This is a genomic window from Mesorhizobium sp. M0563 (assembly GCF_040321065.1).
GTDB lineage: Bacteria > Pseudomonadota > Alphaproteobacteria > Rhizobiales > Rhizobiaceae > Mesorhizobium.
In genome coordinates, this window is sequence record NZ_JAMYQV010000010.1 from 1 (window position 1) to 109,077 (window position 109,077).

Sequence of the window (109,077 nt, forward strand, 5' to 3'; positions counted from 1 at the left end):
CACCGTGCCATGGCCGCTCGCCCTTCAGAGCAAGCGCCGTTCTCTCTCCAAAACTTTTTGCAGAACCTTCAGGACACTATCGGCCGGAACCGGACTGTCAGCTTTCAAGATGACTGGACAAGATAGCCGGCCCTTGCGTCCAGCCCCGTCTGACCGCTGTGCGCCAGAAGCGACCTTTCGGACCACTGGGGCTAATGGACGACCTCCTGGCTTTGGCCGGGCGGGCTCGTCAGGGCGCCGCGATAGGTGTACAATTTTAGCCATGTTGGGTCCGGGGCCGGATGATGATCGTCCCTCCATTGAACCGGAAACTGCTGGCGATCCTTGCAGCGGATATGGTCGGCTATTCAACGGCGATCGAAATTGACGAAGCTGGCACCATCGGACGCCTGACAGCTATCCGGGCCGACGTAACCGATACGGCGATCGCTCTGCACCAGGGTCGAATTGTCAAACTATTAGGAGATGGCGCACTTGTCGTCTTCGACAGCGTGGTCGATGCGGTAATCTGCGCAGCCGAAATTCAAAAAGCTGTGGCCGTTCGCAATGGTGGACTGCCGGAGCATGAGCGGATTGTGTTCCGCATCGGGATAAATCTTGGCGATGTGGCGCTCGTGGATGGCGATGTGTATGGCGACGGCGTCAATATCGCCGCTCGGTTGCAGCAACTCGCTGACCCGGGCGGCGTGATCGTATCGGGCACGGCCTTTGACCATCTGCAGGGCAAGCTTGATTGGCCCCTCGATTTCGCTGGCGAGCAGCAAGTCAAGAATATCAATCGCCCCGTGCGGATGTACCGGCTGAGGCTCGATGGCAAGCCGGCGCGCCGCCCGCTTCTCGGAATGATGCCGCGCTGGGCCAGGACGGCTGCGGCGGCCATCGTGGTGCTGGCTCTGGCGGGTGGAGGGACATGGTGGGTCTTTCAGCCTGCGCCACTGGGGGCCAAGCCGTCGATCGCGGTGCTGCCCTTCAATAATTATGGCGGCGACGAGGCCACCGGGCGTTTGGCCGATGGCCTCACCGAAGACATCATCACCGATCTCGCGCAGTTTCCCGAACTCGACGTCGTGGCACGCAATTCGACGCAAGCGTACAAAGGCAAGTCGCTGGATGTCCGCCAGGTCGCGAGTGCGCTCGACGTCGGCTATGTGCTGGAAGGCTCGATCCAGCGCCTGGGCGGTCGGCTGCGGATCACCGCGCAGCTGATCGATGCAAAAACCGGCAACCATCTGTGGTCGGAGCGATGGGACCGGCCTGCTGAAGACGTATTCGCCGTTCAAACCGAGATCGCCGAGCAGGTCACCAACCGCCTCGGCAACGGCGTGGGGCTGATTCAAGGCGCGGGGCGGGCTGCAGCGAAGCGTAAACGGCCGGACAACTTGACTGTCTATGATTACTACCTGCTCGGAACCGAAAGGATTGAAAAGATTACCGTAGCGGATGAGGAGGAGGCCATCAGGCTGCTCAACCTCGCTGTCGAGCTGGACCCGGGGTTCGCCCGCGCCTGGGTGGAACTTTATCATGCTCATAACATATTGGCTGGCTTCGGTATCAATCCCGAGAGCGAGATCAAGGCGGCTGCCGATGTAGCCGAACGCGCGGTGCGGCTCGATCCGAGCGACGCCGAGGCGCACGCCGTTTTTGGCATGAGCCTCAAAGACAAGGGCGACAACGCCCGCGCCAAGGTCGAGCTGGACACGGCCCTCCGCCTCGCTCCGGGTTCGGCCGAAATCCTGACATTCTATTCCGGCTTTGCGGCAGGCTTCGACGAACCCGAACGCGGCGCTCAGTTGGTCGACCAAGTTATACGGCTCGACCCGAATTACCCGATGTGGGCAACTGCTTTCTACTCCACTGCCTATTTTATGGCTGGTCGCTATGAGGACGCCTTGAAGATGCTGGAGCGCAAGACGCCCGATAACTACGGCAAAGGGGGTTGGGTGGTGCGTAGCAGCTCCTTTGCGGCTCTGGGTCGAATCGATGAGGCGAATGCTTCGGTCCGGGAAACCCTCAAACGGTATCCGGACCTGACCGTCGAGGGCATGGTCAATGAATTCAGCTTGAGCAAGACGGAGCGCGGTCGTTTCATCGAGACAATGCCGCTAGCCGGCTTCCCGGCGTGCGCCAAGACCGGGTCGCTGGCAAAACTCGCCAAACCTGTGCGGCTGCCGGAATGCGAGGCGGGGGAGGCGCAGCCTCTCGGGCAGCCATAGAACAAGCTCGGCGCAAAAGGGAGACGTGAGCCGCGAATCGCCCCGGCACTGGCGGGCGCTGTCGCCGAAGGTTGGAGGCGATGACACATATGGTTGTGACGCCGCGCGAGGCTCCCGCTAGCGAACGAAGAACTCAGGGTCAAACGCTCAAGTGAGTATCCCTACGGTGGAAGCCGGCTGAGCAAGTGATTTTCTGAGCAGTGGCGATTATGTCAGGAATGGGCCGACAACGGATCGGCCGCTTCGAGCCCGTGGATATCGAAAGCGGACATTCACGTCGATGTGGGCATGATCATCATCTGACCCTGAACAGACTGGGAGCGAGGTGCCAAAAGCTTCAACGCCGAAGAGCGATTTAGGTCAAATCAGACGATCCTCATTACGACATCGATGTTGCCCCGTGTCGCTTTGGAGTAAGGACAAATCTCGTGCGCTTCATCCACCAGAATTTGTACCACATCGCGCTCCAGACTCGGCACGGCAATATCCAGTTGGACGTTAAGAAAGTGGCCGTTTTCTCCGTAGTTCAGATTCACCTCGGCCTCGATGCTCATCCCTGCAGGCAGCGCGATTTTTCGTTCGTGGGCCGCAGATGCGATTGCGCTTGCGAAGCTGGCCGACCAGCCGGCCGCGAGCAACTGCTCCGGATTGGTGCCGATGCGCGCCGATCCAGGCGTCGATAGCCAGATGTCCAGAAGGCCGTCGGAACTGCGCGAGGCGCCATTTTCGCGACTGCCCGTGGTTGCGGTCCTGGCCGTATAGACAACCCTTGTGATGTGGCTCATGGGCATTCTTTGCTGGTAGCGGTAACCGCCGCTTCGGTGGTTGCCGCGAACTCGATCAGGCGTCGACTTCGACAACGGCATCGGCAAAGGCCTGCGGCGCTTCCTGGGGCAGGTTGTGCCCGATGCCGCCGGTGACGACCCGATGCGCGTATCTGCCCGGGAACATCGTGGCGTATACGCTGGCGTCCGGATGCGGCGCGCCATTGGCGTCGCCTTCGAGGGTGATCGTCGGCACGCCGATGACCGGTGCCTGCGCGAGTCGCTCCTCGAACGCGTCGTATTGCTGCTCGCCGGCGGCGAGTCCGAGCCGCCAGCGATAATTGTGGACCACAATGGCCACGTGATCGGGATTGTCGAAGGCTGCGGCGCTGCGCTCGAATGTGGCATCGTCGAAATTCCACCGCGGCGACGCGAGTTGCCAGATCAGCCTGGTGAAATCTCGTGTGTATTTCTCGTAGCCGGCGCGGCCGCGATCGGTGGCGAAGTAATATTGATACCACCATTGCAGCTCGGCCTTGGGTGGCAGCGGCAGCTTGCCGGCTTGCTGGTTGCCGATGAGGTAGCCGCTCACCGAGACCATCGCCTTGCAGCGTTCAGGCCATAGTGCGGCAATGATGTTCGCGGTGCGCGCGCCCCAGTCGCAGCCGCCAATCGTCGCCTTTTCGATGCCCAGTGCGTCCATCAGGGCGACAATGTCCGCGGCAATCGCTGACTGCTGACCGTTGCGCATCGTGTCGTCCAACAGGAATCGGGTCGTGCCGTATCCGCGCAGGTAGGGGACAATCACGCGGTGGCCTTTCGCTGCCAGCAGAGGAGCGACATCGGCATAGGTGTGGATGTCATACGGCCAGCCATGTAGCAGGATGACGGGCGGGCCGTCGGTCCGTCCAAGTTCCGCATAGCCGACGCTCAGCACGCCGGCCTCGATTCGCTTCAAGGGCCCAAAGGACGCCGCAGGCTCTCCAGTCGTCTGTTGCGCTTGTGCCGGGCCGATCAGGCCGAACTGAGTGGCGGCGACAGCCATCGCGGCGGCGCCAAAGAACCGACGGCGATCTTGGTCGATTTCATGGGGGATATTGAGCGAATGCATTTGGGAACCTCTATCCTTGCGCGGGCGATCAGCCGAACGTGAATGCAAAGACCTCCACGCCTGAGTCGAGAAACTCGATCTCGAACTGGCGATCGACGATGGGTTTCGATTGTCGGATCAGTTGGTACAGGCGCTGCTCTGTCACTGCGCCTTCGCCCATTTCATTGACGTCGATGCCGTGAGCCGTGCCTGGCGGCTGCCCGTCGATCAGCACGCGAAATCTCACAGACGTTCCCGGCGCTGCCGGACCCATGACCAGATGAAGGTCGCGCGCGTGAAAACGGTACGCGATGCGGGCATCGGACTTGTTCAGTACGGCGGTTTCTTTCCTTACCGTCCAACTGCCAGACAGCCCCCACTCATTCAGGCGTAGTCGCGCCGGCACGTCGTAGATGTGCGGCGCGTCCAAGACCGCTTCACCGCCGGAGGCAAAATTCTGGGTGCGTTCGTAGCCGAGATAATTTTCCGGAGACTTGAGGGTCTCCCAATCGGCCGCGGCTTCGATGCCGCGGGCATCCACCGACACAGGCTCACGGTCGAATCCGCCGGCGCCAGCCTCAGTCAGCAATTCCTGGATGACCATTTCCGACTGTTGGTATGAGCCCTCGCCAAAGTGGTGATACCGGACGCGTCCCCGCGAATCGACGAAATAGAGTGCCGGCCAGTACTGGTTGCTGAAAGCCCGCCATATGAGATGGTCGTTGTCGACGGCGATCGGGTAATCGATCCCCAGGTCTTTCACCGCCCGGTGCACGTTGTTCAGGTCTTTTTCGAACGAGAACTCCGGCGCGTGGATTCCGATCACCACCAAACCATGCTTCCGGTATTTCTCGTCCCAGGCCTGAACGTAGGGAAGCGTGCGCAGCCAGTTGATGCAGGTGTAGGTCCAGAAATCGATGAGGACGACCTTGCCATGCAAAGCCGACGCCGTCAGCGGCGGCGAATTTATCCACTCGTGCGCCACGCCAAGCGAAGCAAGCTCGGATTGACCCTCGAACTGGTCGGAGGAAAGTCCGTGAAGGAACGGAACCCTCATCGGTGCGGAGGCTATCGGCTGAGCCACATTCGTGTCTCCCAGAAAACTGGCAATCGGAGCCCGATTGCCATTGCGAGCGCCACGGCGACGAGCAGCTTAATTGCTTTCATCGACGACGCCTTTTCAGTTTCGATCGATATCGCCGCGCAGACGGTTCAGCGGCGCGCTGCGCGCTGAGTCCTTCAGAGCGGAAGCTCTTTGCCGGCCTGCTCAGCCACCATGTATTCCGCGTACCAGTCCGGCCAGTTCTCATCGCGCTGGCCGCCGTTGCGCTTCTCGTGCTCGCCGTGGGCCTCCGACGCGCGTCGCAGCGCGGCAACAAGATCCGCTCCGGAAGCGTAGGTCGTGGTGTCGATCCGGCCGGGAAAGCGGGTGGTGATTTCCTGCAGCAGCCATTCGTTGCCGTCCGGGTCCTTGAACGTCGCGAACGAGGAGTAGCTGCGCCGCTCGGGATCGCGCCCCTTGACCGCCGGCTTGCCGGGACCTGTGCGGTGAAACGCCTCGCTGACCTCGGCGCCGTGGCCAATGAGCTCGGCGCGCGCCGCCTCGATGTCCGACACGACAAGATAAAGTCCGCTTGCCGAGCCTGGCGCCGCCGTCGTGATCCCCGTGCCGAAGTGGATCGAGGCAGGCGAGCCCGGAGGTGTGAACTGCACACCCCGGAACGTATCGCCGACGACGAAATCGCCGTCGAGCCGCCAGCCCAGGCCGCTATAAAAGCTCTTGGCGCGATCGACGTCCGAGACGGGGATGACCACGACCTCGAGCTTCATGTCGAGCGCCTGCTTTTTGAGGGTCCCGGTCGCAGTTTCGCGCTTTTCGTCACTGGGCGTTTTCATGGTTTGAGACATTTGTCGTTCCTTTCGAGTGAGGTGGTTATTTGGTTTGCCGCAGCGGCCTGAACGCGGCGCGCAACTCGGCAGAAAAGAGCTCCGGCTGCTCCCACGCGGCGAAGTGGCCGCCTTTGTCGACCTCATGGAAGTAGATCAGGTTGGGGTAGGCGCGCCGGGCCCAGGTCTCGGGGGCCCGATAGCCTTCCCCCGGAAAGACCGTGATGGCCACCGGCAGCGAGACTTCGCTGGTCTTTTCAGGGCCGGCAAAAACGGGACTGCGCCCGCCGCCGTACTCCCAGTAAATTCGCCCGGACGAGGTGGCGGTGTCCGTCAGCCAGTACAGCGTGATATCGTCCAGCACCTCGTCAGGCGACTTTTCGGGGTCGCTTTTGTCGTAGGTCCAGCCCGAAAAGCCCGGATGCCCGAGCATCCAAGCGGCGAGCCCTGCGGGGGAGTCATTGATGGCGTAACCGATCGTCTGGGGCCGGGTGCCCATCATCGTGGCGTAGGATCTGTTCCCCATCTTGGCGGCCATGCTGAGCGCATCGAACGCCGCGCGCTCCTTGTCCATGAGCCCCGCCGGCGCCGGTCCGCCGGCGGCGAGCACCGCGGCAATCTCTGGCGGTACGACAGCCGGCAGGTTGACATGAATGCCGAGCAGGCCTGCCGGGGCCAGACGTCCCATTGCATTCGAAACGGGAGAGCCCCAGTCGCCGCCCTGGGCGACGTAATCTGTGTAGCCAAGGCGCTTCATCAGCTCTGCCCAGGCTCGTGCAATGCGGTCTGTACCCCAGCCAGTATCTGTGGGTTTGCCGGAGAAGCCGAAACCCGGCAACGACGGCAGTACGAGGTCGAACGCGTCTTCCGGGCTACCGCCATGCGCCGTGGGATCGGTGAGCGGGCCGACGGTCTTGAGCAGTTCCAGCACCGAGCCGGGCCAGCCATGCGTCATGATCAGCGGCAGGGCATTGGGATGTTTCGAGCGAACGTGAATGAAGTGGATGTCCACGCCGTCGATCGTGGTCATGAACTGGGGCAGGGAATTCAGCTTCGCTTCCGCTGTCCGCCAGTCGTAGGCCGTGCCCCAATACTCGACGAGCGGCCTGATCTTCGCGAGCTGTATGCCCTGCGACTGGTCATCGACCGTCTCCCGGTCGGGCCACCGTGTCTGCGCAATGCGACTGCGAAGATCATCGAGCGGCGCTTGCGGCACATAGACTTTGAAGGGCCGGATCGAGCGATCCTCGACCGGGTTGGCGGAGGCGGGCGCGGAAAGGATGCAAAGCCCGAATGCCAGCACGGCCGCCAGTTGGTCGAGCCTCATGGCTGCACCTTCTTGTCCGGAGTGTGGAACGTCACCGTTTGTTTGGTGAAGACTTTGCCTTCTGGATCCACCACCTCGATCAGCACCATGTGCTGGCCGCTTGGCATGCCCACCAAGATGATGGTGTTGCTCTGACCGTAGTCCGCCCACGCCCAAGGCAGGTCGTCGACGGTGACGTGCAGATGCCCGACCCGCGGAGACACGTTGCGCGCGACCGCCCCGCCCACAGGCAGGATGCGCAAGTTCTCCACCCGGTACGGGATGAACACGACGCCGCCGGCCAGCGGACCCGGAAGCGGCGGCTCCACGATCAGCTTGGGTGCGGGCTCGTTGTCGATGGGAACGACCGTGCTCTGGGCAAACGCGCCCGTGGCGAGCACGGTGCAAGCCGCGAGTGCGGCGAGCGTCTTGATGAGGGGGTTCATTGCAGTCGCTCCCTTCGGAGGTTCGCTACGCAGCTATCGCTGGGCGGAAGATGACGCGCGTCCGGCGCGCCATCCCCCGCCAACACGTCATGTCTGCAACGTCTTGAATGTTGCGCGCACCTCATCGGTGAAACTCTTCGGCTGCTCCCAGGCGGCGAAATGGCAGCCCTTGTCCGTGCGGCCATAGTGCAGAAGCTTCGGGAACGCGCGTTCGGTCCAACTCTTCGGTGCGGTGTAGATTTCACTGGGGTTCGCAGTCGCACCGACGGGAATGGTGATGCCCTTGGCGTCGAAGAAGCCGGCCTTCGCCGTTTGCGTATGTTCCCAATAGAGACGTGCCGACGAGATCGCCGTGTTCGTCAGCCAGTAGAACGTGATGTTGTCGAGGATGTCGTCGCGGGTAAGGCCCTCCGGCTCTCCATCGAAGGAGCGGGCGATCAGCGCATAACTGTCCGCATCGTGATCGAGGATCCACGCCGCCAGGCCGGCCGGTGAATCGACGATCCCGTAGAGCGTTTGCGGACGAAGAGCCATCTCGTTGGCGTAGCCCAGGCCGTTTTGGTAGAAGAACGCTACCTGCTCGTAGGCACGCTTCTCGTCGGGGCCAAGATCAGCGGGGGGCGGACCGCCGGAGGCCAGCGCCTTCACGATCTCCGGCGGAATGGTCCCCGGCATATTCGTGTGGATGGCGACCAGCTCGGGAGGTGCGATCAGGGCCATCTGTTCCGTGATGAGTGCTCCCCAATCGCCGCCCTGCGCGACGTAGCGGTCGTAGCCAAGGCGTTTCATCAGCACGATCCACGCCCGCGCGGTGCGCCCGGGATCCCAACCGGTTTCGGTGGGCTTGCCGGAAAAGCCGTAGCCCGGCATCGACGGGATCACCACGTCGAACGCCTCCGCCTCCGTGCCTCCGTGCGCAGTGGGATTGGTGAACGGGTCGATGATCTTCAAAAGTTCGATGACCGAACCGGGCCAGCCGTGCGTGATGATGACAGGCAGGGCGCCCTGATGCTTAGACTTCACATGGATGAAGTGGATGTCGAGCCCATCGATCTCAGTGACGAAATTCGGCAGCGCCTTCAACTGCGCCTCGCACTTGCTCCAATCGTATTCCGTTCGCCAGTACTGCATGAGCTTCTGCATTGTGGCGAGTTGCACGCCCTGCGTTGGCCCTACAGTTGCTGGGGTCGACCAGATCCGCCGGGACGCCTCGTCGGAGACGAGTTCGCGCTCGGGCCAGCGCGTGGCGGCGATGCGCCGGCGCAGCTCATTGATCTCCTCCTGCGGGAAACTGACGGAGAAAGGGCGGATGGCATCGCTCGTGGATGCGGCGGCCAATTGCGACGGGAGCAGGCTTGCCGCGCCGGCGGCGGCGATGCCGGCCGCCGCAGTGCCCAAAAGTCGCCGGCGATCCTGGTCGATTGCTTCGGAGGTTCTGGTCGTGTCCATGGGTCTCTCCTGGGTTGATGGGTTTGCGATCTATCTACGTAGCTTGAACTACGCCCAGGAGGCGGGATTAGCCCGTTATGCGTCGTGAGCTTGTGTTAGCCGCTGCCAGCCTGCCGCTTTTTTGAGCAGATAGGAGGCGCCTAGACTGTGAGACTCCCTATGGTGCAGGAGCGCTCCTTGACTTAAACTGCGGCGCTGGGTGCAGGCGGCTCCAAAAGAAGACGCCATGACGAAAACGGGAATACAAGCCAAAGACAGATTGTCGTTTGGCCCTTTCCATTTTGCTGCGGGTGAAAGGCTCCTGACAAGAGAAGGCGCTCCCGTAGAGTTGGGTTCGCGCGCCATCGACATTCTCATAGTCCTGACCTCTGCACCGAATGAAGTCGTCAGCAAGAAAGATCTAATGTCGCGGGTTTGGCCGGATGTCGTCGTCGAGGAAGGCAGCCTGCGGTTCCACATGACCGGACTGCGCAGGGCGCTGGGCGATGGAAAGGATGGCGCGCGGTACATCGCGACGCTTCCGGGGCGGGGCTATTGCTTCGTTGCGCCGGTTTTGCGATTAAACAGCCCACGCGACGAAGCCCTATTCATTGCCGCTGAGTTTCCGCACGCGAATCTTCCAAACCGCTTGAGCCGGATGGTCGGACGGGACGAGGATGTTCTTAAGCTGTCGGTGCAGCTGAATGCTTCGCGGTTCGTCACCATCGTTGGCGCCGGTGGCGTCGGCAAAACCACCGTCGCGATCGCAGTCGGGCATCACCTGATCGAAGCATTTTCAGGGGCGGTCTTGTTCGTCGATCTGGGAATGATCGGCGATCCCGGTCTGGTGACGACAGCCGTCGCCTCGATGCTTGGACTAACGGTTCAAACAGAGGATGCGACGCCCAACCTGATCGCTTACTTGCGCAACAAGCGGATTCTGTTGATCCTCGATACCTGTGAGCATCTCGTGGATGCGGTGGCGCCTCTGGCCTCGAGCATCGTCGATGCGGCGTCACAGGTCTACATCCTGGCGACGAGCCGCGAGGCGCTTCGGGTCGAGGGCGAACATATCTGCCGGTTGGATGCGCTTGCGTTTCCGCCCGACGAACCGGGGCTAACGGCGGCCATCGTCCAGACATTCCCGGCCACCCAGCTGTTCGTCGAGCGAGCGGTGGCAGGTGGCGCTCGTTTGGACATCGGCGACGCCGAGGCCTTGATCATCGCAAGCATCTGCCGAAAGCTTGACGGGGTGGCGCTCTCGATCGAACTGGCGGCCAGACGTGTCGAATCCTATGGGCTGCAGCAGACAGCCGCGCTTCTCGATCAACGCCTGACACTGCTGTGGCTCGGTTCACGGACAGCGCCGCCGCGTCAGCAGACCTTGCAGGCGACACTAGACTGGAGCTTTGGGCTCCTGACCGACGTTGAGCGCGTGGTGCTTCGCAGGCTCGCTGTATTCGTCGGTCATTTCACGCTCGATGCCGCCCTGGAGGTCGTGACGAGCGCGACCCTCGACCGATCGACCGTCCTTGGCGCCATGGACAGTCTTGTCGGCAAATCGATCGTGGCGACGCGTCCGGTTGGAGCAATGATGCGCTACAGGCTCCTCGATACGACGCGCGCCTACGTTCTCGACATCCGGATCGATGACGCCGAGGCTGCCGATCTGGCAGTGCGCCACGCCGCCTACTATCGGAGATGGCTGGAGCAGACCGGGATCGAGTGGCCAAGCCTGGCGACCGGTGAGGAGCGGGCGCCCCACTTCGCCGCCATCAACAATGTCCGGGCTGCCCTGGAATGGTGCTTCGGCGACAGCGGAAACGCCAACATCGGCGTCGGACTCGCCAGCGCTGTCGCGCCGGTTTTCCTGGCAATGTCCTTGTTGCCGGAGTGTCATCGCTGGTCTGAAAGAGCAATATTCGCTTTCGACGATGCCGCCCTTGGCGGACTTGACGAGATGCATCTTCAGGCAGCCCTCGGCGTGTCCTTCATGTTCATGCGGGGAGGACGCGACAGGGCGCGCGTAGCTCTGGAGAGGAGCCTGGCGATCGCCGAGCAGCGCGGCGATCCGCTGGACCGGGTGCGTCTGTTGGGTTCGCTCAACATGTTCCATCTGCGGACGGGCAATTTCGCAACCGCCCTTGAGTTTGCAAGGCGTTGTTCAGCCACAGCCGCGACCTTGGACGACTCGGTCGTCAACGCGCTGGCACACTCGATCCTGGGCATCTCGCTCCACCTGCGAGGCGACCTCGCGGAGGCCCGCGCAGAGCTGGAGGCGGCGCTCGACCGTGGGCCGCGCTCCCAGCGGACCACGACGATCTATCTGGGCTTCGAAGGCAAAATCCTGGCCAGGGCCATCCTGGCGAGGAACCTTTGGCTACAAGGCCATCCGGACCAAGCCATGGCACACGCCCGACAGGCCGTCGAAGAGGCTGCCGCCATGGATCATTCTCTAACGTTGGCGATCGCGTTGATCTGGGCGATATCGGTCTTCCTGTGGACCGGTGACCTGAAGAGCGCCGAGGCGTACATAGATATGCTCATCGCCCGCGCGGAATCCCATTCCATGACTCCGTACCTGCTGGTCGGTCGGGGCTTCAAAAGCGAAGTCGCGATCCGTCACGGCGATGCAAAAAGCGGCGTCGAGGGCCTGCAGACATCTCTTCGGAAGCTCCACGCGGCGCCTTATGAATTGCTCACGACGCCGCTCAACCTCTCGCTAGTTAGGGGACTGTCCGCGATCGGTCAGGTTGATGAAGCCATTGCGTTGATCGACGAGTCGCTTGGTCAAGTCGAAAAGAACGGCGACCAGTTGTACCTCCCGGAGTTGCTACGGATGAAGGGAAGCCTCCTTCTCCAGTCGGAGCGCAACCGTGATGAAGCTGCCGCCTACCTCATGCAGGCACTGGAGTTGAGCCGAAGTCAGCGCGCACGGGCATGGGAGTTGCGAACCGCAATCGACATGGCGACGCTGATGGCCGGGCGCGGGGAGATCAACAGCGCTCGCGAGCTCTTGCAGTCGGTTGCGGCGTATTTTGTGGAGAGCCTGAATACGGCGGATGTCGGGGCTGCCGAACACCTGCTGGCGACACTGAGGTAGAGCCTCAATGCCACTTCTCCTAATGGTGTCGTCCCCTCTCGGCGCAATTTCGACGGTGGTGTGGGCACTATTAATGTCGGCTTCGGGAGGACAGGAGTGGCTGGCTGAATGACCGACATGCTGAAGGGTTTCGGGTGCCGTCAGGCGTACGAAAGTCTCTCATGCAGGAACCCGCGGGCCGCAGACGACGGCCTATGGGGATTTGTGTTTCGGAGCGTGCCTGGGTCTGTCGCGAACTTCCGCATAGGATGCGGTGGGCATGGCGTGGAAGCGGCTTCCGGGCCCGGTCGCAGAGCCTGGAGCGTTGATTCCGACGGGATTGGTGTGCGTGACGACCGGCTCGACGGCAATGTGCACATAACATCCCGTTGACCGTCGCCGGCGTGGCGCGGTCGTACGAGCAACTTGGTCATGCTGGGTCATGAGGTGTTCTCCCGGTTCGGCGCTCGTGAGGTCGTCGAGCAATCCGTCCTTGGCAAACACCTCATTCGGATCGCGGCCGGCAAGCAGTTGGTCCAGAAGTTCCTTCTCAATAGCCATGCGATGATTCTCTCCTTTCCATCATCATGGCCTCGCGCACAGAATTCCCGACAGTCCCCCGCGCATTGGTCAAGGACCGTACCGCCGCGCAGAACAGGCAGAAGAACCTGACCATCCCGCTTTTGAAGCGCCAGGCCGAGCAGCGGCTCAGGCAAATCACCACCCAGATCAATGCGATCGACGCCGAATGTCGTACGCTGGTCGCCCGCGAGCCAGATCTTGTCCGTCGCTTCGACATCCTCACTAGTATCCCAGGCCTTGGCGAAGTCACAGCCTTCGCCATCATCGCCGACATGCCGAAGTTGGGAACCCTTGCCAACAAGCAGGTCGCAAGCCTCGCCGGCCTCGCACCGGTCGATCGCCAGTCGGGGCAGTGGAAGGGCAAGTGCTTCATCCGGGGAGGAAGATCGTCGGTCAGGCAGGCGCTCTACATGCCAGCCCTCGTCGCGGTCCGTTTCAATCAGTCACTCAAGACAAAATACCAAGACCTCCGAGACGGCGGAAAACCTGCAAAACTCGCCTTAACCGCCATCATGAGAAAGCTCGTCGTTCTCGCTAACGCCCTCATCAGGGACGACCGGAAATGGTCGCCATCCCTTCCTTGACCAAGACGGATACTCTAGATGCATTCGACAGGCGTTTGACCGACGAAAGCTTAAGCCCCCAAGATGCCGCGGCCTATGTCAAGTGCTGCGAGGCGAGTATGATCGACGCGTTGGTGCCAGGCTTCTGAATGATAATCACGACGATGGTAGTCATTCTCGACGATACAAGAGTTGCTGCCACTTATTCGGACAGGAGCTACCGGTTCGATTGAACCGGTAGCGGTGAACGGAAGGGGCACAAACACCCTTCGGCCGCGATTTCGCCAATAGCAATACCGCAGAAACGTGCCACTTTGGCGGACGATCTGCGCCCTCCGAAGGCAGAAGTTACAGGTTCGAATCCTGTCGGGTGCAGCATTGCCGCAGTTCGCTTGCCGACAACTATTCCTGCTGGAATTGACAGGGCCAATCTTCAGGCCTCGTCAAGCCAGAAGGCAACTCGGTCCGGGCGTCTCCGCAAGCCATGTTGAGCTGCCACTGGGACAGACCCGCCGAATTGGAAAGATCGACACCCTCGATACGGGTCAGAAAGAAAAAGGCGCGGTCAAAGTCTATCGGCGCGGTGAACCTCGCTCCTCGGAAGTCCGCCCGTGCGAGATTGGCAAACGAGAAGCGGCTGCCGCTGATATCGGCGTCATGGAACTGCGCACGCCCCAGTTCTGCCTTTGTGAAATCAACATTGGTCAGATTGGCGTCCTGGAAATTCGAGCGCTGCATTTCCGCGCTCGCAAACACAGCGCCCTGCGCGTCCATACGGCTGAAGTCGGTCCTGTAGCCCTCGATTCTGTCGAACCGGGCGCCTTTGGCGGTCGAGTCGGCCAGGGAAGCACGCACAAGCGTTGCCTTCTCAAGATTTGCCGCAAGGAGATTGCTGTTCCTGAGGTCGGTCGAAGTGAAATCAACACCGAACAGGTTCGCCCCGCTCAGGTCCTGTCCTTCTAGGATGAGAAGCTTCTTGTCACACTCGTGCCAATTGACGCCAGGCGTCGCGGCTGCGTCGCAATTTTGAGCGGCAGCGGCGTTCTGCCAAGCAAACACAGTGCAAACCGCTAGAACCAAGCCGGATGTGCCGTAAGCTCTGGTTCGCCTCAAAGTCATTGTTGCTGGACCTCTGCTACTCGCCGACACTCACCCTTACCACATCTGCTGACACTCGAGCCACGGTGACCACCGCCGTCACAGTTGGCGCATTTCTCATATTCAAGCTTTGATGTTGATCAACAGATCAACCCGCGCGTAGGGCGCGATTTGCGAGCGCCTCCCCATATCGGCGGTCCAGCAGAGATTCATTTGTCACCGGCCAGGCGCATCATTCCGTAGGTATGCTTGACTAAGCCGAGGAGAGCGGTCGTTCAGGCTGGCGAAGTCGCGTGCCAAGATTGGCCTCCGCTCTGGACGCTTGTCTCGCTAATTGGGAGCCTGCTCGAGTGCAGACCGCCAACCGCCGGCGTCCGCTGCCGACAAGCGTGAATCCGCTTGGTTCCGCACCGGTCGGTACTTCCCGACGGCGAGGTTGACCCGGCACGGGGTGCTAGTCGCACTGACGGCATTGCTTGGCGACGCCGTTATCTTTCTAGGAAATGAGAGTGGTTCCATGCATCTGGCGGCATCAGTAGGGACTCCTGTCGTCGGCCTTTACGGCTTGACACCGCCGGACATTTGGGGGCCGCTCGGAGTTCCGCATCGGATCGTGGCGCCTCGGCTGCCCTGCCAATGCGCTGCTCCCAACTTGTGCAAGCCGAACAATCCCGGTGGCGTCTACTGTGTGCATCGCGTGCGAGTAGAGGAGGTCACCACAGCTACCCTCGACCTGATCGAGTTCGAAACGCTCAAATCAATACCGAATCGTTAAGCTCAGCTCAGCTAGTTCGTTGAAGCGGCGGACCTAACAACTGGCCGGATCGACGGCGAGCGGCCTAGGTCCATCAGATCAAAGCCGGGCCTCGATCCAGAACCGAGATATCGTAAACTACACTCTGCGTCTCATGAACGGCCAAGTCAGCAAAATACCCCTATTCACCCCCGCCGTCGGTTACTGCTCATCGCCTTGAGATAGCCTCTTGCGAGTCGACAATCGCCTCCCGCGCTATGACAAGGTCTTTCCGGGTGAGAGCATTGCATTCCCTCGCAAGCGCGATTCGAACCGTTATTGCGCGTTCATTTTCCGCAAGACGGCAGCGCGTTCCCGGATAACGAACATTCGATCCCAGCTAACGGCAATCGCATCCCACATAACGACAACGGATTTCCCTGTTAATTCACCGGCGGCCGCGAATATTCACGCAAATCTGGTCGATATTCCCTGACGCCTCGCGCAGGAAATCTCCCACTAAGTAGCTGACATCGCGACAAGATATTGATGTTCTGCCCGCCCAAAGCGCGCATTCGCACAAATACCCTGCTTTTTGCCTGTTAGCAGGAAATATCAAACGGAGACTGGTTCGCCACAGACCGGTCGGTTCACCATGCTTTCAATAGGTTACCCGAGGGATGCATCGGTCATCAGCCGTGGACGCGTGCAAGGAAGTCGCGCACCAACGCAAGCGCCTCATCGAAATGGGTTTCCAGAAGCCAGTGGCCGGCGCCATCGAGGAGGTGGAACTCAGCTTGCGGCAAGTCGCGTTTGTAGGCGCGGGCCGATGCGGCCGGCATATAGCCGTCCTCGGGACCCCAGACGATCAGTGTCGGCGGTTGCCGTTTGCGCAGATAAGCTTGGTATTTCGGGAACCAGTTGAGGTTCCCCTCCAGCTTCTCCATCAGGCCGACCGCAAGCCGCCGACGGGCTGGCGTGTCCATCAGAGGCCAATGGAGTTTCCACAGATCCGGTGGCACGCGCTCGGCCACGGCCTCGCCAACTTCACCGATGAACTCGTGCCGGAAGCCCTCCTCGCTGACCGCATCTTCCAGCGGGCGATGCTTCTCGGACGTCTTATCGTTCCAATACATCTTGATGGCTGCGTATTTCGGGCCGAGCACGTCTTCGTAGATGTCGCCGTTCTGGATGATAAGCGCGGCAACGCGCTCCGGATAGGCGATGGCGTGGCGCAATCCGATCTGCGAGCCATAGTCGTGCAGCCACAGCGCATAGCGGGATAGGCCGAGCGCGTCAGCGAAAGCCGCCAGAAACCCGGCATAGGCATCGAAATCGTAGCCGAATGCAGCCATGTCGGGCGTGGCGCTGTAACCGAAGCCAGGAAAATCCGGCGCGAACGTGTGCCAGCGATCTGCCAGTCCAGGCATCAGCCTTCGAAACTGATAGGACGAGCAGGGATAGCCGTGCGGCAGCAGAAGCACCGGAGCGTCGGCCGGGCCGTCCTCGCGAAAGAAAATAGCGTCTCCGTTAACTTTGACTTGGCGGTGTCGCAATTTTGCCTCCTTGATCGAAAGGCTGCAACCTCCCGCATCCCGTTGTTTACGATGCTCTCGCTGGAAGGTTCCGTGGAAAAATAGACGCGGCAACTGACTTCCAAAACACAAATACGGTGACAGTGCACTTTGTCTTGTTCGCGCGATTGTCGCTTTCTGTACTGCTCCGCTCGGCCAGTCCGGGCATGAGTTCGGGCCACGTGGTCCCCGCACCGTCCAAGGCCAATTCGCAAACTTATGACTAGGCGGAGGGTTCCCGGTCGCGCCGTTGAAAGCGCCAAGGAACCTGCCGCCGATCAGATCGTTTCGCGGTATCTGGCCAGATCGACCGCAACGGAGGAGAGACATGCTCGAAATTCTGCATGCTCACAATCGCGCGACACCGAACATCGGCCGGCTCGGCCAGTTCGGGCTTTGGCACGATGCTGCGTGACGTCGACTACGTCCTGCGAAAACTCGACTGGATGCGCGCCGAAGGCATCTGGCCCAACGGCTTGCGATATCTGTGGACCGATGCATTCGGGGTCGTGCTCTACGTCTCGCTTTACACAGAAACTGGCGAACAGCGCTGGCTGGACGCGGCCGAGCGGCTGGTCGCCAATGTCGAGCGTGTGCTCGGCCGCCGGCGCGGACTGAGGATCGGCGAAGCGGCCGATCGCGACGGCCAGTACTTCCACTATCTCGCGATGTGGCTGTTCGCCTTGGCGCGCCTCGGCGATCTGAAGCCGGAATACCGCAAGCGCGGCATTGCGCTGGCGCGTGACATTCACCCGGCATTTGTGGTCCCCGGCCGCGGTGTGATCTGGAAGATGCAGGAGGATCTAAGCAGCCCATATCCTGGCTACGGTCTCGGCAGCATGGATGCCTATGACGGCTACGTCTCTTACCGGACGCTCGATGAGGACGCACTGGCGCCCGAGATCGCGCAAATGCGTGATCTGATGCAGCGCGATTGGCGCACCCTCGACATCGAGCAGGACCTCGGCCTCGGCATGATGCTGTGGCTCGCCCATTTCTTTCCCGACGAGCCGTGGGCCGAGGCCCAGACGAGGCGTTCCCTGCGAAGCCTGGAAACGATGTGGGTCGACCCGCCCGGCTATTTCAGCCGTGCCCCATGGCTGGGCGACACCAAGTTCGCCTTCACCAATTACGGCGTTTCGCTCGGCCTGCAGGCCGCCGGTATCTGGCCGGGGCGTGTCGATAGGCTGAACGCCTTCTTCGAGGACTGGCGCTCCGGCGACGAATACGACCGCGAGGCGATCACGTGGGTGATGGCCTGCACCTCGCATCTTCCTGGTGCTTTTCTGACCCGGGGTGGCGAGACAATGATTGAAAGCGACCAAGCTCGGGAACGTTCCTCTGCCGGCGCGGTTGTCGATGGAAGTGCACCGAGACGCAAGGAACGCGGTTGAAATGGCCATTCTCTTGGGAAAACCGGGAAGCTGTTGGGTGGCGGCAGGCAGATCCACGAACTATCCCCAGCTCGAAGGTTCGATCCATGCGGACGCCGTTGTCGTGGGGGCTGGAATTGTCGGGCTGACGACGGCGCTTCGGCTTTGCGAGGCGGGCCGATCGGTGGTCGTCCTCGAAGGCCTGCGCACGGGCGGCCAGGTGACCGGCCGCTCGACGGCCAAGATCACCACGCAGCATACGCTGATCTATCGTCATCTCATCGACACTGTCGGCCGGGAGTTGGCCCAGGTCTACGCCGATGCGAATTCCGCCGGCGCCCGACAAATCCGCGATTGGGTTAACAACTACGCCATCGCCTGCGATCTCGAGAGCAAGGAAGCCTATACCTACACCTGCGACGATCGCCGGCGCGCGGAGGTCGCGGCCGAGGCGGAGGCCGCGCGCCAGGTCGGGCTAGAGGCCGAGGTTCTCGAACGCGCACCGCTGCCTTTCGAAACGGCCGCGGCATTACGGTTCCCCGACCAGGCGCAGTTCAATCCGGCGATGTATCTGGTTGGTCTGGCGGAAGCGGTGACGGCCCGTGGCGGCCGGATCTTCGAAAACAGCCGCGCCACCTCGATCGACGAGGCAAGCCGCTGGCGCGTCGTCACAGATGGCGGCGCCGTTGATGCCGGGCACGTCGTCGTCTCCACCAACATGACGGTGAAGAGCCCCGTCGGCATGGCGAACCGGACGCAACCGCGCTGCCACACCGTGATGGCCTTTCGGATCGATGATCCCCTCCCTGTCGACGGCATGTTCATCGGCATCGACGACCCGACGCATTCCATTCGCACAGGCCGTGATGCCGAAGGTCCACTGCTGGTCACGCTTGGCCCTAAATTCAACACCGGCTGGGATGGCGACGTGGCGAAGCGGTTTGTCGAACTGGAAAAATGGGCAAGAAGGAACCTTCCGGTCGGCGACGTCGCGTGGCGCTGGTGCAACGAGGACTATGATACGGCCGACAGGATCCCATACGCCGGCGAACCCGATCCCGCCAAGGCCGCCGGCTTCCACATTGCCACGGGCTTCAACGCCTGGGGCATCACCAACGGGACGGCCGTGGGCACGATGATAGCCGACCTGATCTGCGGCCGCCCGAGCCCATGGCAAAAACTCTACGATCCGGCCCGGCCCTACCCCGAGGACTTCCACAAGAATGGCCGCAGCCAATCGATCGTCTCGAGCACCCACGACATTGCGCCCGGCATGGGTGGCGTGATCGTCAGGGGAGACGAAAAGATTGCGGCGTGGAGAGACACCGAAGGCGCACTCCAGGCGGTTTCGGCGACGTGCACCCACAAGGGCTGCACCGTGACCTGGAACAATGCGGACCACACCTGGGATTGTCCCTGCCACGGCTCGATCTTCGCCGCCGACGGTTCGGTCATCCACGGCCCTGCCCGAAAACCGCTTGCCCAGATTACATTGTGAAGGCGGCCACTGTGAAGGCGGCGACCGACGCGGCCCGCGTCACGCCGGCCGTTCGTAGGTTCCGACCAACTCCGTCTCCTCCAATGCGTGTTTCTGGGCTTGCTTCCAGACCTGATGCACGCCCGCCTGTCCCGGAACGCTGAGGCTCGGCACATCGAGCGCTGCCAGCAGAAAGTGGTAATGGTGGACGCCATGCCCTGCAGGCGGCTGCGGACCATCGTAATAGGCATTGCCGAAATCGTTGGTGCCTTGCCTGAGGGCCGACGGGCCGGGCTTGCCGTCTTCGGCCTCGGCGAGTCCGCCGGCATCCGGCGGGATATTGAACACCGCCCAGTGCGCGAAAACCCCGCTTGGTGCATCGGGATCCTGCACGACAAGAACAAGGCTCTTGGTACCATCCGGAACACCGGACCACTTCAGCGGCGGCGAGACGTTCTGGCCGTCACGCGCATATTTTTCGGGAATTGTTCCGCCTGCCGGGAACGCCGGGCTGATAAGGGTAAGTGGCATTGCTATTTCCCCAAGGAGGTTGCGACCGAGAAACCCGCGCCGCGCCGTTCACGCCGCTTGCTGAGCTTCGGCGACGCGTCTTATCTCTCCTGGCAGGGATTCGCAGACCTTGTGCATCTGTCCTTCTCCGACGTGATGGGCGAGCACCTTGGACACGACCCTGAATGCATCCTTGGAATCGACCGGACGGGTAAATTCCAGCTCCGCCTTGATCTTGGCCAGAAACTCGTCGAGCGACCGCATCTTCTCGGGAGCTTTGGAAGGCTGATATTGGTCATAGAAGGCGCCGCGCACCAGAATCGGCAGCTGCGAGCCGAGGTGCGCTGCAAGATCCGGCTGCATACGGTCCCGCAAGGCGTGCAGCACCGCTCCGAGAACGTGCCAGGCGACCTGCCGATCCGGCCCAATCTCGTCCATGATCTCGTCGAGCCAGATGTTCGTGATCTGCAGCGTCTTGTCGAATACGTCGAGTCCAGTGGCGTTCATCGAAATCCTCCTTCCATTCAAATCCGACTACGGCTGATACGACCAAACAGCCGTACCTGCCCGTTGTTCCCCGATGGGCATGCCCTGACGCGCATTCATTGTCGGAGGTTCCGCCAGGAGGGAATTCGGGCCGGCTTTTTGCCGCTGTTTTTTCGACCGCCTTTCTTGGCCGGCGCTCGGAACATCCTCATGGGCGGACGAGTTTTATTTGCCGTCGCCGATCACATGGCGACGAGTGATGCAGACACGAGAAACAGGAGAAGAACCATGGCACATCACGATTTGGCGCCCAGGACGCCATCGCGCAGCCTCTACCCATCCGCGCGAGACCCGCTCACGTCATTTCACCGGCAGATTGATCGCCTGTTCGACGACTTCTTTGCGCCAATGGCCGAAGCGACTACGGCGGGCGGTCTTTGGCCGAGCGTCGACGTATATGAAACAGACCAAGCCTATAAGGTCACCGCCGAATTGCCGGGGCTCGAGCAGAAGGATGTTGAGCTCGAGCTGCGCGACAACACCCTCTCCATTACAGGCGAGAAGCGTTCGGAGCACAAGGAAGGCGACGGCGGCCGCACTTACAGCGAACGCAGTTATGGCCGGTTTCAGCGGACCATCCTCCTGGAAACGGAGATCGATGCCGACAAGGTGCAGGCCACTTTCAGGAACGGCGTTTTGGCTGTCGAGCTTCCGAAGAATCCCGCTGCAAAGGACAAAACACGCCGCATAGAAGTGAAAGCGCGATAGTTGCCAAACTGAAGGCTGCCTCAGCAGGCGGCGTTCAGCCCCTGTGGAAGGAGAGCGGCGAGCACGGCGGCAACCGCTCAGGGCGAGCGTCTAGCGCCGGGGATCGTCCGTCGCCTCGGAAACGCCTTCGAGAGCGATCTTGGCGGCTTCCTCATCGGTCCGCCCGAGGTCGGCCAGGGCAATGACGCCGACGAGGCGCTTGTCGTGGTTGATCACCGGAAGACGACGCACCTGATGCTTGGCCATGATCTTCGCCGCATCGGTGATATCGGCATCGTCGAAGCACCAATAGACATGCTCGGACATGACCTCGCGAACGGTCGTGTTGCCGGCTGAGCGCTCCTCGGCGACGCCGCGCATCACGATGTCGCGGTCCGTCACCATGCCGACCAGCCTGTCATTCTCGCCGACCGGAAGGGCACCGAGATTGTCGGCCCGCATTTTCCGGGCGGCATCCCTGATTGTCGTGTTCGGGCCGACCAGTTCGGTCCGACGGCTCATGATCTCCTGAACTTGCATGGGAATATTTCCTCTCTCTGATTGCTGAGGCAACAAGTCGCCAATCGCGCTGTTGCCGCGCATCGCGAGATTGCCAGCTGGCCGGACGAGGCTTGTGCGATCGCTATCCTCTCGATCCCGCGCCAATGCACGTGCCGGCACCTCGCGATTGAAACTATTCTTGGAACGTCCAGGCAGCGAGCGAGTTCCAAAACGGTAACCGGCGTCGCAGCCATCCCACGGGATGTCGCCGCAGGCTGGTGAAAAACATCCACCGGAAAAACAGATGCACGCGGATTGAAGATCATGGCTATCATCTTTTCAGATCGCCGCGAGGCCGGGCGGCGACTCGCCGGAGAGCTCGTTCGCTTTGCCGGGCGCGACGACGTGACCGTGTTGGCGCTGCCCAGAGGCGGCGTGCCGGTCGGCTACGAGGTCGCGCAGGCGCTCAAGGCACCGCTCGACGTCTTCGTCGTGCGCAAGCTCGGCGTCCCCGGTCACGAGGAGCTGGCCATGGGAGCGATCGCGCCCGCAGGCGTACGTGTCCTGAACGACGAAATCGTCAGCGGTCTCGCGATCCCGCCACATGTCATCGACGCGGTCGCCGCAAAGGAGGAAAAAGAGCTTCTGCGCCGCGAGCACCTCTATAGGAACGGGCGACCCCCACCGCAGTTGAATGGACGAACCATTATCCTCGTGGATGACGGGCTTGCGACCGGATCGACCATGCGGGCCGGGATCAAGGCGCTGCGAAAAAACCACGCCGCCCATATCGTCGCGGCCGTTCCCGTCGGTAGCCCCGACACTTGCGACGCGATGCGGGCGGACGCCGACGAGGTCGTTTGCGCGACGACACCAGAGCCGCTGCTCGGTGTCGGGCGGTGGTACGTGGATTTCTCACAGACGAGCGATGAAGAGGTCCGCGCGCTCCTCGCCAGGTCCGTGCCCAAGCCTTCCGCTTCCGACAAACCTGCCGCTTCCGAAGAGGAATTGGCTGGGCACGCGAGTGCGGGTCCGGCGCCTGGCACCAGATCGACATAGCGGAGGTGGATATGGACCGGGATAGCGAGCACGTCGTGCATGTTCCCGCGGGGCCTATCACGCACGAGGGCAATCTTTCGTTACCCCGGATGCCCGCGGCCTTGTGCTCTTCGCCCATGGCAGCGCTGGACGAAGTCGCGGATCTCGCGAGCCGATGGTTCTTGCGCCATCTGATTTCGGACAGATCGGCGTCCACGTCCTGACAGCTGGAGGTTGGATCACCAGTCCCGGGATCATTTGCGTCCTCAACGCGTTAAGGTCCTCGTAAAACAGCGCGCAGCTGCAACCCAAATGGCTGTCGCAACCCCTAGTTGGGAGAAAGACAATGCCGGACAAGAAAACCATCGAGAAGGCCCGAAAGGACAAGCGCGAGGGCAAATCGCCGAGCACGCAGGCCGGCGAGTTCGTGCACGAGGAGATCGATAAAATCCGCCGCGGCGAGCACGGCGCGCGCTCGACCCAGCAGGCTATCGCCATCGGGCTTTCCGAGGCGAGACGCGCAGGCGTAGACCTGCCCCCGCCCAAAAAGGGCAAGGTGAAGGAGAGCACGCGCAAAAGCGCCGAATACGCCTATGAGGCCGGCCAGGGCGAACGCACGCCGAAACGCCGCCCGCGGGTCTCGAAAGCCGTCTCCAAGGTGCTCGAGCACGAGCCGAAGAGCACAGCGTCGCACGAGGCGCTGGCGCAGCAGGCAAAGCGTGCGGCCTCGCGCCGGACGGCTGAGGAGCGTTCCGCAGCCGCAAAGAAAGCCGCCGAGACGAAAGGCGCCAGCGGAAGGAAGGCGGCGGCGCAAAAGGCCGCCAGAACGCGGGCACACCACGCATAGTTCAAAGATGGCAGTTCGGCTCTAGGAAACCCGATATGGCCCAAACGACCGGTATCGAGCTCCGCTCCTGCAGCGTGGGACGGTGCCGCTGCCCAAGGCGAATCAGTGACTGCATCTGCGGGACAACATCGACGTCTTCGCTCGAAATGTTCCCTTACGCGTAACACCGACCCAGAGGTACTCGGCGGCAAGGCCCCGGAGGTACTCGGCGGCAAAGTCGACGGGAGACCGGGAGGAAAGCGCAGCCTGTTTCTTGAGCAGATGCCTATTGCCCACAACGCGGAGAACTCTGATCATGTCCTCAGTAGCCAGCACGACAATGCCACGAACCACCCCTCAGGCGAGACATATCGCTTTGCTCGGCGCGCCCTCTAATCTTGGGCTGATGCCGCAGGAGGGTGAGCCGGAGCCCGGCGCATGGAAGGCGCCGGAGGTACTTCAATCGCTTGGTCTTGCCAACCGTTTGGGCGCCGGTCCGTTGCGCACGGTTCGGGCTCCGCCCTATCGGCCTGAGGTGGACCCTGCGACGGGCGTGCGCAATGCCCAGGCGCTGCGCCAGTATTCCGAGACGCTTGCCGAAGGCGTCGGCGAGGAGCTGAACTCGGGAGGGTTCCTGCTCATACTCGGCGGCGATTGCAGCGTGTTGCTTGGCCCCGCGCTCGCGCTACGGCGTCGTGGCCGCTACGGCCTTATCTTTTTCGATGGGCACACGGATTTCAAATTGCCGGATACGTCGCCCTCAAAGGGAGCCGCGGGCATGGATTTGGCCTTCGTGACCGGCCATGGACCGAAGCTCCTGACCGATTTCGGCGAGCACACTCCTTTGTTCCGTGAGGCCGACGTGGTCGCATTCGGCTACCGCGATGTGCAGGACCCCGCGACTTACACGTCCAAGGCCGTCTTCGACACCGATGTTCACCGGATGGATTTGGCTGAAGTGCGGCGGCGCGGCGTCGCCGATGCTGCACGCGTAGCGCTTGACGCGGTCGCAGGGCAGGACGTCGAGGGTGTATTCGTTCACTTCGATGTCGACGTGCTGGACAGCGAGATCATGTCGGCTGTCGATACGCCGGAAGCCGGCGGTGTCTTGCCCGACGAAGCCGTCGAAGCTCTTCGCACATGGTGCAATGATTCACGCGTGATTGGGATGGAGGTGACGATCTATGATCCCGACCGCGATCCAGATCGTCGCTGCGGCAAGCTGCTGATCGACATTCTGACTGCTGCACTTCGCGACCGGTAGGCCAATTGCGGTCGTCCTGCACTTGTGCACGAATGCAATCCGCCGGAGCGAATGGCAGTCGGTCTGACGGATCGCCGCGCGCATCCATTCCGTGATGCCACCTCATCGGGAACCGTTCTCAACGAACATGGTTCCGAGTGTGCGACTGAAAGCATTTGGCCCCTTTCATCTCGCTACCGCCAAGGAGATTCGCCATGACCGGCAAAACCCGTCCCACCGTCCTGATCACAGGCAGCAGCGGGTTTCTGGGCCAGGCCATCGCTCGCGGCCTGACGGAGCGCCACGACATCATCGGCCTTGATGTTGCCAGGCGGTCCTTGCCCGGCGTCGAGACGATCGAGATCGACCTTACCTCGGATACGAGCGCGGCGAAGGCGCTGGCCGAGGTGCGCGAACGGAGTGGCGGCCGCATTGCCTCGGTGATCCATCTCGCGGCCTATTACGACACGACCGGCGAGGATAATCCGAAATACGGCGCGGTGACCGTCGAGGGAACGCGCCGGCTGCTGAACGCGCTGAGGGGGCTCGAGACGGAGCAGTTCGTGTTTTCGAGCACGTTGCTGGTGCATGCGCCGAGCCCGGCGAAGGGCGCCAAGATCAACGAGCGATCGCCGATCGATCCGGCCTGGGCCTATCCGAGATCGAAGGCCGAGACCGAGACACTGATCCTGAAGGAGCACGGCGACATCAAGGTTGCGATCCTGCGACTGGCGGGTGTCTATGACGAGGATTGCCACGCCGCCTTCATCGCCCAGCAGATCGCCCGCATTTTCGAGCGCATGCCGACCGCCTATCTTTTCACCGGCGACATCACCACCGGACAGCCTTACCTGCACCTGGACGACCTCGTCGACGCCGTAGTGCGCACCGTCGACCGGCGCAGCGAGCTTCCCGACGAGACCGTACTGCTGATCGGCGAAGAGCAGACACCGTCCTACGACGAGATGCAGAAGCAGATTGGGCGGCTCCTGCATGGCGAGACCTGGCGGACCCTGTCCCTGCCCAAGGAGGTGACGAAGCTCGGCGCCTGGATGCAGGAGAAGGTTTTCGACCAGGAGACCGACATCAAGCCATGGATGATCGAGAACGCCGACGATCACTACGAGATCGACATCTCCCGCGCCAGGCGGCTGCTTGGCTGGAAGCCGCGGCACAGCCTGACCGCTACCTTGCCGGAAATGATCCGGCGGCTGAAGGCGGATCCCACCGACTGGTACAAGAAGAACAAGCTTGAACCGTCGGCGGTCGCCGCTTCCGCGCCCGAACTCGACCAGGCCGCCGCAAGGCTGCGGCGTCCGCTCGAGCGCTCAGACGACGAGGTCGAGGTGGAAACCGAACGCCACCGGGCCGCAACGCTCTGGGCGCCACTGACCAATGTTGCCATCGGACTGTGGCTCGTGGCGGCGCCCTTCACGCTCGGCCTGTTCGATCCCGCTTCAGCACCGATTCCGCCGGCGCTCGGACATGAGATCGCCTCGCCGGAGACGCGCGACGGCAGGCTCGGCATCAGTGAGATCGTATCCGGCCTCGCCATCCTGTCGCTGGCGCTTGTAGGCATGCGCCGGCGCTGGCACGGACTGCAATGGATCACCGCCTCGATTGGGGTTTGGGTGATGTTCGCGCCGCTCCTGTTCTGGACCACCAGCGCCGGAGCCTACGCGACCGACACGCTGGCCGGCATGCTGATCGTCGCGTTCGCGGTGATGGTCCCGCCAACGCCGGGTATCAGCCGGCGTGCCCTTGCCGCCGATGACGACCGGCCGCTCGGCTGGAGCTATTCGCCCTCGCTCTTCACCCAGCGCATTCCCATAATCGGCCTCGCCTTTGTCGGCCTGTTCGTCTCGCGTTATCTCGCTGCCTATCAGCTTGGCCATATCGATGGCCTTTGGGAACCGTTCTTCGGCCCGGGCGAAACGCCGGCCGGCAATGGCAGCGACGCGGTGGTCACCTCCTGGGTCTCCAAGGGCTTTCCGATCGCCGATGCCGGTCTGGGCGCCTTTGCCTATGCGCTGGACATTCTCGCCGGCGCGATCGGCGACCGCCGCCGCTGGCGCACGATGCCGTGGATGGTGCTTTTGTTCGGCTTGCTGGTCGTCCCGCTCGGCGTGGTCAGCGTCAGCTTCATCATCATCCAGCCGCCGCTCATCGGAGCGCTGTGCACGCTCTGCATCGTCCAGGCTGCCGTCACCGTCGTGCTCATCCCCTATTCGGTCGACGAGGTGCTGGCGAGCTGCCAGTATCTTTGGCGTGCGAAACAGGCGGGAGAGCCGTTCTGGCGCACATTCTGGTGCGGAGGCCCGGCACTTTCGGAGGACCAGACGCCGGCGCCGGATCTCGACCGGCCGCTGTCGGAAGTGGCGCGGGACTTCGTGACCGGCGGTGTGAACTTCCCATGGACCCTAGTCGCCAGCACCCTCGCCGGCGCTCTGCTGATGATCACGCCGCTCGCCTTCGGCACAAGCCCGCCGCTCTACTTCAGCGACCATGTCACCGGCTGCCTGGTCATAATGGTCGCCGTTACGGCGATGGCCGAAGTGGCGCGCGCCGTCCGCTTTCTGAACATCGCGCTTGGAGCCTGGATCGCCCTCTCTCCCTTTATCCTCGCCGGCGGTGCGGCGGCGAGCCTCGCCAATCTGGCGATCGGAGCGCTGCTGGTCGGGCTCAGCCTGCCGCGCGGCACGCGCAGCGCCGCGCATTATGGCGGTTGGGACCGGGCCATCGTATAAGGATGTTCAGCAGCGCTGGACGATCCGCCAGGTGACTGCAAAGATTGATCCGCATCAGTCTGTCGAACATGTTGAGCGGGAAGTCGGCGAAAGACGCAAAGGCCGCCGCACCCTTCCAACTTGAATTTTCCGCGTATCTGGGTTTCATAAGTCGGCAAATAACTTAGGGAGGAATTTCAACATGAAAAAATGGGCAATTCTTGGCGCCGGCATCCTCGCCGCCGCGTCGGCATCGGCGTCCGCCGAAAGCCTGACCATGTATTGCGGCGTCGATGAGGTCTGGTGCCAGCAGACGGCACGGGCGTTCGAGGAGAAGACCGGCATCACCGTCAATATGACCCGCAAGAGCGCTGGCGAAATCTATGCGCAGTTGCGCGCTGAGGCCGCCAACCCAAAGGGAGACATCTGGTGGGGCGGCACCGGCGACCCGCATCTGCAGGCAGCCGAGGAGGGCCTGACCGAGGAATATGAATCGCCGCTGCTCGACCAGTTGCAGCCATGGGCGATCAAGCAGGCGGAAACATCCGGCCACCGCACTGTCGGCATCTATTCGGGTGCGCTGGGCTTCGGCTACAACAAGGATCTGCTGGCCAAGAGCAATCTTCCCGAACCGAAATGCTGGGCCGATCTGATCAAGCCCGAATACAAGGGGCACATCCAGGTCGCCAACCCCAATTCCTCGGGGACCGCATACAATATGCTGGCGACCATCGTTCAGCTGTTTGGCGAGGACAAGGGTTTCGAATACATGAAAGCCCTGCACAAGAACGTTAACCAGTACACCAAGTCGGGCTCGGCGCCGATCAAGGCCGCCGGTCTCGGCGAGACCACCATCGGCATCGTCTTCATCCACGACGCCGTGTCGCAGGTCGTCGCAGGTTTCCCGATCGTTCCGGTCACTCCCTGCGAGGGAACCGGCTACGAGATCGGCTCGGAATCGATCATCAAGGGGGCGCGGAATCTGGAGGCTGCGAAAAAATTCTATGACTGGGCGCTCGAGGCCGACGTCCAGTCCATGGCGCAAAAGGCGGGGTCGTTCCAGGTTCCGTCGAACAAGGCGGCAAAAACCTCCGACAAGGCGCCCGACCTCTCCACCATCAAGCTGATCGACTATGACTTCAAGAAGTATGGCTCGAGCGAAGAGCGCAAGCGGCTGCTGAAAAAATGGGACGAGGAGGTCGCATCGCTGCCGCAATAGCAGATGCGCTTCCGCGAAACCCGCTGGCCCATTGAACCGGTCGCCCTCCTTTGGATGGCGGTCGGATGGCTGGGGTTTGCCGTGCTGCCTTGGTACGGCATCGAGGACGGGTTCTTCGGCTTTTCCTGGCTGTTCGACGGCTACCCGTCCGACAGCGAATTCGCGCCGGCACTGGTTCTGGCGCTCAAGGGCGAGAAACTGTGGCTGGCGCCGCTCGGCCTGCTGCTGGCGGCGCCGCTGCTTCTGTGGGGCCGCACCAAATCCGATCCGTTTTTCAGCCGGCTGCTGATCATCGTCGGCGCCGCCGGATTTGGCTGGCTGTTGTTCCAGGGCTTCGCCATCGGGCTGCGCGGCTGGCAGTTCGGCTGGCTCACCAGCATGTTCGGCGAACTTGGCGACCGCCAATTCGGCATGGGCTACGGCGCCTTGCTGGTCAGCGGTGCCTTTCTGTTCCTTTTCACCCTGGGTGTTGCCGCGCGCGGCGCCGTCTCTGGCGACGTCTTCGTCGTCGGTTCGATCGGCTTAGTCGTCGCCATGGTTGCCATCTTCATCTTCATGCCGATCCTGATGATGCTGGCCAATGCCATGCAGACCGACGATGGCGGCTACTCGCCTGTCGCGTTCCTGGCCAAGCTGTTCAGTTCGCGGCTGTGGAGCCTGGCTTGTCTTGCCGGCGGCAGCCGCTGCGGCGTGGCCTGGAATTCGCTGCTGCTGGCCGTGCTCGTCGGCCTGCTGACCATGTTTCTGGGGCTGGTGTTCGCGCTGGTGGTGACCCGTACCGATTTCCGCTATGGCAAGCTGCTGCGCGCCCTGACCGTGTTGCCGATCATCACGCCGGCTTTCGTCATCGGCCTTGCCATCATCCTGTTGTTCGGACTGTCAGGCGCGGTGACGCAGAGCGTGGCCAGTGTCTTCGGCTTCCAGCCGACACGCTGGGTATATGGACTTCCCGGCCTGCTCATTGCCCAGGTTCTAGCCTTCACGCCGATCGCCTTCCTGGTGCTGATCGGCGTCGTCGAAGGCGTCAGCCCGTCCATGGAAGAGGCCTCACAGACGCTCCGAGCCAGCCGCTGGCAGACGTTTTGGACGGTATCCCTGCCGCTGATGCGGCCGGGACTGGCCAACGCCTTTCTGCTCGGCTTCATCGAGAGCATGGCCGATTTCGGCAATCCGCTGGTGCTGAGCGGCAATTACGACGTGCTGTCGACAGAAATCTTCTTCGCCATCGTCGGCGCGCAGAACGATGCGGCACTTGCTGCGATCCTGGCGCTGGTGCTGCTGGCCTTCACGCTCGGCGCCTTTTATGCGCAGCGCTTCTGGATCGGCAGGCGCTCTTACACCACGGTCACCGGCAGGGGCGATGCCGGCGTCCATCCGCGCTTGCCTGCCGGGCTGACATACGCGCTCTATGTCATCGCCGGACTGTGGACGGCATTCACCGTGCTGGTCTATGCGGTGATCTTCTATGGCAGCTTCGTCAAGCTGTGGGGGGTCGACCAGGGCCTGACACTGGAGCACTACCGGAAGGCGTTCTCCGTCGGCTGGAACGAATTCGGAATCCACTGGTCGGGCTCGGCATGGAGTTCCTTCTGGACGACCATGGAGATCGCGCTGATATCGGCGCCGCTGACGGCAGGAATTGGGCTTCTGACCGCCTATCTTCTGGTCCGCCAGAATTTCCGCGGCAAGAACGCCTTCGAATTCGCGACCATGCTCTCGTTCGCGATTCCGGGAACCGTAATCGGCGTCAGCTACATCATTGCCTTCAACGTGCCGCCGATCGAACTGACCGGGACCGGCATCATCCTCGTATTGTCGTTCATCTTCCGCAACATGCCGGTGGGCGTGCGCGCCGGCGTCGCCTCGATGTCGCAGATCGACCGGAGCCTGGATGAATCCTCGCTGACGCTTGGCGCCAACTCGTGGCAGACCTTCAGACGCGTCATCCTGCCTTTGCTGAGATCGGCAATGCTGGCGGCGCTCGTCTATTCCTTCGTGCGCGCCATGACCGCGATCAGCGCCGTCATTTTCCTGGTCAGCGCGCGCTACGATCTTTCGACCAGCTACATCGTGGGACGTGTCGAGAACAATGAATACGGCATCGCCATCGCCTATTCGACGGTGCTTATCGTCGTCATGTTGATGGTGATCGGCCTGATGCAGCTGGTTGTCGGCAGCCGCAATATCGGCCGGCGCGGCATCCAGCCGGGCGACGGCTGGAGCGTGCGCACCAATGTCAGCCTGCCCGGAACGGCAGGCGGCTCGACGACGATAGCAGGAGCTGGGTGATGGCCGAAATTCGCGGCAACGCCGCCTCGGTGACCTTCGACCATGTCACCAAGACATATCCGGGCGCCAGCACGGCGGCGGTCGACGACATCTCGCTTGCGATCGAAGCCGGCAAGCTGGTGACGCTTCTCGGGCCCTCCGGCTGCGGCAAGACGACGACGTTGCGCATGATCGCCGGACTCGAAATGCCTTCCAGCGGCCGCATTCTGATCGGCGGCAAAGACGTCACGCGCCTGCCCGCTACCGACCGCGACGTGTCCATGGTTTTCCAATCCTATGCGCTGTTCCCGCATATGACGGTGATGGAGAACGTCTCCTATGGCTTGCGCTTCTCCGGCCATGACAAGAAGGAGGCTGCGTCGCGTGCCCGTGCCGGGCTGGAAATGGTCGGCCTGACCGGTTTCGAGGCGCGCCTGCCCAGCGAATTGTCTGGCGGCCAGCAGCAGCGCGTGGCGGTGGCGCGGGCGCTGGTGCTCGAACCGCAAGTGCTGCTGTTCGACGAGCCGCTCTCAAATCTCGACGCCAAGCTACGTCGACACGTGCGCGAGGAAATCAGGGAAATCCAGACCAAGCTCGGGCTGACGGTGGTCTATGTCACGCATGACCAGGAAGAGGCGCTGGCGGTTTCGGACCGTATCATCGTCATGAACAAAGCCGTGATCGCACAGGACGGTACGCCGCGCGAACTCTATGACGCGCCGGCCAACGCTTTCGTCGCCGATTTCATCGGCGAAGCCAATATCCTGGATTGCGAGGTGGTTTCGGTAGAAGGCGATGAAGCCACCGTCCGGCTGGGTTCGCTGGCCTTGAAACTGCCGGCGCGTGGCCACCGGGCCGGCCCGGCGAAGCTGGCGATCCGTCCGAGCCGCATCGAGATCGGGCCTGCCGGCACGCCGCGAACGATCGCCGGCAGACTCGAAAAGGTCACCTATGTCGGTAGCCATCTCGAACTGATCATCGGCACACCGCACGGCCAGGTGTTTGCAATATCGCACAATATCGATGCGCCGTTTCAGGCAGGGGACAGCGTCGGCATCGGCTTTCCGGAGCGCGGACCGGTTCTGATCAAAGCTTGAAGGATTGCATGCAGAGCTGGCGGACCTGGGCGAACACGCCGCTGCCGGCGCAAATCACCAGCGCGCCGTTTTCCAACACGGTCTTTGGGTCGGGCTTGACGATCGTGCCGCCGGCTTCTTCCACCAACAGCATGCCTGCCAGGCAGTCCCAGGCGTTCATATGCTCTTCGACATAGCCGAGTAGCCTGCCGGCGGCCGCATAGGCGAGCATCAACGCGCCGGATGCGTTACGGAAAAACACGCCGCCTTTTGAAAACAGCAAGCCGATGAGCGTGGCGACGTTTTGCATTTCGGCGCGGTTGGAAAAACCGGTGCCCAGGGAGCCGTCGGTCAGGCTGGTGGCCGCGCTTGCCCTGATCGGCTTGCCGTTGAGAAAGGCGCCGCCGCCCTTGCGGCAATGGAACGTTTCGCCCGTAGAGGGCTCGTGGATGACACCCACGACAGTGTCGCCGTCCTTGGCGCAGGCGATGACCACGCACCAGGCCGGAATGCCCCGCACGAAGTTTGCGGTGCCGTCGATCGGATCTATCACCCAGACATGCCCGCTCGATCCGGTGACCGAGGCATGCTCCTCGCCGACAATTCCATCGGTCGGGTAGGCGGCTTTCATTGCCGCGCGGATGAACAGCTCGACCTCGCGGTCGGCCTGCGAGACCATGTCCTGATGGCCTTTGCTCTCGATGGCGAGGCTGTCGAGGTCGCGAAAATATTTCAGGCCGAGCGTGCCGGCGCGCCGCGCGAGATCGATGGCGAACTGTTCGCGCGCTGCTGTGTCGGGTGTCATGAGGTCCTTGGGATGGTGAATGTGATCTGAGGAGAATACCCCAGCCAGAGAAGCTTAGCGGCGAAGGTAGGAGTGTGCAAATGACGGCTTTGCCTTTTTGCAGGGCGCCTCGGAGGCCGACCGATCTTCCAGTCACCGACAGCGACAGTCGCACTCATACGGATCCGGTCATGTCACCGTCGACGCAGATGATCTGGCCCGTCATAGCCTATCCCCGCCAGACACCCTCGCGGCGCAGATCGTTCATCGTGCGCGAAATGCCTTCGCGCAGGATCGACACCATGTCGTCGATCTGCCCGCGCGTGATGATCAATGGTGGCGACATCACGCACATGTTGATCAGTGGCCGGACCAGCAGGCCGAGCTCGTGGCAATGCGCGTCGATCCCGGTCGGCACCTCGATCCGCCTCATTTATGACCCTGAGGCTCTGCTGGCGATAACCGATTGAATAATTTTTAGCGCAGCAATGCGGCCGGCGACGATGGCGCCCTCGACATAGCCTGGAAATGACGGCGACAGCTCCGACGAGGCGAAATGGATCGGCGACGCGCCGGCGCGGATAATGCGTTCGGCGTCAGTTGCCGTCGCATCGGCGATCAGATCGCTGTAACCGCCGCCGCTCCAGCGATCCCCAGTCCAGTCGCGATAACTGAGATCGATAATGCCGGCCGCCTCGATACCGAGCGCCTGTTCCAGCTTTGACGTCACCTTTGCGCGTAACGCCGCGTCGTCCAGATCCCGCCAGCGCTGCGCCAGCGGCCCGCCGATGAAGACGACAAGTGCTGCATGATCCTCGTCCCTGCTGGCATCGCAGGCAAAAAGCCCGTGCGGGTCGCGCCACATCACCATGCCGCTCAAGCCCCTGTCGCGCCAGAAAGCCTTGGGGTAGCGCACCAGCATCTTGATCACCGCGCCGCTTTGCCAGACGCTGAGGGCCCTCTTCAGCACAGCCGGCAGCGGCGGCACGAAATCCACTCTCGAGGCCATCATCGGCGGTACGGCGACCAGTACCGCTCGTGCCTCGATCGCGCCGGCAGGCGACACGACGCGAACCCCTCCCGGCCCGTGCTCAATGGCCTCGACAGCTGTATTCAGCCGCAGTCGATCGCCGAGATCCCGCGCAAGATCATCCGCCAGCGAATGCATGGTTTCGCCCACGAAATACTGCAGCTCCGACACCTCATTGGTGATGCGGCGATCATTGTCGATCAAGTACCACAGCGGCAGCCTTTCCATTGCCAGGCACCACAGGCCCTCGATCATCGACCGAAAGGCGGCCTTCGCATCGTCGGGATCGGCCTGGCGATCGAGCCATGCCGCGACCGTCAAGCCGGCAATGGTCGGGTCGTTCGGTGCGATCGCGTTCATCCGCTCGCGCATTCGCATCGCGGTGCCGTAAGTGCGCCCGGCTTGCGCCTCGCCCATTCGCGGCTGCGTGACGAATTCGCCTGCGACATGGGTCTCGACCAATGTCTTGCCGCGCGCTCGTACCAGCGCCATTAATTCCGGCATGTCTTCGCACAGGAACTGGCCGCCGCTGTCGATCCGCTCGCCGAGCCCGTTCTGCACGGCTTCGACGCGGCCGCCGACTCGGTCGCGGGCTTCGAGCAGCACGACATCAATGCCGGCGTGGTTCAATTCACGCGCGGCCGACAGGCCGGTGAAGCCGGCGCCGACGATGGCCACATCGGCTCGTTCGATCTTGAACTTCATTAGCCGGCCTTGATCTTCTCGAATGTCAGGGGCCGGATCATTGTCTTCATTGCTGGGTCCACCCTCTTTTTGATGGTTCACGCCGGCCTGGCATCGCGGGCTGCGGAGTTCGGATAGTGCTTGGGGAATGCCGCAGACAGGAACTCGTTCGCGGCCTGCAGCGCCGTCTCGCGTGTGGCGTCCTCGGTGCCCATCATCAAATGCAGCCACAGACCATCCAGCATGGCGCTGAGCGCCAGCGCCATGACTTGCGGCTCATAGGCATAGAAGCCGCTCTGCTTAAGCGCCGCGCAAAGATCGATGAAGATGTTCTGGTAGACGGCATCGCGTGCGCTGCTCAGCGCCTGATATTTCGGTCGCGATTTGGCCTCGCCCCAGAAGGCACACCAGGCAGCCAGCTTCCGCTTGTTGCAGATCGAGCGGTCGAAATCGGCCGCCACCAATGCCTGCAGCTGGCGGGCGGGATCATCGCCGGCCCTTTGCAAGGCGCTACGCCAATGCGCCGAATATTCGTCATGCATGTATTGCAAAGTGGCGACAAGCAGCTTCTCCTTGCTCTCGAAATGGAAATTGACGATGCCGCGCGACAGGCCGGCGCCGTCGGCGACGTCGGCCATAGTCGTTTCCGAATAGCCGCGCTTGGCCAATGAATCGATAGTCGCTTCGATCAGTTGAACCTGCCTCGTCTCTTTCGACGCTTTGCGGCCGCGCTTATCGGAATCGCTTTTTCGCGCCGGTTCGAGGAGGGCTTCGCGCGCCTCTGTTGTCTTCATCGGGTAACGGTCTCCAGCATCGCCGGCCAGCCGACCGGCTTCGGCCGCGAAGATCAGTGGGACGGTGTTTGCCACTGTCAAGCACCTTCTGCATGGCTGCCCATATTCGAATGTTCTCGTCGAGATTGCATCCTTGGAGAAAACGACGTCGGAAGGCGCCGTCGGCGAAAGGCAACGATCCCGGCACGCGGACCAGATCAGCGCCGCCGAGTCCGCCTGCAGCGGACCTTGGGTCGAGATCTACGCCATGCGCGAGCTGCAGTACCAGAAGCTGATGAAGCGGGCCAAAATCGTGGCGCGGCCGTTCGTCAGGCTCGACCGCCGCACCGCCAATCCGCCCGCGGATTTCTGAGCATGTCCGACGAAGCCGAACGTCATGAGGATGACGCCGAAGCCGCCGAACAGTGGCAGCTGGTCAACACGCCGCTCGGCGAAAAATGGTCGGGCCGCACCCGCTATGCCGCGGCCATGTTCTTCTACAAACGCGGCGAGATGAGCGCTGAAACGCTGGAGGTCTACCGCATTTGTGCGAGGCTGGACTCGACCGATCCGCTGCCGATCATCCGCGATCGCGGCATTGGCCAGGACTGGCTTAAACGCATAGGTTTTGAATAACTCGCCCTGGGGCGTGTTGAGATTCAGGTCAGGCCGAGTCGAAAATTGTGGGTTCCGAGAACCGGAGCGGAGCGTATTTTTGGGTGCCCTAGCCGATGGTCTTTTCCAGCATACTGAGCCAATTGCGATAGGCGATCTTCTCGATCAACGCGCGCCCGAAGCCGCGTGCTGCGAACGCGTCGAGCAGCTTCGGCAGGCCGGCAACGTCGCCGATCACGGCAGGAATCATGGCGCCGTCGAAATCCGAGCCGAGGCCAACGCCGTCTTCGCCCAGCGCCTGCAGCAGCGAATCGACATGGCGCACCATGATGTCGAGGCTGGTATCGGCGTTCATCCTGCCGTCCTCACGCAGGAACCCGGTGGCGAAGTTCAGCCCGACCATGCCGCCCGAGTCGCGGATTGCGCCGAGCTGCCATTCGGTGAGGTTGCGCGAATGGCCGCAAATCGCGTGCACGTTGGAGTGGGTCGCGACCAGCGGTGCATCGCTGATTTCGACGACGTCGCGAAAACCTTTTTCGTTGAGATGCGAAAGATCGATCATGATCTTCAGCTGGTTGCAGGCTTTCACCAGCGCCTTGCCGGCATCGGTCAGCCCTGGCCCTGTATCGGGCGACGACGGAAAACGGAACGGCACGCCGTGGCCGAAGGCATTGGGACGGCTCCAGACGATACCGAGCGAACGCAGGCCGGCTGCGTGGAGGACGTCAAGCAGGGTGAGCTCAGGATCGATCGCCTCGACCCCTTCGATATGGAACACCGCCGCGATCGAGCCTTGCGCCATCGCCTTCCTCACGTCGCCGGCGCTGCGGCAAACGGTGAGCGCCGAAGCCCGCTCTAGCCTGAACAGGATCGAGGCCATCGCCATGGTGGAGTTGAGCGCATCGGCGCGCGGAACCTCGGGCGGCAAGGGCTCGCTGTCACTCGGCGCCAGCGGCACCGAGCCGCGTTTGGATTTCTCGACAGGCGGCGGGAAGATCGCGAACATGCCGCCGGCAAATCCGCCTTTCTTCGCGCGCGGCAGGTCGATATGGCCACCCGGCGTCCCCTCGACGAACAGCTTTTCGACGTCCGCATCCTTCGACTGGTAAAGCCTGAGCAGCGTATCGTTGTGGCCGTCGAAGACGGGAACGAGATCGGATTCGGTCATGGAGGGCCATTCGGTTGAAGTGGTCGGGCCGCAGACGGCGAGCCGGTTTGTTGGCAATACTTAGGCAAGACGGGCGCTCTTCGCAAATCCCGCATGTTGCCGCTGTGTTTGTACGCCTCCAATGGCCGAAGAGGCCCGCGGTAAAGCCGCGCACCCTTTCTCCTGTCATTCATCGATGGCTGTCTCTTACCGCTTCAGCACGTCCGCCCATTCCGGATGGCGACGGAACTGGGCATTGGCGAACGGGCAAAGCGGGATGATCGTTTTGCCCGCCGCACGCGCATCCTCGACGGCACGGGTGACCAGGCGAAGCCCCGCGCCCTGGCCGCGAAATGCATCCGGCACTTCGGTATGGTCGATGATGATCTGGTGCTCGCCGATCTTGGTGAAAGTCATCTCCGCCTCGGCGCCGCCCGGCCCACGCAGGAGATAGCGGCCCTTCGAGCCGCGGTCCTCCAGTTCGATCTCCGGCAATAGGTCAGACATGGCTTGCGGTCCTTTCGTCCGGCGCCACGGCGAACAACCGCCGCGCCGCCTCGATCTCGCTCGGCCGCACCTCATGGCCGCCGTCATGCCACTCGACTGTGACATCGGCGCCATCGGCGCGCAAATAGGCTTCGAGCCGCACCGTCAAATTAGGCGGACAGATCGGGTCCCGCCTGCCGGCGGTGACTAGGATGTGACTGCCGCCAAGGCTGCCCTTGACCTCCGGCTCGAACGGGATCAGCGGATGCATCAGCACCGTTGCGTCGAACAGCGACGGCTCGGCAAACAGCACCGAGGCCAGGATGTTGGCGCCGTTGGAGTAACCGAGGCCGAGCACCGAAGATGGCTTTGCCGCCTCGACATGTGCCTTGACGAAGCCGGCCATCTTCTCTGTCGCTCGCGTAAGGTCGCCCATGTCGTAGACGCCCTCGCCGGCGCGGCGAAAGAAGCGTGCAGCGTCTTGTTCCGAAACATCGCCGCGCGGAGCGACGATCGTCGCTTGCGGCACAAGATCGCGTCCAAGCGACAGAAGCTGGGCCTCGTCGCCGCCGGTGCCATGGAAGACGAAGAGCAGCGGTCCATCAGGCGAACCGGGCAGCACCTTGTGAATATACGAATCCTTACTCACGACGTTGCCCTCAGTCTTCCAGTTTCTGCAGATGCTGCTCGAGATAGGGCCGCAAATGCTGGTGTTGTGACGGCAGCTTCAGCGCCTCACCAAGATGGGCGGTGTCCTCGTCGCGGTCGAAGCCGGGCTCGTTGGTAGCGACTTCGAACAGCACGCCGCCCGGTGTGCGGAAGTAGATCGCCCAGAAATAGTCGCGGTCGATTACCGGCGTCACCTGATAACCGGTATCGAGCAGCGCCTTGCGCACTTCGAGCTGCTTGGCGCGGTTCTCGACGGCGAAGGCGACATGGTGGACCGAGCCGGCGCCGAGATTGGCGAAGCCGGCCCCTGGCAGCGATTCGATATCGACGACATCGGCGCCGTTGCCGTTCTTCACCGTTAGCCGCCTGACATTGCCGGACTTGTCGACCTCCTCATAACCCATGAATTTCAGCAGCTCTTCGGTGGCGCCACTATCTTTCAGCCTGAGCGACACTGAGTGAAAGCCGCGGATCGCCTCGTCAGTGGGAATGCCACCCTTGGCCCAGGGCGCTCGGCTGTCCGCTCTGTCCTCGACCAGCGCAAAACCGTCGCCGTCGGGACCGGCGAAGGCAAGACGCTTCTCGCCGAACGTCTCCTCGCGAGAAAGCCCTGTGACACCTTGCTCGGCAAACCGTTTCTCCCAATAGCCGAGCGTGCCCTCGGGCACCGAGTAAGTGGTTGTGCCGACTTCGCCGACTCCATGGCGGCCCTTGCCGATGTTGGGGAAGGGGAAATAGGTCATCACCGAGCCGGGCATGCCGACCTCGTCGCCGTAATAGAGGTGGTAGACGTCGGGCGCGTCGAAATTGACGGTTTTCTTGACCCGCCGCAGGCCGAGCGTCCCGGTGAAGAATTCATTGTTCTGGCGCGCGTCGCTGGCCATCGAGGTGACGTGATGCAGGCCCTTGACCTGGTCGAGCATGTTTCTGCTCCTTCCCTTGTACTGGTGCGGCCCTTGCCGCTGTCCACGCAAATATGAGGATCCGGCTCCTGGCCGCAAAGATGGCAAACACAGAATGGACTGTGCTGTTAAAGTGAACGATCAAGCAGGTTTTGTTCACCATTCGGCAAACTGGACCGGCTTGCATATTCGCCGAAATTGCGCTCCATGAGCGACGTAGCCGGCATGAGGATATAGCGGTTGATTGGAAAACGCCCCAACATTCTCCTGATCACCTGCGACCAGTGGCGCGGCGACTGCCTGTCGGCTGCTGGCCACAAGGTGGTAAGAACGCCGAATGCCGACGCGCTGGCTGCCGAGGGCGTTCTGTTCAAGAAGCACTATGGCGGCGCCGCACCTTGCTCGCCGGCACGCGCCTGCCTCTACACCGGCCTCTACCAGATGAACAATCGTGTCTGCCGCAATGGCACACCGCTCGACGCCCGCCACGGCAACATAGCGCTCCGGGCGCGCGCCCTCGGCTATGATCCGACGCTGTTCGGCTATACTGATATGGCAGGCGATCCGCGTACGCTGGCGCCTGGCGACCCGCAGCTGAAGAGCTATGAAGGCGTGCTGCCCGGCTTCACCGTACGCCAGCTTCTGCCCGAGCACCAGAAGCCCTGGCTGTCATGGCTCAAGGCGCGCGGCGTCGATGCCGGCGCCGGCTCCCCCGACATCCACCGCCCGACGGGCGAAATCCGGGAAAACGACGGCGGGGTCAGCAACGCCCCGCCAATCTATTCGAAAGACGAGACGCCGTCGGCCTTCCTGGCCGGCGAATTTATCCGCTGGCTCGGCGAACAGGAGCGCGATGCGCCGTGGTTCGCGCACCTTTCCTTCATCAGTCCTCACCCACCCTTCATCGTGCCGGCGCCTTACAACGCCATGTACGATCTGGCCATCGGTCCAGCTTTTGACCGCGCCGAAAGCTGGCAGGCCGAAGCAGCAAGCCACCCTTATCTCGCCTATGAACTTGACCGGCAGGAACGGTCGAAATTCCGGCCCGGCTCGGAGGGCAAGGTGCGCGACTGGGGCGACGATAATTTTCGCCGCATCCGGGCGCTTTATTACGGCATGATCTCGGAGAGCGATGCGCAGCTTGGCCGGGTCTGGCAAGCAGTCAAGGCGGCCGATGCATGGGACGACACCGTCATCGTGCTGACCTCCGACCACGCCGAGATGATGGGCGACCATTTCATGCTGGGCAAGGGCGGCTTCTTCGACGGCAGCTTCCATATTCCGCTGATCATTCGCGATCCGCGCCGCCGCAAGGCTGTCGGCAGCAGCGTCGACCGCTTCACCGAGGCGGTGGATTTGGCGCCGACCTTGCTCGAGCTCACTGGCGGCGAAGTGCTGCCGCATCTCGACGGCCGCTCGCTGGCGCCTTTCCTGGACGCGACGGAGCGGGACGCCTGGCGCGACGCGGCCCATTGGGAGTTCGATTTCCGCTCGATCGCGGATGGTGATGCCGAACGGTATTTTGGCATCGGTCAACGCCAGTGCAATCTCGCCGTCATCCGTACGGAAAAGTACAAATATGTGCATTTCGGCGGTGGCCTGCCGCCCTTGCTCTTCGACCTCGAGAAAGACGCCGGCGAGGTGACCAGCGTCGCGGACGACCCAGCCTATCTGCCGGCGCGGCTGGAACTTGCCGAAAAGCTCCTTGCCTGGCGGGCCGAGCATCTCGACCAGTCGCTGGCGCTCGCCGAATTGACGCATGACGGCGTTACCGGCCATGTCGCGGGCCTGCCTTTTGCGTCGACATGAGAAAGCCCGCGCCGTTGCCGGCGCGGGCTTACCTGTCGACTGAGATGCAGCTTAGCGCATGATCATGCGCTGTTTCTCGCGATTTTGCGCATAGCTGGCCTTGTCATAGGGGGCCTGCGCCTCAAGCTGCTCCTTGGTGAAGTTCGTGTAGAGATAGCGCTTGCCGTTCTTGTCGGTCATGAATTTCAGGTCGTCCATGCCGACCGCCACCTCCTTCTCGCCGATGCCAAGGAAGCCGCCGACGTCGATGATGACTGCGTCGACCTTCTTGTCGCCGCCCAGCACGATATCGCCGATCTCGCCGACGTTGACATCGTTGGCGCCGTAAACGGTTGTTCCAACCAGATCCTCGGCCCGGATTTCGCCTATCGGCATTTCAGTCAGTGTCGACTTGTCGATCGACCCGGTCTTGGTCTGGTCTGCCGTCGTTGCGGGCGCTGGGGCATTTTGAGCCGTCTTACTGGCCTGATCAGTGTTGTTGGACGTCGCAGTGTTATCGGTCGTGGCAGTGTTGCTGGCCGTCACAGTAGGCGTGACGACGGCTGGCGCATTAGCCGCGGCATCGTTCGACGCTGTGGTCGCCGGGGCCGGATCATAGGGCTTGCGGTCGAAATCCGGCTGCGCCGTCAGCTCTTCCTTGGTGGTTTGGGCAACCAGCCAGCGATCGCCGTTCCTCTCGGCCCACTGCGCCTTGTCGAAATCATAGGCGACGTTCTTTTCACCTATGCCGAGGAAGCCGCCGACACCGATGACCAGCGATTGCGCCTTGGCTTCCTTGTTGATGACGATGTCGTTTACGTCGCCGATGTTCTGGGCGTCGTCGCCGGTACCGTTGTAGACGGTCTCGCCGATGATATTGGTGGCAAGATTGCCTTCCGCACGCTTCACGACCGGAGCGGGGTTGTTACCGGCCGGCGCCGCCGGGGCGTTCTGCGCCGTATCGGTGGAGGTCGACGGAGCGGCAGGAGCCGTAGCCGTGGTGTCTGTCGCCGCAGGCGCCGGATCATAGGGCTTGCGGTCGAAATCCGGATGAGCCGTCAGCTCATCCTTCGTCGTTTGCGCTATCAGCCAGCGATCGCCATTTCTTTCGGCCCATTGCATCTTGCTGAAGTCGAAGGCGACGTTCTTGGTCCCAATGCCGAGGAACCCGCCGACGCCGATGACGATGGATTTTACCTGGCCGCGTTCGTCGAAGACGACATCGGTGACCTTGCCGATATTCTCTGCATTGTCGCCGGTGCCGTTATAAACCGACTCGCCGATGATATTGGTGACAAGACTGCCCTCGGCGCGTTGCACCGGAGCGGCTGGAGCGGAATTCTCTACGGCGGGTGCTTGCGCCGGCGCCGGGGTCGTCGCCGATTGCGCAAATGCACCCGTCGCAATCAATGTTGCGACTGCTGTCGTGGTTAAAAGGGTGCGGATCATCTTAGTGTCTCCTCGTCGGTGATTTCGTGCACGCCGTACCCGCATAGCGTCGCTGCGGGCGCAGCGTCTTCTGCATGTTCACAACGTTGTGACCACACTGTTGTTCCGAAAAAAGCCGTGGCGCACCCGGTGCCATGTCGAAGGTTCTCGGATTCGCCACGCTGGTCGAAAGGAACATTTTCTCGGCCGCCCCGTTCCACTCCCGGCTGGGACCCCGTCCCGGCCGGATAGGTGTTGGAAAAATGGAGCGGCCATGCGGTTTGCAGCGGTGCTGAACAAGGACGGCGGCACCCTGCGCACCATCGATCTTGAGGCCTTCGCCGGCCGGATCCGCGGTACGCTTGAGACTGCTGGTCACTCGATCGATATCGACATCGCCGCCGGCAAGGATATCGTCGCCACGCTGGACGACATAGCTTCCAGGCGCGGCATCGACGTCGTGCTGGCGGGCGGCGGCGACGGCACCATCTCGGCCGCGGCAGCCCGTTTGATGAATGGGGAGAAGGCGCTTGCAATTCTGCCGGCTGGCACAATGAATCTTTTTGCGCGCGGCCTCGGCATTCCGCAGACCCTTGATGCGGCACTGAAATCGTTTGCCGACGGCGAGGTGATGGCAATTGACATTGCAACAGCCAACGGCCGGCCTTTCGTACATCAATTCTCGATCGGCATGCACGCCAGGATGGTGCAACTGCGACAGAAGATGGAATTCGGCTCGCGGCTGGGGAAGATGCGTGCCTCGGTGCGGGCCGCTTGGGCAACGATCAACAACCCGCCGGCCATGAACGTAACGCTGACGGTCGGTGAGGCCGAGATCAGAACGCGGATCACCGGCATCGGCATCACCAACAATCTGTTCGGCGAGGGCCACCTGCCCTATGCCGATAATCCGGCAGGCGGCGTGCTGGGCATCTATGTCACCGTGGCAAGGCGGCGCGGCGAGTTGATCAGGTTCCTCTTTGACGTCGCCCGTGGGAAATGGCGCGGCAACGAGCATGTCGAAATCCATCAGGCAAACCGCGCCGTTTTGAAAATCCATTCGACGAACAGGAAAGTTCAGGCCGTCATGGACGGCGAACTGGTAAAGCTCGATCGCGAGACGACCATCGAAATCCATCCGCGCGCGTTGAATGTTCTCGTCCCGGCGCGCGCTGTCGAGGCAAAGGTTGCCTGACGTGGGATGCGTGATGTGGGGTTGCGTGATGCAAACTGGCGCGAGCGATGGAGAGAACCTAGCCGCTGGGCGTGTTGCCCTGTTCGGTCTTCGGCGTCTCGATCATCCAGCCGTAGATTTCGGCGACGCCCCAGGCGATAAAAGTCAGCAACAGCGCGGCGATCAGGATACGAAGGACATGCCGACCCCGCCGCCCTTGACGGGCTTTGTTTTCAGGAATGGTTTTTGGCATTGTCTGGCTCCATATTTGGCGCCGGCAGGCGTAACTGGCGGGGCGTTGGCTGGTAACGGTCCCCCGCCGCGAAAGTTCCGGCTCTGCAAGGCAGCAGACGGGCCGGTTGGTCTGACCAATCAGCGGAGCCGGCCACCGGGGGCATAGTGGACGACAATAGCCAGAACACGCCGGGCCTGCCGGCCGATATTCGCCGTGTGGTGGGCGCTGCGGACCGCCTTGCCGTGCTGCACGGCCTCGACACGCTGGACGGGGCTGCCGACCCTGATTTCGATCGTATCGGCGGTCTTGCCGCTTCGGCTATGCAAACGTCTGTCGCACTGATCACGCTGGTCGATGCCGAGCGGCAGTGGTTCAAGTCCTGTATCGGCCTCGACGAGACCGAAACCGCAACCGAGACATCGTTCTGCGCCTATACCATCGCAGCCGGCAACGTGCCGATGGTGGTGGCCGACGCGGCGGCGGATCCGCGGTTCAAAGCCAATCCGCTGGTCACCGGCGAGCATCATATCCGCTTTTACGCAGGCGTGCCCATCGTAATCGACGGCGCGCTGATCGGCACGCTGTGCGTGCTCGACCGGAAGCCGCACGCACGTCCCTCCTCTGTCCAGCTCGACCAGCTGTCGGCGCTGGCCGGCCTTGCCGCCAGCCTGTTCACGCTGAAGGATGCAACCCGCAGTGCGGCGATTGCCAAGGCAGCACTGGTTCGAGAGGAAAAGCGGCGCGCTATCGCGCTCGACGCGGCTTCGCTTGCCAGCTGGGCATGGGATATCCGCAGCGATATGATCGACTGCGATGTCCTGCTGTCCGAATTGTTCAACCTGCCGAAGTCGAACAGGCTGAGGGCGCGCGACATCCTGACCGCCATCGACCCGCGCGACGTTCACCAGACCGAAACACGCTTTCGCGACGCGCTGACCGGCAGCGACGATTATTTTGGCGAATACCGTGTCAAAGGCCTCGATCCGCCGCGATGGATCGCAACGCGCGGCCGCGTCATAGAGCGCGACGGCGAGGGCAAGCCAACGCTGATCTTCGGCGTCAACTACGACATTACCGAACGCAAACTTGGCGACGAACGTCAACGGCTGTTGCTGCGCGAGCTCAATCACCGCGTCAAGAACACTTTGGCAACCGTACAGGCGCTGGCGACGCAGACCGTTCGCCATGCCCGCCAGCCAAGCGAATTCCTCGAAGCCTTCAGCGCCAGGCTGCAGGCACTGGGCGTTGCGCACAGCCTGCTGTCGGACCGCGAGTGGCGCGGTATCGGCATCCGCGAGCTGGTGGAGATCGAGCTAAAGCCGTTCCAAGCCGCCGGACAATCGCGCATGGCGATCTCCGGCGCCGATGTCCTGCTGTCACCCGACCAGGCAGTCGGGCTCGGGCTGATCCTGCATGAACTGGCTAGCAACGCACTGCAATACGGGTCGCTCTCGGTTTCCTCCGGAAAGGTCGATCTCGATTGGAGGGTACAAGGCAGGAAGGGCGCACGGCGTCTGTTGCTGGCCTGGCGTGAAAGCGGCGGCCCACGGGTTGCGCCGCCCGAACGCCATGGCTTCGGCTCGATCCTGATCCGCCGCAGCCTGGCCAAGGTCATTTCCAGCGAGGTGACCCATGAATTCCGGCCGGAAGGCGTGGTCGCCGAAATATCGATTCCGCTCGAAGATTTGTGACGCCAGCATTTTGCGACCGGCGCCAGAATCGTTTGCCCCGAACTATCCCTCCGAACTATTCCCGTTTGCCGGTATCCGGATCATCGGAGCCGCGCTTCACGTTCTCGCGGTAGATAGCGTAGGCGGCGAGTGCTATCGCCGGGCCGAGAATCGCGCCCAGTCCGGCCTTCCCCGGGCCACCTTTGCCCTTGAGCAGCGCCGGCAGCACGGCGAGTACCGCAGTGATGCCGATAGCCTTCATGTCGGCGTTGCGTCGCTTCGCCCGGCGCCTAGCGCGCGAGCCGGCCGACATCCGGTAGACGAGCAGGATGAGACCGGCGATTGCCAGAAAGCCGATCCCGAAGCTCAGGGAAGCTGCCATCGGCCCATAGCGGGCCGCCGTCCAGATATAGGCCGCCCCGACGAGGAAGCCGAGGCCGCACAGCGCCGCGAGCGCTGCGACCGAATAGACAATCGCAGCGACGCGTGCGCGTTGCACCGCCGCAATGGTTTCGCCCGAGGCAAGGCCCGAGATCAGCGATGCAAGCATTCCCATGCGTGCAGAACTAACGGCGCGCGAGAAGAGCGAAGAGGAATCCGACGCCTGCGGCGATCGCCAGCGAAGTCACCGGTTTTTCGCGCATATGCGCTATCATCTGCGCCTCGATGTCCCTGGCGTTGCTGCGCAGGCTGTCGAAGGCTGCCTCGCCCTGGGTTCGCAACTGCTCGACGCTTTCGGCGGCGGCTCGCCGTGCTGCCCCGTAGCCATGTTCGCCAGTTTTGGCCAACAGCTTGGTAAGTTGGTCGATGTCGGCCTTCAATTGTGCGATGTCGGCCTCAATATCGGAATTCGTGCGGGCTTCGTTCGCGGCCTTTCCTGCGGCAGTCGCCATTGCTTCACTCTCCATGCTTTTGCTCGGTCGAAACGCCCGACAGACCCCAAGGTTCCGGCACGAACCTCTTCTAACCCTATCTCCAGCAGCGCGCGTTGCAAATGCCTTGCATGGGCCGACGCCGACGCATCCGCGCCGGCACGTCTTTTTTAAATGACAGCATGCCAAATAACGATCATGACTTCCCCCGTTTCACGATAGAGACGAATTTAAGGAGATATTGCTGCGTGCGCCCATCGCTTGACGGTTTGCGGATTCTTATCCTGGAAGATGAGTTCCTGATTGCCATGGATATCGAGCAGCTTTGCCGCGACTACGGCGCGCTCGATGTGGTCATCGCCCGTGATCTGACTGAGATCGAACAGCAAGACGTTGCCGCGCAATTCGATGTGGCCATCGTCGACCTCATGCTGAGCGGCGTTTCGACGCTCCAATTTGCTTCGCGGCTGCGTGAAGCGGGCATCCCGTTCGTCTTCGCCTCGGGCTATTCAGATACCGACGAGATCAAGAAATCCTTTCCCGGCGTCAGGCTGGTCACCAAGCCCTATTCGGGAGACGATCTCGTCGAGGCAGTGGTAACGGCCTGCAGGCGCACGCCTCTTCGCTGAGGCGCGGAGCGGTTCGAACACGCCGCGCTTCACGCAGCCGTCGACCCGGTTACCTGAGCCGAAATTGCGTCCGGGCCATACTCGTCTTCACCGGAGATCTTCAGGATTTCCTGCAGCCGTGTGCGGGCGCGGCTGACGCGGCTCTTGATCGTTCCGACGGCGCAGCCGCAGATCTCGGCCGCTTCCTCGTAGGAGAAGCCCGACGCGCCGATGAGGATAATGGCTTCGCGCTGGTCTTCTGGCAGCAACTCGAGCGCGCCGCGAAAGTCTTCGAGGTCAAGCTGGCCGTGCTGGGCCGGGTGAACGGCAAGCCTGGCCGTCATGACGCCATCACTGTCCTGCACCTCGCGGCCGCGCTTGCGCATCTGCGAATAGAATTCGTTGCGCAAGATCGTGAACAGCCATGCCTTCAGGTTGGTGCCGGGCTGGAAGCTTTCATGCTTGTCCCAGGCCTTGACCAATGTTTCCTGCACCAGGTCGTCGGCCTTGTCGGCGTTTTGCGTCAGCGACACGGCAAAAGCCCGCAGGCTCGGGATCGAGCCGAGCAAGTCGGTCTTGAAGCCCTGGGAGACGGCCGCCATGCCTCAGTCCTTCTTTTGTACAGGTTCGGCCTTTTCCAACTGGCTGAGCAGTTGGGCGAAGCGATCCGGCACATTGTCGGAGACCAGCTCGTCATAGTATTGTTTGAGTTTGCGGCCGATTTCCGAGTTCGGCCCAAGCGGGTCGCGGGAAGCAGCCCGGCGCCCGTTGCCAACGCCACCCATGGTAGCTTTCGTCATGTTCTTCATTTCGCCCTTTTGTCCCAGCCTTAAGCCGCCCTTCAACACACAGCCTCGTCTGGTTGCCCAACCCGCCTTTAAACGCCAGCCTCACATATTAGTTCCGCACGATTGGAACCTTTTTCAAGGAGCCAGCGTTTCAATTGCTAGGCATGCAATCACGTCATATGAGGGAGACGTCCACTATGAGCCTATCAGCAACCATCGCTCCGCACCTGCCGTTCCTGCGCCGCTTCTCGCGCGCCGTATCCGGATCGCAAGAGAGCGGCGACGCGCTGGTCGCCGCAATGCTCGAGGCCATCATTGCCGATGTCGACATCTTTCCGGACGCATCGAACGACCGCATCGCGCTCTACAAGGTCTTTGCCAAGCTCTTCACCTCAGTGGCCATTCGCGTTCCGCAGGAGCATGCCCAGTCGGCATGGGAACAGCGTGCCGCGGCCAATCTGAATGCAATTGCGCCTCGCCCCCGCCAAGCCTTTCTGCTGGTGGCGGTCGAAGGCTTCAGCGAAGACGAGGCGGCGGAGATTCTCGACGTCGACGAACAGGAATTCTCCGAACTCCTCGCGCAGGCGAGCAACGAGATCTCCCGTCAGGTGGCAACCGACGTGCTGATCATCGAGGATGAGCCGCTGATCGCCATGGATATCGAGGAAATGGTCGAAAGCCTCGGCCACCGCGTCGTCGGAACGGCGCGCACCCACGCCGAGGCGGTGGCGATGTTCGGCAAGGCGCGGCCAAAGATGGTGCTTGCCGATATCCAGCTTGCCGACGGAAGTTCGGGCATAGCGGCCGTGAATGAGATCCTGTCGTCGACCTCGGTACCGGTGATCTTCATCACCGCCTTTCCCGAGCGCCTGCTCACCGGCGAGCGGCCGGAACCGGCTTTCCTGGTTACCAAGCCGTTCAATCCGGACATGGTCAAGGCTCTTATCAGCCAGGCCCTGTTCTTTGACCGGCACGCGAAAGCCGCGGCATGAAACAGCCGGCGGCCGAACTGCGGCCGCCGGGATAGCCACTCCCTTGGATCAGATGGGGCGTGACGCCGGCTCAACTCACTGGCAACCAACTGGGGCAACCAACTGGACCTTTCCACACACCGCGGCAATTCGGGCCCTGAAGATTTTCAGCATCGTCTTTTTCGGAAAATGGTGGAACAAACGGAGGCGAATCACGTTTTCACCGCAGCATTGGAAGGAGATCGATCATGCTTTACTGGGCGCTCGTATTTCTCGTCGTGGCGATCATCGCCGGTGCGCTTGGTTTCGGCGGTATCGCTGGCACCTCGGCCGGCATAGCGCAGATATTGTTCTTCATCTTTCTCGCCTTCCTGATCATATCGCTTATTGCCGGCCTGATCAGACGAGCGTGAATGCCAAGCGGCCATTCAAGCGAACACTGGAAGCCGCACCCCTCAAACGGTTTCCAGCCACCGCCGGGCAGTGTCCTCCAACGGGATGCCGCTCGGCGGACCGCTTTTTAAGGCTTGATACGAAGCTCCTCCTTTTGGAACCCATTTTTCCGCGAACCGTTCAGCCCGACATGGGTTGAGCAAATTGACCGATGCGTTCCAGAGTCGGAAAAATGAAAGACCGCGGCCAGAGTGATGAGATCATCGCTTTGCATCCTGCCGAAAGCGGGATGCAGCTTGGCCGGGCCCTTCTCCATGCACTGCACAATGCCGGGATTTCCGTCCTGTACCAGGATCGCGAGATGAAGACGGTGTGGGCGCGCAACATGCGCGCGCCCTGGACTTCCGATGCCTCCGACAACAACGGCATCTTGCCGCCGGCGCAGGCGGAGCGTATCGGCGCCGCCAAGCACGACGTCATCGCATCCGGCAATCCTCAACATCTTGAACTCAGCGTGCCGGCCGATGACGGCGCCCGCTGGTTTCAGGTGTGGATAGACGCCGACCGCAGCGAGACCGGCGCGGTGCAGGGCGTCGTGACCACCATGGTCGAAACAACCGAGCAGAAACGCCGGGAGCAGACGTTGAAGGCGCTGCTGCGCGAAGTCAGTCATCGCTCCAAGAACCTTTTGGCCATCATCCAGAGCATCGCCACCCAGACGGGCCGTTATTCCGGCAGCATTGACGATTTCCTGACGCGCTTCCGGGGCCGATTGCAGTCGCTGGCCTCCTCGCAGGATTTGGTTACGTCATCCAACTGGCGGGGAGCGGCGCTGCGCGAGCTGGTTTCCGGTCAGGTCGGCAGGTACGGCGCGGATCCCTTGCACAGCCTACGCTTCCGCGGCGCAAATCCATATCTCAACCCCAATGCCGCCTTGCACATCGGCTTGGCCATGCATGAGCTCGCCGTCAATTCGGTCAGCTATGGCGCGCTGTCGCGCAGCGACGGTTTCGTCGAGGTGACGGCCGATCTGACGGCAGCTTCCGCTGGCGAGCCTGCGCTGTCGCTGACATGGGCCGAAGTGATCGGAGCCAACGACAATCAGCGCAGTGAGAAGCGTTTTGGCAGCGTCGCGCTCGAACGCGTCGTGCCCACTTCATTGAATGGAACGGCGACACTTGAGATCACCGGGAACCGCCTCGAATACCGCCTTGTCGTTCCTCACGGCAATTTCGAGACGGATTAACGAGCGGCGGTCTGCGCGCGAAGGCTTGCTGCGCATCGCCATCTTTAACCGACTGTTCACCATAAAGTCCGATCCTGTCCGAACGTGCCGATCCACCGGATTGAGTTTGGCACAAAATGAAGGGAATGGGCCTTGACGGCTGCCGACTTGAACAGACTGGAACAGGCCGCTCGCGTCTCGATGGGCGGTTTTCAGGATCCCGACGCGTCCGCAGCGCCCGCGCCTCGTGCTTCGCCCCTCCGCTTCGCCGCCGTCGCGCTTATGGCCGCGATCGTCCTGACCGCCGCGTCCCAACTGATCTGAATCGAACTCGCCTCTGCTTGATCGCTTTGAAACCACTGCCCGAGTGCTCGGCCGTGCCCGTTCGCGGTCACCGACCTGCAGGGCCAGGCCCAACATGCCGTCGCCAGATGCCTTGCCGTCGATCCGGCGAGACCGACTATGACAGGATCGTCTGGAACGTGCGTCCCAACGGCACGCTCGATGCGTCCTTGGAGATTTCCGGGTTCGTGGTAGCATCGAACGGCGCACGCCCCGAAAAAGACTATCTTAATCAACAATGAAATCGTGCGGGCAAAGGCCGTACTTTCATGCTAAATGGCGGCTGGAGCTTATTAAAGTGAGGACAAAAGTGAGGATGACTCCATGCGGAAGATGATTATTGCCATGGTTGCCGTGGTTGCGGTCAGCGGCTGCACCACCACGGAAGAGAACGTGGGTATCGGCACTGTGGGCGGCGCGCTCATTGGTGGCGCTGTCGGCGGCGGCAAGGGCGCTTTGATCGGCGCCGGCGCTGGTGCGATTGGCGGTCTGCTCGTTCGCCGTCTGCAAAATGGCTACTGCCAATACAGAGATCGTCACGGCCGGATTTACACAGCTCGCTGCAACTAGTTTCGAGTTCCAGGCGAACAGCAAACGCGGAGGCAGACCACCTGTCTCCGCGTTTGCACTTCCAAAGCGCTGTCGCGATGCGGCTCACTAGACGGCGTTTCAAGCCGGCAGCGGAACCTTGATTTCCACGTTCAAGCCGTTTTCGTGAAAATCGCGCCTGATTGTGCCACGCAACTCGCGTGTGACGTTGAGATCGATCAGTCTGGTGCCGAAACCGCTCTTCGCCGGTGTCTCGAGCTTCCTCTGCCCGGCCTCGCGCCAGTTGAGAGCCAATGTCCCGGCTCCGCCGCGGCCTTCGAGCGACCAGTCGACCTTGAGCGCACCGACTGAATTGCCGGTTTCGCCATGCTTCAGCGCATTCGTCGCCAGTTCGTGAAAGACGAGGCCGAGTGCCTGCGTCGTCTTTTCGTCGAGAAGAACCTCCGGTCCCGACAACAGCCCTTCAGGAAGCTCGCTTCCGAACACCTGGCCAAGCTCGATGCGCAGCAGGTCGCCGAGATCGGCTTTCTGCCAGCGTGAGCGCGTCAGCATGTCCTGGGAAGCCGCCATCGCCTGCAGCCGAGCCGAAAATGATGCCGAGAACTCTTGGACGTCGGCGGTGTGCGATGCTGTCTGGCGCGCGATTGCCAGCACCCGCGTGATCGAGTTCTTGATGCGATGCTTCATCTCCTGCAGCATCAGGTCTTTTTCCAGCAGGCTCTTTTCGGTCGTTTCGTGAAGCAGCGAGACCGCCTCATAGGCCCGCTCCTGATAGCGGGCCACCAGCGCGATGGCGCCCGCAAGCAGTAGCCCGAACAATCCGAGCATCACCGGAATGGCACGCGAGGAAGGTTGCGAGAAAGCACTTGTCGGCCTGAACAGGACGACCCACGGCCGACCGGCAACGGTGATCTTGCGGGTGATCAGCAGCCTGTCGCCAAGGGCTGAAACAGGCGGCGTTTCCGACTGGAACAGCAGGTTGTCACTGTTCACAGCGCCGTCATAGATTTCGGTGTTGACCGGCAACAGAGGTGCCCGGCTGAGCGCAGCCTGGAACAGGTCCCGGGAGCGGAAGGCCGCATAGAGGAAGCCGGCAGTCGAAGATCTCGATGCGTTGACGGCGTCCGGCGCGGTTTCGACATTGAGCCGGACGAAGACGAGGAACCCGGTGAAGGTCTGCGCGGCACCCGTATCCTTGCCGAGCTGCACGAGCCCGCTGGCGTGCAGCTGGTCGTCGACCATCGCCTTTTCGATCGCCTCGCGCCGCACCGGCCCGGTGAACATATCATAACCGATGCTGGATTTATTGGACGGGTCCAGCGGCTCGAACAGCACGATGGGCGTACGCCACGGCAAGTTCGTGTCGGGATAGATCGGATGGCTTGCGCCGTGATCGTGCAGGATATCGCGCTCGACCGCCGCCTCGTTTTCAGTTTTCGCCAGGCGGAGGAAGCCGATGCCGCGCAGGCCGGCGAAATTATTGTCGATGTCGAGCGCGTTGAAGAAAGCCTTGAACTCGCCTTGCGAGATACCGCCATTGCGCGCATCGAACAATGCCCGGGTTGAGCGCAGCAGCGACAGGTCCAGGTCGATGCGGCTTTCGATCCGGTTAAGCGCGTCGTCCGCCGTCGCCTCGAATTTTATACGGGCGGCTTCCTGGGTGGCAAAATAGGCAAAACCCGCCATCGTCAGGCTGATCAGCGCGACGGCGATGAAAGCTACGGTCGGAAAGAGTTTCTTCAATTGCCGATACGTCCCGTGGACGGTTCGGCATCTTTATGGGCAACTCCCGACGCCAACACAATGGCGAGACCAAAGCATGGTGACTGCTGGCACATTTTGGCGACTTGTGATTAGCCGGCTAATTCTCGTTCAGGCCGCGATCTTCAGGGCGCCCGGCCCTGGGATGGCGCCGGGCGGGCACTTGCCGAGGATGATCATACCGAGCACCTCGTCCTGGGTGACATCGGTCGTGCGCGCCGTGCCGACAACCCGACCGTTCTTCATGACGCAGACGCGGTCGGCAAGCTCGAACACGTCATGGATGTCATGGCTGATCAGGAAGATGCCGATGCCGTCGGCCTTGAGCTGCCTGACCAGTTCGCCGACCTGTGCCGTCTCCTGCGGCCCGAGTGCCGCTGTCGGCTCGTCCATGATCAGGATGCGGGCGTTGAACAGGATGGCGCGGGCGATCGCAACCGACTGCCGCTGGCCGCCCGAAAGCTTTACCACCGGCTCCTTGAAGCGTTGGAAGCGCGGATTGAGCCTGCCCATCACCTTGCGCGCCTCAGCCTCCATGGCGACGTCGTCGAGCGTACCCCAGCCGGTCATCAGCTCACGGCCGAGAAACAGGTTGGCAGCCGCGTCGACATTGTCGGCCAGCGCCAGCGTCTGGTAGATCGTCTCGATACCGTACTTCTTGGCGTCGCGGGGATTGGAGATCGAAGCCTCCTCGCCGTTGACGAAAATCTGGCCCGCATCGCGCTTGTAGGCGCCGGACAGGATTTTTATCAACGTCGATTTGCCGGCACCGTTATGGCCGAGCAAAGCCATCACCTCGCCCGGAAAAAGATCGACCGAGGCATCGTCGACGGCGCGAATGCCGCCGAAGGCGATCGAGATGTTGCGCATGTCGATCAGCGGCGTGCCCGTGGGAGCGGTCCTGTCTGCCATGCTCGTTCTCCTCACTAGACCCGTTTGCGATAGACGGTATCGAGCCACACCGCGACCACCAGCACGGCGCCGACAACGATGCTCTGCAGCGGCGAATCGATGCCGAGCAGCACCATGCCGGATTGCAGCGACTGCATCAAAAGCGCGCCGAGCATGGCGCCGAGCACCGTGCCGGAGCCGCCGGCGAGCGACGTGCCGCCGATCACGGCCGCCGCGATGACCAGCAGCTCGTCCAGGGTCCCCAGCGCATTAGTCGACGCGTTGAGGCGCGCCGATGCGATCGCCGCACTGATCGCGGCCAGCACGCCCATGATCATGAACACCTTCATGGTGACCCAGCGTGTGTTGATGCCGGCGAGTTCGGCCGCTTCCGGATTGCCGCCTATGGCAAAGACATAGCGGCCGAAACGGGTGCGTCTGGTGATGAAGGTCATGACGATGCCCGCGGCCACGGCCATCAGCACAGGTATGGCGATGCCGTGGGCGATGAACAACCCGCCCTCGGGAACGGTGATGCCGTTCTGCTGGGCATATTGGCGTACGATGCCGACCGGCCAAGGATAGGAATTGGCGATCCACACGGCGCCGAGGATGGCGGCGCAGGCTATCACGCCGAGCAAGCTTTCCGCCCAGACAGGGCGCAGCGGAAAGTTGAAGCGCTTGCGCTGCGAGCGGCCGTTGAAGAGCATGAAGGCAACGGCCGCGCAGGCGAGGACACCGACGATCCAGCTCCAGGTGGCGCCGATCGAGCCCCGTGGTCCGCCGCCCATCAGCTGGAAGGTCCTGTCCAGCGGCGCAACGGTGCGCCCGCTGGTGATCAGCCACGCCATGCCGCGCCAGACCAGCAATCCGCCGAGCGTCACGATAAAGGCAGGAACCTGGAGATAGGCGATGATGAAACCCTGAAACGCTCCGATAGCCAGGCCGAGCACCAGGCCGGCGGCCAGTGCGATGACCCACAGCCAGGGGCTGCCAAGCTGAAATCCCATGATGCGGACGAGGAATTCGGCCTGCGCCACGCCCATCACCATGCCGATCACGCCTTCCACGGAGCCGACGGAAAGATCGATGTTGCGCATCACGATGACCAGCACCATGCCGGTCACCATGATCGCCACCGACGAGGTCTGCACCGAAAGGTTCCAGAGATTGCGCGGCGTCAGGAAGAGCCCGCCCGACAGTATGTGGATCCCGACCCAGATGACCAGCAGCGCGCCGACCATGCCGAGCATGCGCGTGTCGAGTTCGGTTGCCTTGAGAAATCGGGCAACGACGCCGAGCTCCGATTCCCGCGCCCGGTCTGCCGTCGAGCTGTCGACCGGCGTGTTGGAAGTCGTGTCGGTCATGATGTTTCTCCCGCCGGGTTGCCGTCTGCCGCGGATGCCGGAAGCAGCCTAGAAGTTATCCGCCGGAAGCGGAAAAACAATTCTTTCTTGAAAAAACGCCGCGGCAAGCGGCCGCGGCGTTCGGACTTCTCGGAAACTCGGATCAGTTGCAGACCGGAACAGCGCCCGCCGCCACGCCCGCGCAGACCTCTTCTTTCTTGATCCAGCCGGCGTCGATGACGACGTTGAGGTTGTCCTTGGTGATGGCGACCGGGGTCAGGAACAGGGACTTTACGGTGTTGCCGCCGGGCGTGGTGAAATCCTTCACGCCGGCAATGTCGGTCATCTGCTTGCCGTCGGCCAATTGTGAGGCGATCTCGGCGGCGTTCTTGCCGAGCTCGCGCGCGTCCTTCCACACCGAGACCGTCTGTGTGCCGAGCGCGATGCGATTCAGCGCGGCGTGGTCGCCGTCCTGGCCCGAGACCGGAACCGATCCAGCCAACCCTTGCGCCGTCAGTGCGGCGACGACGCCGCCGGCAGTGCCGTCGTTAGCGGCGACCACCGCATCGACCTTGTTGTCGTTCGCGGTCAGGAACTGTTCCATGTTCTTCTGGGCGTTGGCCGGCAGCCAGCCGTCGGTATAGGCCTCGCCGACATTCCTGATCTTGCCGCTGTCGATGGCGTCCTTCAGCACTTCCATCGAACCGGCAAAAAGGAAATCGGCATTCGGATCGGCGCCCGAGCCCTTGATGAAGACATAGTTGCCTTCCGGCTTCACCTTGAACACGTCGCGGGCCTGCATGCGGCCGACTTCCTTGTTGTCGAAGGTCAGGTAAAAGACGTCCTTGTTCTCGATCAGCCGGTCGTAGCCGACAACCGGAATACCTTCGTCCAGCGCCTTCTGCACGGCCGGCCCTATCGCCGAGGCGTCCTGCGCCAGGATGATCAGTGCGTTGGCGCCCTGCGAGATCAGGCTCTCGACGTCGGTGAGCTGCTTGCCGGGGTTGGACTGTGCGTCGGCGGAAATATACTTGTCGCCTGCGGCCTCGATGGCCGCCTTCATTGCGGCTTCGTCGGTCTTCCAGCGCTCTTCCTGGAAGTTCGACCAGGAAACGCCGATGACCTTGTCCTTAGCCTGCGCCACCGACGCAAGCGCCAGCGTCATGGCGACACCCGCCAGAATGGCGGTCGTGAATTTCTTCATCATATCCTCCCTGCGCCGCGTACGGCGTGACCAATTGGCCCCAAAGGCCAGCTTAGAGGCGCTAATTTTTTCGAGCCTCGAAAAAATACTGGCCCGATCTCCCGCTGCTGTCAACATCGATTCTGATGGATTTTGATGTTGCTGCGAGTTTTTTCGAGCTTCGGAATAAACGATGACAGCGCCACCTGCATCTGACACTATTTGCCTCATCTGACACTATTTGTCGGCATTACCGACGGCTTCCGGTTCATGAGCGGCCGCGGCAAACCGGGAGGAAAGCAAAACGATGTCGGTCGGAATCCGCCATGACGATTTGCGCCGGCGCAACCGGGCGATGGTGATCTCGGCCGTGCGCCGGGCCGGCCAGCCATCGCGTACGGAGATCGCCGCAACCACCGGCCTCAGCCATTCGACCATATCGGCGATCTCCTCCGACCTGATACGGGAAGGCATCCTCGCCGAGAGCAAGGCAAGCGAACCCGTTTCGTTGAAACGCGGTCGTCCGCAGGTCGGCCTCGCCCTCAATCCGGAAGCGGCGGCGGTGCTGACCGTGGTGTTGTCGCTGAATTTCCTGTCGGCCGCCATCATCGACTATGCGGGGCAGGTGGTCGCCGAGGAACAGCGCCGGCTGGACACGCTGACCATGCCGCGCGACGAACTGATCCGCGAATGCATGGCCATCGTCCGGCGCCGGCTGGACGATCCAGATCTTGACGTCCGCAGTGTCGCCCGCATCGCCCTGGCGATTCAGGGAATTACCGACTCCCCTGCACGCGCCATGCTGTGGTCGCCGATCACGCCCCAGACGGACATCGCCTTTGCCGACATGCTGGAAGATGAATTCGGCATCCCGGCCACGGTGGAGAACGACTGCAATATGATGGCGGTGGCTTTGCGCTGGCGCGATCCGGATCGCTATCGCGACGACTTCATCGCCATCCTGCTTTCGCACGGCATCGGCATGGGGCTGGTGTTGAAGGGCGAGCTGTTCACCGGCACGCATTCCTCGGGCGGCGAGTTTGGCCACATGATCCATCGTCCGGGCGGCGCGCTCTGCCGTTGCGGGCGGCGCGGCTGCATCGAGGCCTATGCCGGCAATTACGCCATCTGGCGCAACGCCACGCAGATGAGCGAAGACAGCCAACCGGTCGCCGACGTCAGCGACGCCGACATGCGCGCGCTGGCGGTTCGGGCGCGCGAGAAGGACGGGCCGGAACGCGATGCCTACCGCAAGGCCGGCGAAGCGCTGGGTTTCGGTCTCGGCTCGCTGTTCGCGCTGATCGATCCGGCACCGGTCGCAATGGTCGGCGCCAGTGCCGCCGCCTTTGATCTGATCGAGCCGGCCTTGCGGAAGGCCATCGCCCAGACCGCCGGCGGCCAGCATTCGGGCTCGATCTCCTTCGATACCGAGCCGAACGAATTGCCGCTGATCCGCGAAGGCTGTGCAATGCGGGCGTTAAGCTTCGTCGACCAGCAGATTTTCGCGCCGGGCGCGCAAATGAGGCCCGGCGTCAGAAAGAACGTAGCCTGACTGGGCGGGTCAATCTTCCCTGATCGCGTAGCCGGCACCGCGGATGGTGCGGATGACATCAGGCATGCGGCCGTTGTTGACGGCTTTGCGCAGCCGCCCGACATGCACGTCGACGGTGCGTTCGTCGATATAGATCGTCTCGCCCCAGACATTATCGAGTAACTGGCTGCGCGAGAAGACGCGGCCCGGATGCCGCATCATGAATTCGAGCAACCGGAATTCGGTCGGCCCGAGCCGGATCTCGGTCTTCTTGCGATACACCCTGTGCGATTCGCGATCGAGCACGATGTCGCCGACCTTCAGCACGCTGGACAGCACTTCCGGCTTGGCGCGGCGCAGCAGCGCCTTGACCCTGGCCATGAATTCCGGTGTCGAAAACGGTTTGACCAGATAGTCGTCGGCGCCGGTCGAAAGACCGCGTACCCGGTCGCTCTCCTCGCCGCGCGCGGTCAGCATGATGATCGGCAGCCGTTCGGTTTCGGGGCGCACCCGCAACCGGCGGCAGAGCTCGATGCCGGAAACCGCTGGTATCATCCAGTCGAGCACCAGAAGATCGGGCACATTCTCCTGCAAACGGATCTCGGCTTCGTCGCCGCGTGTCACCACCTCGACCTGGTAGCCTTCGGATTCGAGATTGTAGCGGAGCAGCACACCCAACGGCTCCTCGTCCTCCACCACCATTATGCGTGGTGCGATCATCGGCTGGGCACCCCCATCATGTCGCCGGTGCGGACATTGTCGTTTCGTCTTGCTTCGGACGATTGACCGGCAATTGCTCGCCGGTCAGCACATAATACGCATTTTCGGCGATGTTGGTGACATGGTCGCCGATCCGCTCCAGATTCTTGGCGCAGAACAGCAGATGCGTGCAAGCGGTGATGTTGCGCGGGTCTTCCATCATGTAGGTCAACAGTTCGCGGAACACCGACGTATATTTGACGTCGATGCGCTCGTCGGCGGCGCGTAGCTTGGCCAACGCGGCCGCATCGCCTGCAGCATACTCCTCGATGACGCCCTGCACCTGGATGAGCACCAGCTGCGCCATCGCATCGATGGAATGCGATAGGTCGCGCGGTGTGACGCTAAGGCCGACCGCACTCACACGCTTGGCGATATTCTTGGCAAGGTCGCCGATGCGTTCGAGATCGCCGGCCATGCGGATCGCCCCGACGACATGGCGCAGATCGTGGGCCATCGGCTGGCGCTTGGCGATCAGGGTGATGGCGCGGTCGTCCAGTTCGCGTTGACGCGCATCCATGATGGCATCGTCGGAAACGACGCGTTGCGCCAGCACGTTGTCAGAATTCAACAGGGCCTTGGTCGCCCCGCCGACCATCGAACCGGCGAGGTCGGCCATGTCGCGGATCAGCTTGCTGATCTGCTCGAGATCCTCGTCGAAAGAAGCGACTGTGTGTTCGCCCATGGTCCTGTCCTCATATGCGTGATCGGAACGGCTCAGCCGAAGCGGCCGGTGATGTAATCCTGCGTGCGCTTCTCGCGGGGCGACGTGAAGATCTTCTCGGTCCGGTCGAACTCTACCAGTTCACCCAGATACATGAAGGCGGTCTGGCGCGATACGCGCGCCGCCTGCTGCATGTTGTGGGTGACGATGACGATCGTGTAGTCGGCTTGCAATTCGTCGATCAGTTCCTCGATCTTGGCGGTCGACAGCGGGTCGAGTGCCGAAGCCGGCTCGTCGAGCAGAATGACTTCCGGCTTCACCGCCACGGTGCGGGCAATACAAAGCCGCTGCTGCTGGCCGCCTGACAGGCTCAAGCCGCTGGCGTTGAGCTTGTCCTTGACCTCGCCCCACAGCGCGGCCCGCTTCAACGCTTGTTCGACGCGGCCGTCCATTTCGGACTTGCCCAGATTCTCATAAAGCCTGACGCCGAAGGCGATGTTCTCGTAGATCGACATCGGGAACGGCGTCGGCTTCTGGAACACCATGCCGATCTTGGTCCTCAGGAGATTGAGGTCCTGCGAGCGGTCGAGAATGTTCTTGCCGTCGAGCAGCACCTGGCCCTCGGCTGTCTGCTTCGGGTAGAGTTCGTAGATGCGGTTGAACACACGCAGCAGCGTCGATTTCCCGCAGCCCGAAGGGCCGATGAAGGCAGTGACGCTGCGCTCGGGCAGCGACAAGGTGATGTCCTTCAACGCCTTGCTCTGGCCGTAGTAGAAGTTGAGGTTCTTGACCTCGATCTTCGTCTTCTCGGCGACCGTCTCGGTCATCGTCATGTCCGCGGACAACATCTGTGTCATCTGTCCTCTCTGCGTCCGGTAAGGCTGCGGGCGAGGATGCTCAAGCCCAGAACCGTCAGGGTGATTATGAGTGCGCCGGTCCACGCCAGTTGCTGCCATTCCTCGTAAGGGCTGAGAGCGAACTGGAAGATGGTCACCGGCACGCTGGCCATCGGCGCGTTGATATTGCTGCTCCAGAACTGGTTGTTGAGCGCGGTGAAGAGCAGCGGCGCCGTCTCGCCGGAAATGCGTGCTATCGCCAGCAATATGCCGGTGACGATGCCGGACAATGCGGCGCGGTAGGCGACCGAACGGATCACCACCCAGCGCGGCGCGCCGATCGCGGCGCCGGCTTCACGCAACGCGTTCGGCACCAGGTTGAGCATGTCTTCAGTGGTGCGCACGACCACCGGAATGACCAGGATGGCAAGCGCAACGGCGCCGGCTATGGCCGAGAAATGCCCCATTGGCCGCACCATCAACTCATAGACGAACAAGCCGATGATGATCGACGGCGCCGACAACAGGATGTCGTTGATGAAGCGCACGACGGTGGTGATGCGCGAGAAACGCCCATATTCGGCCATGTAGGTTCCCGCCAGCACGCCGATCGGCGTGCCGACGACAACGGCGATGATCGTCATCAGCAGGCTGCCCGCGATTGCATTGAGCAGGCCGCCGGCCTCGCCTGGCGGTGGCGTCATCTCGGTGAAGACCGCGAACGAAAGCCCGGCTGTGCCCTTATAGACCAGTGCACCGAGAATGAGCGCCAGCCAGGCAAGCCCGATGCCGGCGGCGACGACGCAAAGCGCCATCATCACCGAATTTCTGGCTTTGCGGCGGCTGTGGAGCGATGAGGATGTCGACATCGGTCAGGCTCCCGTACGGGCGTCGATCCGCATCAGCATATAGCGGGCGGCGGCAAGGATCAGGAAAGTGATGACGAACAGGATCAGGCCGAGCGAAACCAGGGAAGAGGTGTAGAGATCGCCGTCGGCCTCGGTGAATTCATTGGCGATGGTCGCCGAGATGGTCGTGCCCGGCGCGAACAGGGAGGCGCTGATGCGGTGGGCGTTGCCGATGACGAAGGTCACCGCCATGGTTTCGCCGAGCGCGCGGCCGAGGCCAAGCATGACGCCGCCCATGATACCGATGCGGGTATAGGGAATGACCACGCGCCGGGTCACTTCCCAGGTCGTGCAACCGATGCCGTAGGCCGATTCCTTCAGCACCGCCGGCACCGTATCGAAGACGTCCTTGGTGATCGAGGTGATGAAGGGCAGCACCATGATGGCGAGGATCAGCGCCGAGGTCAGAAGGCCGATGCCGTAAGGAGGGCCGGCGAAAAGGCTGGATAGTCCCGGCACGCCGTGGAAGATGTTGATGATGAAGGGCTGTATCGTCGTCTGCAGGAACGGCGCGAACACGAACAGGCCCCAGATGCCGTAGATGATCGAGGGAATGCCGGCCAACAGCTCGACCGCTATGCCGATCGGGCGCCTGAGCGGGCGCGGGCAGAGTTCGGTGAGAAACACGGCAATGCCGATGCCGATCGGAACCGCGATCAGGATGGCGATGGCCGCCGTGACCAGCGTGCCGTAGATCGGCGCCAGCGCGCCAAATTTTTCCGTTACCGGATTCCAGCTTTCAGTCGTCAGGAAAGAGAACCCGAAGGACGACAGGGCCTGCCATGAGCCGGCAAACAGCGAGATTGCGACACCACCGAGGATGACCAGCACAAGAATTGCGGAAGCGCGGGTGAGTCCGCGGAATATGGCGTCTGTGAGCGCGAAGCGCCGCACCGTAGCTTCCCTGGCCCGGGCTGCAGATGATAGCATGGCATCGGAAGCGATGGTCATTGGGTCCTCGCGATTGAAGGCAACAGGGAGGGCGCCGTCGACGCCCTCCCTGGAGGAGATTACATAGCCGAGTAGAGCGGCTTGCCGTCGCTGCCGACGACTTCCTTGGCCCACATGGCCTTGACGCTCTCGACCACCTTGTCGGGCATCGGAACGTAGTCCAGCTCGCCGGCCATCTCGTCGCCCTTGTCGTATGCCCAGGCGAAGAATTTGAGCGCTTCGCCGGTGGTCGCGGCATCGTCCGGCTTCTTGTACAGGAGGATCCACGTTGCCGCCGTCATCGGCCAGGACTCGGCGCCCGGCTCGTTGGCGAGGATGACGCCATAGCCCGGCTGCGAGCTCCAGTCGGCATTGGCCGCTGCCGCCGAGAATGCCGCCGCGGTGGGTTCGACCTTCTTGCCGTCCTTGTTGATCATGTCGGTGTGGGTGAGCTTGTTCTGCTTGGCATAGGCGTATTCGACATAGCCGATCGCGCCGCCGGTCTGGGAGACGTTGTTGGCAACGCCCTCATTGCCCTTGGCGCCGATGCCCACGGGCCATTCCACGGCCTTGTCGACGCCGACCTTTTCTTTCCAGTCCGCGCTGACGTCGCCGAGGTAGTATGTGAAGTTGAACGTCGTGCCCGACCCATCAGAACGGTGAACGACCGCGATCGCCTGCGAAGGCAGCTTGACGTCGGGATTGAGCTTCTTGATCGCCTCGTCATCCCAGCTCGTGATCTTGCCGAGGAAGATGTCGGCTAGCGTCGGGCCGTCGAGAACCAACTCGCCCGGCCTGATGCCTTCGAGGTTGACGACGGGAACGATGCCGCCCATCACCATCGGGAACTGAGCCAATCCGGACGATTCAAGCTCTTCGCCTTTCAGCGGCGCATCAGAAGCGCCGAAGGTAACGGTCTTGGCTTTGATCTGCTTGATGCCGCCGCCGGAACCGATCGACTGATAGTTAAGCCCAATGCCGGTGTCTTTCTTGTAGGTGTCGGCCCACTTCGCATAGATCGGGTAGGGGAAGGTGGCGCCGGCGCCAGAGATGTCCGCGGCGAGCGCGGCGGACAGGGTGAGGGTAGTCGTCGCCGCAGCCATTGCAATCGCAACGGCCGCCGAGCGGATGAAATGTCTCATGTGGCCTGCTCCTGTTCGGAATATGGTCTCTCGGCGCCATTCCTCCGGCGCCCGCTGAGGCCAATAGCCCCCGATTATTACAGTCGCATGACAGTTTCATGTCGCTCCGGTAACGTCGTCCAGCCGGGTTAAGAAGGAACGGCCGCGGGCTTTGTCGGCATGGGCCGCGGTTTGCCGCTGGAATCAGCAGCTTGCGTGAATTCCGGCCGGCTTTGTCCGCTCGACGATAGCAGCCACTGACCTTGAGAAGAAAAAAGCCGGACGGGAGCGCGTTGCATGCAGCCAGAACGTGTCATGGCCGCGCCATCGCCGAAACAGGTCCGTTGGGGTAAATCTGACCCTGTTTCTTGCCGGCGGTCGCTGCTCCCGCCCGTAACTGGAGGAGCGGAACTTCGAATATCCCATTGTCGCGACTGAGCGCGCCATTGGGTATGGTGCGATCGCACCATGGCCTTACGCTGGAAGCGGTGACGAATCGCAAGGTTTTAACTCGCCTCGCGCTGGACCTCCATCCGCGCCCGACCCGGCGCTCGATCTTTCGAGCGGGGCCTTCGACTGGAAGTGCGACGATTTCTACTTCACCTTACCTACTCCCTCTGCACTATTCCGCCGGTTGTCGGTTGGGCCGAAGCAGCGTTATAAGCTTGCAGGGGTGTTGCTGATGTTTCGACGGATTCTGCCTGTCTTCCTGTGCCTGGCGCTGCTTCTGGGAACCGGCTGCGCGCGCAGCTATGACGGCACCGTGATCATTCCCAAGCCGCTCGATGTTCGCCGTTTCTGGGACCGGCCTTCTCCGCAGGCGCAAGCCGAACAGTCGCAGCTGGAGACCGATGTCTTTCCTGTGGCGCCTCAAACGCCGAAAAGGCCGGCGGTGCGCCGGAGCGCAGCTTCCGTTGCAGCGCCACGAAGGAAGGTCGCCAATCCGCCCATGCTGTCATCGGAGCCGGCGAAGCCGCTCACCTGCAGGAATGTCAGCCAGCCCGGCAAACGGGCCCGCATGGTCTGCGAATAACCAACCGGCCGTCGGTCGATGCGTGCGGCTGTAGGCCTTGAAGCGGCTATCCGGCCAGCCGTTCGCCGTCTCGGGACATCGCCTGCCTTGGTCAGTCCGCCGGGAAAAAGGCCGGCCCGACCACTCTCACCGGCCGCGCGCCGATCGCTCTTTCGACCGACTGATGCTGGGCAGCCCCTGGTACCTCGGCAACCAGCGTTTTTTCCCCTGCGAGAGCGGTACCGGCGGTTTGGATCCCGGATTCAGGAATTTCCGCGACGATGCCAAAATCCGGCTTTGCCGTCGGCAACGGAATGATGGCGTTGCTCATGTTGGCCGGTGTCACGGTTCGTGCCCTGAGTTCGGCGACGCGCTGGTAATAGCGCTTGACATCGCAGGCCTTGAAGTTCGCGTCGTCGCGGTACCTGAAGGCGGTCGCAAGCTCCACATAGGGCTTTTGCGTCTCGAGCGCGATCATCTCTTCGGTCTCGCGGGTGGCATCGCTCAGCGTATAGAGTTCGACGCCGGCATCGTCGCAGATATAGCGGCACTGATCGACCGTTTCCTTCAGATCGTCGTTCTTGGCGAACTGCGATTTTGGCGCGGGGAAGAAATATCCGTCCGACAAGCGAACGCAAAACAGCATCCGATTGCCACCCATTATTGCGCCTGCGGACTGAGGTTTTGGTGCTGTGCGCTGCTGTGCCTGCGGCTGGTTCTGCTGCGCCTGCTGCTTCTTGGCAGCGGGGGCGGCGCAGCCTAGCGCGACGAACCTGGCCTTCAGGCCGGAGGTGTCCCTGCCCGAATTCGACAGTCTGGCGATCTGCCGTTGCACCTCCGCCTTGCTGCTTACGAGGTCGGCGCAGGGGTTGAAGAAGAACCCGGCCGTTTTCGCCGTGCATCGGCGCTGTCTCTCCAGCCTTTGAATCGCGGCGAGTTGCCGGCGTAGTTGGGCAAGCTCGGGGCTGGTCCCGGCGCCACGCCCCGCCGAAAGCAATTGGCTCCTGATCGCGCCGCAGCTATCCGCATAGGAGGAGGACGTGCCGAGCGCAACGGCTATTGCCGACACCAGCATCAGAATCGTGAGAAGCCAGAAGCGTGTCATTGGAGCGACCATTGTCCTTGTTGCGCCGAGAACAGGATTTCTTTGTCGACTATGGATAAGTACTGGCTAAATCAGTTTTACCTAATTGAGGTAGACCGCACCGCCACCAGAGACTTTAGTTCTAGTGTATTATATCCGCTGGCGTAAATTCAATATTACATTTTTATTTCAAGATTGAGACGAACCGGCAGCAACGCCGGCGAACTCGCGCCACGGCGAAGTTTGAAGCACCCGGCCGGATCCGCACCGCGATCAATCCGGCGTTACCGGCCGGCCGTTGCTGAAACCTTAGCCCCACGTTCGGCGTTGAGCGGCCAAGGAGGAGACCGCAAATGTCGATTCATTTCACTGTCGCGGGCCTGACCAGGAATCTGTTCCATTCACTTGGGCTGGACCATGAACGCACACCGAGGCCGCTCGACCACGAGCAGAGGCTTTTGCTGGAGTGCTATCTCGCCGGCCAGATTCCGGAATCGGCCTGGAGCGACTATGTCTTCGAAATGCCGGAACTGGCGCGACATGTCGAGGCCAGACGAAGCCGCCACTAAAGCGCATCGCGGTCGACCCGGCCTCATGCGACGCGCTTAGGTTCTTGTTTTATGCATGTCGTTGTCGCAAAACCGCTGCACACTTTTGCTCGACATGCGCTAGATCCCGAAAAGTAGAATCCGGTTGTCGGAAAAGATCAAGGCGAAGCCTGCACTCGCGTTGCAGGCTGTTTTTGTTTGGGCGAGTTGAATTGCAGAGTGAACACCTTGCCCGGGATGCCTTCAGCCAGCGCCGGTGAAAGGCTCAACGGCAGGCAGTGGTCCACGGCCGCAATCGCCGCGTCGACAAAAGCTTGCCGCGCCTTGTCGTCGCCGGCCACGCGGATGGCGGTCGGCTTGGGCCGGCCGATCAGCGTGCCATTGCGCCTGAAGCTGAAGCTCAGGGTGACGGTGGAATTCCCGGCATTCGCTGGGGGGGTCCAGCACGCCTGGATGGCAGCCCCGACCTCGGGCATGGTGTTGAGCGTCGCTGCATTCGATTGACCGGCTGCACCCGCCAGCATGGCGCCTGCAATCACCACCATTCCAGCAATGCTTTTCATGACAGGGCCTCTGTCCTTGAACCGCCCTCGAGGACGTGACTAACTTCGATGGTAGGGCCGACATCGGCGATGACAAGGTGCCAGCAACGCGCTTCATCAGCCATGCAGGCGTCGGGAAGCGCCGTCGACCGCAACTTCGGCAGGGCTGCAACAAGCAAAAGGCCGGCGAGCAGCCGACCTTTGCTTTCCATCCGCGCCAGTACATCCGTGGTCGCGGGCTGGAGGTGGATACAGTAGAAAGGGTTTCGGTTAACGAAACCTTAAGCTCCCCACATCGTGCAAACAGGGGAGAGTAAAAAGAATTACCCCAGATCGTTACCGGCTCCTGCAGAACGTACGGACGATCGCCGGCCTACACGTGCCTCAGGCGTTGGCCTGCGACCGCACATAGGCGATATAGCCGCGCACATCGCCGGCCGGCTCGGCATAGGCCTTGCCGAGCTTCTTCTCGATCGCCGTCATATAGTCTTTTGCCCATTGGGGCAGCGCATAGTCGATGACGGCGAGGAACTCGAGCGTCGCCGCCAGACGGATGTCGGCGATCGACGGGTTCTTGCCGCCGATGAACGGCTTGCCGTTCCTGAAGAAGCTGTGAAAGACCTCCAGCGGCTCGGCAATTGCGGCCGCCGCGGCCTTCTGGGCTTCCGATTTCCTGTCGGGATGAGCGTCGCTGTGGCCGACCTCGCCGGCATATTGCGGGAAATTCAGTGCTGGATAGGTGGCGCGCGCCACATAGGGGTAGAGCGTGCCGATCAGGTAGAACATGGCACTGTCGATCATTGCCCGCTTGGCGGGTTCCTTAGGGTACAATTTTTCCAGCCCGTGCTTGTTGGCGAGGTACTGCATGATGGCGCAGCTTTCCCACAAGACACCTCTCGGCAGGCCCTTGTCCTCGATCATCGGGGTCAGGTGGGCCGGGTTTCGCGCCATATATTCAGGCGAGCGCGTGTGGCCCCATACGTCGGTCTCGGAATGGTCGAGCCCGGCCGCGCGCGCAAACACCCGTACGCTCATATTGTTGACGCTCGGCTTCAGCATGCTGAGCATCAGCGCGGGTTTTTTCGCTGATTTCGCTACGGCCTTCCGCGCGGACTTCGCGGATGCCTTGGCTGCAGGTTTTGCGGCGGCTTTCGTTGCCGACTTGGCGGACGCTTTCGACGCCTTGGCAGCAGGCTTTGTCGCGGCCTTGGCAGCTGGTTTCGGAGCGGCCTTGGCGGCCGGCTTCTTCGCACTCTTCGTTGTCGTCTTTGCCATTGTGTCCTCCCTTTGTTTGGCCTGTCGTCAGTATGGATCTTTCGGAGCGCGGTCTTCCGACAAGGTCGCGCGGGAGCGCTCGACAAGCGCCTGGATCGCGTCGGCGAGATGCACCTCGGCTATTGCGTAGTCGCCGCGCGCGACGCGGATCTTGTGCGCCTGCATCAACACGTCGGCATGGGTGAAGCCCGCCGGCGGCTCGAAACGGTAGGAGGCGAGCTCGATCAGCAGGCCGAGCGGATCCTCGAAGTAGATCGAGTCCATGAAGCCGCGATCCTTGACGCCGCTGTGCTTGATGGCGCGCTCGTCGAGCCGGCCGACCGCCTGCAAAAAGGTGACGCGCGACACCGCGAAAGCGATGTGATGGACGCAGCCCGTATCGGTTGGCGTGCGCCGCTTGACCGGCGTGCGGCTCTCGTCGGTGAAGACGGTGATCAGCCGGCCGTCGCCCGGATCGAAATAAAGATGGCTTTCGCTGGCTTTGTCGAGGTTGGGCTGCTCGAAGATGAAAGGCATGCCGAGCACGCCTTCCCAGAAATCGATGGAGCTCTGGCGATCGGCGCCGACCAGCGTGATGTGATGGACGCCTTGTGATTGCAGCTTCTGCATCTGACTCCTCCCGGCCACGCCGTCTTGCCGCCGAACGGAAGTTCGGATGCCCAGTCGCGCTTGGATCAGCGCCCGGCATGTGACCGCGCCCGGCCTCGCTCGCCTGCGCTCCGCATTCCGCATCCTGCAGGAGTGCGGCCGGAGCTTTGATGAACGGATGCTAATTCAATCCGAGGCGTTGCGCCAGAAGCGCTGAGTTTCAAGAACTCCACGCAGGCGCCAAGAGCGGCACCGGGATCGCGGACGCCTTCGCCGAGCTCGCCGAAACGATCCGTCGCCGGCAGCTGTAATGGTGCGGCAGCCCGCAGGTCGCTGGGTTTCCCGAGCGGCCGGTTTGGCGACGGCAGGTCAAAGGGGCCTCGTTGACGCATGCCGCGCCTGGTTCGGATTACGGGCATCCGCGGCCCTTAGATGAAAATCACATATTCTTCATCGGCACGTCGGGATCGACATGTCCCCCATCGGCAGTGATCTTCAGCCGTGAGAGGTAGTGCTCCCATCCCCTTCGGTGGCTGTCACGCTCCTTTGCGTTCGGCAGTCCGCTGTGCGTGAAGCGGATCAGTGTCCCCGCATCCCTCGCGATCAGGTCGATCTCGACATGGCTGGAGCCGGGCGGCACGGTCTCGTTGTCTTCCCAGCCAAAACTGTAGGCAAGACGGTGGACCGGGATCACCTCGGTGAACTCACCGCGGGCCATATGGCGACCACCGACATTGACGAGGAACAGACCGCCCGGCGATGCATCCAAATTCGCTTCGGTCCCGATCCATCGCACGATCTGGTCCGGATCCGTCAAAAGCGCGAACACGGTCGCTTGTGGCGCGGCGACCTCAATCTCTGTGTAAACCGATTCCGCCATCGCTCACTCCAGGTCACATCCGCATCGAATACCGTGCATGATTGAAGCGAATGTGGGGAGTTGCAAGAAGATGTTCGAGGCGTAAGCATAAGCCTGTGCCGAGTGACCTTCTGCCGATGCTTCTCGCAAACTCGCTTTCATTCCTTCTGGACGACGCCGCGCATATTGGCGACGGTGGGCGACTTCTATTGCAGCTCTCAACGCATTTGATGGAAGACGGCCTGCCGATCATCGCCGGCGCGCTGGCGCAGGATGCTCCCGACCCGATCATTTCACGCCGCATCTGGCTCTGGCGAGCGCCTGGGAATGAAGTGGTCGAGGCTTTGGGCATAGGCGCCGACCGCCAGAATGCCGATCCCCGGCTCGTGCTGCGGGAGTGGCTTGGCACGACGCGGGCGATGGTGTTCGACGAGCGAGCGGGCGGTGTCGCACCGACTTTGGTGTGGGCGTTCGATCATACTCCGGATGAGGCGCAGTCAGAGCTGCTGCGGCAAATCTCCCGGTTTGCTGCGGCTCCGATGACCGCACTCGCAGAACGGTCCGCGAAACGCGCATTGCTCGAAGCATATTTGGGAAAGCGCAGTGCAGCACATGTGCTCAACGGTCATTCTCGTCGAGTAAAGGGAGAGACGATACGGGCTGCGCTTCTGTGCGCGGACCTTCGAGGTTTCACCGATCTATCCGAGGTTCATGATGCAGACGAGATCGTATTGGTACTTGATGCCTGGTTCGATTGCGTCGCGGGCGCGGTGCACGCATTTGGTGGTGAGGTTCTCAAGTTTATAGGTGATGGCGTCCTCGCGATTTTCCCGATTGGCGAGCGCGATGCAAATGCCGCATGTGACGCTGCGGTACGCGCCGTGAAGGCCACGCGCGCCGGGATAGATCATCTCAACCAAACTCGGCGCCGCAATGGCGGCCCTGAGCTCGGATATGGCATTGGCCTGCATGTCGGCGAGATACTCTGGGGGAACATCGGCACTGCCGGCAGGTTGGACTTCACCGCGATCGGCAAGGCTGTAAATCTTGTCAGCCGCATCGAAGGGCTGTGCAAGCCGTTGGGACGGACGGTGCTCGCGTCGACAGTGTTCGAGGCAGAAACTACCGAGCCGATGATCGCCATGGGCAGTCATCCGCTCGGAGGAATAGCAGGCGCGCAAACACTTTTCGGCTTGCCGGAATAGATCGAATGGTTGAGCCCGCCGTGGATGTGTCGTTCGCAGCATATCTTGGTATCGTGCGAAGCCATGACTGAGAGAAATTCGAACGGCAAAGAAGCTACGATACTGCAACTGGAGTATGGCGCGTTTAGAGCCCAGCCATGCCGTCGGCATGCTTGCCGATCGCGTCGCCGGGGCCGTGGATAGTGCGCTGAGTCAAATCAGCCGGACAGCTTCAAACGGACGGAAGCCCGAATCCTCGCCAATCAGGCATCGGACATGCGGCGGGCAGCGTCACGGAACGGATAGTCGACACGGACGACGCCATCTTGTTTCCTGAGGACCCAATACTCACATATGTCGCCCCCGTTTCGGGGCCGGGATACTTGAGCTATATTTCAGGGAAGGAGAACAACATGGGTGGCGTTAAGGTGGCAATGAGGCGCTTCCCCGCTGCCGCTATCGCTGGCCCCGAGCCGTGCCATCGGATGAAAGCTGCATCCTTGCCGGTAATGTCCTTCACCGATTTCAACAGGGTTCATGGACCGCTCGAAGCGCCCGATAATGGTCGCAGGTAGGCGATAGCAGCGGCCGGACAATGCTCTTGTGAAGCTGAGGCCGTAGCGTTGGTTTCCCGCTAAACAACGCTACCAGACATTTAAGTACGACCGCGTAGGATCGATGGTCTTGCGAATTTTTGGATTCGGCAACGCGACAGCTACTCCCAGAGGGATATTCCCTCTTGCGTTAAGGCTCGTTGCACAGCCGCTCGCTCCTCCAACCGACGTGCATGAGAGGTCCAAGCGGGGTAGGTATTTCGCATGTCTACGGCCATGCGATTTCCCCACCTGTAGAATACGAGCAAATACGGATCAACTATTGAATAGGACTCTCCTACGGCCCAATCTCGATCCGTCAACTTGGATTCTATAAGCGCAAACGCGGAAGCCAAGTGCTCCTTTCCTTTATGAACCAAGGGCTCGTACATCGATTGATCCGGTAAGAAAAAGTCGGCGCGCCAGATCATTCGGACGGCGACCGCGTGAACCGCACTCGATAGCCAGTTAAACCATTCGATGGAACGGATGATGTTTTCTGCATTCGCTCCCAGGAGCCGCGCGTCTGGATTCGTCAGGCCCAGGTGAAATAAGATTGCCGGCGCTTCAGTGAGAGTGAAATTGTCGGCAATGAGAACAGGGATTCGCCCTTTCGGGTTTAAGCGGTGAAATTCGTCGGTCTTGGCTTCGGGATGACCTGGCGACATCAACGCCAGCGAATAGGGCCTTCCAATCTCCTCCATGACGATGTGAGGTGCAAAAGAGCAAGAGCCTGGCGCAGCATGAAGTGTGTAATGCATCAATTCCTCCGAAAACCGCATCTTACCTGTTTCAATCTGTACTAAGTTGCCAACGACGTCTTGCTGTTGTTTAGCGTACTTCCAACGCTACGGCCTCAAGCTCTTCCGCAGCCGCCATGAAGCGGTCGATCTCGGCCTGTGCAAGTTGCTTGGATGGTTTGGTTCTGGCCATTTTGCGATCTCCGTTAAGTGGATCGCCGCACCGGCGCAAATGAGGACCATATTCCTAATTCGACCGCAAGAGTTATTCTGCCAGATGGTCCTGATCGATCTTGGCAATTACCCCCTCAAGAGCCTGGACTGCGCGCCTCGATATCTCAACATGAGCAGCCGTGGTATCGACTTTTCCCTTGCCTGGCTGAACAGTCCAAATGCCCGTTTTCCCTGCTTCGGCATTGGTGATGAACCGGCGCTCCTCTTCGAGCTGCTGGCTAAGTTCTTCGCGGAAAGCCTTCCACTGGTCTTTCGTTGCGGCCATCGGGTCTCCTTCCTCGCTGCCTTTCGGCTGAAAGTGACGCAGCTCTGCCGGGCGCGCAAGCGCCCCTCAACGGTTTGCCGCCTCCCCGCGAAGGGAGTTAGACCAAGTGTGAGGACGACTCCGTTCTTGTTAGGTAACGATCGACGAAGCTGGGCTCTGCGTCGCCATACACAAATTTCTTCGCTGTGGAGATGGTGGAGATGTTCGTGGCGTCTACCACGCGCCTATCGGGCATCTTAGCGATGTTTTCTGCGATTGACCGCGCGTTTGTTGCGAAAAAGGCGTGACCAGGGGAGATGGGGAGATTTATGAGACATTTCGGACGGTAGAGGTCTCCAATGCGTTCAAGTGGGTCGTCGCCGAGCATGAGAGGCCGACTTGAATTGCTGACGTCGCGTACTGTCCACCAGAAGGAAAGCAGGCGCTCAATTGGCCGGCTCTCGCCGATCATCTTGGACAAGGTTTCCATGCCAGAATTGGCCAATGCACTAGGTGCGTGATTCTGAGCCCATTCGAGTAGGTTTCGTTCGGGTGCGGACCCTTTTGCAGCGTCGAAGTCTGCATCGGGTTCCGAAAGTATTTTTTGCTGCATCTCTTCAATGCGCTTTGATATCGACGCGACAACATGAGGGACACGCAGCAGCGCCGCGTTCAGATAGATCGCCCACCAGTATCGTTCTTCAATGGAGAGCGATTTTGCCCCTCGAACGACCATCTTCTCGAGGATGGGTGCTGCTTTGTCGTCTACGAAACCGAAAACCCGTTCTTCCACAAGGTGGACCTTGTCCGCGGGGACGTGCTCCAAAGCGTAAAGACCTGGGACGTATCCGGTGGCAGCAGGAGCTACCCCCTTTCTAGTCAGTTTTCCATTGTGCTTGATTCTGCCCCATTGTGTCACATAGCCAGCAGTGTCGGCCCACCGCCGGAGGTGAAACTGCGGCACATAGTGATGGTCCCCATCCTTGCTCAACGGTTTTGCTCAACTGCTTGCCAAGCGGCGCGGCTCACGGCGCTCTAGGCACCTCAAAAATGGATCCTACGAATGGCTTATTTGACCGTTATTTGACGGTTTTACCTGCCGGCCCGCTAAGTAGTTGAAACGATTGGTACGCCCAAGGGGAATCGAACCCCTGTTCCCGCCGTGAGAGGGCGGTGTCCTGACCGCTAGACGATGGGCGCGTTCAAGAACCGGCGATATAGGCTGACGGCTGGCAAAAAGCAACTAGGCTTAAGGCTGCCTGTCGCGCCGGTGAAATATCCGCTGCAAGCCTAGCGTTTTGGCTCGATCAGGTCCCAGAGATTGCCGTAGAGATCACCGAAAACCGCCACAGTGCCATAGGTCTCGTGCCGGGGCGCCTCACGGAATTCGACGCCCTTTTCGAGCATCAGCGCATGGTCACGGGCAAAATCGTCGGTTTCGAGGAACAAAAAGACCCGTCCGCCGGTCTGGTTGCCGACGGCGTGCCTTTGCGCATCGTCGGATGCCTCGGCGAGAAGCAGCCGCGCGCCCTGCCCTTTTCCCGGCGTGATCGTGACCCAGCGTTTGCCGCCGCCGAGATCGACATCTTCGGTGAGGACGAAACCCAGCCGGTCGACATACCACGAGATCGCCTCGTCATAATTTGCGACGACGAGCGCGACCGTGGCAATGCTGCGGTGTTCGGCAAAACCGGTCATTTGTTCCTGATCGAAAAACGGCCGACGATGCGTCGTTCGGTGATGTCATAGACGAAGATGGCGCGGCTGCCGTCGGCCAACTCGGCGTCAATCGACAGGCGATTGCCCGAGAGCGATTGACTGACCACCCTGGCGCCGACCGGCAGCACGATGTCGCCACTGACCGGCTCGCCTGCCGGCACCTGGATGTCGCTGCTCAGCGGAGGGCTGACAGGCGGTGCATTGCGCGCTTTGTAGACAAGCGCCGCGATCACCACCATAAGGGCGAGGAACAGCAGGCCGAGATTGATGGCGACGAAGCGGACGAGCTTCCTCCGCACCTTTTCGACCTCGGGGTCGAGCGGCTTTTCCTCGTCTTCGTCGGCACGCGGCCGGGCCATGGCAGCAGATTCCGGAACTGTTTTCGATGAGCGCTCATAACGAAGAGGTCAGACAATTAATAGGGGCCGGACAGATCGTGCTGGAGGCCGGCGCCGATGCGGCCGGCCAGCGGCTCGACCAATGGCTGGCGGCCAGGCTCGGCCCCGACATGTCGCGCAGCCGGGTGCAGATGCTGATAAAGCAGGGCGCGGTCAGGATCGGCGGCAGGCCAGCCAGCGAGACGAAGCGCAAGATGGCACAAGGTGACAGCGTGTCGGTCGACATGCCGGAGCCGGAACCGGCGGAGCCGCAAGGCGAAGATATTGCGCTGGATGTCCTCTACGAGGACAGCGAGCTGATCGTCATCAACAAGCCGGCCGGGTTGGTCGTGCATCCCGGCGCCGGCAACTGGACCGGCACGCTGGTCAACGCGCTGATCCATCATTGCGGCAACAGCCTGTCGGGCATCGGCGGGGTGAGACGGCCGGGCATCGTCCATCGCCTCGACAAGGAGACCAGTGGCGTCATGGTCGTCGCCAAGACCGATCGCGCCCACAAGGCGTTGTCGGAGGCCTTTGCCGACCACGGCCTGACCGGCGATCTCGAGCGCGCCTATCTGGCGTTGGTCTGGGGCATACCGGCAAGGCCGACGGGGATGGTCGACGCGCCGCTTGGCCGCGCCGCCGACCGGGTACGCCGCGCCGTGGTGCCGCAAGGCCGCGACGATGCCCGCCACGCCATAACGCATTTCACCGTCATTGAGCGCTTTGGCGAGCAGCAGCAGGAATTCGCCACGGCGAGCCTGGTCGAATGCCGGCTGGAAACCGGTCGCACCCACCAGATACGCGTCCACATGGCCCATATCGGCCATCCGGTGATTGGCGACCCCGAATACGGCCAGGCTTTCCGCACCAAGGCCAACCGGTTGCCTGAGCCGCTAACCAGCAAAGTGAAAGCATTTCCGCGACAAGCTTTGCACGCCCGCCTCCTTGCATTTCGGCATCCGGATACCCATTTAACGATGAGGTTCGAAGCACCGATACCGTGGGAGATGGAGGAACTCGTCGACGGCTTCCGCAAGCTTTGAACCAACCACCTGAAAACCTGACCGGCGTTGTTCACTTCAGCGTGACACACTGTTTCGTGTTGAACAAATGCCTGTCTTTCTGGTTTTGTTCCTATATATGTCGGTTGGCGCGAATGTGCCTTTGGCATTCGCGCCACATGCCTGCCGCGTTTCGGGGGCATCACTCCAATAGAGAGGGGGCGCTATCATGGCCCAGTCACTACCCAGTATCGTTTCCGGCGAAGGCGGCCTCAGCCGCTACCTGGAAGAAATCCGCCGTTTTCCGATGCTTCAGCCGCAGGAAGAGTACATGCTCGCCAAGCGCTACGCCGAGCATGAGGACACCACGGCTGCGCACAAGCTCGTCACCAGCCACCTTCGGCTCGTCGCCAAGATCGCCATGGGCTATCGCGGCTACGGCCTGCCGATCGGCGAGGTGATCTCGGAAGGCAATGTCGGCCTGATGCAGGCCGTCAAGAAATTCGAACCGGAGCGCGGCTTCCGTCTCGCCACCTATGCGATGTGGTGGATCAAGGCCTCGATCCAGGAATACATCCTGCGCTCGTGGAGCCTGGTCAAGATGGGCACCACCGCCAACCAGAAGCGCCTGTTCTTCAACCTGCGCAAGGTGAAGGGCAAGATCCAGGCGCTCGACGAAGGCGATTTGAAGCCCGACCAGATTACCGAGATCGCCACCCGGCTGAACGTCTCGGAAGCGGAAGTCGTGTCGATGAACCGCCGTCTGTCGGGCGATGCCTCGCTCAATGCGCCCATCCGGGCCAGCGAAGGCGAATCCGGCGAATGGCAGGACTGGCTGGTCGACGATCACGAAAGCCAGGAAGAGATGCTGATCGAGCAGGACGAGCTGGAAAACCGGCGCGGCATGCTGTCGGGCGCTCTTGCCGTGCTCAACGACCGCGAACGCCGCATCTTCGAGGCGCGCCGCCTCGCCGATGAGCCGTTGACGCTGGAAGAGCTGTCGGCCGAGTTCGATATCAGCCGCGAGCGCGTGCGCCAGATCGAGGTGCGCGCCTTCGAGAAGGTGCAGGACGCGGTCAAGGCCGCAGCCAAGCGCCAGATGCAGGCGCTGCGCACCATCGAGGCGCAGCCGGCGGCGTAAAGCCTTCCGATAGAAACAAATAACGGCCGGTAGAAACAAATAACGGCGGCGTCAGGTAACTGGCGCCGCCGTTATTTTAGAAGGTTGCCAGTTCCGCGGCGCCTTCGCGGATGTCCGATCCACTGCCATAAACTGCTCAGTAGCCTCGCCATCGTGTCCGCAGACGATCCCATCGATAGCGGCATTATCGCAATTTTCCCCAAGCTCTGGAAACCGCAACGCTGCAAGCTGTGGCGGCAATGTTCCGGCGCCGACACGGGCTTCCGTCGCAAAATTCCACAAGGCGGCGCTTGCGGCAGGCGGGCGACAACGGGCCGCCGGGGCCGCGCCGGGCAGTTGAACTCGTCTGTTCGGAAACGAAAGGCGATATGACGATGACGATTTCTCCGTTTCTGACCGCTCTCGGATCCGAAGGTCCCCCAGCCGACCGAGCGAAAGACATGGACCTGTATGGATGGCTAATTGGAAGCTGGGAAATGGACACGGTCCACTACCTCGATGACGGGACAATCCAGAAATGGGATGGCGAATGCCATTTTGGCTGGGTGCTCGAAGGCCGCGCGATTCAGGACGTTTGGATCAGGCCCAAGCGCCCTGCGCCGTCGACGATGTATGGCACAACCTTGCGCATCTTCGATCCTGGGATCGATGGCTGGCATATCATATGGAACGACCCGCTCAACCGGGATCACTCGCGCCAGATCGGCCGGGCCGAGGGTAAGGACATTGTCCAGCTCGGCAATGACTCGCGCGGTCTGAAAACTCGATGGCGTTTCACTGAGATCACTGCCAACAGCTTCCATTGGATTGGCGAGGAAAGATCTTCCGAGAGCGATCCTTGGCAAATCACGTATGAACATTTAGCCCGCCGAACAAAACCCTGACGCTGGACTAAACACTTAGCTGGCGTCTGCGCCGCTCCTCATCCGGCTGCCGCCACCTTCTCCCGTATGGCGACCTATCGGATTCACACATCGCAAAAATCGAATCAGGATCAATAACTTAATCAATAACTTAGATGACCATCTCGGAACGATGAGCGGGCGCCGAGTTTGAAATGGCATTTGTAGTGCCAGCGACCCATCTCCTCAGAGGCAATCGAGCGGAAATTTCAGATAGCGCCGCCCGTTGGATTCCGGTTCCGGCAGGCGTCCGCCATTCATATTGACCTGCAGCGCGTGCAGGATCAGCCGCGGCATCGGCAACGTCCTGTCGCGGGCTTGGCGGAGCGCGACGAAGTCGGCTTCCGTCTTGCAGCCGGCAACATGGATGTTGCCGCCTTTCTGTTCCGCGACCGTGCTTTCCCAGCGCGCTTCGCGGTCACCCGGCTGGTAGTCGTGACCGACGAACAGACGTGTCTCGTCCGGCAGTGCCAGGATGTCCTCGATCGAACGCCAGAGCCGCTCGGCGCTGCCGCCGGGAAAGTCTGCCCTTGCGGTGCCGCTGTCCGGCATGAACAGCGTGTCGTGGATGAAGGCGGCGTCGCCGATGACGTAAGTAATCGAGGCCAGGGTGTGGCCCGGCGAAAACAGCACTCTTGCCGGAAGGCCGCCGACCGAAAAAGTCGCGCCGTCGGCGAACAGCCTGTCCCATTGCGAACCGTCGGCGGGGAATTCCGGCCAGTTGTAGATCACCTTCCACAATTTCTGGACGTCGATGATCCTCTCGCCGATTGCCGTCGGCGCTCCGGTTCTCCCCCTCAGATAATGGACGGCGGACAAATGGTCGGCATGCGGATGCGTGTCGAGGATCCACTCGACCTCCAGCCCGCTTTCCCTGACGAAGTCGAGCAGGGCGTCGGCGTTTTTCGTTGCCGTTGCACCGGACCTTTCGTCGAAGTCGAGCACCGGATCGATGATGGCGCATTTGCGGGTCGCCATGTCGGCGACCACATACTGGACGGACCCGCTCGGCTTGTCATAGAAGCCGGTGACCTGCGACCTAGCCGATAATGCGTCCAATCCCAGCCCCCTTGATCTCTCACCGTGGCAGGAATGATTTTCTCAGCCACGGCAAATGAAAGGCATGGTTGTCCGTCAACCAGGCGTCGTCAAGCACCCCGTGCTCACACGGCTAGGAAAACCAAAAATTTCTCCGTGCCGCCTCTGCCTGCTCAGGCGGAAGGCTGCTTGGTTTTCCTGAGATATGGCAGGATTGTCTCGTAGGCGCCGAAGCGCTTGATGGCATCCTCATTCGAGACAGCAGCGGTGATGATGACGTCCTCGCCCTGCTTCCAGTTCGCCGGCGTCGCCACCTGGTGCTTGGCGGTCAGTTGCATGGAATCGATGGCGCGCAGGATTTCGTCGAAGTTGCGGCCCGTCGTCATCGGATAGGTGAGGACCAGCTTGATCTTCTTGTCGGGCCCGATGACGTAGACCGAACGCACCGTGGCATTGTCGGCGGGCGTGCGGCCCTCCGAGCTCTCGCCGGCACCCGCCGGCAGCATCTCGTAAAGCTTGGCGACCTTGAGATCCTTGTCGCCGATCAGCGGGTAGTTCACCGAATGGCCGGTCGCCGTCTTGATGTCGTTCTGCCACTTTCCATGGCTTTCGACGGGATCGACCGAGATGCCGATGATCTTAACGTTGCGCTTCCTGAACTCGCCTTCGAGCCCGGCCATCGTGCCGAGTTCGGTTGTGCAAACCGGCGTAAAGTTCTTCGGATGGCTGAACAATACCGCCCAGCCGTCGCCGATCCATTCATGGAAGCTGATCGGTCCTTGCGTGGTCTCAGCGGTGAAGTCCGGCGCGATATCGTTGATGCGGAGGCTCATGACATGTCCCTACCTTGTGAGTGCAGATCGCAGCCGGCGTTGACCGGCGCTGCTTTTGCCTTTCTACCACTCCGGCGTCATCCTTCAAACGGCTGTTGCGCCGGCATCGAGGCCGGCGGCGAAATATTTTCATTGCTTCTCGGCAAATGCAGCAGGAATTTTCGCTGCGCTGGCTCAGGCCTTGCTCACTGCTAACGTCGTCGTCAGGTCTTCCATGCGCTGGGCCAACGCGCCGAGCGCCCCGGTCAGCACGGAATCGTTCTTGTCGGCCTTGGTCAGTGCGTCGTCGCGCGTCTTGCGCAGCGTCAGCACTTCGCTTTCCATGCCCTTGACCCGCTTTTGCAGTTCTGAAAGCTCGTCCATGACCATGATGCCGGCCATCACGGTCAGCCTCTGGTCGCCGATCTCGCCAAAAGAATCCTTCAGATGCGAGACATAGCGGTCGAAGCGCTCGGCAAGATCGATCAGATGCTCTTCCTGGCCCTCGTCGCAGGCCATCCGATACTGCTTGCCGTCGATGGAAACCGTGACTTGTGCCATTGGCCTACCTGTCCAGTACCGCGCGGATGGTCTCCATGGCTGTCACCAGCCTTCGCGACACTTCCTTGTTGGCATCTTCCAGCCGTTCGGCGCGGGCCTCGGAATTGTCGAGTTCCTGCGCCAGCCGCGAGCGGTCGGCGTTCATCCGCTGCACTTCGGCCTCGGCTTCCGAATAGTCCCGCTCGTGCTCGAGCTTGGCCGCGACGGCGTTTTCCAGCCCTTCGATGGCCTTACCCAGCCTGGCAATGACTTCCTTGAGGGTCGTTTCCCCGGTCATGGCTTTCGTCCTGCGCCCTGCCCATCACCGAATCATCCACGTTCAGAACGCGTTATCCCTGAAACATTACGCGCCGTGTGAACCGCACGTCAATAAAGCGATCGCGACTGTCCCCTGCTAACGCTAATGTAAGTGGTGCATGGCCATCACAAGACCGGCAAAAGCACACCGATTTGTTGACTAAAAGGCCGCGCCTGCTATGTGTCGCGCACCCTTTTCAAGGGCTTTCCCAAGGCCCAAACCCCCATTTTGGAGGAAGCATGACCTCGCGCGAACAACATGACCGGATGGCCAATGCGATCCGTTTTCTCGCCATGGACGCCGTCGAGAAGGCAAACTCCGGCCACCCCGGGCTGCCCATGGGCTGTGCCGACATCGCCACCGTGCTGTTCACCCGCTTTCTCAAATACGATCCGAAGAACCCGCATTGGCCGGATCGCGACCGCTTTATCCTGTCGGCCGGCCACGGCTCGATGCTGCTTTACTCGCTGCTCTATCTGACCGGCTACGAAGACATCACCATCGACCAGATCAAGCAGTTCCGCCAATTGGGGTCGAGGACCGCGGGCCACCCGGAATACGGCCATGCCGCCGGCATCGAGACGACGACGGGCCCACTCGGCCAGGGCCTTGCCAATTCGGTCGGTTTCGCGCTCGGCGAGCGCATCATGAATGCCGCTTTCGGCAACGATCTCGTCGACCACTACACCTATGTGCTGGCCGGTGACGGCTGCCTGATGGAAGGCGTGTCCCAGGAAGCCATCGCGCTTGCCGGACATCTGAAGCTGAACAAGCTGATCGTCTTCTGGGACAACAACAACATCTCCATCGACGGCCCAGTGTCGCTGGCCGACAACACCGATCAGGTCGCCCGCTTCCAGGCGTCCGGCTGGAACGCCAGCCATATCGACGGCCAGGACCCGGAAGCGATCGCCTATGCCATTGAAGCGGCCCGCCACTCCGACAAGCCGACGATGATTGCCTGCAAGACGACGATCGGCTTCGGCGCGCCGACCAAGGCCGGTACCAACAAGGCGCATGGCTCGCCGCTCGGCGCCGAGGAAATCGCCGGCGCCAGAAAATTCTTCGGCTGGGATTATCCGCCGTTCGAGGTTCCGGCCGATATCCTCGACGCATGGCGTACCGCCGGCCGGGCCGGCGTCAAGGCGCGCACCGACTGGGAAAGCCGCCTTGCCAAGGCCGACACCAAATTGCGCGGCGAATTCGAACGCCGCATCGGTGGCACGCTGCCGGCCAACTTCGATGCTGTCATTGGCGATTACAAGAAGAAGCTCGCCGCCGACAAGCCGAAGGTCGCCACCCGCAAATCGTCGGAAATGGCGCTGGAGGTCATCAACGGCGCCGTGCCCGAAACCATCGGCGGCTCGGCCGATTTGACCGGCTCCAACAACACCAAGACCAGCCAGACCAAGAACATCACTGCCGACGATTACGGCCAGCGCTATGTCCACTACGGCATTCGCGAGCACGGCATGGCGGCCGCGCTCAACGGGCTGACGCTGCATGGCGGCATTGTCGCCTATGGCGGCACCTTCATGTGCTTTTCCGATTATGCCCGTCCGGCGATGCGGCTTGCCTCGTTGATGGGCATCCGCTCGATCTTCGTCATGACCCATGATTCCATCGGCCTTGGCGAAGACGGCCCGACCCATCAGCCGGTCGAGCATCTGGCAGCACTTCGCGCCATCCCGAACCACAATGTCTTCCGCCCGGCCGACGCGGTGGAAACCGCGGAATGCTGGCAGCTGGCCATTGAATCGGAAAAGACGCCTTCGACTTTGGCGCTGACCCGGCAGAACCTGCCGACGGTACGCAACGACTTCGTTGCGGAAAACCTCTCCAGCCGCGGCGCCTATGAACTTGCCGCCGCAAGTGGCGAGGCGGCGGTGACAATCTTCGCTTCGGGCTCCGAGGTCGAGATCGCCCTGGCCGCGCGCGAGGCGCTGGAAAAGCACGGCCATGCTACCCGCGTCGTCTCGGTGCCGTGCTTCGAATTGTTCGACAAGCAGAGCGCCGACTATCGCAGCAGGATGATCGGCAATGCGCCGCTCAAGATTGCCATCGAAGCCGGCATCCGTCAGGGCTGGGATTATTTCATCGGCACCGAAGGCATCTTTATCGGTATGACCGGCTTCGGCGCCTCCGGCACGATCGAACAGCTCTATCCGCATTTCGGCATCACCGCCGAAGCAACGGTGAAGGCGGCGGAAGCCCGTCTGCACGGCAAATGAAATTAAGCCCCGATCCGCAAAGGCTGGCATAGCGGTTTTGCCGGCCGGCGGAGCACTAATCGATTTAAATCCGAGCCTCGGCGGCTGGATTCTTTGCCCGTCCGCCGTTATGAAGCTGCGGACTTGATCTTCGGCCCCCAACTCCCAGGGAGAGAACAATGACCGTCAGAGTTGCCATCAATGGATTCGGCCGCATCGGCCGCAACATCCTGCGCGCCATCCACGAATCCGGCCGCAAGGATATCGACGTCGTCGCCGTCAACGATCTCGGCCCGGTCGAGACCAACGCGCATCTGCTGCGCTTCGACAGCGTGCATGGCCGCTTTCCGCATGAGGTGACGGTTGACGGCGATCAGATCATCGTCGGCAAGGAAAAATTCAAGGTCACCGCGATCAAGGATCCGACGCAACTGCCGTGGAAGGAACTCGGCATCGACATCGCGCTCGAATGCACCGGCATCTTCACCGCCCGCGACAAGGCCGCCGCCCATCTGACCGCCGGTGCCAAGCGCGTTCTCGTCTCCGCTCCGGCGGAGGGGGCCGACCTGACCGTCGTCTATGGCATCAATCACGACAAGCTGACCAAGGACCACATCGTCATCTCGAACGCCTCCTGCACCACCAACTGCTTGGCGCCGCTGGCGGCCGTGCTGAATGAGGCCGTCGGCATCGAGAAGGGCATGATGACGACGATCCACTCCTATACTGGCGACCAGCCGACGCTGGACACCATGCACAAGGACCTCTACCGCGCCCGCGCCGCCGCGCTTTCGCAGATTCCGACCTCGACCGGTGCCGCCAAGGCCATCGGCCTGGTACTGCCCGAGCTCAAGGGCAAGCTCGACGGCATCTCCATCCGCGTGCCGACCCCGAACGTCTCGCTGGTCGATTTCAAGTTCATCGCCAAGCGGTCGACCACCGTCCAGGAAATCAACGACGCGGTAATCGCCGCTTCGAACGGCAAGCTGAAGGACATCCTTGCCGTCACTCGTCATCCCAATGTTTCTATCGACTTCAACCACGATCCGCACTCCTCGATCGTGGCGCTCGACCAGACGAAGGTCATGGACGGCAATTTCGTTTCGGTGCTGGCCTGGTACGACAATGAGTGGGGCTTCTCCAACCGCATGGGCGACACCGCTGTCGCCTTCGGCAAGACCATCGCCTGATCGCAGAACCGTCTTCTCGACTTGGACAACGCCCGGCTCAGTCCGGGCGTTTTTCGTTGCAGCACGCCCCCCCGAGGCAGCCTCCGCTGCTCGGAGGTGCCAAAACATTCGACTATCGGCAGCGTAGGGCGAAAAGCCGCGCTGCTGCCTTGCAGCGGCCATGTCTTCGCCCCACTCTCCCGTGATGCCGGAGCATATCGACTAGGGGCGACCAACGAATGGAGCATGGTATCTATCTGGTGACGCTCGTTGGCGCAGCACTTGTCGTTGCCGCCGCGTTTTCGAGCCTGATCGCCTTCCGTTTCGGCGCCCCCCTCCTGCTGCTGTTTCTCTGCATCGGCCTTGCCACCGGAACCGACGGTCTCGGAATCCATTTCGACAATGCCCGATTTGCCTATTTTGCCGGCTCATTGGCGCTGGCGGTGATCCTTTTCGATTCCGGCTTCGGCACGCCGCTCAATGCCTTGCGGCAGGCGGCCGGGCCGGCGCTGTCGCTGGCGACCTTCGGCGTCCTTTTGACCACTGGCCTGTTCGGCGCCGCCGCCTATTATTTGCTCGACCTGACATGGCTGGAATCCTTCCTGCTCGGTGCCGCCGTCGCCTCGACCGACGCCGCGGCGGTGTTCTTCCTGCTGCGCGCCGGCGAGATCAATTTGCGCGAGCGCGTGCGTTCGACGCTCGAGGTGGAATCCGGCACCAATGACCCGATCGCCATCTTCCTGACCATCACGCTGGTCGAGGTCATCGCCGCCAACACCCACCCCGAGGCCAAGGTGCTGGTTACCGATCTTGCCGTCGGTTTCCTTGTCAACATGGGGCTCGGTGCGGTCATCGGTATTCTCGGCGGCATGGCCATCGTGCGCCTTGTCGATCGCCTCAATCTAGATCACGGCCTGCTGCCGATCTTCGTGCTGACGCTGTCGCTGATGGTGTTTGCCGCCGCCGGCGCCGTCGGCGGCTCCGGCTTCCTGGCGGTCTATCTCGCGGGCCTGATCGCCGGCAATTCCGATATCCGGGCTGTCACCATCCTCAAGCGCTTTCAGGACGGGATGTCGTGGTTGGCGCAGATCATCATGTTCCTGATCCTCGGCCTGTTCGCGACGCCTTCGCAATTTCCGGCGATCCTGGTGCCGGCGGTGCTGCTCGGACTGTTCCTGATATTTGTCGCACGGCCAGTCGCCGTCTGGCTATGCCTGGTGCCGTTCCGTCTGCCACGCCCGGAAGTCGCCTTTGTCTCATGGGTTGGCCTGCGTGGCGCCGTGTCGATCCTGCTTGCTATCACGCCGCTGCTCGGCGGTCTTGAGAACGGCCGCCTCATCTTCAACACCGCCTTCATCATCGTGCTGGTCTCTCTGGTCATCCAGGGATGGACCGTCGGGCCGCTGGCGCGCCGCCTCGGCCTTATCGTGCCGGCCCGCCTGGGACCGCTCGACAAGGTCGAATTGGAACTGCCGGGCTCCGCCCATCATGAGCTTCTTGCCTACCGTGTGGCACCCGGCAGCCCGGTGGCGCGGGGCGAACGCATTCCGCGCTGGGCGCGGCCGTCGCTTGTGCTGCGAGACGGACGCTCGATGCGCTTCCAGGATATGGGCCGGCTGGCGGCTGGCGATCATGTCTACATCTTCGTGCCGGACCGCTATCCGCGCCTGCTCGACAAGCTGTTCGCCAGCCGTGCCGTGGTCGATCCCGAGGATGCGGATTTCTTCGGCGCCTTTGCCGTCGATCCGTCACGCTCCGCCGAGGAACTGGAGACCGCCTACGCGCCGGGCCTGACCGAAGCGGAACGCAAGCTCACCATTGGCGATCTGGTCACGGCGCGGCTCGGCGGCCACGCCGAATATGCCGACCGCGTGCTGCTCGGTCCGATCGAGCTGATCGTCCGCGACGTCGACGACAAGGGCAGGATCACCGGCCTTGGCCTATCCTTCGAGCCGACCGCGCCGGTGGCACGCGTTCCGGTGTTCCTCAGCGCCGGCGAAATCCGCGACCGTATCGCCGCCTTTATCCGCAACCGGCGCAAGCCGGCCGAAGCGCGAGCGGTCGAGGCGGTGGCCGAAATGGAACCGGTTCCGCAGCCCGTGGTGGAAAAGACAACTGGCGAAGGCTGACCGCGTCGACCCGAGCCGCGGAGCCCTGCCGCGAGGCTGAAGAATGGTTCGGCAACTGGCGTGGCGAGTCCATGTGGTCCGACATCGCCGGAAATCATCCCGATCGGCCGGCTGCGAGGGCATCTGGCCGAACAGTCGCCAATCCTCCGTGGCTGTACGGTGCGCCATAGGGGGCAGCTTAATTGTTGCGGGCCGCAACGAACTGCGCCGCTTGTTTCAGAAGCGCGGCTTGTTCGCCATAGGGCTCGAGCAGCGCATGAGCTTGGTCGACGAGGCCATGGAGCTGGTCCCGCGCCCAGTCCGGTCCGTGCAGCGCGACCAGCGTCGCCTTGCCGGCCGCGGCATCCTTGCCGGTTGCCTTGCCCATCTGATGCGCGTCGGCGGTCAGGTCGAGCAGATCGTCGGCAAGCTGAAAGGCAAGCCCGATCGCCGAGCCGAATTCGGCCAGCCTTTCGCGGTCGCGCGACGGCGCGCCGGCAAGGATGGCGCCCGCTTCGCAGGCAAAGCGGATCAGCGCACCGGTTTTCATCGCCTGAAGCCGGATGATGCCAGCCTCGTCCGGCCGGCTTTGTTCGGCCTCGAGATCGAGCATCTGGCCGCCGACCATGCTGCCGGCCCCTGCGGCGCGGGCCAGCGCCAGCACCAGCGCTGCCCTGCGCTCGGCCGGCAGCATTGTCGCCTCGTCGGCAAGGATGTCGAAGGCAAGCGTCAGCAAGGCGTCGCCGGCAAGAATGGCGGTCGCTTCATCGAAAGCCCTGTGCACGGTCGGCTGGCCACGGCGCAAATCATCATCGTCCATGGCCGGCAGATCGTCATGGATGAGCGAATAGCAGTGCACGCATTCGAGCGCCGCCGCGACGCGCAGCGCCGGCTCGACGTCGGCTGAAAACAGTGCAGAACTTTCCATGACCAGGAAGGGGCGCAGTCGTTTGCCGCCGTTCAGCACGCCATGTCGCATCGCGGCCATCAGGCGTTCCGGCCGCGCGATCTCGCCTGAAAGCGTGCGCCCGTCGAGCAACCGCCTCAGCAGCGCCTCGAGTGGAACTGCCCGGGCAATAAGTGCAGCCTCGAACGCCATTTGGTCGTCTTTCGTCATGGTCGGGAGCGGTAGCCGACACTCAGACGTTGCGCAAGAAGCCAAGCGCCATTATGCCGGGGGCAGGGAGTAGCGCGGATTGGGTGGCTTGGCGGAACCGATCGTCGATCACGAAACCGAAGGGTTGGACATGGCGAGACCGAGACGCGGCAGCCGCATCGGTCTTCAACGCTGGGTCCGGCGCGGCATCGCTATCGCCATCGTGCTGGCGCTGATGCCGGTGGTGCTGACCTTTCTGTACCTGCCGTCATTCGTGCACCCGGTTTCGACATTGATGCTGAAGGACCTGGCGACGTTTTCCGGCTACGATCGGCGCTGGGTTTCTATCGACGATGTGGCGCCGGTGCTGGCATATTCGGTCATCATGTCGGAGGACGGGCAGTTCTGTTTCCATCGCGGCGTCGATCTAGGCGAGTTGCGCGGCGTCGTCGACGATGCGCTCGCCGGCGAGATGACGCGTGGCGCCTCGACCATCACCATGCAGACGGTAAAGAACCTTTATCTATGGTCGCGGCCGTTGGGCTCGGTCCGTAAGGTCGTCGAACTGCCGCTGGCCGTCTATTTCGATGCGGTGCTGTCGAAACGGCGGATCATGGAGATCTACCTCAACATCGCCGAATGGGGACCGGGCATCTACGGCATCGAGGCCGCCGCCCAACATCATTTCGGCGTCTCGGCAAAACAGCTGTCGCGCCGACAGGCAGCGCTGCTTGCCGTCACCTTGCCGAACCCGATCGTGCGCAATCCGGCGAAGCCCGGGCCGGGACTGAGGCGGCTTGCCGCGTTGATCGAACGGCGCGCGGGCCGCGCCGGCGCCTATGTCGGCTGCCTGCGATAGCGTCAAAAAAAAAACACCGCGACGCTGGCCAAAACGCCATCGAGCGTGTATAGGCAGCCGACTTTCTCAGATTCCGGCCCCTGACGTGGCCCTTTCACGAGGGCCGCCGGGGCGTTTTGACCATGTAGTGGAGCATATCCATGGCCGTTCCGAAACGAAAAACCTCTCCGTCGAAGCGCGGCATGCGCCGTTCCGCCGACGCACTGAAGGCCCCGACCTATGTCGAGGACAAGAACTCCGGCGAGATGCGCCGTCCGCACCATATCGACCTGAAGACCGGCATGTATCGCGGTCGCCAGGTGCTGGAGCCGAAGGAAAGCTGAGACAGCTTTCGACGGTTTATTATTGCAAAAGACCGGCCACTGGCCGGTCTTTTTGCGTTCGTCGACAACTGATCATACCGACCGGGGCTGACATTGTTGTTTCACGCCGTCTTTGTCCGTGTTTATGGGCCGCACGAAAATTCTTGACGGCGAACGCCGGGCGCACTCTACAAAGATCAGTCCAACCGGAGCCGCCACATGTTCGGTGCCATTCCGCTGCTGATCGTGCCTTTCATTCTCTACAATCTCGGGCTTCTGGGAATATTCGGCAGCGGCGACGACCCGTGGGCGACCGAAATGTTTTCGGTCCGGATGATGTCGGGCGGGGTGTTCTCGATGACCCTCGGCGATCTCATCGTGCTGATCGCATTGATCTTCTTGTTCGTCGAAGTGGTGAAGTCGACGCGAACGACAAATGCCTCGATCATGGACCACCTTTTGTCGACCTTCGTCTTTGTGGCCTATCTGGTCGAATTCCTGCTGGTGAAGGGCGCCGCCCATTCCGTTTTCTTCACACTGATGGTCATAGCACTGATCGACGTGCTGGCCGGCTTTTCGGTGTCGATGCGGTCGGCCAGCCGCGACATCAACATGAATTAAGGATTCCGGCTCAGCCCGGGTCGGCGGTGAAGCCAGCCGCCTCGATGCCAGCGATGGCTGCCGTTTCATCATTGTCCGACGTATCGCCGGAAATGCCGACGGCTCCGATGATCGTGCCAGCCTTATCGCGGATCAGCACGCCGCCGACGACCGGCAGGACGCGTCCGCCCGACACGTCGGAGACGCCGGCTATCAGATGCGGGCGCTCCTTGGCGAAAGCCTCCACCCGGCGCGAGCCCATGCCGATAGCGAGCGCGCCATAGGCCTTGCCGGCCGACATTTGCGGACGCAGGAACGAGGCGCCGTCCTGACGCTGGAACGAGACCAGATGCGCGCCGGCATCGAGCACCGAGACGCCAAGCGGCCTGAGCTTGAGCTCGGCACCCTTGGCAAAGGCGGCGGCGATGATCTCAAGGGCTTTGTCGAGCGTCAGTGCGGTCATGGCCGCCTCCTAAACGCGCCAGTTATCAACCGGCAGAACAGATCGCGGTGAAAACTGTTCCGCGTACGAAACGAAGCAATGCGATCCAAGGAGCGCCGGCTTATTTCTTCTTGGCGCGGGACTTCTTCACCGGCGCCGGAGGCGCATTGGCCAGGTCTTCCGCTTCCTTGGCGAGGCGCAGCGCCCGCAGCTTGTTGGTTTTGGCCTGGCGAGCGTCGCTCTCGGCGACATATTCCGCCATGGCCTTCTGGCGCACCGTGGCTGCCTCTTCCTGTTTCTTGAAACGCAAATCGGCCCGCGCACGGGCAGTGTCCTTAGAGTTCTCGACCAAGAGCGTTATCCAATCCGGTAAATTATCTTCAGTCCCTTGATAGCAGAGCCAGCCCGCAATTGGGAAAATAAGTTGGTCATGGCGCCGGATCGCACCCGACTCGCTCCGCATTGCGGGCGATCACCGCATCGTATGCGGCCTGCAAGGTCGCGCGCACGGTGGGTCCAGATGGGGCGGGAGACGCACCTAGATGCTCGTGGCGCAACTCGTTCATGAACTTATCCCACATCGGCGGGCCGCCTTTTTCCAGAAGCTCGGCACGGATAGAGAGCTCTTCGCTGACCGGGAGCCAGACGCGGCCCCAGGCGCCGAGATGCGCCAGGATCGGCACCAGCGTAATAGCCATTTCGGTCAGGCTGTAGATCGCCTTCTGCTTGTGGGAGGGATCGTCCGCCTTGGTCAGCATGCCGAGCTCCATCAGCCGTTTCAGCCGGTCGGCGAGGATGTTGGAGGCGATGCCCTCCATCGAGCCATTGAGCAGCTCGCGAAAGTGGCGTCTGCCGCCGAAGATGATGTCGCGAAGGATGATCAGGCTCCACCGATCGCCGAACACTTCGAGCGACAGATTGATCGGACATCCGGACCGGCGATCGATGTTCATGCGAATCTCCAAAAACCGGTTGCATTATCGTATCGGTTTTAATATCGTGCAACCGATTGCAAATTGCAATCAGATTCGCGACCCGAGGAGGAAAGCCATGAGAAACGCCGAACACCCCGAAATCGTATCCCAGACGTTCGGCGATCCGGCGCATCCGGCGGTATTGTTGATCATGGGCGCCATGGCTTCCATGCTCTGGTGGCCGGAAGCGTTTTGCCGGAAGCTGGCCGGCGAGGGTCGCTTCGTGGTCCGCTATGACAATCGCGATACCGGCCGTTCGACGAAATACGCGCCGGGCGAGCCGCCTTATACATTCGACGACATGGCGGACGATGCCATCCGCGTCCTTGACGACCAGGGAATCCGAAAGGCGCACGTGGTCGGCATGTCGATGGGCGGCGTGATTGCGCAGCTCGTTGCGTTGAAATACCCGTCGCGTGTCACTTCGCTTACGGTGATCAGCAGCTCGCCCTTGGGCATTGATACGTCGCATCTGCCCGGAACCACCGAGGCCTACAGGAAACATTCGGACGAAGGCGCGAAGGTCGACTGGTCTGACCGTGGCCAGGCGGTCGATTTCATCGTCAAGGACGCGTATGCGCTCACCGGCACCGCACGCTCATTCGACGAGCAGCGCACGCGGGCTTTCGTCGAACAGGATTACGACCGGTCCGGCGGCTTTCTAAGCGCCACCAATCATTTCATGCTCAAGAGCGGCGAAGATGGGAGCGGCGAAGATCGGAGCGGCCAGCACTGGACGGGGCGGCTGCACGAGATGAAGATCCCGCTCCTCGTTATCCACGGCACCGACGATCCGATCTTTCCAGTCGAGCATGGCGCCGCTCTTGCCGACGCGGTCGCCGGCGCAAGGCTGGTCCGGATCGAGAGCGGCGGCCACGAGCTGCATCCCGACGACTGGGCCGCGATCATCGATGCCATCGTCACCCACAGCCAAGCCAAATAGTACCAAGCCTGACCTCAACACCGAATTTCCGCGAGACGAACCACCCAAGGAACGACAACCAATGTCCCTGACTATGCATCTTCATCCACTGGCCTCCTTCTGCTGGAAGCCGCTGATCGCGCTCTATGAGAACGGCACGCCATTCACATCCGTTGTCGTCGATCTCGGCAATGAACAGTCGCGCGCGGCGTTTCTGAAATTGTGGCCGCTCGGCAAGATGCCGGTACTGCGTGATGAAGCGCTGGATCGGACCGTGCCGGAATCGACAATCGTCATCGAATATCTCAACGCGTATTATCCTGGGCCGGCCGAACTGATCCCCGCCGATGTCGATCTCGCTCGCCAGACCCGGCTCGCCGACCGCTTCTATGACTTCTACGTCCAGGAACCGATGCAGAAGATCGTCGGCGACCGGCTGCGGCCGGAGGGCAAGACCGATCCGTTCGGCGTCGAGCAGGCGCGCGCCCAGCTGCGCAGCTCCTACGCCGTCATCGAACAGGACATGCAGTCGAGGACATGGGCGGTGGGCGGGAGCTTCACCATGGCCGACTGCGCCGCCGCCCCCGCGCTGTTCTACGCTAACAAGGTCGAGCCGTTCGGCGACAAATATCCTGCGGTGAGGCGCTATCACGACCGGCTGCTGCGGCGCCCGTCGGTTGCCCGTGTGATCGAGGAAGCGCAGCCCTATTTCAAGCTCTTCCCCTACAACAACGGCTAGAGAGTGGTTCATCGTTTCACGGAAACGCCGAACCGCTCGATCCTTTTGTTTTTTGCGCAATTCCGGACGGAAAACCGTTTCACACTTTTCCTGGAATTGCTCCAGGCCCGAGGCTGCACGAGCTGCCCGACGCGCGGACGACGCCTCTCAGCTTCCGGGTGAACCGAGCTGCTCTGCATCCCAGAACTGGTCGAGCCAGATGTTGAGCTTTAGGAAGCCGGCATTGCTGACCGTATAGACGCGCCTGGTGCCTTCCGGCTTGGCGTTGACCAGCCCGGCATCAAGCAGCACCTTCAGATGCTGCGAAACGGCCGGGCGGGACACCGGCAAGCCAGAGGCCAGTTCGTTGACGGTCTTCGGTCCGCGCCGGAGCTCTTCCAAGAGATAGCGCCGGTTGGGATCGGCAATCGCCATGAAGGCGTCGGAAAGCATCATGCCTTATTTGTGGGGCAAAGCGTCTCGAATCTCAACCGTCGGTTTCAGCTTTTCTGCGCGGGTCGAGCCGCAACGCTTCCGGCGTCACCGAGCGGTCGGCCGGCTGGGTCTTGAAGGCATCGCGGCCTTCGATTGGCACCGGCGCGCGACGGCTGATGCGCAGCAGCGTATAGGCGGCCAGGCAGAGATGCGCCAACGCAGTAGCCAGGAACAGCCCCTCGGGACGCATCCAGCCCATCAGGCCGGCGGCCAGCAGCGGGCCGATCATCGTGCCGAAGCCATAAAGCAGCAGCAGGCCGCCCGACACTTTGACGAAGTCTTCCGATCGGGCATGGTCGTTGGCATGCGCCACCGCGATCGAATAGAGCGTGTAGGCGAAGGCGCCGTAGGCGGCGGTGCAGACGATAACGAAGACGCCGGAGCGCGGTTCGAACAGGAAGATGGCGATGGCGAACAGCGCAGCGCCGAAAGCCGCGCCCGCCAGCACGAAACGACGGTCCGTCGTGTCGGAGAGCCGCCCGGCCGGAAGCTGCATGGCGGCGCCGGCGATGACCACCAGGCTCATCATGAGCGCGATCTCGGCCGTCGAGATGCCGATGCGAGCTCCATAAACGGCACCAAGCGTGCCCCAGGCGCCGTTGGCGATGCCGATCAGCATGCAGGCGATCGCCGACACCGGCGAATTGACGTAGAGCCCTTTGACGTCAAGCGACACGTCCTGCAGCGGCTTGGGGTGCGACGCCGTCGAGACCGCCGTCGGGATCAGTGATAGGCAAAACAGAATGCCGGTGATCATGAATAGCGACGCCGATTTCACATCGCCGCCGGCAACGATCATCTGACCGCCCATGATCGAGGCATAGGTGACCATCATGTAGAGGCCGAAGACGGTGCCGCGGTTTTCGTTGGTGGCCTTCTCGTTCAGCCAGCTTTCGATGACCATGAAAGCACCGGCCATGGTGAAGCCGGTGAAGGCGCGCAGCAGGATCCAGGTATATTCATCAATGATCAGGCCGGTGAGCAGTGCGACGATCGCTCCCGATGCGGCAAAGGCGCCGAAAGCCCTGACATGACCGGCGCGGCGCACGATGCGTGGCGCAAAGAAGCAGCCGGTGACGAAGCCGCCGGCCCAAGCCGTGCCCATCAGGCCGAGCGATGCGGTCGAGAAGCCCTCCACCTGGCCGCGCAGCGGCAACAGCAGCCCGTGCAGCCCGGATGCCGCCAGCAGGAACGCGGTGCCGCGCAGCAGCGAGAGGATCGGTCTGTAGCTTGCGAACATTGTTCAATCCGGCTGGGGTTCGGGGCACAGGTCTGGAGACAGCGGCATTCCGGCTTTTCGGCGGCGTGCCCGAGCTTTTGGAATTGCCCGCAGTACTATCCGCGGCGAAACAGCGCCTCTGCCGCCGACTTGGTGGAGCCCTTGGTCATGAGCTCGGCTTCCAGCCGGGCGATCTCGCCGCGCAGGATGCCGATCCGCTCGGACAATTCATCGACAGAAAGCAGCGACAGATCCTGCCCGATCTCGTGCGGGCGCGCTTTCTTCTTGGGTTCGTCGTCGAAGACCGCCATCGTCGCTCCTCCGTGATTGCCCATTTGCCTGATTTGCCAATGAGCATACATAGGGCAGGGGTATGGATGCAAATGGCCGGCAATAGCTGGCGCTAGAAACCGGCGAAACACGACGGGAAAATTCATGGCGAACGCACAGAAAATTCCGGCCAGGATGATGGCGATCGCCATCTCGGAGCCGGGCGGGCCGCGGGTGCTGAAACCGGAAACCCGCGACGTGCCGGTACCCGGCCCTGGCGAGATCCTGATCCGGGTGCGTGCCGCCGGCGTCAACCGGCCCGACGTGCAGCAGCGCAAGGGCGCCTATCCGCCGCCGCCAGGTGCGTCGGATCTGCCGGGCCTGGAAGCGGCGGGCGAAGTCGCCGCCCTCGGCGACGAGATATCGCGCTGGCGCGTCGGCGACCGGGTCTGCGCGCTGACGGCGGGCGGCGGCTATGCCGAATATGTCAAGGTTCATGCCGGCAGCGTGCTGCCGCTGCCCGCCGGCTTTACCTACACCGAAGCGGCGGCGCTGCCGGAAAACTACTTCACTGTTTGGCACAATGTCTTCGAGCGCGGCGGCCTGAAGAGCGGCGAGACGCTGCTCGTGCATGGCGGCTCATCGGGTATCGGAACGACGGCGATTCAGCTTGCTGCCGCTTTCGGCGCTTATGTCGTCACCACCGCCGGCAGCAAGGAGAAATGCGACGCCTGCCTCAAGCTCGGTGCCGACCGGGCGGTCAACTACCGCGAGGAGGACTTCGTCGCCGCGGTCAAGGAGGCAACCGGCGGCAAGGGCGCCAACGTCATCCTCGACATGGTCGGCGGCGATTATGTCGCGCGAAACTACGAGGCTGCGGCCGTGGAGGGCCGCATCGTCCAGATCGCGACGCAGGGCGGAGCGGTGGCGAGCGCCGATTTCTTCAAAATCATGGCCAAGCGACTCGTGCACACGGGTTCGCTGCTCAGGCCACGCACGGTGGACTTCAAGGCGGCAGTCGCGGCTGCGCTGGAGGCGCAGGTTTGGCCGCTGCTCGGCACGCGCAAGGTTGCACCGGTGATGGACACGATCTTCCCGCTCAAGGAAGCCTGGCGGGCGCATGAGCGGATGGAGGAGGGTGAGCACATTGGCAAGATTGTGCTCGATGTCGCCTGACGGCCGGTAAACAGGCTGAACGAAGGCTTAATGGTGCAATGCAACAAACGCATTGCCGCCATGCAAAAGCGTCTGTTCAATTTTTCATCGCCGATGCCTATTTACGCGGCATCGAAACGATGGAGGACTACCATGAACCCGATCCGCGCTTTCCGTAACTGGCGCATGTACAACGAAACCGTGCGCGAACTGAACCGGCTGAACGCTCGTCAGCTCAATGATCTCGGCATCAACCGCGGCGACATAGAGAGAATCGCCCGCCAAGGGCTTTGATCTCGAGCACGATCCTGTCCGAAGACCGAGCGCTGCTTTTCCGCAACGCCGAGCCGCGGTTCGGGATCAAGCCTTAGAAGCCAGAGCCGTAGCAGACGGATTTCCGTCGCCGGTTCCGAGCCCGCCCGACCTTGGTCTGGCGGGCTTTGTCTTTTTGAAGCTTTCGACTGCATGGCTTCATGTGCCGACCCTTCGCGGTCTGCTGGTCGCGCCGCCATGCCGTCCTTGACGCGCGCCTGCCAAAAACATTGCGAAATGGCGAGTGAGCAGTTATATAGACCGCGATTTTCCCATTTTGGTGGCTGTAAACCACCGCCCGCGCGGGAACGCGGGCGAACGAGAAGGATTTTTGTAATGGCCAATACGCTGCTGATGCCAAAAGCGACCGCCGTCTGGCTGGTTGACAACACAGCGCTTTCCTTCGAGCAGATCGCGCAGTTCTGCGGACTGCATCCGCTTGAGGTCAAGGCGATCGCCGACGGCGAATCTGCGCAAGGCATCAAGGGTATGGACCCGATCATGACCGGCCAGCTCACTCGCGACGAGATCGCGCGCGCCGAGAAGGACCCGAACCACCGGCTGAAGCTCTCCGACCCCAAGGTGCGGGTGCCGGAATCCAAGCGCAAGGGTCCGCGCTACACTCCGCTGTCCAAGCGCCAGGACCGGCCCAACGCCATCCTCTGGCTGGTGCGCAACCATCCCGAGCTCAAGGATGCGCAGATTTCCCGCCTTGTCGGCACGACGAAGTCGACGATCGACCAGATCCGCGACAGAAAACACTGGAACTCCGCCAATCTCCAGCCGATGGATCCAGTGACGCTCGGCCTGACGTCGCAGATCGACCTCGACATGGAAATCAACCGCGCCTCGCGCGGCCGCGAGCAGGCGCAGCCGGTCGGCGATACGCTGCTGCCGGCCGCCTTGACCGAACGGCTGGTGCCGGCGCCGGAAAAGCCAAAGGACGAGGATCGCGAACTCGACGCCAACGCCGTCTTCGCCAAGCTCTCGGCGCTGAAGTCGAAGGACAAGGATACGGGCGAAGAGGAATAGAGGTCTCGCATCCAAAACAAAAAGCCCGCTTTCAAGCGGGCTTTTTTTTCGATCTTCCGTGTCAGCTTCGCGCCGCCCGGTCCGGTGCCATGCCGTAGTCCTCGCTGCGTTCCACCGCGCGGTAGAAATCGGCGAGCTGCTTGCCGCGCTCCGGCTTGAAGGTGCGGCCGGCGATGACCACGGAGGCGATGCGGTCGATGCGGAAGGCGCGGAAATCGCCGCGCATCTCGCACCAGGCGACCAAGGTCCACACCTTGCCCCAGAACCACAGGCCGAGTGGGCGGATGTCGCGCGCGGTGCTGCGGCCGGCCTCATCCGAATAGTCGATGGTCAGCACCTGACGTTTCTCGATGGACCGCTCAATCAGGTCGATGGCTTCGCGGGCGGCGTCGCTTACCACCCACATCGGCGTGTGGATCTCGGTGCGGGCGATGCGGTCCTTTTCGGCGTCGGGCAGCACGGCGCCGATCTTGACCAGCGCCTCGTCGGCGGCTCGCGCCATGGCCGCGCCGCCAAAGGCGCGCACCATGCGGGCGCCGGCGACCAGCGCGACGATCTCGTCACGCGTGAACATCAGCGGCGGAAGGTCGAAACCCTCCCTCATCATGTAGCCGACACCGGCCTCGCCGTCGATCGGCACGCCGGTCGACTGCAGGTCGGCGATGTCGCGATAGATGGTCCGCTCGGAAACCTCGAGCCACGTGCCCAGCTTCTGGGCGGTGACCAGACGGCCACCGCGCAGGTGCTGCACGATCTGGAAGAGCCTGTCGGCGCGGCGCATCGTATGGTCCCTCGGCGTCTATTGCTCTAGCCCTTCGCGCTTGCGCTGCGCGGCGACGGAGGCCGCGCCGAAGGACAGTTTCCTCGTTGTCGGCGTGCTTGCGTCGAGCACCCGCCAGAACGGCGCAATGTCGCCCAGCGCCATGCCACGCTCAAGATCCTCGTTGGCGGCCTCGGCGACGGTACGCAGATGATAGCCGATGGTGACCGGACATGTCACCTCGGCACCGTGCTCGATGGCGAGCGCGGTGCGCAAAGCCCGGATATCCATATCCATGCCTTCGGGGATGGCGCAGATGAATGCATCGACCTGGCGAGCTGTGGGAACCAGCATCGGCTGGCCTTCGACGACATCAGCGATGGTGCGTGGCGACGGTGTTATGCCGTTGATGCCAGGCGTGTTCAGCCTGTCGGTCCAGCTTTTCATCGATCGTCCTCTCGGCCGTCCGTCTCTGACGGCCATCCCACTATGGCACGAGCCTCCTGACACCATACTGTCAGGAGGCTTCAGCATGCCTGTTTATCGCCGGGCCGCATCCAAACGCCGGGCAGAAAGATTGCCTCAATTGCCGCCATTGTGGCGGTCGCCATACATGTCCGGCCAGCCAATATCCTTGCGGATGTCCGCCGGCAGGGTGTTCATGAAACGCTGGGTGCGGATCTCATTGCGCATCGTCCGGATCTTGCCGACATAGTGCTGCACGCTACGCAGAATGGTAAAACCGTTCATGGCTGGTCTCCTCTCTTTCGATGCAGGCACTATCGCACACCCCTACTGACAGCAGTCTGTCAGGAGGGTGCGGCTCTCGCGACCGGCGTTCCGATTTGTCCACCGAAGTGATCGAACAGTGCTGAAAAGAGGCGTGCCGCGGTGGAAAGACCGCGATCGTGGCGCCGCTTTGACAGCCAGCCGCGATGCTGATCAAAGGCTGCATGTCGAAACTTCTCGCGCTCGTCATCATCGCCATGATGGTCATCCAGCTCATCAAGCCGCTCGGCTGGCCGGGGCTGAAGCGGCGCAGCGATTTCTGGAAGCTGGCGCTGTTGGCTATGGCGGCGATTTCGGTTACGGCGGTGCTCGGGCACTGGACGTAATGCATGTCGCGCAAAAGGTGTGCAGCGGTTTTGCGCCGACGACATGCATAAAACAAAGAACCTAAAGCGCCGCCGCATGAGGCCAATCGAACGCGACGCGCTTTAGTGCCGGCAGCCGCTACGCGACGCCCGGTTCGTTGGCGAGCACCAAGCCGGCCAGATGTTCCGCCCAGGCGCGGTAGCCGGCTTCCGAAGCATGAAATCCATCCGACGCAAAGCCGGCCTCGGCGTCAGTGATCGGCAGGCGGGGCGCCGGTATGGCGCCGCGCTCGAGGCAAAGGCGCTCGCCCATCCGGTTCATCTCGCCGGCGCGGATCTCGAGGATCTTGCCGAGCAGCGGCGGCATTGCCGGCGCCCGGGTGAACTCCAGCACCGGCGACCACACCACGCGCGCCTCCGGCCATTTGGCGCGCAGCGCGTAGAGCAGGCCGCCAAAATCGCGCTTGAAGCGCGGTACCGAATGAAAATTCTTGGTGTCGTTGGTGCCGATGGCGAGCACGATATGCGTCCACGGATCGGCCGACAGATTGGGCAGCACATGATCGCGGATCTGGCCAGAGGTTGCCGAGTTGAAGCCGGCTGCCCGCCAGCGCACGGTGCGGCCGGTGCGTTGCGCAATTAGAACGGCCAGTTGCGCGGCCAATCCGTTTTCGGAATTGCCGATGCCGACTGAGGCGGCGGAGGAATCGCCGAGCACCAGCAGCGAGATTGCCGGCGCCTGGCCTGATATCTCGTGCATGACCGGACCTTGTGCCGGCAGCATGCGGGTGGTGCGGCGACGCACGCCAAGTCCTTGCCAGACATAGACCGGAAAGGCGAACCAGGTGAGAAGGGTCGGAAAGCGCCGCATGGCAAATCCCTTTTAGGGCACAGCGAACAGCACTTAGCGCATGTTGCACTGAAGGTGAACGACCTTGCAGCGACAGCCTGTCGCCTCAATGGCAGCAGTCATGCGTCCCGGATTGGTCTTCATACTCGTCATGCAGCCGCACCCAGTCGGCGAGGCTATGATGCGGCCCGGTTTCGTTGCGGCCTTTCGGCGTCAGGTCGAGATAGTGATAGGCGCCGATCAGCGGATCGCCGCCTCTGGAGCGCGAGATGAAAGTCAGGAAGATGTCGCCTTTCTCGTCGCGATAGAACACGCTGGTGCCGGGAAGGTCCTTCGATCTCCGCGCGCGCCGCTCGAAATTGTAGGTCGTGTCGCCGGCCGCGATCTGCTTGTCGGTGAATGACACCTGCATATCGAAGTTGAAGTCCGAGGCGTAGGACGACACCCAGTCGAATTTCCAGCCCATGCGCTGCTTGTAGGGCAGAAGCTCGGCCAGCGGCGCCCGCGCCACCACGACAAGCGAAACATCGTGGTGCCTGAGATGCTGGTTGGCGCCGTCGATGTGGTCGGCAAGGAACGAGCAGCCCTCGCAACGATAATCGGCGCCCGGCCCGAACATGAAATGGTAGACGATCAACTGGCTGTTGCCGCCAAACAGGTCGGGCAGTTTCTTTGGCCCTTGCTCGGTCTCGAAGACGTAGTCCTTGCGGATCTTCAGCCATGGCAATTCGCGGCGTTCGGCGGCGACGCGGTCGCGAAAGCGCGTCAATTCCTTTTCGCGCGCCAGATGCGCCTTGTGCGCCTGGAACCAGTCTTCCTGCGAAACGGTCTTGTTGTTTGGCATAGGTCTGCTCCTCTTTTCACGGAGGACGTTCGGCAGCGAGGAATGCCGACACCGAGCTGCATGTCAGTTGCAAGAAAATTGCAGCCCTTGCTGCTTTCAAGCAAAACCCGGGCACGTGGCCCGGGTCGGGAGAAACGCAAGATGGATTCGGTTAAGCGGCTTGCTCCAGCGACGGCTGCCATTGTCCAAGCGCTGCCAGATGGTTCATGTGGGCGCGATGGGCGAAGGCGGCCTGCGCGGCGGCGACGTTCGCCGCCTTGCCGCTCCAGGCCTTCTGCGGAGCGGCCTGCAAGGCGCGGCCGTAGGAGAAGGTCAGCTTCCACGGATGCGGGCCGATGGCGTTGATGGCGTTGAGGTTGGCGGTCGCTTGCTCGTCCGATTGTCCGCCCGAAAGGAAGGCGATGCCTCCGATCGCGGCTGGCACCGTCTCGCGGAACAGTTTTATCGTCCTTTCGGCGACCTCGTCGGGGCTGGTGACCTTGCCCGATTTCTTGCCGGCGAGAACCATGTTTGGCTTCAGGATGGTGCCTTCGAGGACGACGCGGGCCGCATAGAGCTCGGTGTATAGCTTTGTCAGTGTCGCCTTGCTGATCTCGTAGCAAGTGTCGATGTCATGAGCGCCGTCCATCAGCACCTCCGGCTCGACGATCGGCACGATGCCGGCTTCCTGGCAAAGCGCGGCGTAACGGGCGAGCGCATGGGCATTCGAGCCGATCGAGGTGGCGGAAGGCACCCCCTTGGCAACATCGATGTCGATTACCGCGCGCCATTTGGCAAAGCGGGCGCCAAGCTTGTAATAGTCGGCGAGGCGTTCGCGCAGGCCGTCCAGGCCTTCGGTGATGGTATCGCCGGGAAATCTTGCCAGAGGCTTGGCGCCGGCGTCGACCTTGATGCCGGGAATGGCGCCTGATGCCTTGATGATGTCGACCAGCGGCGTGCCGTCGGCGGCCTTCTGGTGGATGGTCTCGTCATAGAGGATAACGCCGGAAATGTACTTGGTCATTGCATCGCTGGCGCGGAACATCATCTCGCGATAGTCGCGGCGGCTGTCGGCGGTCGACTCGACGCCGATGACGTCGAAGCGCTTCTTGATAGTGCCGGAGCTCTCGTCGGCAGCCAGCAGGCCCTTGCCGTTGGCCACCATCGCGGCGGCAATGTCCTCGAGACGTTCGCTCATCGTGCTTCTCCTGAAAGAATTGACCCGTACCCAGCAGACCACCAGAGCAACGCAGGTTCAAGTCGAACCCTTTCGTCGGAGAAGCGCGAATCGATTGAAAATCGCGAGCGCACTGCTTCGCGCTGTTATTAACGCCGCGCTCAGCGCTTCAAGACGTCGACGCCGGGCAAGGGCTTGCCTTCCATCCATTCGAGGAAAGCGCCGCCGGCCGTCGAGACATAGGTGAACTCATCGCTGACGCCGGCATGGTTGAGGGCGGCCACCGTATCGCCGCCGCCGGCCACCGAGACCAGCCTGCCGGCCTTGGTGCGCGCTGCCGCGTGCCTGGCCGTCGCCACCGTCGCATGGTCGAACGGCTCGATCTCGAAGGCGCCGAGCGGCCCGTTCCAGACCAACGTCGCGGCACGGTCGATCCATTCGGCAATGGTTTTCACGGTTTTCGCGCCGACATCGAGGATCATGCCGTCGGCTGGTACGTCTGCAATGGCGACGGTCTCGCTTGCGGCACCGGCCTTGAACTCCCTGGCGACAACGGCGTCGGCGGGCAGGATGATGGCGCAGCCGGCCTCGGCCGCCTCGATCATGATCTGCTTGGCGGTGGTCGCGAGATCGTGCTCGCACAAGGATTTCCCGACGTCGGTGCCGCGTGCCGCGAGAAACGTGTTGGCCATGCCGCCGCCGATGACCAGCGCGTCGACCTTCTTCACCAGGTTCATCAACAAGTCGATCTTGGTCGAGACCTTGGCCCCGCCGACAATGGCGACAACCGGGCGGACGGGATTGCCGAGGCCCTTTTCCAGCGCATCGAGCTCGGCCTGCATGGTGCGCCCGGCGAAGGCCGGCAGCACGTGCGCCAGCCCTTCCGTCGACGAATGGGCGCGGTGCGCAGCGGAGAAGGCGTCGTTGACGAAGATGTCGCCGTTGGCGGCGAGCTTTTCGGTGAAGGCCGGGTCGTTCTTCTCCTCGGCTTTGTAGAAGCGGGTGTTCTCGAGCAGCAGCACATCGCCGCTTTCCATGGCGGCGACGGCGCTCGCGGCCTTGTCGCCGATGCAGTCGGTGGCAAAGCCAACCGGACGGCCGAGCACGTCCGCCGTCGCCTTGGCGATCGGCTCGAGCGAGAATTCCGGCGCCGGTCCATCTTTGGGACGACCGAAATGTGCAAGCAGGACGACCTTGGCGCCCTTGCCGGACAGCTCGGCGATGGTCGGTACAATGCGCTCGATGCGGGTGGCGTCGGTGACCTTGCCCTCAGTGACGGGAACGTTGAGGTCGACACGCACCAGCACACGCTTGCCGCTGATATTGCCGATGTCGTCCAGTGTCTTGAAGTCGGCCATGCTGATCCCTTTCGCGAAAAATCGCGGGGACCTTACCCCGCATCAACGACGATGCAAGACCTGCCTGACGGTTCTGCTTAAGGGTTCACGGAAAATGTGATCGCGTGTCGAAGATGAAGCGCCCAGCGGGAGCGAGATGGGCAGCAATGGCGCGAAACGCGCCGACATATGGCTTTACCGGTTGCGCACCACAATGCATGCGCCGCCGACGCTGTGCAGCTTCTGGCAAATATCGTCGGCCTTGGCTTTGGTGTCGGCGCCGATCCGCACCGCATAGATGCCGCGCCTGCCGATCGGTGTGCGCACCCGGCTGACCACCGGATTGCGACCGCTGAGCAAGGCTGGAAACCGCCGTTTCACATTGCTCCACTGATTGAGCGCCGCGGCGCGGCGGAAATTGCCGGCCACCTGCACGCCCCATGGCTTGATGTTGATCGACGACATCGGCACGGTTCTGGACATGATCACCGGCAGCGTGCGGCAGGCGGCAGCGAAGCTCGCCTTCTTGTCGAGCGGCCGGATGACGCCGGCATACGCGGCATCGGTGAACCTGTCGGCCGGCTCGCCCATGACGTCCAAAACGTAGCTTTCGGTCTCCATCGGCAAGAAGCCGCCGGAATTCAGCCAGCGCGTCACCCGGCTCTCGCCGGCATTGTATGCGGCTGCGGCGAGGCCCAGATTGCCAAAGCCGGTCTTCATTTCGGCGAGGTATTTTGCCGAGGCCGGGATAGCCTGCTCGATATCGAACGAATTGGCGAGCCCGCGCATCTTGGCGGTACCCGGCATGAATTGGGCGATACCCTCCGCACCGACGGGGCTGACCGCATTGGGATCGAAGCGACTCTCCTTCCAGATCAGCCGGGCAAAGAAATCCCGGGGCAGGCCGTTCTGGTCGGCATGCGTCTCGATAAGATCGCAAACTCGATCGATCAGCTTCTGCTTGGCGGGCCGCGGCGGATCGGCCTGGACGGCTGTCGCCCAGCCCAGCCAGCAAATGACAACCAGCGTCGCCCCAAGCAAACGCCGCATCGAACTACTCCGCCGCGGCTTTGCCGTGTTGGCCAAACCGCCGTTCGATGTAGTCGGAAACCATTTTCTCGAAATCCGCGGCGATCGACGGGCCGCGCAGGGTCGCCGCCTTCTTGCCGTCGACGAACACCGGGGCGGTCGGCGTCTCACCGGTTCCGGGCAGCGAAATGCCGATATCGGCATGTTTGGATTCACCCGGACCGTTGACGATGCAACCCATCACCGCGACCTTGAGGTTCTCGACGCCGGGATATTGTTCGCGCCACACCGGCATGTTCTTGCGCAGGTCGGCCTGGATGTTCTGGGCAAGCTCCTGGAACACGGTCGAGGTCGTGCGGCCGCAGCCCGGGCAGGCGGCGACGATCGGCACGAACTGCCGGAAGCCCATGGTCTGCAACAGCTCCTGCGACACCTGCACTTCGCGTGTGCGGTCGCCGTTCGGCTCCGGCGTCAGCGAGATGCGGATGGTGTCGCCGATGCCTTGCTGGAGCAGGATGCCCATCGCAGCCGATGATGCGACAATGCCTTTCGAGCCCATGCCGGCCTCTGTCAGGCCGAGGTGCAGCGCATGGTTGGAACGGGTGGCGAGCTCGGTGTAGACGGCGATCAGATCCTGCACGCCGCTGACCTTGGCCGAGAGGATGATTTTCTCGCGCGCAAGGCCAATCTCTTCGGCCATTTCGGCCGACAGGATCGCCGACTGCACGATCGCTTCGCGCGTCACTTCCTGCGCGGTCAGCGGAAAGCCTTGGGCCTGGTTGTCATCCATCAGCCGGGTCAGCAGCTCCTGGTCGAGCGAACCCCAGTTGACGCCGATGCGCACCGGCTTGTCGTATCGGATCGCCATCTCGACGATCGCCGCGAACTGCCGATCCCTCTTGTCCTTGAAACCGACATTGCCGGGGTTGATGCGGTACTTGGCCAAGGCCTCAGCGCCGGCCGGATGATCGGCCAGGAGCTTGTGGCCGATGTAATGGAAATCGCCGACCAGCGGCACGTCGATCCCGAGCCGCTCCAGTCGCTCGCGGATGGCCGGCACAGCGGCAGCGCTTTCGTCGCGATCGACCGTTATGCGCACGATCTCGGAGCCGGCGCGATGCAGTGCCGCCACTTGCGCCACCGTCTGGTCGACATCGGCCGTGTCGGTGTTGGTCATCGACTGGACGACGACTGGGGCGCCGCCGCCGACCATCACGCCGCCGACGTCGACACCGACCGACCTGCGGCGCGGGAAGGGTGAGGAAAAATATCCGGTCATGCCGGCTGCCTTTAATCTTGAAGGTCCGGGCATGAGGTGGAGGAGCAAAGATGGCTTGTCAATGGCGACTGGCGCGCAGACCTAGCAAATCGGAAATGACAAGACGGCAGCTTGCCGCAAATCCATAAGCGTTTCCGGAGCATAGAGACATGCCACCGGAAAGAAATCGCGCGCCAGGCGGCGCAGCTAGTCCTGGATGGGCGTCAGTGCGTCGTCGGTTTCGCCTTCAGTTTTTCAATCTCGTCCTTGAGCGCCAGCTTGCGCCGCTTGAGATTCACGATTTCGAGGTCGTCTACCGACGGATGGGTCATCGCATCGTCGATTTCGCGTTCGATGTCGCCGTGTTTCCGCTGCAGCTCATCAAGATGGGATGCAAGAGACATGATTGGTTCTCCCTTTCATGGTTTCCTCGGATTGCAGCCGTCATGGCACGTCCACCGCAGGCTCGCTTCTGTGACGGCATAATGACAGTGTGCCACCATCGCGCACCGATGTCGAATGCTGCGTGGTAGCATTCCACGACAATATGAAATGTGGTATGGGCTGCGCGCCGGTGCAAGAAGACCCCCGGTCCCGCCCAATCAGGCCCATAGTTTGGGCGCCGCAGACGTGCAGACGGTAAAAATGTCCGATCAGGAACAGGCAGATATCCGCCTCGAATATTCCCGGCTGAAGCAGGAACACGCCGATTTCGACGCGGCCATCAATGCGATGATCGCCATGAATTGCGACCCGCTGCAGATCCAGCGCATGAAGAAAAAGAAGCTTTTCCTGAAGGACAGGCTGATGGCGCTGGAAGACAAGATCATTCCAGACATTATCGCTTGAATGGACGCCGGCGCTGGCCTGCTGAAAAGGCGGCCTATGCCGCGATCGAAAGCCGCGCGGCGCGCTCGAGCAACAGCTCTATCAGGTCATCGGTCTTTTCGGTCGAGGTATCGATGGGAACCACCAGGCACATCGTCGCCTCGACCCTGCCCGGCGCCGAAAAGACCGGCGCGGCCAGGCATTTCGTGTAGGCATCGACAAGGCCGGAGGTGACGCAGTAGCCGGCCGACTTGGCCACCGCGATATCGGCTATGAAATCGTCGAGCTGCAACCTGCGGCCGTCCGGCAGTACGAGGTCGTCTTCCGAGACCATATCCTCGATCGCTGCCCTGTCGAAGCCGGCGAGGAGCAGCCGCCCGGAAGCTGTCCAGGGAAGCGGTATTTGCAGACCCGTCGCCGAGCTGATCCTGAATGGCCTGGTTCCCGGGCTTGAATGGACGATGGTGTAGCGGCCGCTTTGCAGCATGCACAGCTCCGAGGTCTCGCCGGACTCGCGTGACAGATGGTCGACTTCCTGCCGCCCTCGCCTGAGCAGGTCGTTGCCCCGCACATAGTCCATTCCGTAGAGATAGAGCTTCTTTCCAAAATAGACCCGATTGCCGTCTCCGGCCATCTCCAGCAGGCCTGCGTCGACCAGCGAGCGCACCAGCGTATAGGTCGTCGACCGCGGTGCGTTCACCCCTCTGGCAAGATCGCCAATGCCGATCGCGCGCTGGGTCGCGTGGAGAAACTCCAGAATCTGGAGGACCCGGTTGAGGCCCTTCTCCCGCGAGCCCGAATTCTTGTCTTCGTCCAGACCGGCGTCCGGTCGAGCGGCCAAGGCATTGCCTTCTTGCATTATCGATTCCTGATGTTAATCTGTCTTGTACAGAGTACAGGCGTCCCTTGTAAGGGACAATGACGTCAGTTGCAACCGATGCCTGCGCTGCTGGTCCAACGGGGAACACAACACGAAGGAGGTCGCCGTGAACGACACATCCAAAAGGCGTGAATTTCTGAAACTGGGAATGGCCGGGCTTGCAACGGCCGGAGTGATGAGTGCCGCCACTGCGGTCGATGTCCAGAAAGCTGCGGCCCAGGCAGCGCCTGACAGCCTGCTGCGCACCGTTCTCGAGCGCGGCAAGGTGATCGTCGGCACCGGCAGCACCAACGCGCCCTGGCACTTCGAGAACGATGCCGGCGAACTGGTGGGCATGGACATAACCATGGGTCGCATTCTCGCCAAGGGGCTTTTCGACGATCCGACCAAAGTCGAATTCGTCATGCAGGATCCGGCTCAGCGCATTCCGAACGTGACCACCAACAAGGTCGACATCACCATCCAGTTCATGACCATGACCGCCCAGCGCTCGCAGCTGATCCACTTCTCCAGGCCCTACTATGTCGAAGGCATCGCCTTGCTGACCCTTCCGAACGCCGAGAATAAGACCTTCGACAAGCTGCTTGCCGCCGGTTCGGCGACCCGGATTTCCATCCTGCAAAACGTCGATGCCGAGGCAAACGTGCGCATCGTCCTGCCGGAGGCGCAGGTGATGCAGATAGACACGCAGGCCAACGTGCTGCAGGCACTGGAATCGAAGCGATCCGACGCCGCGGCCGTCGATCTGTCGACGGTCCGCTGGCTCGCCTCGCGCAATCCGGACAAATACTTCGATGCCGGCAAGAGTTGGTTCTCGATGCTTTATGGTGCCGCACTGCGGCAGGGCGACCTCGACTGGCTGACCTTCGTCAACCAGACCTTCACCATCGCCATGTTCGGCCATGAAACGGCACTCTACGACGCTGCGTTCAAGGATTATTTCGGACAGGAGCCGCCGGCCCGCCATCCTGGATTCCCGGTTATCTGATCCATCAGGCGGAAGGATGCCTCCGGCGCCCTTCCGCCTCGTTCCCGGACTGTCGGCACTAAGCAGGACGCATGGGCTATACCCTCAACTTCAACCTGATCTGGCGGCATTTCGACAAGCTCTGGGGGGGGCTGCTGCTCAGCCTTGAGCTGGCTGTCATCTCCATCGCGATCGGCATCGTCATCGGGCTGCTTCTGGCGGTCTGGTACGTGTCGGCCGGGCGAGCGGTGCGGACCGTCATCGCGGGCTATGTCGAGTTCATCCGCAACGTGCCGCTGATCCTGCTCGTCTACCTGGTCTTCTACGGCCTGCCGACCGTGGTCGATATCGCCTACAGCGCGCAAACCTCGTTCATTGCCACGCTGTCGCTCTACAGCGGCGCCTATCTGGTCGAGGTATTTCGCTCCGGGCTCGAGGCGGTGCCGCGCGGACAACTCGACGCCGGCAAGGCGATTGGCCTGACCCCTTGGCAGAGACTGCTCCATGTACGCTTGCCGACGATGCTGCGCATAACGCTGCCGGCGCTTTCCAACACTTTCATATCGCTCTTCAAGGACACGTCGGTGGCGTCGGTCATCTCGGTACCCGAGCTCACCTATGGCGCCCAGTGGATCAACTTCAACACCTTCCGCATTGTCGAGGTCTATCTGGTGGTGACTGCGATGTACCTGTTGACCGGCTACGCGCTGCTTTTCGCGCTGCGGCTGGTCGAGCGCCGGTTCAAGGCGGCGCGCTGACATGCTGAGCCAGATCATCTATGCCTTGCCGTTCCTCGCCGAAGGCTTTGCCGTAACCTTGTGGGTGTCGCTGCTGGTTGTGGTGCTATCGCTTATCGCCGGCGTGCTGATGGGTGTCGGCCTCGTCTATGGTCCGGCTCCGCTGCGCTGGGCAGTGCGCGTCTTCAGCGACACCATACGCGGCATTCCGATCCTGGTGCTGATCTTCTTCGTCTATTACGGCCTGCCCGCGGTGGGACTGCATCTTGAGTCCTTTTGGGCGGCCGTACTCGCCCTCACCCTCTTCAAGACCGCACAAGTCGTCGAGTATCTCAGGGGCGCCGTCGGCTCGATTCCCAAGGGTCAGTCGGAGGCGGCGATGGCGATCGGGCTGACCTTCCGCCAGCGGCTGGCCTACGTCATTTTTCCGCAAGCGTTCAGGCGCTTCCTGCCGCCCTGGATCAACGGCGTCACCGACGCGGTGAAAGGCAGCGCGCTGGTCTCGCTGCTCGGCATCACCGACCTGATGCAAGCGATCAACCAGGTCATCGGCCGCACCTATGAGGCGATGCCGCTCTACATCCTCGGCGCGCTCGTCTACTTCGCCGTCAACTACGCCCTCTCCTTGGCCAGCCGGCGGCTGGAGCGGCGTTTCTCCTTCATCCGGGAATAACAAGATGTCCAAAGCCTCGCACGCAAATCCGGCGCTTCTCGATATCTCCGAGGTCTCCAAAGCCTTTGGATCCGTCGAGGTCCTGCGCTCGGTCAGCCTCAAGGTGACGCGCGGCGAGGTGGTGACGGTCATCGGCCCATCCGGCAGCGGCAAGACCACCCTGCTGCGCTGCGTCAATTTCCTGGAGAGCTATGATAACGGCTCGATCCGTATCGACGGTAAAGAGGTCGGCTACCGCGAGGCGGGAACACGCCAGCGACGCAGCGAGCGCGACCTGGCGGCGATGCGCGCCGAGACCGGAATGGTGTTCCAGAGCTTCAATCTGTTTCCGCATTTGACTGCGGCCGGCAACATCATGCTCGGCCTGCGCAAGGTGCGCGGCAAGAGCAATGCCGAGGCCCGCACCATTGCCGAGCACTGGCTCGGCCGGGTCGGGCTCGCCCACAAGGCCGACAGTCTGCCGGCCGAGCTTTCCGGCGGCCAGCAGCAGCGCGTCGGCATCGCCCGCGCTGTGGCGATGGAGCCGAAGATCCTGCTCCTCGACGAGATAACCTCGGCGCTCGACCCCGAACTGGTTGGCGAGGTGCTCGAGGTCGTACGCAGCCTCGCCGAAGACGGCATGACGATGCTGATGGTCACGCACGAGATGGCTTTTGCACGCGATGCATCGAGCCGCATCGTTTTCATGGCGGATGGCGGCGTCA

117 protein-coding genes, 1 tRNA gene and 1 pseudogene (1 of these 119 only partly in view) are annotated in these 109,077 nt (G+C 62.0%); 49 read left to right on the plus strand and 70 right to left on the minus strand.

Translation table 11 applies throughout. From position 1 onward, the window contains the following. The first annotated feature begins 284 nt into the window (after positions 1-284). The gene (locus tag NKI50_RS14670; RefSeq protein WP_352717052.1) at positions 285-2,213 is read left to right on the plus strand and encodes an adenylate/guanylate cyclase domain-containing protein; all 1,929 of its coding nucleotides are present in this window, start codon (positions 285-287) and stop codon (positions 2,211-2,213) included. Positions 2,214-2,578: 365 nt separating this feature from the next. On the opposite strand, the gene NKI50_RS14675 is transcribed toward NKI50_RS14670, so the two are convergent. The 7 genes from NKI50_RS14675 to NKI50_RS14705 form a co-directional block, all read right to left on the minus strand. Then, positions 2,579-2,998, minus strand: a complete 420-nt coding sequence (locus NKI50_RS14675; protein ID WP_352496626.1) for an Ohr family peroxiredoxin — start codon at positions 2,996-2,998, stop codon at positions 2,579-2,581. Between the two features lie 55 nt (positions 2,999-3,053). Further along, on the minus strand, positions 3,054-4,088 hold the full coding sequence (locus NKI50_RS14680) for an alpha/beta fold hydrolase (protein WP_502900366.1): 1,035 nt from the start codon (positions 4,086-4,088) through the stop codon (positions 3,054-3,056). A 28-nt stretch (positions 4,089-4,116) separates the two neighbouring features. Further along, complete coding sequence (locus NKI50_RS14685; RefSeq protein WP_352641817.1) at positions 4,117-5,151, minus strand: redoxin domain-containing protein; 1,035 nt, start codon at positions 5,149-5,151, stop codon at positions 4,117-4,119. Between the two features lie 155 nt (positions 5,152-5,306). Beyond that, complete coding sequence (locus tag NKI50_RS14690; RefSeq protein WP_502900367.1) at positions 5,307-5,963, minus strand: VOC family protein; 657 nt, start codon at positions 5,961-5,963, stop codon at positions 5,307-5,309. Positions 5,964-6,000: 37 nt separating this feature from the next. After that, a complete protein-coding gene (locus tag NKI50_RS14695; protein WP_352641812.1) occupies positions 6,001-7,281 on the minus strand; it encodes an epoxide hydrolase family protein in 1,281 nt (426 codons plus the stop codon). Then, a complete protein-coding gene (locus NKI50_RS14700; RefSeq protein ID WP_352641810.1) occupies positions 7,278-7,706 on the minus strand; it encodes a DUF6130 family protein in 429 nt (142 codons plus the stop codon). The genes NKI50_RS14695 and NKI50_RS14700 overlap by 4 nt, the downstream gene beginning before the upstream one ends. Positions 7,707-7,793: 87 nt before the next feature. Further along, positions 7,794-9,155, minus strand: a complete 1,362-nt coding sequence (locus NKI50_RS14705; RefSeq protein ID WP_352716993.1) for an epoxide hydrolase family protein — start codon at positions 9,153-9,155, stop codon at positions 7,794-7,796. Between the two features lie 226 nt (positions 9,156-9,381). On the opposite strand from NKI50_RS14705, the gene NKI50_RS14710 reads away from it, so the two are divergent. Beyond that, the gene (locus NKI50_RS14710) at positions 9,382-12,237 is read left to right on the plus strand and encodes an ATP-binding protein (RefSeq protein WP_352484985.1); all 2,856 of its coding nucleotides are present in this window, start codon (positions 9,382-9,384) and stop codon (positions 12,235-12,237) included. Between the two features lie 192 nt (positions 12,238-12,429). Here NKI50_RS14710 and NKI50_RS14715 read toward each other — a convergent pair whose 3' ends face one another. Continuing rightward, positions 12,430-12,777: a hypothetical protein gene (locus NKI50_RS14715; RefSeq protein ID WP_352641826.1), complete on the minus strand. Its 348-nt coding sequence runs from the start codon at positions 12,775-12,777 to the stop codon at positions 12,430-12,432. A 26-nt stretch (positions 12,778-12,803) separates the two neighbouring features. On the opposite strand from NKI50_RS14715, the gene NKI50_RS14720 reads away from it, so the two are divergent. Then, positions 12,804-13,382, plus strand: coding sequence for a transposase (locus tag NKI50_RS14720; protein ID WP_352588404.1), 579 nt, complete (start codon positions 12,804-12,806; stop codon positions 13,380-13,382). 381 nt (positions 13,383-13,763) lie between these two features. On the opposite strand, the gene NKI50_RS14725 is transcribed toward NKI50_RS14720, so the two are convergent. Beyond that, the gene (locus NKI50_RS14725) at positions 13,764-14,480 is read right to left on the minus strand and encodes a pentapeptide repeat-containing protein (protein ID WP_352716996.1); all 717 of its coding nucleotides are present in this window, start codon (positions 14,478-14,480) and stop codon (positions 13,764-13,766) included. A 430-nt stretch (positions 14,481-14,910) separates the two neighbouring features. Between NKI50_RS14725 and NKI50_RS14730 the strand changes: the two genes are divergently transcribed. Next, on the plus strand, positions 14,911-15,234 hold the full coding sequence (locus tag NKI50_RS14730; RefSeq protein WP_352480825.1) for a glycosyltransferase family 9 protein: 324 nt from the start codon (positions 14,911-14,913) through the stop codon (positions 15,232-15,234). 650 nt (positions 15,235-15,884) lie between these two features. Here NKI50_RS14730 and NKI50_RS14735 read toward each other — a convergent pair. Continuing rightward, positions 15,885-16,748, minus strand: coding sequence for an alpha/beta fold hydrolase (locus tag NKI50_RS14735; RefSeq protein WP_245278662.1), 864 nt, complete (start codon positions 16,746-16,748; stop codon positions 15,885-15,887). Between the two features lie 362 nt (positions 16,749-17,110). On the opposite strand from NKI50_RS14735, the gene NKI50_RS14740 reads away from it, so the two are divergent. Next, the gene (locus NKI50_RS14740) at positions 17,111-18,160 is read left to right on the plus strand and encodes a hypothetical protein (RefSeq protein WP_352494208.1); all 1,050 of its coding nucleotides are present in this window, start codon (positions 17,111-17,113) and stop codon (positions 18,158-18,160) included. A gap of 1 nt (position 18,161) precedes the next feature. Next, positions 18,162-19,637 carry an FAD-dependent oxidoreductase gene (locus NKI50_RS14745; RefSeq protein ID WP_352641804.1) on the plus strand — a complete coding sequence of 492 codons (1,476 nt, stop codon included), beginning with the start codon at positions 18,162-18,164 and terminating at the stop codon, positions 19,635-19,637. A gap of 39 nt (positions 19,638-19,676) precedes the next feature. On the opposite strand, the gene NKI50_RS14750 is transcribed toward NKI50_RS14745, so the two are convergent. Beyond that, a complete protein-coding gene (locus NKI50_RS14750) occupies positions 19,677-20,147 on the minus strand; it encodes a YbhB/YbcL family Raf kinase inhibitor-like protein (RefSeq protein WP_023720888.1) in 471 nt (156 codons plus the stop codon). 48 nt (positions 20,148-20,195) lie between these two features. Next, positions 20,196-20,633, minus strand: a complete 438-nt coding sequence (locus tag NKI50_RS14755) for a DUF2267 domain-containing protein (RefSeq protein WP_352641801.1) — start codon at positions 20,631-20,633, stop codon at positions 20,196-20,198. Positions 20,634-20,900: 267 nt separating this feature from the next. On the opposite strand from NKI50_RS14755, the gene NKI50_RS14760 reads away from it, so the two are divergent. Continuing rightward, the gene (locus tag NKI50_RS14760; RefSeq protein ID WP_352480830.1) at positions 20,901-21,380 is read left to right on the plus strand and encodes an Hsp20/alpha crystallin family protein; all 480 of its coding nucleotides are present in this window, start codon (positions 20,901-20,903) and stop codon (positions 21,378-21,380) included. A 90-nt stretch (positions 21,381-21,470) separates the two neighbouring features. Here the strand turns inward: NKI50_RS14760 and NKI50_RS14765 are convergent, their stop codons facing one another. Beyond that, a complete protein-coding gene (locus NKI50_RS14765) occupies positions 21,471-21,899 on the minus strand; it encodes a CBS domain-containing protein (RefSeq protein ID WP_023677862.1) in 429 nt (142 codons plus the stop codon). A gap of 285 nt (positions 21,900-22,184) precedes the next feature. Between NKI50_RS14765 and NKI50_RS14770 the strand changes: the two genes are divergently transcribed. The 7 genes from NKI50_RS14770 (at position 22,185) to NKI50_RS14800 (ending at position 32,277) form a co-directional block, all read left to right on the plus strand. After that, complete coding sequence (locus NKI50_RS14770; protein WP_352641794.1) at positions 22,185-22,919, plus strand: phosphoribosyltransferase; 735 nt, start codon at positions 22,185-22,187, stop codon at positions 22,917-22,919. A 325-nt stretch (positions 22,920-23,244) separates the two neighbouring features. After that, complete coding sequence (locus tag NKI50_RS14775; RefSeq protein WP_023678569.1) at positions 23,245-23,745, plus strand: DUF6496 domain-containing protein; 501 nt, start codon at positions 23,245-23,247, stop codon at positions 23,743-23,745. Positions 23,746-24,040: 295 nt separating this feature from the next. After that, positions 24,041-24,988, plus strand: coding sequence for an arginase family protein (locus NKI50_RS14780; protein ID WP_352716999.1), 948 nt, complete (start codon positions 24,041-24,043; stop codon positions 24,986-24,988). Between the two features lie 194 nt (positions 24,989-25,182). Further along, entirely contained in the window at positions 25,183-27,714 is a 2,532-nt protein-coding gene (locus NKI50_RS14785) for an NAD-dependent epimerase/dehydratase family protein (protein ID WP_352588387.1), read from the plus strand. Positions 27,715-27,895: 181 nt separating this feature from the next. Further along, positions 27,896-28,912 (plus strand): ABC transporter substrate-binding protein, encoded by a 1,017-nt coding sequence (locus tag NKI50_RS14790; protein ID WP_352641790.1) that lies wholly within the window; start codon positions 27,896-27,898, stop codon positions 28,910-28,912. A 54-nt stretch (positions 28,913-28,966) separates the two neighbouring features. After that, positions 28,967-31,201, plus strand: a complete 2,235-nt coding sequence (locus NKI50_RS14795; RefSeq protein WP_352717002.1) for an ABC transporter permease — start codon at positions 28,967-28,969, stop codon at positions 31,199-31,201. Then, positions 31,201-32,277, plus strand: a complete 1,077-nt coding sequence (locus tag NKI50_RS14800; protein ID WP_352641786.1) for an ABC transporter ATP-binding protein — start codon at positions 31,201-31,203, stop codon at positions 32,275-32,277. Before NKI50_RS14795 ends, NKI50_RS14800 begins: the two co-directional genes overlap by 1 nt. On the opposite strand, the gene NKI50_RS14805 is transcribed toward NKI50_RS14800, so the two are convergent. The 4 genes and pseudogenes from NKI50_RS14805 to betI all read right to left on the minus strand — a co-directional run bounded on the left by NKI50_RS14805 (position 32,267) and on the right by betI (position 35,548). Continuing rightward, positions 32,267-33,061, minus strand: coding sequence for an inositol monophosphatase family protein (locus NKI50_RS14805; protein WP_352641783.1), 795 nt, complete (start codon positions 33,059-33,061; stop codon positions 32,267-32,269). The genes NKI50_RS14800 and NKI50_RS14805 overlap by 11 nt on opposite strands. Before the next feature lie 208 nt (positions 33,062-33,269). Then, positions 33,270-33,461, minus strand: a pseudogene (locus NKI50_RS14810) (aspartate aminotransferase family protein); the annotation flags it as partial. A gap of 12 nt (positions 33,462-33,473) precedes the next feature. After that, positions 33,474-34,775 carry a flavin monoamine oxidase family protein gene (locus NKI50_RS14815; RefSeq protein ID WP_352641781.1) on the minus strand — a complete coding sequence of 434 codons (1,302 nt, stop codon included), beginning with the start codon at positions 34,773-34,775 and terminating at the stop codon, positions 33,474-33,476. A 77-nt stretch (positions 34,776-34,852) separates the two neighbouring features. Beyond that, positions 34,853-35,548 (minus strand): transcriptional regulator BetI, encoded by a 696-nt coding sequence (betI, locus tag NKI50_RS14820; protein WP_352641819.1) that lies wholly within the window; start codon positions 35,546-35,548, stop codon positions 34,853-34,855. Positions 35,549-35,681: 133 nt separating this feature from the next. Between betI and NKI50_RS14825 the strand changes: the two genes are divergently transcribed. Together NKI50_RS14825 and NKI50_RS14830 are read left to right on the plus strand one after the other, a co-directional pair. Continuing rightward, positions 35,682-35,900, plus strand: a complete 219-nt coding sequence (locus tag NKI50_RS14825) for a hypothetical protein (RefSeq protein ID WP_352641825.1) — start codon at positions 35,682-35,684, stop codon at positions 35,898-35,900. Positions 35,901-35,902: 2 nt separating this feature from the next. Further along, positions 35,903-36,163 (plus strand): hypothetical protein, encoded by a 261-nt coding sequence (locus tag NKI50_RS14830; RefSeq protein WP_023720906.1) that lies wholly within the window; start codon positions 35,903-35,905, stop codon positions 36,161-36,163. An 88-nt stretch (positions 36,164-36,251) separates the two neighbouring features. Here NKI50_RS14830 and NKI50_RS14835 read toward each other — a convergent pair whose 3' ends face one another. From NKI50_RS14835 to NKI50_RS14850, 4 genes are all read right to left on the minus strand, one after another. Continuing rightward, the gene (locus NKI50_RS14835; RefSeq protein WP_352547168.1) at positions 36,252-37,310 is read right to left on the minus strand and encodes a dipeptidase; all 1,059 of its coding nucleotides are present in this window, start codon (positions 37,308-37,310) and stop codon (positions 36,252-36,254) included. 186 nt (positions 37,311-37,496) lie between these two features. After that, on the minus strand, positions 37,497-37,796 hold the full coding sequence (locus NKI50_RS14840; RefSeq protein WP_352476216.1) for a GNAT family N-acetyltransferase: 300 nt from the start codon (positions 37,794-37,796) through the stop codon (positions 37,497-37,499). Further along, positions 37,789-38,424 carry an alpha/beta hydrolase gene (locus NKI50_RS14845; RefSeq protein WP_023720909.1) on the minus strand — a complete coding sequence of 212 codons (636 nt, stop codon included), beginning with the start codon at positions 38,422-38,424 and terminating at the stop codon, positions 37,789-37,791. The genes NKI50_RS14840 and NKI50_RS14845 overlap by 8 nt, the downstream gene beginning before the upstream one ends. 10 nt (positions 38,425-38,434) lie before the next feature. Continuing rightward, on the minus strand, positions 38,435-39,367 hold the full coding sequence (locus NKI50_RS14850; protein WP_023720910.1) for a VOC family protein: 933 nt from the start codon (positions 39,365-39,367) through the stop codon (positions 38,435-38,437). 219 nt (positions 39,368-39,586) lie between these two features. Here NKI50_RS14850 and NKI50_RS14855 point away from each other — a divergent pair, with 219 nt between their 5' ends. Then, entirely contained in the window at positions 39,587-41,155 is a 1,569-nt protein-coding gene (locus tag NKI50_RS14855; protein WP_352641776.1) for an alkaline phosphatase family protein, read from the plus strand. A 51-nt stretch (positions 41,156-41,206) separates the two neighbouring features. Here the strand turns inward: NKI50_RS14855 and NKI50_RS14860 are convergent, their stop codons facing one another. Next, positions 41,207-42,583: a PRC-barrel domain-containing protein gene (locus tag NKI50_RS14860; RefSeq protein ID WP_352717006.1), complete on the minus strand. Its 1,377-nt coding sequence runs from the start codon at positions 42,581-42,583 to the stop codon at positions 41,207-41,209. Positions 42,584-42,836: 253 nt separating this feature from the next. On the opposite strand from NKI50_RS14860, the gene NKI50_RS14865 reads away from it, so the two are divergent. Beyond that, the gene (locus tag NKI50_RS14865) at positions 42,837-43,757 is read left to right on the plus strand and encodes a diacylglycerol/lipid kinase family protein (protein WP_352641771.1); all 921 of its coding nucleotides are present in this window, start codon (positions 42,837-42,839) and stop codon (positions 43,755-43,757) included. Between the two features lie 58 nt (positions 43,758-43,815). Here NKI50_RS14865 and NKI50_RS14870 read toward each other — a convergent pair whose 3' ends face one another. Then, positions 43,816-43,989 carry a hypothetical protein gene (locus NKI50_RS14870; RefSeq protein ID WP_023678549.1) on the minus strand — a complete coding sequence of 58 codons (174 nt, stop codon included), beginning with the start codon at positions 43,987-43,989 and terminating at the stop codon, positions 43,816-43,818. Between the two features lie 146 nt (positions 43,990-44,135). On the opposite strand from NKI50_RS14870, the gene NKI50_RS14875 reads away from it, so the two are divergent. Continuing rightward, positions 44,136-45,662: a sensor histidine kinase gene (locus tag NKI50_RS14875; protein WP_352634114.1), complete on the plus strand. Its 1,527-nt coding sequence runs from the start codon at positions 44,136-44,138 to the stop codon at positions 45,660-45,662. Between the two features lie 55 nt (positions 45,663-45,717). Here NKI50_RS14875 and NKI50_RS14880 read toward each other — a convergent pair whose 3' ends face one another. Together NKI50_RS14880 and NKI50_RS14885 are read right to left on the minus strand one after the other, a co-directional pair. After that, positions 45,718-46,197, minus strand: a complete 480-nt coding sequence (locus NKI50_RS14880; RefSeq protein WP_023678547.1) for a hypothetical protein — start codon at positions 46,195-46,197, stop codon at positions 45,718-45,720. Between the two features lie 10 nt (positions 46,198-46,207). Beyond that, complete coding sequence (locus tag NKI50_RS14885) at positions 46,208-46,534, minus strand: ElaB/YgaM/YqjD family protein (protein WP_023678546.1); 327 nt, start codon at positions 46,532-46,534, stop codon at positions 46,208-46,210. Between the two features lie 110 nt (positions 46,535-46,644). Here NKI50_RS14885 and NKI50_RS14890 point away from each other — a divergent pair, with 110 nt between their 5' ends. After that, positions 46,645-47,142 carry a response regulator gene (locus tag NKI50_RS14890; protein ID WP_348625935.1) on the plus strand — a complete coding sequence of 166 codons (498 nt, stop codon included), beginning with the start codon at positions 46,645-46,647 and terminating at the stop codon, positions 47,140-47,142. A gap of 29 nt (positions 47,143-47,171) precedes the next feature. Here the strand turns inward: NKI50_RS14890 and NKI50_RS14895 are convergent, their stop codons facing one another. Both NKI50_RS14895 and NKI50_RS14900 read right to left on the minus strand, forming a co-directional pair. Next, positions 47,172-47,723 (minus strand): sigma-70 family RNA polymerase sigma factor, encoded by a 552-nt coding sequence (locus NKI50_RS14895; RefSeq protein WP_023678544.1) that lies wholly within the window; start codon positions 47,721-47,723, stop codon positions 47,172-47,174. Positions 47,724-47,726: 3 nt separating this feature from the next. Then, positions 47,727-47,930 (minus strand): NepR family anti-sigma factor, encoded by a 204-nt coding sequence (locus NKI50_RS14900; protein WP_023678543.1) that lies wholly within the window; start codon positions 47,928-47,930, stop codon positions 47,727-47,729. Between the two features lie 176 nt (positions 47,931-48,106). On the opposite strand from NKI50_RS14900, the gene NKI50_RS14905 reads away from it, so the two are divergent. From NKI50_RS14905 to NKI50_RS14925, 5 genes are all read left to right on the plus strand, one after another. Then, the gene (locus NKI50_RS14905) at positions 48,107-48,901 is read left to right on the plus strand and encodes a response regulator (protein WP_023678542.1); all 795 of its coding nucleotides are present in this window, start codon (positions 48,107-48,109) and stop codon (positions 48,899-48,901) included. A gap of 227 nt (positions 48,902-49,128) precedes the next feature. After that, complete coding sequence (locus NKI50_RS14910) at positions 49,129-49,293, plus strand: DUF1328 domain-containing protein (protein ID WP_023678541.1); 165 nt, start codon at positions 49,129-49,131, stop codon at positions 49,291-49,293. A gap of 191 nt (positions 49,294-49,484) precedes the next feature. After that, positions 49,485-50,519 (plus strand): sensor histidine kinase, encoded by a 1,035-nt coding sequence (locus NKI50_RS14915; RefSeq protein WP_023678540.1) that lies wholly within the window; start codon positions 49,485-49,487, stop codon positions 50,517-50,519. Positions 50,520-50,651: 132 nt separating this feature from the next. After that, a complete protein-coding gene (locus tag NKI50_RS14920; protein ID WP_023678539.1) occupies positions 50,652-50,822 on the plus strand; it encodes a hypothetical protein in 171 nt (56 codons plus the stop codon). Positions 50,823-51,164: 342 nt separating this feature from the next. Continuing rightward, the gene (locus NKI50_RS14925) at positions 51,165-51,410 is read left to right on the plus strand and encodes a YMGG-like glycine zipper-containing protein (RefSeq protein WP_006328050.1); all 246 of its coding nucleotides are present in this window, start codon (positions 51,165-51,167) and stop codon (positions 51,408-51,410) included. Positions 51,411-51,509: 99 nt separating this feature from the next. On the opposite strand, the gene NKI50_RS14930 is transcribed toward NKI50_RS14925, so the two are convergent. From NKI50_RS14930 to xylF, 4 genes are all read right to left on the minus strand, one after another. After that, a complete protein-coding gene (locus NKI50_RS14930) occupies positions 51,510-53,132 on the minus strand; it encodes a CHASE domain-containing protein (RefSeq protein WP_352641767.1) in 1,623 nt (540 codons plus the stop codon). Between the two features lie 129 nt (positions 53,133-53,261). Continuing rightward, positions 53,262-54,062: an ATP-binding cassette domain-containing protein gene (locus tag NKI50_RS14935; RefSeq protein WP_023720922.1), complete on the minus strand. Its 801-nt coding sequence runs from the start codon at positions 54,060-54,062 to the stop codon at positions 53,262-53,264. Positions 54,063-54,076: 14 nt separating this feature from the next. Further along, positions 54,077-55,408, minus strand: coding sequence for a sugar ABC transporter permease (locus NKI50_RS14940; protein ID WP_352641765.1), 1,332 nt, complete (start codon positions 55,406-55,408; stop codon positions 54,077-54,079). A 142-nt stretch (positions 55,409-55,550) separates the two neighbouring features. After that, a complete protein-coding gene (xylF, locus tag NKI50_RS14945) occupies positions 55,551-56,591 on the minus strand; it encodes a D-xylose ABC transporter substrate-binding protein (protein WP_352641763.1) in 1,041 nt (346 codons plus the stop codon). Positions 56,592-56,877: 286 nt separating this feature from the next. Here xylF and NKI50_RS14950 point away from each other — a divergent pair, with 286 nt between their 5' ends. Then, positions 56,878-58,122 (plus strand): ROK family protein, encoded by a 1,245-nt coding sequence (locus NKI50_RS14950; protein WP_352641761.1) that lies wholly within the window; start codon positions 56,878-56,880, stop codon positions 58,120-58,122. A gap of 9 nt (positions 58,123-58,131) precedes the next feature. Here the strand turns inward: NKI50_RS14950 and phoB are convergent, their stop codons facing one another. The 6 genes from phoB to pstS are packed head-to-tail and all read right to left on the minus strand — an operon-like array spanning position 58,132 to position 63,340. Continuing rightward, entirely contained in the window at positions 58,132-58,821 is a 690-nt protein-coding gene (phoB, locus tag NKI50_RS14955) for a phosphate regulon transcriptional regulator PhoB (protein ID WP_031194536.1), read from the minus strand. Between the two features lie 16 nt (positions 58,822-58,837). Beyond that, entirely contained in the window at positions 58,838-59,545 is a 708-nt protein-coding gene (gene phoU / locus NKI50_RS14960; RefSeq protein ID WP_023720927.1) for a phosphate signaling complex protein PhoU, read from the minus strand. 32 nt (positions 59,546-59,577) lie between these two features. After that, the gene (gene pstB, locus NKI50_RS14965; protein WP_352494192.1) at positions 59,578-60,381 is read right to left on the minus strand and encodes a phosphate ABC transporter ATP-binding protein PstB; all 804 of its coding nucleotides are present in this window, start codon (positions 60,379-60,381) and stop codon (positions 59,578-59,580) included. After that, positions 60,378-61,229, minus strand: a complete 852-nt coding sequence (pstA, locus tag NKI50_RS14970) for a phosphate ABC transporter permease PstA (protein ID WP_352717010.1) — start codon at positions 61,227-61,229, stop codon at positions 60,378-60,380. Before pstA ends, pstB begins: the two co-directional genes overlap by 4 nt. A gap of 3 nt (positions 61,230-61,232) precedes the next feature. After that, entirely contained in the window at positions 61,233-62,219 is a 987-nt protein-coding gene (gene pstC, locus NKI50_RS14975; RefSeq protein WP_502896305.1) for a phosphate ABC transporter permease subunit PstC, read from the minus strand. Positions 62,220-62,278: 59 nt separating this feature from the next. Then, positions 62,279-63,340, minus strand: a complete 1,062-nt coding sequence (gene pstS, locus NKI50_RS14980) for a phosphate ABC transporter substrate-binding protein PstS (RefSeq protein ID WP_352641758.1) — start codon at positions 63,338-63,340, stop codon at positions 62,279-62,281. A gap of 661 nt (positions 63,341-64,001) precedes the next feature. Between pstS and NKI50_RS14985 the strand changes: the two genes are divergently transcribed. Continuing rightward, complete coding sequence (locus NKI50_RS14985) at positions 64,002-64,352, plus strand: hypothetical protein (RefSeq protein WP_023720932.1); 351 nt, start codon at positions 64,002-64,004, stop codon at positions 64,350-64,352. A 91-nt stretch (positions 64,353-64,443) separates the two neighbouring features. Here NKI50_RS14985 and NKI50_RS14990 read toward each other — a convergent pair whose 3' ends face one another. Then, a complete protein-coding gene (locus tag NKI50_RS14990; RefSeq protein ID WP_352588335.1) occupies positions 64,444-65,436 on the minus strand; it encodes a DUF2865 domain-containing protein in 993 nt (330 codons plus the stop codon). A 332-nt stretch (positions 65,437-65,768) separates the two neighbouring features. Here NKI50_RS14990 and NKI50_RS14995 point away from each other — a divergent pair, with 332 nt between their 5' ends. After that, a complete protein-coding gene (locus tag NKI50_RS14995) occupies positions 65,769-65,984 on the plus strand; it encodes a hypothetical protein (protein ID WP_023720934.1) in 216 nt (71 codons plus the stop codon). A 137-nt stretch (positions 65,985-66,121) separates the two neighbouring features. Here NKI50_RS14995 and tolA read toward each other — a convergent pair whose 3' ends face one another. From tolA to NKI50_RS15015, 4 genes are all read right to left on the minus strand, one after another. After that, a complete protein-coding gene (gene tolA / locus NKI50_RS15000; RefSeq protein WP_352480865.1) occupies positions 66,122-66,508 on the minus strand; it encodes a cell envelope integrity protein TolA in 387 nt (128 codons plus the stop codon). A 381-nt stretch (positions 66,509-66,889) separates the two neighbouring features. Then, entirely contained in the window at positions 66,890-67,780 is an 891-nt protein-coding gene (locus tag NKI50_RS15005; protein ID WP_352588332.1) for a glutathione S-transferase family protein, read from the minus strand. A gap of 27 nt (positions 67,781-67,807) precedes the next feature. Continuing rightward, positions 67,808-68,389, minus strand: coding sequence for a VOC family protein (locus tag NKI50_RS15010; RefSeq protein ID WP_023720938.1), 582 nt, complete (start codon positions 68,387-68,389; stop codon positions 67,808-67,810). A gap of 418 nt (positions 68,390-68,807) precedes the next feature. Next, positions 68,808-69,248 carry an SRPBCC family protein gene (locus NKI50_RS15015; protein WP_023678521.1) on the minus strand — a complete coding sequence of 147 codons (441 nt, stop codon included), beginning with the start codon at positions 69,246-69,248 and terminating at the stop codon, positions 68,808-68,810. A gap of 116 nt (positions 69,249-69,364) precedes the next feature. On the opposite strand from NKI50_RS15015, the gene NKI50_RS15020 reads away from it, so the two are divergent. Next, complete coding sequence (locus NKI50_RS15020) at positions 69,365-70,432, plus strand: adenylate/guanylate cyclase domain-containing protein (protein ID WP_023720940.1); 1,068 nt, start codon at positions 69,365-69,367, stop codon at positions 70,430-70,432. A gap of 694 nt (positions 70,433-71,126) precedes the next feature. Here NKI50_RS15020 and NKI50_RS15025 read toward each other — a convergent pair. From NKI50_RS15025 to NKI50_RS15050, 6 genes are all read right to left on the minus strand, one after another. Beyond that, positions 71,127-71,765 carry a glutathione S-transferase family protein gene (locus NKI50_RS15025; protein WP_352588326.1) on the minus strand — a complete coding sequence of 213 codons (639 nt, stop codon included), beginning with the start codon at positions 71,763-71,765 and terminating at the stop codon, positions 71,127-71,129. Between the two features lie 244 nt (positions 71,766-72,009). Beyond that, a complete protein-coding gene (locus NKI50_RS15030) occupies positions 72,010-72,243 on the minus strand; it encodes a hypothetical protein (RefSeq protein ID WP_352494188.1) in 234 nt (77 codons plus the stop codon). A gap of 97 nt (positions 72,244-72,340) precedes the next feature. After that, positions 72,341-73,186, minus strand: coding sequence for a DUF4238 domain-containing protein (locus NKI50_RS15035; RefSeq protein ID WP_352588427.1), 846 nt, complete (start codon positions 73,184-73,186; stop codon positions 72,341-72,343). Between the two features lie 161 nt (positions 73,187-73,347). After that, positions 73,348-73,422: transfer RNA gene (locus tag NKI50_RS15040), tRNA-Glu, on the minus strand. A 90-nt stretch (positions 73,423-73,512) separates the two neighbouring features. Further along, the gene (locus tag NKI50_RS15045; RefSeq protein ID WP_352641752.1) at positions 73,513-73,920 is read right to left on the minus strand and encodes a VOC family protein; all 408 of its coding nucleotides are present in this window, start codon (positions 73,918-73,920) and stop codon (positions 73,513-73,515) included. Then, positions 73,917-74,300 (minus strand): fimbrial protein, encoded by a 384-nt coding sequence (locus NKI50_RS15050; protein WP_352641750.1) that lies wholly within the window; start codon positions 74,298-74,300, stop codon positions 73,917-73,919. Before NKI50_RS15050 ends, NKI50_RS15045 begins: the two co-directional genes overlap by 4 nt. Positions 74,301-74,326: 26 nt before the next feature. Here NKI50_RS15050 and NKI50_RS15055 point away from each other — a divergent pair, with 26 nt between their 5' ends. The 3 genes from NKI50_RS15055 (at position 74,327) to NKI50_RS15065 (ending at position 77,350) form a co-directional block, all read left to right on the plus strand. Continuing rightward, positions 74,327-75,367 carry an RluA family pseudouridine synthase gene (locus tag NKI50_RS15055; RefSeq protein ID WP_352641748.1) on the plus strand — a complete coding sequence of 347 codons (1,041 nt, stop codon included), beginning with the start codon at positions 74,327-74,329 and terminating at the stop codon, positions 75,365-75,367. Positions 75,368-75,554: 187 nt separating this feature from the next. Then, entirely contained in the window at positions 75,555-76,466 is a 912-nt protein-coding gene (gene rpoH / locus NKI50_RS15060) for an RNA polymerase sigma factor RpoH (RefSeq protein WP_023720954.1), read from the plus strand. 368 nt (positions 76,467-76,834) lie between these two features. Then, entirely contained in the window at positions 76,835-77,350 is a 516-nt protein-coding gene (locus tag NKI50_RS15065; protein ID WP_352480872.1) for a hypothetical protein, read from the plus strand. Between the two features lie 204 nt (positions 77,351-77,554). On the opposite strand, the gene NKI50_RS15070 is transcribed toward NKI50_RS15065, so the two are convergent. The 4 genes from NKI50_RS15070 to NKI50_RS15085 all read right to left on the minus strand — a co-directional run bounded on the left by NKI50_RS15070 (position 77,555) and on the right by NKI50_RS15085 (position 80,056). After that, a complete protein-coding gene (locus NKI50_RS15070; protein ID WP_023720957.1) occupies positions 77,555-78,427 on the minus strand; it encodes an MBL fold metallo-hydrolase in 873 nt (290 codons plus the stop codon). Between the two features lie 152 nt (positions 78,428-78,579). Next, positions 78,580-79,239 (minus strand): peroxiredoxin, encoded by a 660-nt coding sequence (locus NKI50_RS15075; protein ID WP_023720958.1) that lies wholly within the window; start codon positions 79,237-79,239, stop codon positions 78,580-78,582. A gap of 174 nt (positions 79,240-79,413) precedes the next feature. Continuing rightward, the gene (locus NKI50_RS15080; RefSeq protein WP_023720959.1) at positions 79,414-79,779 is read right to left on the minus strand and encodes a cell division protein ZapA; all 366 of its coding nucleotides are present in this window, start codon (positions 79,777-79,779) and stop codon (positions 79,414-79,416) included. A gap of 4 nt (positions 79,780-79,783) precedes the next feature. After that, a complete protein-coding gene (locus NKI50_RS15085) occupies positions 79,784-80,056 on the minus strand; it encodes a DUF4164 domain-containing protein (RefSeq protein ID WP_006200774.1) in 273 nt (90 codons plus the stop codon). A 260-nt stretch (positions 80,057-80,316) separates the two neighbouring features. On the opposite strand from NKI50_RS15085, the gene tkt reads away from it, so the two are divergent. From tkt to NKI50_RS15100, 3 genes are all read left to right on the plus strand, one after another. Continuing rightward, complete coding sequence (gene tkt, locus NKI50_RS15090; RefSeq protein ID WP_352480874.1) at positions 80,317-82,308, plus strand: transketolase; 1,992 nt, start codon at positions 80,317-80,319, stop codon at positions 82,306-82,308. A gap of 158 nt (positions 82,309-82,466) precedes the next feature. Continuing rightward, on the plus strand, positions 82,467-83,477 hold the full coding sequence (gene gap, locus NKI50_RS15095; RefSeq protein ID WP_023720961.1) for a type I glyceraldehyde-3-phosphate dehydrogenase: 1,011 nt from the start codon (positions 82,467-82,469) through the stop codon (positions 83,475-83,477). A 218-nt stretch (positions 83,478-83,695) separates the two neighbouring features. Continuing rightward, positions 83,696-85,585, plus strand: a complete 1,890-nt coding sequence (locus NKI50_RS15100) for a potassium/proton antiporter (protein ID WP_023720962.1) — start codon at positions 83,696-83,698, stop codon at positions 85,583-85,585. Positions 85,586-85,763: 178 nt separating this feature from the next. On the opposite strand, the gene NKI50_RS15105 is transcribed toward NKI50_RS15100, so the two are convergent. Then, complete coding sequence (locus NKI50_RS15105; RefSeq protein WP_352640176.1) at positions 85,764-86,681, minus strand: polyprenyl synthetase family protein; 918 nt, start codon at positions 86,679-86,681, stop codon at positions 85,764-85,766. Between the two features lie 79 nt (positions 86,682-86,760). Here NKI50_RS15105 and NKI50_RS15110 point away from each other — a divergent pair, with 79 nt between their 5' ends. From NKI50_RS15110 to NKI50_RS15120, 3 genes are all read left to right on the plus strand, one after another. Next, positions 86,761-87,519: a transglycosylase domain-containing protein gene (locus NKI50_RS15110; RefSeq protein WP_352640175.1), complete on the plus strand. Its 759-nt coding sequence runs from the start codon at positions 86,761-86,763 to the stop codon at positions 87,517-87,519. A 140-nt stretch (positions 87,520-87,659) separates the two neighbouring features. Then, positions 87,660-87,842 (plus strand): 50S ribosomal protein L32, encoded by a 183-nt coding sequence (gene rpmF, locus NKI50_RS15115; protein ID WP_006203806.1) that lies wholly within the window; start codon positions 87,660-87,662, stop codon positions 87,840-87,842. A 198-nt stretch (positions 87,843-88,040) separates the two neighbouring features. Then, positions 88,041-88,442: a hypothetical protein gene (locus tag NKI50_RS15120; protein WP_023720966.1), complete on the plus strand. Its 402-nt coding sequence runs from the start codon at positions 88,041-88,043 to the stop codon at positions 88,440-88,442. Between the two features lie 10 nt (positions 88,443-88,452). On the opposite strand, the gene NKI50_RS15125 is transcribed toward NKI50_RS15120, so the two are convergent. The 3 genes from NKI50_RS15125 to NKI50_RS15135 all read right to left on the minus strand — a co-directional run bounded on the left by NKI50_RS15125 (position 88,453) and on the right by NKI50_RS15135 (position 89,816). Then, positions 88,453-88,884 carry a GlcG/HbpS family heme-binding protein gene (locus NKI50_RS15125; RefSeq protein WP_023720967.1) on the minus strand — a complete coding sequence of 144 codons (432 nt, stop codon included), beginning with the start codon at positions 88,882-88,884 and terminating at the stop codon, positions 88,453-88,455. A 100-nt stretch (positions 88,885-88,984) separates the two neighbouring features. Next, on the minus strand, positions 88,985-89,215 hold the full coding sequence (locus NKI50_RS15130) for a hypothetical protein (RefSeq protein ID WP_023720968.1): 231 nt from the start codon (positions 89,213-89,215) through the stop codon (positions 88,985-88,987). Between the two features lie 76 nt (positions 89,216-89,291). Further along, positions 89,292-89,816, minus strand: a complete 525-nt coding sequence (locus NKI50_RS15135) for a winged helix-turn-helix transcriptional regulator (RefSeq protein WP_352640174.1) — start codon at positions 89,814-89,816, stop codon at positions 89,292-89,294. Between the two features lie 97 nt (positions 89,817-89,913). On the opposite strand from NKI50_RS15135, the gene NKI50_RS15140 reads away from it, so the two are divergent. Both NKI50_RS15140 and NKI50_RS15145 read left to right on the plus strand, forming a co-directional pair. Continuing rightward, entirely contained in the window at positions 89,914-90,780 is an 867-nt protein-coding gene (locus NKI50_RS15140; protein WP_352480878.1) for an alpha/beta fold hydrolase, read from the plus strand. A 61-nt stretch (positions 90,781-90,841) separates the two neighbouring features. Next, positions 90,842-91,498, plus strand: coding sequence for a glutathione S-transferase family protein (locus NKI50_RS15145; RefSeq protein WP_352480879.1), 657 nt, complete (start codon positions 90,842-90,844; stop codon positions 91,496-91,498). 147 nt (positions 91,499-91,645) lie between these two features. Here the strand turns inward: NKI50_RS15145 and NKI50_RS15150 are convergent, their stop codons facing one another. The 3 genes from NKI50_RS15150 to NKI50_RS15160 form a co-directional block, all read right to left on the minus strand. Then, the gene (locus tag NKI50_RS15150; protein ID WP_023720972.1) at positions 91,646-91,933 is read right to left on the minus strand and encodes an ArsR/SmtB family transcription factor; all 288 of its coding nucleotides are present in this window, start codon (positions 91,931-91,933) and stop codon (positions 91,646-91,648) included. A 31-nt stretch (positions 91,934-91,964) separates the two neighbouring features. Then, on the minus strand, positions 91,965-93,212 hold the full coding sequence (locus NKI50_RS15155) for an MFS transporter (protein ID WP_352717016.1): 1,248 nt from the start codon (positions 93,210-93,212) through the stop codon (positions 91,965-91,967). 95 nt (positions 93,213-93,307) lie between these two features. After that, complete coding sequence (locus NKI50_RS15160; protein WP_023720974.1) at positions 93,308-93,502, minus strand: DUF1192 domain-containing protein; 195 nt, start codon at positions 93,500-93,502, stop codon at positions 93,308-93,310. 124 nt (positions 93,503-93,626) lie between these two features. Between NKI50_RS15160 and NKI50_RS15165 the strand changes: the two genes are divergently transcribed. From NKI50_RS15165 to NKI50_RS15175, 3 genes are all read left to right on the plus strand, one after another. Further along, complete coding sequence (locus NKI50_RS15165; protein ID WP_031194545.1) at positions 93,627-94,637, plus strand: NAD(P)H-quinone oxidoreductase; 1,011 nt, start codon at positions 93,627-93,629, stop codon at positions 94,635-94,637. Between the two features lie 132 nt (positions 94,638-94,769). Beyond that, positions 94,770-94,910, plus strand: a complete 141-nt coding sequence (locus NKI50_RS15170; protein ID WP_023720976.1) for a DUF1127 domain-containing protein — start codon at positions 94,770-94,772, stop codon at positions 94,908-94,910. 354 nt (positions 94,911-95,264) lie between these two features. Further along, positions 95,265-95,960, plus strand: coding sequence for a DUF1013 domain-containing protein (locus tag NKI50_RS15175; protein WP_352480882.1), 696 nt, complete (start codon positions 95,265-95,267; stop codon positions 95,958-95,960). Positions 95,961-96,021: 61 nt separating this feature from the next. Here NKI50_RS15175 and NKI50_RS15180 read toward each other — a convergent pair whose 3' ends face one another. From NKI50_RS15180 to NKI50_RS15190, 3 genes are all read right to left on the minus strand, one after another. Beyond that, positions 96,022-96,741, minus strand: coding sequence for a helix-turn-helix transcriptional regulator (locus NKI50_RS15180; protein ID WP_023678491.1), 720 nt, complete (start codon positions 96,739-96,741; stop codon positions 96,022-96,024). A gap of 18 nt (positions 96,742-96,759) precedes the next feature. Further along, the gene (locus tag NKI50_RS15185; protein ID WP_023720978.1) at positions 96,760-97,167 is read right to left on the minus strand and encodes a hypothetical protein; all 408 of its coding nucleotides are present in this window, start codon (positions 97,165-97,167) and stop codon (positions 96,760-96,762) included. 135 nt (positions 97,168-97,302) lie between these two features. Then, the gene (locus tag NKI50_RS15190) at positions 97,303-97,470 is read right to left on the minus strand and encodes a hypothetical protein (RefSeq protein ID WP_023720979.1); all 168 of its coding nucleotides are present in this window, start codon (positions 97,468-97,470) and stop codon (positions 97,303-97,305) included. 203 nt (positions 97,471-97,673) lie between these two features. Between NKI50_RS15190 and NKI50_RS15195 the strand changes: the two genes are divergently transcribed. Beyond that, positions 97,674-97,835 carry a hypothetical protein gene (locus NKI50_RS15195; protein WP_352480883.1) on the plus strand — a complete coding sequence of 54 codons (162 nt, stop codon included), beginning with the start codon at positions 97,674-97,676 and terminating at the stop codon, positions 97,833-97,835. A 118-nt stretch (positions 97,836-97,953) separates the two neighbouring features. Here the strand turns inward: NKI50_RS15195 and NKI50_RS15200 are convergent, their stop codons facing one another. The 7 genes from NKI50_RS15200 to NKI50_RS15230 form a co-directional block, all read right to left on the minus strand. Continuing rightward, on the minus strand, positions 97,954-98,685 hold the full coding sequence (locus tag NKI50_RS15200; protein ID WP_352717019.1) for an SGNH/GDSL hydrolase family protein: 732 nt from the start codon (positions 98,683-98,685) through the stop codon (positions 97,954-97,956). Between the two features lie 85 nt (positions 98,686-98,770). Beyond that, entirely contained in the window at positions 98,771-99,508 is a 738-nt protein-coding gene (locus tag NKI50_RS15205) for a DUF899 domain-containing protein (protein ID WP_023720981.1), read from the minus strand. A gap of 151 nt (positions 99,509-99,659) precedes the next feature. Then, entirely contained in the window at positions 99,660-100,685 is a 1,026-nt protein-coding gene (locus tag NKI50_RS15210; protein WP_352480884.1) for a class I fructose-bisphosphate aldolase, read from the minus strand. Positions 100,686-100,825: 140 nt separating this feature from the next. Continuing rightward, a complete protein-coding gene (locus NKI50_RS15215; protein WP_352717022.1) occupies positions 100,826-102,022 on the minus strand; it encodes a phosphoglycerate kinase in 1,197 nt (398 codons plus the stop codon). A 174-nt stretch (positions 102,023-102,196) separates the two neighbouring features. Next, on the minus strand, positions 102,197-103,051 hold the full coding sequence (locus NKI50_RS15220) for a lytic transglycosylase domain-containing protein (protein ID WP_023720984.1): 855 nt from the start codon (positions 103,049-103,051) through the stop codon (positions 102,197-102,199). Between the two features lie 4 nt (positions 103,052-103,055). Next, positions 103,056-104,309 (minus strand): flavodoxin-dependent (E)-4-hydroxy-3-methylbut-2-enyl-diphosphate synthase, encoded by a 1,254-nt coding sequence (ispG, locus tag NKI50_RS15225; RefSeq protein WP_352640168.1) that lies wholly within the window; start codon positions 104,307-104,309, stop codon positions 103,056-103,058. Between the two features lie 203 nt (positions 104,310-104,512). Beyond that, positions 104,513-104,692 carry a YdcH family protein gene (locus NKI50_RS15230; protein WP_023678481.1) on the minus strand — a complete coding sequence of 60 codons (180 nt, stop codon included), beginning with the start codon at positions 104,690-104,692 and terminating at the stop codon, positions 104,513-104,515. Positions 104,693-104,933: 241 nt separating this feature from the next. Here NKI50_RS15230 and NKI50_RS15235 point away from each other — a divergent pair, with 241 nt between their 5' ends. After that, the gene (locus NKI50_RS15235) at positions 104,934-105,137 is read left to right on the plus strand and encodes a YdcH family protein (protein WP_023678480.1); all 204 of its coding nucleotides are present in this window, start codon (positions 104,934-104,936) and stop codon (positions 105,135-105,137) included. A gap of 34 nt (positions 105,138-105,171) precedes the next feature. On the opposite strand, the gene NKI50_RS15240 is transcribed toward NKI50_RS15235, so the two are convergent. Continuing rightward, on the minus strand, positions 105,172-105,975 hold the full coding sequence (locus tag NKI50_RS15240; protein WP_023720986.1) for an IclR family transcriptional regulator: 804 nt from the start codon (positions 105,973-105,975) through the stop codon (positions 105,172-105,174). A 127-nt stretch (positions 105,976-106,102) separates the two neighbouring features. On the opposite strand from NKI50_RS15240, the gene NKI50_RS15245 reads away from it, so the two are divergent. The 4 genes from NKI50_RS15245 to NKI50_RS15260 form a co-directional block, all read left to right on the plus strand. Next, positions 106,103-106,984, plus strand: a complete 882-nt coding sequence (locus NKI50_RS15245; RefSeq protein WP_031194546.1) for a transporter substrate-binding protein — start codon at positions 106,103-106,105, stop codon at positions 106,982-106,984. A 71-nt stretch (positions 106,985-107,055) separates the two neighbouring features. Then, positions 107,056-107,721: an amino acid ABC transporter permease gene (locus NKI50_RS15250; RefSeq protein WP_023720988.1), complete on the plus strand. Its 666-nt coding sequence runs from the start codon at positions 107,056-107,058 to the stop codon at positions 107,719-107,721. 1 nt (position 107,722) lies between these two features. Further along, complete coding sequence (locus NKI50_RS15255; RefSeq protein WP_352640167.1) at positions 107,723-108,373, plus strand: amino acid ABC transporter permease; 651 nt, start codon at positions 107,723-107,725, stop codon at positions 108,371-108,373. Between the two features lie 4 nt (positions 108,374-108,377). Further along, on the plus strand, positions 108,378-109,077 hold the 5' portion of the coding sequence (locus NKI50_RS15260; RefSeq protein ID WP_023720990.1) for an amino acid ABC transporter ATP-binding protein. The gene runs 95 nt beyond the window's last position; 700 of the gene's 795 nt are visible here — the first part of the coding sequence; it begins with the start codon at positions 108,378-108,380; the stop codon falls past the right edge of the window.

What these genes read in the sequence shown, in the direction of transcription:
- NKI50_RS14870 (WP_023678549.1), bottom strand. Translation starts at nt 43,989, where the DNA reads ATGCCAAAAACCATTCCTGAAAACAAAGCCCGTCAAGGGCGGCGGGGT.
- NKI50_RS15125 (WP_023720967.1), bottom strand. Translation starts at nt 88,884, where the DNA reads ATGACCGCACTGACGCTCGACAAAGCCCTTGAGATCATCGCCGCCGCC.
- NKI50_RS14770 (WP_352641794.1), top strand. Translation starts at nt 22,185, where the DNA reads ATGGCTATCATCTTTTCAGATCGCCGCGAGGCCGGGCGGCGACTCGCC.
- NKI50_RS14990 (WP_352588335.1), bottom strand. Translation starts at nt 65,436, where the DNA reads ATGACACGCTTCTGGCTTCTCACGATTCTGATGCTGGTGTCGGCAATA.
- NKI50_RS14675 (WP_352496626.1), bottom strand. Translation starts at nt 2,998, where the DNA reads ATGAGCCACATCACAAGGGTTGTCTATACGGCCAGGACCGCAACCACG.
- NKI50_RS15230 (WP_023678481.1), bottom strand. Translation starts at nt 104,692, where the DNA reads ATGTCTCTTGCATCCCATCTTGATGAGCTGCAGCGGAAACACGGCGAC.
- NKI50_RS14840 (WP_352476216.1), bottom strand. Translation starts at nt 37,796, where the DNA reads ATGTCTGACCTATTGCCGGAGATCGAACTGGAGGACCGCGGCTCGAAG.
- NKI50_RS15200 (WP_352717019.1), bottom strand. Translation starts at nt 98,685, where the DNA reads ATGCGGCGCTTTCCGACCCTTCTCACCTGGTTCGCCTTTCCGGTCTAT.
- NKI50_RS14720 (WP_352588404.1), top strand. Translation starts at nt 12,804, where the DNA reads ATGGCCTCGCGCACAGAATTCCCGACAGTCCCCCGCGCATTGGTCAAG.
- NKI50_RS14900 (WP_023678543.1), bottom strand. Translation starts at nt 47,930, where the DNA reads ATGAAGAACATGACGAAAGCTACCATGGGTGGCGTTGGCAACGGGCGC.
- NKI50_RS15100 (WP_023720962.1), top strand. Translation starts at nt 83,696, where the DNA reads ATGGAGCATGGTATCTATCTGGTGACGCTCGTTGGCGCAGCACTTGTC.
- NKI50_RS15165 (WP_031194545.1), top strand. Translation starts at nt 93,627, where the DNA reads ATGGCGAACGCACAGAAAATTCCGGCCAGGATGATGGCGATCGCCATC.
- NKI50_RS14755 (WP_352641801.1), bottom strand. Translation starts at nt 20,633, where the DNA reads ATGAACGCCACTGGACTCGACGTATTCGACAAGACGCTGCAGATCACG.
- NKI50_RS14760 (WP_352480830.1), top strand. Translation starts at nt 20,901, where the DNA reads ATGGCACATCACGATTTGGCGCCCAGGACGCCATCGCGCAGCCTCTAC.
- NKI50_RS15250 (WP_023720988.1), top strand. Translation starts at nt 107,056, where the DNA reads ATGGGCTATACCCTCAACTTCAACCTGATCTGGCGGCATTTCGACAAG.
- NKI50_RS15025 (WP_352588326.1), bottom strand. Translation starts at nt 71,765, where the DNA reads ATGCATTACACACTTCATGCTGCGCCAGGCTCTTGCTCTTTTGCACCT.
- pstA (WP_352717010.1), bottom strand. Translation starts at nt 61,229, where the DNA reads ATGTCGACATCCTCATCGCTCCACAGCCGCCGCAAAGCCAGAAATTCG.
- NKI50_RS14775 (WP_023678569.1), top strand. Translation starts at nt 23,245, where the DNA reads ATGCCGGACAAGAAAACCATCGAGAAGGCCCGAAAGGACAAGCGCGAG.
- NKI50_RS14915 (WP_023678540.1), top strand. Translation starts at nt 49,485, where the DNA reads ATGCGTTCCAGAGTCGGAAAAATGAAAGACCGCGGCCAGAGTGATGAG.
- NKI50_RS14895 (WP_023678544.1), bottom strand. Translation starts at nt 47,723, where the DNA reads ATGGCGGCCGTCTCCCAGGGCTTCAAGACCGACTTGCTCGGCTCGATC.
- NKI50_RS14800 (WP_352641786.1), top strand. Translation starts at nt 31,201, where the DNA reads ATGGCCGAAATTCGCGGCAACGCCGCCTCGGTGACCTTCGACCATGTC.
- NKI50_RS14925 (WP_006328050.1), top strand. Translation starts at nt 51,165, where the DNA reads ATGCGGAAGATGATTATTGCCATGGTTGCCGTGGTTGCGGTCAGCGGC.
- NKI50_RS15055 (WP_352641748.1), top strand. Translation starts at nt 74,327, where the DNA reads ATGAGCGCTCATAACGAAGAGGTCAGACAATTAATAGGGGCCGGACAG.
- NKI50_RS14680 (WP_502900366.1), bottom strand. Translation starts at nt 4,088, where the DNA reads ATGCATTCGCTCAATATCCCCCATGAAATCGACCAAGATCGCCGTCGG.
- NKI50_RS14815 (WP_352641781.1), bottom strand. Translation starts at nt 34,775, where the DNA reads ATGAAGTTCAAGATCGAACGAGCCGATGTGGCCATCGTCGGCGCCGGC.
- NKI50_RS15205 (WP_023720981.1), bottom strand. Translation starts at nt 99,508, where the DNA reads ATGCCAAACAACAAGACCGTTTCGCAGGAAGACTGGTTCCAGGCGCAC.
- rpmF (WP_006203806.1), top strand. Translation starts at nt 87,660, where the DNA reads ATGGCCGTTCCGAAACGAAAAACCTCTCCGTCGAAGCGCGGCATGCGC.
- NKI50_RS15190 (WP_023720979.1), bottom strand. Translation starts at nt 97,470, where the DNA reads ATGAACGGTTTTACCATTCTGCGTAGCGTGCAGCACTATGTCGGCAAG.
- NKI50_RS15135 (WP_352640174.1), bottom strand. Translation starts at nt 89,816, where the DNA reads ATGAACATCGATCGCCGGTCCGGATGTCCGATCAATCTGTCGCTCGAA.
- NKI50_RS15255 (WP_352640167.1), top strand. Translation starts at nt 107,723, where the DNA reads ATGCTGAGCCAGATCATCTATGCCTTGCCGTTCCTCGCCGAAGGCTTT.
- NKI50_RS14780 (WP_352716999.1), top strand. Translation starts at nt 24,041, where the DNA reads ATGTCCTCAGTAGCCAGCACGACAATGCCACGAACCACCCCTCAGGCG.
- NKI50_RS15155 (WP_352717016.1), bottom strand. Translation starts at nt 93,212, where the DNA reads ATGTTCGCAAGCTACAGACCGATCCTCTCGCTGCTGCGCGGCACCGCG.
- NKI50_RS15195 (WP_352480883.1), top strand. Translation starts at nt 97,674, where the DNA reads ATGTCGAAACTTCTCGCGCTCGTCATCATCGCCATGATGGTCATCCAG.
- NKI50_RS15015 (WP_023678521.1), bottom strand. Translation starts at nt 69,248, where the DNA reads ATGGCGGAATCGGTTTACACAGAGATTGAGGTCGCCGCGCCACAAGCG.
- NKI50_RS15185 (WP_023720978.1), bottom strand. Translation starts at nt 97,167, where the DNA reads ATGAAAAGCTGGACCGACAGGCTGAACACGCCTGGCATCAACGGCATA.
- NKI50_RS15005 (WP_352588332.1), bottom strand. Translation starts at nt 67,780, where the DNA reads ATGGCAAAGACGACAACGAAGAGTGCGAAGAAGCCGGCCGCCAAGGCC.
- NKI50_RS14785 (WP_352588387.1), top strand. Translation starts at nt 25,183, where the DNA reads ATGACCGGCAAAACCCGTCCCACCGTCCTGATCACAGGCAGCAGCGGG.
- NKI50_RS14830 (WP_023720906.1), top strand. Translation starts at nt 35,903, where the DNA reads ATGTCCGACGAAGCCGAACGTCATGAGGATGACGCCGAAGCCGCCGAA.
- NKI50_RS14740 (WP_352494208.1), top strand. Translation starts at nt 17,111, where the DNA reads ATGCTCACAATCGCGCGACACCGAACATCGGCCGGCTCGGCCAGTTCG.
- NKI50_RS14715 (WP_352641826.1), bottom strand. Translation starts at nt 12,777, where the DNA reads ATGGCTATTGAGAAGGAACTTCTGGACCAACTGCTTGCCGGCCGCGAT.
- NKI50_RS14905 (WP_023678542.1), top strand. Translation starts at nt 48,107, where the DNA reads ATGAGCCTATCAGCAACCATCGCTCCGCACCTGCCGTTCCTGCGCCGC.
- NKI50_RS14885 (WP_023678546.1), bottom strand. Translation starts at nt 46,534, where the DNA reads ATGGCGACTGCCGCAGGAAAGGCCGCGAACGAAGCCCGCACGAATTCC.
- NKI50_RS14910 (WP_023678541.1), top strand. Translation starts at nt 49,129, where the DNA reads ATGCTTTACTGGGCGCTCGTATTTCTCGTCGTGGCGATCATCGCCGGT.
- NKI50_RS14880 (WP_023678547.1), bottom strand. Translation starts at nt 46,197, where the DNA reads ATGGGAATGCTTGCATCGCTGATCTCGGGCCTTGCCTCGGGCGAAACC.
- tolA (WP_352480865.1), bottom strand. Translation starts at nt 66,508, where the DNA reads ATGGTGGTGATTGCAGGCGCCATGCTGGCGGGTGCAGCCGGTCAATCG.
- NKI50_RS14745 (WP_352641804.1), top strand. Translation starts at nt 18,162, where the DNA reads ATGGCCATTCTCTTGGGAAAACCGGGAAGCTGTTGGGTGGCGGCAGGC.
- NKI50_RS14835 (WP_352547168.1), bottom strand. Translation starts at nt 37,310, where the DNA reads ATGACCGAATCCGATCTCGTTCCCGTCTTCGACGGCCACAACGATACG.
- NKI50_RS15170 (WP_023720976.1), top strand. Translation starts at nt 94,770, where the DNA reads ATGAACCCGATCCGCGCTTTCCGTAACTGGCGCATGTACAACGAAACC.
- NKI50_RS15175 (WP_352480882.1), top strand. Translation starts at nt 95,265, where the DNA reads ATGGCCAATACGCTGCTGATGCCAAAAGCGACCGCCGTCTGGCTGGTT.
- NKI50_RS14690 (WP_502900367.1), bottom strand. Translation starts at nt 5,963, where the DNA reads ATGAAAACGCCCAGTGACGAAAAGCGCGAAACTGCGACCGGGACCCTC.
- tkt (WP_352480874.1), top strand. Translation starts at nt 80,317, where the DNA reads ATGACCTCGCGCGAACAACATGACCGGATGGCCAATGCGATCCGTTTT.
- phoU (WP_023720927.1), bottom strand. Translation starts at nt 59,545, where the DNA reads ATGGGCGAACACACAGTCGCTTCTTTCGACGAGGATCTCGAGCAGATC.
- NKI50_RS14750 (WP_023720888.1), bottom strand. Translation starts at nt 20,147, where the DNA reads ATGCCACTTACCCTTATCAGCCCGGCGTTCCCGGCAGGCGGAACAATT.
- NKI50_RS14710 (WP_352484985.1), top strand. Translation starts at nt 9,382, where the DNA reads ATGACGAAAACGGGAATACAAGCCAAAGACAGATTGTCGTTTGGCCCT.
- NKI50_RS14790 (WP_352641790.1), top strand. Translation starts at nt 27,896, where the DNA reads ATGAAAAAATGGGCAATTCTTGGCGCCGGCATCCTCGCCGCCGCGTCG.
- NKI50_RS15150 (WP_023720972.1), bottom strand. Translation starts at nt 91,933, where the DNA reads ATGATGCTTTCCGACGCCTTCATGGCGATTGCCGATCCCAACCGGCGC.
- NKI50_RS14950 (WP_352641761.1), top strand. Translation starts at nt 56,878, where the DNA reads ATGTCGGTCGGAATCCGCCATGACGATTTGCGCCGGCGCAACCGGGCG.
- rpoH (WP_023720954.1), top strand. Translation starts at nt 75,555, where the DNA reads ATGGCCCAGTCACTACCCAGTATCGTTTCCGGCGAAGGCGGCCTCAGC.
- NKI50_RS14940 (WP_352641765.1), bottom strand. Translation starts at nt 55,408, where the DNA reads ATGACCGACACGACTTCCAACACGCCGGTCGACAGCTCGACGGCAGAC.
- NKI50_RS15105 (WP_352640176.1), bottom strand. Translation starts at nt 86,681, where the DNA reads ATGACGAAAGACGACCAAATGGCGTTCGAGGCTGCACTTATTGCCCGG.
- NKI50_RS14805 (WP_352641783.1), bottom strand. Translation starts at nt 33,061, where the DNA reads ATGACACCCGACACAGCAGCGCGCGAACAGTTCGCCATCGATCTCGCG.
- betI (WP_352641819.1), bottom strand. Translation starts at nt 35,548, where the DNA reads ATGAAGACAACAGAGGCGCGCGAAGCCCTCCTCGAACCGGCGCGAAAA.
- NKI50_RS15020 (WP_023720940.1), top strand. Translation starts at nt 69,365, where the DNA reads ATGCTTCTCGCAAACTCGCTTTCATTCCTTCTGGACGACGCCGCGCAT.
- NKI50_RS15085 (WP_006200774.1), bottom strand. Translation starts at nt 80,056, where the DNA reads ATGACCGGGGAAACGACCCTCAAGGAAGTCATTGCCAGGCTGGGTAAG.
- NKI50_RS15215 (WP_352717022.1), bottom strand. Translation starts at nt 102,022, where the DNA reads ATGGCCGACTTCAAGACACTGGACGACATCGGCAATATCAGCGGCAAG.
- NKI50_RS15050 (WP_352641750.1), bottom strand. Translation starts at nt 74,300, where the DNA reads ATGGCCCGGCCGCGTGCCGACGAAGACGAGGAAAAGCCGCTCGACCCC.
- pstC (WP_502896305.1), bottom strand. Translation starts at nt 62,219, where the DNA reads ATGACCATCGCTTCCGATGCCATGCTATCATCTGCAGCCCGGGCCAGG.
- NKI50_RS14705 (WP_352716993.1), bottom strand. Translation starts at nt 9,155, where the DNA reads ATGGACACGACCAGAACCTCCGAAGCAATCGACCAGGATCGCCGGCGA.
- NKI50_RS14795 (WP_352717002.1), top strand. Translation starts at nt 28,967, where the DNA reads ATGGCGGTCGGATGGCTGGGGTTTGCCGTGCTGCCTTGGTACGGCATC.
- gap (WP_023720961.1), top strand. Translation starts at nt 82,467, where the DNA reads ATGACCGTCAGAGTTGCCATCAATGGATTCGGCCGCATCGGCCGCAAC.
- NKI50_RS15120 (WP_023720966.1), top strand. Translation starts at nt 88,041, where the DNA reads ATGTTCGGTGCCATTCCGCTGCTGATCGTGCCTTTCATTCTCTACAAT.
- NKI50_RS15180 (WP_023678491.1), bottom strand. Translation starts at nt 96,741, where the DNA reads ATGCGCCGCGCCGACAGGCTCTTCCAGATCGTGCAGCACCTGCGCGGT.
- NKI50_RS15145 (WP_352480879.1), top strand. Translation starts at nt 90,842, where the DNA reads ATGTCCCTGACTATGCATCTTCATCCACTGGCCTCCTTCTGCTGGAAG.
- NKI50_RS15010 (WP_023720938.1), bottom strand. Translation starts at nt 68,389, where the DNA reads ATGCAGAAGCTGCAATCACAAGGCGTCCATCACATCACGCTGGTCGGC.
- NKI50_RS14985 (WP_023720932.1), top strand. Translation starts at nt 64,002, where the DNA reads ATGTTTCGACGGATTCTGCCTGTCTTCCTGTGCCTGGCGCTGCTTCTG.
- phoB (WP_031194536.1), bottom strand. Translation starts at nt 58,821, where the DNA reads ATGATCGCACCACGCATAATGGTGGTGGAGGACGAGGAGCCGTTGGGT.
- NKI50_RS15220 (WP_023720984.1), bottom strand. Translation starts at nt 103,051, where the DNA reads ATGCGGCGTTTGCTTGGGGCGACGCTGGTTGTCATTTGCTGGCTGGGC.
- NKI50_RS14850 (WP_023720910.1), bottom strand. Translation starts at nt 39,367, where the DNA reads ATGCTCGACCAGGTCAAGGGCCTGCATCACGTCACCTCGATGGCCAGC.
- NKI50_RS15075 (WP_023720958.1), bottom strand. Translation starts at nt 79,239, where the DNA reads ATGAGCCTCCGCATCAACGATATCGCGCCGGACTTCACCGCTGAGACC.
- NKI50_RS14765 (WP_023677862.1), bottom strand. Translation starts at nt 21,899, where the DNA reads ATGCAAGTTCAGGAGATCATGAGCCGTCGGACCGAACTGGTCGGCCCG.
- pstS (WP_352641758.1), bottom strand. Translation starts at nt 63,340, where the DNA reads ATGAGACATTTCATCCGCTCGGCGGCCGTTGCGATTGCAATGGCTGCG.
- NKI50_RS14995 (WP_023720934.1), top strand. Translation starts at nt 65,769, where the DNA reads ATGTCGATTCATTTCACTGTCGCGGGCCTGACCAGGAATCTGTTCCAT.
- NKI50_RS15045 (WP_352641752.1), bottom strand. Translation starts at nt 73,920, where the DNA reads ATGACCGGTTTTGCCGAACACCGCAGCATTGCCACGGTCGCGCTCGTC.
- NKI50_RS14935 (WP_023720922.1), bottom strand. Translation starts at nt 54,062, where the DNA reads ATGGCAGACAGGACCGCTCCCACGGGCACGCCGCTGATCGACATGCGC.
- NKI50_RS14670 (WP_352717052.1), top strand. Translation starts at nt 285, where the DNA reads ATGATCGTCCCTCCATTGAACCGGAAACTGCTGGCGATCCTTGCAGCG.
- NKI50_RS15140 (WP_352480878.1), top strand. Translation starts at nt 89,914, where the DNA reads ATGAGAAACGCCGAACACCCCGAAATCGTATCCCAGACGTTCGGCGAT.
- pstB (WP_352494192.1), bottom strand. Translation starts at nt 60,381, where the DNA reads ATGACACAGATGTTGTCCGCGGACATGACGATGACCGAGACGGTCGCC.
- NKI50_RS15235 (WP_023678480.1), top strand. Translation starts at nt 104,934, where the DNA reads ATGTCCGATCAGGAACAGGCAGATATCCGCCTCGAATATTCCCGGCTG.
- NKI50_RS14695 (WP_352641812.1), bottom strand. Translation starts at nt 7,281, where the DNA reads ATGAGGCTCGACCAACTGGCGGCCGTGCTGGCATTCGGGCTTTGCATC.
- NKI50_RS15210 (WP_352480884.1), bottom strand. Translation starts at nt 100,685, where the DNA reads ATGAGCGAACGTCTCGAGGACATTGCCGCCGCGATGGTGGCCAACGGC.
- xylF (WP_352641763.1), bottom strand. Translation starts at nt 56,591, where the DNA reads ATGAAGAAATTCACGACCGCCATTCTGGCGGGTGTCGCCATGACGCTG.
- NKI50_RS15080 (WP_023720959.1), bottom strand. Translation starts at nt 79,779, where the DNA reads ATGGCACAAGTCACGGTTTCCATCGACGGCAAGCAGTATCGGATGGCC.
- NKI50_RS15160 (WP_023720974.1), bottom strand. Translation starts at nt 93,502, where the DNA reads ATGGCGGTCTTCGACGACGAACCCAAGAAGAAAGCGCGCCCGCACGAG.
- NKI50_RS15030 (WP_352494188.1), bottom strand. Translation starts at nt 72,243, where the DNA reads ATGGCCGCAACGAAAGACCAGTGGAAGGCTTTCCGCGAAGAACTTAGC.
- NKI50_RS14860 (WP_352717006.1), bottom strand. Translation starts at nt 42,583, where the DNA reads ATGATCCGCACCCTTTTAACCACGACAGCAGTCGCAACATTGATTGCG.
- NKI50_RS14725 (WP_352716996.1), bottom strand. Translation starts at nt 14,480, where the DNA reads ATGACTTTGAGGCGAACCAGAGCTTACGGCACATCCGGCTTGGTTCTA.
- NKI50_RS15065 (WP_352480872.1), top strand. Translation starts at nt 76,835, where the DNA reads ATGACGATGACGATTTCTCCGTTTCTGACCGCTCTCGGATCCGAAGGT.
- NKI50_RS14890 (WP_348625935.1), top strand. Translation starts at nt 46,645, where the DNA reads ATGGGCCGACGCCGACGCATCCGCGCCGGCACGTCTTTTTTAAATGAC.
- NKI50_RS14700 (WP_352641810.1), bottom strand. Translation starts at nt 7,706, where the DNA reads ATGAACCCCCTCATCAAGACGCTCGCCGCACTCGCGGCTTGCACCGTG.
- NKI50_RS15240 (WP_023720986.1), bottom strand. Translation starts at nt 105,975, where the DNA reads ATGCAAGAAGGCAATGCCTTGGCCGCTCGACCGGACGCCGGTCTGGAC.
- ispG (WP_352640168.1), bottom strand. Translation starts at nt 104,309, where the DNA reads ATGACCGGATATTTTTCCTCACCCTTCCCGCGCCGCAGGTCGGTCGGT.
- NKI50_RS14865 (WP_352641771.1), top strand. Translation starts at nt 42,837, where the DNA reads ATGCGGTTTGCAGCGGTGCTGAACAAGGACGGCGGCACCCTGCGCACC.